This window comes from Lysobacterales bacterium (assembly GCA_019634735.1).
GTDB lineage: Bacteria > Pseudomonadota > Gammaproteobacteria > Xanthomonadales > UBA2363 > Pseudofulvimonas.
This window is the reverse complement of record JAHCAT010000008.1, coordinates 57,672-173,014: the sequence shown is the minus strand read 5'-3', so window position 1 is coordinate 173,014 and position 115,343 is coordinate 57,672. Positions and strand designations below refer to the sequence as shown.

89 protein-coding genes, 2 tRNA genes, 1 other RNA gene and 1 riboswitch (2 of these 93 cut by a window edge) are annotated in these 115,343 nt (G+C 71.2%); of the genes, 54 read left to right on the top strand and 38 right to left on the bottom strand.

Annotated features, from left to right (window positions below; all coding sequences use genetic code 11):
- The 5 genes from KF823_09505 to KF823_09485 all read right to left on the bottom strand — a co-directional run.
- A protein-coding gene (locus KF823_09505; protein ID MBX3726140.1) for a polysaccharide biosynthesis protein crosses the window boundary here: on the bottom strand, positions 1-151 show its 5' end (the start). 587 nt of this gene lie to the left of the window's left edge; only the first 151 of its 738 coding nucleotides appear in the window; the start codon lies at positions 149-151; its stop codon lies off the left edge, out of view.
- Complete coding sequence (locus KF823_09500; protein MBX3726139.1) at positions 151-1,713, bottom strand: hypothetical protein; 1,563 nt, start codon at positions 1,711-1,713, stop codon at positions 151-153. Before KF823_09500 ends, KF823_09505 begins: the two co-directional genes overlap by 1 nt.
- A 19-nt stretch (positions 1,714-1,732) precedes the next feature.
- Entirely contained in the window at positions 1,733-2,350 is a 618-nt protein-coding gene (locus KF823_09495; protein ID MBX3726138.1) for a polysaccharide biosynthesis/export family protein, read from the bottom strand.
- A gap of 74 nt (positions 2,351-2,424) precedes the next feature.
- On the bottom strand, positions 2,425-3,432 hold the full coding sequence (locus KF823_09490; protein MBX3726137.1) for an NAD-dependent epimerase: 1,008 nt from the start codon (positions 3,430-3,432) through the stop codon (positions 2,425-2,427).
- A gap of 87 nt (positions 3,433-3,519) precedes the next feature.
- Positions 3,520-4,797 (bottom strand): nucleotide sugar dehydrogenase, encoded by a 1,278-nt coding sequence (locus KF823_09485; GenBank protein ID MBX3726136.1) that lies wholly within the window; start codon positions 4,795-4,797, stop codon positions 3,520-3,522.
- Positions 4,798-4,983: 186 nt separating this feature from the next.
- Positions 4,984-5,189: riboswitch (cobalamin riboswitch) on the top strand.
- A gap of 141 nt (positions 5,190-5,330) precedes the next feature.
- Between KF823_09485 and KF823_09480 the strand changes: the two genes are divergently transcribed.
- From KF823_09480 to KF823_09470, 3 genes are all read left to right on the top strand, one after another.
- Complete coding sequence (locus tag KF823_09480) at positions 5,331-7,157, top strand: TonB-dependent receptor (protein MBX3726135.1); 1,827 nt, start codon at positions 5,331-5,333, stop codon at positions 7,155-7,157.
- 138 nt (positions 7,158-7,295) lie between these two features.
- Positions 7,296-8,633 (top strand): Xaa-Pro dipeptidase, encoded by a 1,338-nt coding sequence (gene pepQ, locus KF823_09475; GenBank protein MBX3726134.1) that lies wholly within the window; start codon positions 7,296-7,298, stop codon positions 8,631-8,633.
- Positions 8,634-8,683: 50 nt separating this feature from the next.
- A complete protein-coding gene (locus KF823_09470; GenBank protein MBX3726133.1) occupies positions 8,684-9,319 on the top strand; it encodes a hypothetical protein in 636 nt (211 codons plus the stop codon).
- 39 nt (positions 9,320-9,358) lie between these two features.
- Here KF823_09470 and KF823_09465 read toward each other — a convergent pair whose 3' ends face one another.
- Positions 9,359-10,654 (bottom strand): aminopeptidase P N-terminal domain-containing protein, encoded by a 1,296-nt coding sequence (locus tag KF823_09465; protein ID MBX3726132.1) that lies wholly within the window; start codon positions 10,652-10,654, stop codon positions 9,359-9,361.
- 101 nt (positions 10,655-10,755) lie between these two features.
- The gene (locus KF823_09460; GenBank protein MBX3726131.1) at positions 10,756-11,307 is read right to left on the bottom strand and encodes a UPF0149 family protein; all 552 of its coding nucleotides are present in this window, start codon (positions 11,305-11,307) and stop codon (positions 10,756-10,758) included.
- A 237-nt stretch (positions 11,308-11,544) separates the two neighbouring features.
- Here KF823_09460 and KF823_09455 point away from each other — a divergent pair, with 237 nt between their 5' ends.
- From KF823_09455 to rpiA, 7 genes are all read left to right on the top strand, one after another.
- Positions 11,545-12,834 (top strand): bifunctional diguanylate cyclase/phosphodiesterase, encoded by a 1,290-nt coding sequence (locus KF823_09455; GenBank protein ID MBX3726130.1) that lies wholly within the window; start codon positions 11,545-11,547, stop codon positions 12,832-12,834.
- Between the two features lie 54 nt (positions 12,835-12,888).
- On the top strand, positions 12,889-13,110 hold the full coding sequence (locus KF823_09450; GenBank protein MBX3726129.1) for a TIGR02449 family protein: 222 nt from the start codon (positions 12,889-12,891) through the stop codon (positions 13,108-13,110).
- Positions 13,110-13,406 carry a cell division protein ZapA gene (locus KF823_09445; protein ID MBX3726128.1) on the top strand — a complete coding sequence of 99 codons (297 nt, stop codon included), beginning with the start codon at positions 13,110-13,112 and terminating at the stop codon, positions 13,404-13,406. Before KF823_09450 ends, KF823_09445 begins: the two co-directional genes overlap by 1 nt.
- Before the next feature lie 95 nt (positions 13,407-13,501).
- A non-coding RNA gene (gene ssrS / locus KF823_09440) (6S RNA) lies at positions 13,502-13,692 on the top strand.
- A 6-nt stretch (positions 13,693-13,698) separates the two neighbouring features.
- Positions 13,699-14,271 (top strand): 5-formyltetrahydrofolate cyclo-ligase, encoded by a 573-nt coding sequence (locus KF823_09435; GenBank protein MBX3726127.1) that lies wholly within the window; start codon positions 13,699-13,701, stop codon positions 14,269-14,271.
- Positions 14,272-14,359: 88 nt separating this feature from the next.
- A complete protein-coding gene (locus KF823_09430) occupies positions 14,360-14,833 on the top strand; it encodes an EVE domain-containing protein (GenBank protein MBX3726126.1) in 474 nt (157 codons plus the stop codon).
- Positions 14,830-15,471 carry a ribose-5-phosphate isomerase RpiA gene (rpiA, locus tag KF823_09425; GenBank protein MBX3726125.1) on the top strand — a complete coding sequence of 214 codons (642 nt, stop codon included), beginning with the start codon at positions 14,830-14,832 and terminating at the stop codon, positions 15,469-15,471. Before KF823_09430 ends, rpiA begins: the two co-directional genes overlap by 4 nt.
- A 363-nt stretch (positions 15,472-15,834) precedes the next feature.
- On the opposite strand, the gene KF823_09420 is transcribed toward rpiA, so the two are convergent.
- Positions 15,835-16,647, bottom strand: a complete 813-nt coding sequence (locus KF823_09420) for an NAD-dependent protein deacylase (protein ID MBX3726124.1) — start codon at positions 16,645-16,647, stop codon at positions 15,835-15,837.
- Between the two features lie 39 nt (positions 16,648-16,686).
- On the opposite strand from KF823_09420, the gene def reads away from it, so the two are divergent.
- From def to KF823_09395, 5 genes are read left to right on the top strand one after another with little or no spacing between them, the layout of a single operon-like run.
- On the top strand, positions 16,687-17,202 hold the full coding sequence (gene def / locus KF823_09415; GenBank protein MBX3726123.1) for a peptide deformylase: 516 nt from the start codon (positions 16,687-16,689) through the stop codon (positions 17,200-17,202).
- 25 nt (positions 17,203-17,227) lie between these two features.
- Positions 17,228-18,154, top strand: a complete 927-nt coding sequence (fmt, locus tag KF823_09410; protein MBX3726122.1) for a methionyl-tRNA formyltransferase — start codon at positions 17,228-17,230, stop codon at positions 18,152-18,154.
- Positions 18,105-19,496 (top strand): 16S rRNA (cytosine(967)-C(5))-methyltransferase RsmB, encoded by a 1,392-nt coding sequence (gene rsmB, locus KF823_09405; GenBank protein ID MBX3726121.1) that lies wholly within the window; start codon positions 18,105-18,107, stop codon positions 19,494-19,496. The genes fmt and rsmB overlap by 50 nt, the downstream gene beginning before the upstream one ends.
- Positions 19,474-20,004, top strand: coding sequence for a DUF4390 domain-containing protein (locus tag KF823_09400; GenBank protein ID MBX3726120.1), 531 nt, complete (start codon positions 19,474-19,476; stop codon positions 20,002-20,004). The genes rsmB and KF823_09400 overlap by 23 nt, the downstream gene beginning before the upstream one ends.
- The gene (locus KF823_09395) at positions 19,986-22,157 is read left to right on the top strand and encodes a HAMP domain-containing protein (GenBank protein ID MBX3726119.1); all 2,172 of its coding nucleotides are present in this window, start codon (positions 19,986-19,988) and stop codon (positions 22,155-22,157) included. Before KF823_09400 ends, KF823_09395 begins: the two co-directional genes overlap by 19 nt.
- Positions 22,158-22,438: 281 nt before the next feature.
- On the opposite strand, the gene KF823_09390 is transcribed toward KF823_09395, so the two are convergent.
- Positions 22,439-23,575 (bottom strand): hypothetical protein, encoded by a 1,137-nt coding sequence (locus tag KF823_09390; protein ID MBX3726118.1) that lies wholly within the window; start codon positions 23,573-23,575, stop codon positions 22,439-22,441.
- Entirely contained in the window at positions 23,572-25,635 is a 2,064-nt protein-coding gene (locus tag KF823_09385; protein MBX3726117.1) for a S9 family peptidase, read from the bottom strand. The genes KF823_09390 and KF823_09385 overlap by 4 nt, the downstream gene beginning before the upstream one ends.
- A 133-nt stretch (positions 25,636-25,768) precedes the next feature.
- Between KF823_09385 and KF823_09380 the strand changes: the two genes are divergently transcribed.
- The gene (locus KF823_09380; protein ID MBX3726116.1) at positions 25,769-27,148 is read left to right on the top strand and encodes a sigma-54-dependent Fis family transcriptional regulator; all 1,380 of its coding nucleotides are present in this window, start codon (positions 25,769-25,771) and stop codon (positions 27,146-27,148) included.
- Positions 27,149-27,875: 727 nt separating this feature from the next.
- On the opposite strand, the gene KF823_09375 is transcribed toward KF823_09380, so the two are convergent.
- From KF823_09375 to KF823_09365, 3 genes are all read right to left on the bottom strand, one after another.
- Positions 27,876-28,886, bottom strand: a complete 1,011-nt coding sequence (locus KF823_09375) for a lipid A biosynthesis acyltransferase (protein ID MBX3726115.1) — start codon at positions 28,884-28,886, stop codon at positions 27,876-27,878.
- 326 nt (positions 28,887-29,212) lie between these two features.
- Positions 29,213-30,754 carry a hypothetical protein gene (locus KF823_09370; GenBank protein MBX3726114.1) on the bottom strand — a complete coding sequence of 514 codons (1,542 nt, stop codon included), beginning with the start codon at positions 30,752-30,754 and terminating at the stop codon, positions 29,213-29,215.
- A gap of 121 nt (positions 30,755-30,875) precedes the next feature.
- Complete coding sequence (locus KF823_09365) at positions 30,876-31,982, bottom strand: YcaQ family DNA glycosylase (protein MBX3726113.1); 1,107 nt, start codon at positions 31,980-31,982, stop codon at positions 30,876-30,878.
- A 64-nt stretch (positions 31,983-32,046) separates the two neighbouring features.
- On the opposite strand from KF823_09365, the gene dtd reads away from it, so the two are divergent.
- The 3 genes from dtd (at position 32,047) to KF823_09350 (ending at position 37,092) form a co-directional block, all read left to right on the top strand.
- A complete protein-coding gene (dtd, locus tag KF823_09360; GenBank protein ID MBX3726112.1) occupies positions 32,047-32,484 on the top strand; it encodes a D-tyrosyl-tRNA(Tyr) deacylase in 438 nt (145 codons plus the stop codon).
- A 231-nt stretch (positions 32,485-32,715) separates the two neighbouring features.
- Positions 32,716-34,731, top strand: coding sequence for an RNA polymerase sigma factor RpoD (rpoD, locus tag KF823_09355; GenBank protein MBX3726111.1), 2,016 nt, complete (start codon positions 32,716-32,718; stop codon positions 34,729-34,731).
- A 438-nt stretch (positions 34,732-35,169) separates the two neighbouring features.
- Positions 35,170-37,092 carry a peptidase M13 gene (locus tag KF823_09350; protein ID MBX3726110.1) on the top strand — a complete coding sequence of 641 codons (1,923 nt, stop codon included), beginning with the start codon at positions 35,170-35,172 and terminating at the stop codon, positions 37,090-37,092.
- A 355-nt stretch (positions 37,093-37,447) separates the two neighbouring features.
- Here the strand turns inward: KF823_09350 and KF823_09345 are convergent, their stop codons facing one another.
- Positions 37,448-38,452, bottom strand: coding sequence for a glycosyltransferase (locus tag KF823_09345; protein MBX3726109.1), 1,005 nt, complete (start codon positions 38,450-38,452; stop codon positions 37,448-37,450).
- Between the two features lie 622 nt (positions 38,453-39,074).
- On the opposite strand from KF823_09345, the gene KF823_09340 reads away from it, so the two are divergent.
- The 3 genes from KF823_09340 (at position 39,075) to KF823_09330 (ending at position 41,902) form a co-directional block, all read left to right on the top strand.
- On the top strand, positions 39,075-41,495 hold the full coding sequence (locus tag KF823_09340; protein ID MBX3726108.1) for a right-handed parallel beta-helix repeat-containing protein: 2,421 nt from the start codon (positions 39,075-39,077) through the stop codon (positions 41,493-41,495).
- A gap of 142 nt (positions 41,496-41,637) precedes the next feature.
- A tRNA-Ile gene (locus tag KF823_09335) sits at positions 41,638-41,709 on the top strand.
- Between the two features lie 117 nt (positions 41,710-41,826).
- Positions 41,827-41,902: transfer RNA gene (locus KF823_09330), tRNA-Ile, on the top strand.
- Between the two features lie 137 nt (positions 41,903-42,039).
- Here the strand turns inward: KF823_09330 and KF823_09325 are convergent.
- The 9 genes from KF823_09325 to KF823_09285 form a co-directional block, all read right to left on the bottom strand.
- Entirely contained in the window at positions 42,040-42,336 is a 297-nt protein-coding gene (locus KF823_09325; protein MBX3726107.1) for a hypothetical protein, read from the bottom strand.
- A gap of 115 nt (positions 42,337-42,451) precedes the next feature.
- Positions 42,452-43,129 (bottom strand): HNH endonuclease, encoded by a 678-nt coding sequence (locus tag KF823_09320; protein MBX3726106.1) that lies wholly within the window; start codon positions 43,127-43,129, stop codon positions 42,452-42,454.
- Between the two features lie 915 nt (positions 43,130-44,044).
- Positions 44,045-44,605, bottom strand: coding sequence for a hypothetical protein (locus KF823_09315; protein MBX3726105.1), 561 nt, complete (start codon positions 44,603-44,605; stop codon positions 44,045-44,047).
- 149 nt (positions 44,606-44,754) lie between these two features.
- Positions 44,755-45,273: a hypothetical protein gene (locus tag KF823_09310; GenBank protein MBX3726104.1), complete on the bottom strand. Its 519-nt coding sequence runs from the start codon at positions 45,271-45,273 to the stop codon at positions 44,755-44,757.
- 133 nt (positions 45,274-45,406) lie between these two features.
- Positions 45,407-45,976, bottom strand: coding sequence for a hypothetical protein (locus tag KF823_09305; GenBank protein MBX3726103.1), 570 nt, complete (start codon positions 45,974-45,976; stop codon positions 45,407-45,409).
- Between the two features lie 507 nt (positions 45,977-46,483).
- Entirely contained in the window at positions 46,484-46,666 is a 183-nt protein-coding gene (locus tag KF823_09300; GenBank protein MBX3726102.1) for a hypothetical protein, read from the bottom strand.
- Positions 46,667-46,875: 209 nt separating this feature from the next.
- Positions 46,876-48,063 (bottom strand): trypsin-like peptidase domain-containing protein, encoded by a 1,188-nt coding sequence (locus KF823_09295; protein ID MBX3726101.1) that lies wholly within the window; start codon positions 48,061-48,063, stop codon positions 46,876-46,878.
- Positions 48,064-48,673: 610 nt separating this feature from the next.
- A complete protein-coding gene (locus KF823_09290; protein MBX3726100.1) occupies positions 48,674-49,045 on the bottom strand; it encodes a hypothetical protein in 372 nt (123 codons plus the stop codon).
- A complete protein-coding gene (locus KF823_09285; GenBank protein ID MBX3726099.1) occupies positions 49,045-49,608 on the bottom strand; it encodes a sigma-70 family RNA polymerase sigma factor in 564 nt (187 codons plus the stop codon). Before KF823_09285 ends, KF823_09290 begins: the two co-directional genes overlap by 1 nt.
- Positions 49,609-49,813: 205 nt before the next feature.
- On the opposite strand from KF823_09285, the gene KF823_09280 reads away from it, so the two are divergent.
- Positions 49,814-50,143 carry a hypothetical protein gene (locus tag KF823_09280; protein MBX3726098.1) on the top strand — a complete coding sequence of 110 codons (330 nt, stop codon included), beginning with the start codon at positions 49,814-49,816 and terminating at the stop codon, positions 50,141-50,143.
- A 273-nt stretch (positions 50,144-50,416) separates the two neighbouring features.
- Here the strand turns inward: KF823_09280 and KF823_09275 are convergent, their stop codons facing one another.
- The gene (locus KF823_09275) at positions 50,417-50,572 is read right to left on the bottom strand and encodes a hypothetical protein (GenBank protein MBX3726097.1); all 156 of its coding nucleotides are present in this window, start codon (positions 50,570-50,572) and stop codon (positions 50,417-50,419) included.
- A 174-nt stretch (positions 50,573-50,746) separates the two neighbouring features.
- On the opposite strand from KF823_09275, the gene KF823_09270 reads away from it, so the two are divergent.
- On the top strand, positions 50,747-51,460 hold the full coding sequence (locus KF823_09270) for a polyisoprenoid-binding protein (GenBank protein ID MBX3726096.1): 714 nt from the start codon (positions 50,747-50,749) through the stop codon (positions 51,458-51,460).
- A 912-nt stretch (positions 51,461-52,372) separates the two neighbouring features.
- Positions 52,373-52,699, top strand: a complete 327-nt coding sequence (locus KF823_09265; GenBank protein ID MBX3726095.1) for a DUF3297 family protein — start codon at positions 52,373-52,375, stop codon at positions 52,697-52,699.
- Between the two features lie 275 nt (positions 52,700-52,974).
- Here the strand turns inward: KF823_09265 and glnA are convergent, their stop codons facing one another.
- Positions 52,975-54,381: a type I glutamate--ammonia ligase gene (gene glnA / locus KF823_09260; protein MBX3726094.1), complete on the bottom strand. Its 1,407-nt coding sequence runs from the start codon at positions 54,379-54,381 to the stop codon at positions 52,975-52,977.
- Positions 54,382-54,740: 359 nt separating this feature from the next.
- Between glnA and KF823_09255 the strand changes: the two genes are divergently transcribed.
- Both KF823_09255 and KF823_09250 read left to right on the top strand, forming a co-directional pair.
- A complete protein-coding gene (locus KF823_09255) occupies positions 54,741-55,532 on the top strand; it encodes an undecaprenyl-diphosphate phosphatase (protein ID MBX3726093.1) in 792 nt (263 codons plus the stop codon).
- A 986-nt stretch (positions 55,533-56,518) separates the two neighbouring features.
- A complete protein-coding gene (locus KF823_09250) occupies positions 56,519-58,021 on the top strand; it encodes a hypothetical protein (protein ID MBX3726092.1) in 1,503 nt (500 codons plus the stop codon).
- A 22-nt stretch (positions 58,022-58,043) separates the two neighbouring features.
- Here KF823_09250 and KF823_09245 read toward each other — a convergent pair whose 3' ends face one another.
- From KF823_09245 to KF823_09235, 3 genes are all read right to left on the bottom strand, one after another.
- The gene (locus KF823_09245; GenBank protein MBX3726091.1) at positions 58,044-59,912 is read right to left on the bottom strand and encodes an SLC13 family permease; all 1,869 of its coding nucleotides are present in this window, start codon (positions 59,910-59,912) and stop codon (positions 58,044-58,046) included.
- 130 nt (positions 59,913-60,042) lie between these two features.
- Complete coding sequence (locus KF823_09240) at positions 60,043-60,669, bottom strand: YbhB/YbcL family Raf kinase inhibitor-like protein (protein ID MBX3726090.1); 627 nt, start codon at positions 60,667-60,669, stop codon at positions 60,043-60,045.
- Between the two features lie 287 nt (positions 60,670-60,956).
- Positions 60,957-63,038 carry a sulfotransferase gene (locus KF823_09235; GenBank protein ID MBX3726089.1) on the bottom strand — a complete coding sequence of 694 codons (2,082 nt, stop codon included), beginning with the start codon at positions 63,036-63,038 and terminating at the stop codon, positions 60,957-60,959.
- 121 nt (positions 63,039-63,159) lie between these two features.
- Here KF823_09235 and KF823_09230 point away from each other — a divergent pair, with 121 nt between their 5' ends.
- The 7 genes from KF823_09230 (at position 63,160) to rpoH (ending at position 72,489) form a co-directional block, all read left to right on the top strand.
- Positions 63,160-64,464, top strand: coding sequence for an acetyl-CoA C-acetyltransferase (locus KF823_09230; protein MBX3726088.1), 1,305 nt, complete (start codon positions 63,160-63,162; stop codon positions 64,462-64,464).
- A gap of 58 nt (positions 64,465-64,522) precedes the next feature.
- Positions 64,523-65,401, top strand: a complete 879-nt coding sequence (locus KF823_09225; GenBank protein MBX3726087.1) for an acid phosphatase — start codon at positions 64,523-64,525, stop codon at positions 65,399-65,401.
- Entirely contained in the window at positions 65,398-66,138 is a 741-nt protein-coding gene (gene pyrF / locus KF823_09220) for an orotidine-5'-phosphate decarboxylase (protein MBX3726086.1), read from the top strand. Before KF823_09225 ends, pyrF begins: the two co-directional genes overlap by 4 nt.
- A 344-nt stretch (positions 66,139-66,482) precedes the next feature.
- Positions 66,483-69,095, top strand: a complete 2,613-nt coding sequence (locus KF823_09215) for a DNA topoisomerase I (protein MBX3726085.1) — start codon at positions 66,483-66,485, stop codon at positions 69,093-69,095.
- Between the two features lie 110 nt (positions 69,096-69,205).
- Positions 69,206-70,525, top strand: coding sequence for an acyl-CoA synthetase (locus KF823_09210; GenBank protein MBX3726084.1), 1,320 nt, complete (start codon positions 69,206-69,208; stop codon positions 70,523-70,525).
- Positions 70,526-70,811: 286 nt separating this feature from the next.
- Positions 70,812-71,396, top strand: coding sequence for a TIGR00730 family Rossman fold protein (locus KF823_09205; protein MBX3726083.1), 585 nt, complete (start codon positions 70,812-70,814; stop codon positions 71,394-71,396).
- 217 nt (positions 71,397-71,613) lie between these two features.
- Positions 71,614-72,489, top strand: a complete 876-nt coding sequence (gene rpoH, locus KF823_09200; protein MBX3726082.1) for an RNA polymerase sigma factor RpoH — start codon at positions 71,614-71,616, stop codon at positions 72,487-72,489.
- A 203-nt stretch (positions 72,490-72,692) separates the two neighbouring features.
- On the opposite strand, the gene KF823_09195 is transcribed toward rpoH, so the two are convergent.
- The 3 genes from KF823_09195 to KF823_09185 all read right to left on the bottom strand — a co-directional run bounded on the left by KF823_09195 (position 72,693) and on the right by KF823_09185 (position 76,591).
- Positions 72,693-74,924, bottom strand: a complete 2,232-nt coding sequence (locus KF823_09195; GenBank protein MBX3726081.1) for a primosomal protein N' — start codon at positions 74,922-74,924, stop codon at positions 72,693-72,695.
- Positions 74,925-75,240: 316 nt separating this feature from the next.
- Positions 75,241-75,543, bottom strand: coding sequence for a DUF4286 family protein (locus tag KF823_09190; GenBank protein MBX3726080.1), 303 nt, complete (start codon positions 75,541-75,543; stop codon positions 75,241-75,243).
- 4 nt (positions 75,544-75,547) lie between these two features.
- Positions 75,548-76,591: a DUF3667 domain-containing protein gene (locus KF823_09185; GenBank protein MBX3726079.1), complete on the bottom strand. Its 1,044-nt coding sequence runs from the start codon at positions 76,589-76,591 to the stop codon at positions 75,548-75,550.
- 171 nt (positions 76,592-76,762) lie between these two features.
- Here KF823_09185 and KF823_09180 point away from each other — a divergent pair, with 171 nt between their 5' ends.
- The 6 genes from KF823_09180 (at position 76,763) to KF823_09155 (ending at position 85,949) form a co-directional block, all read left to right on the top strand.
- On the top strand, positions 76,763-78,133 hold the full coding sequence (locus tag KF823_09180) for an MATE family efflux transporter (GenBank protein ID MBX3726078.1): 1,371 nt from the start codon (positions 76,763-76,765) through the stop codon (positions 78,131-78,133).
- 81 nt (positions 78,134-78,214) lie between these two features.
- Complete coding sequence (gene sppA / locus KF823_09175; protein MBX3726077.1) at positions 78,215-80,077, top strand: signal peptide peptidase SppA; 1,863 nt, start codon at positions 78,215-78,217, stop codon at positions 80,075-80,077.
- A gap of 12 nt (positions 80,078-80,089) precedes the next feature.
- Entirely contained in the window at positions 80,090-80,869 is a 780-nt protein-coding gene (locus tag KF823_09170) for an SDR family oxidoreductase (protein ID MBX3726076.1), read from the top strand.
- Positions 80,870-80,938: 69 nt separating this feature from the next.
- On the top strand, positions 80,939-81,709 hold the full coding sequence (locus KF823_09165) for an AMP nucleosidase (protein MBX3726075.1): 771 nt from the start codon (positions 80,939-80,941) through the stop codon (positions 81,707-81,709).
- A gap of 105 nt (positions 81,710-81,814) precedes the next feature.
- Positions 81,815-84,154 (top strand): tandem-95 repeat protein, encoded by a 2,340-nt coding sequence (locus KF823_09160; GenBank protein MBX3726074.1) that lies wholly within the window; start codon positions 81,815-81,817, stop codon positions 84,152-84,154.
- 46 nt (positions 84,155-84,200) lie between these two features.
- Positions 84,201-85,949 carry a hypothetical protein gene (locus tag KF823_09155; GenBank protein ID MBX3726073.1) on the top strand — a complete coding sequence of 583 codons (1,749 nt, stop codon included), beginning with the start codon at positions 84,201-84,203 and terminating at the stop codon, positions 85,947-85,949.
- 126 nt (positions 85,950-86,075) lie between these two features.
- Here KF823_09155 and KF823_09150 read toward each other — a convergent pair whose 3' ends face one another.
- Both KF823_09150 and KF823_09145 read right to left on the bottom strand, forming a co-directional pair.
- The gene (locus KF823_09150) at positions 86,076-87,680 is read right to left on the bottom strand and encodes a hypothetical protein (protein ID MBX3726072.1); all 1,605 of its coding nucleotides are present in this window, start codon (positions 87,678-87,680) and stop codon (positions 86,076-86,078) included.
- A gap of 246 nt (positions 87,681-87,926) precedes the next feature.
- Positions 87,927-89,600: a sigma 54-interacting transcriptional regulator gene (locus KF823_09145; protein ID MBX3726071.1), complete on the bottom strand. Its 1,674-nt coding sequence runs from the start codon at positions 89,598-89,600 to the stop codon at positions 87,927-87,929.
- Positions 89,601-89,782: 182 nt separating this feature from the next.
- Here KF823_09145 and KF823_09140 point away from each other — a divergent pair, with 182 nt between their 5' ends.
- Positions 89,783-92,776, top strand: coding sequence for a protein kinase (locus tag KF823_09140; GenBank protein ID MBX3726070.1), 2,994 nt, complete (start codon positions 89,783-89,785; stop codon positions 92,774-92,776).
- Positions 92,777-92,824: 48 nt separating this feature from the next.
- Here KF823_09140 and KF823_09135 read toward each other — a convergent pair whose 3' ends face one another.
- The 3 genes from KF823_09135 to queD form a co-directional block, all read right to left on the bottom strand.
- Positions 92,825-93,655: a UDP-2,3-diacylglucosamine diphosphatase gene (locus KF823_09135; GenBank protein MBX3726069.1), complete on the bottom strand. Its 831-nt coding sequence runs from the start codon at positions 93,653-93,655 to the stop codon at positions 92,825-92,827.
- A gap of 212 nt (positions 93,656-93,867) precedes the next feature.
- Positions 93,868-94,272 (bottom strand): phasin family protein, encoded by a 405-nt coding sequence (locus tag KF823_09130; GenBank protein MBX3726068.1) that lies wholly within the window; start codon positions 94,270-94,272, stop codon positions 93,868-93,870.
- 277 nt (positions 94,273-94,549) lie between these two features.
- Positions 94,550-94,906: a 6-carboxytetrahydropterin synthase QueD gene (queD, locus tag KF823_09125; protein MBX3726067.1), complete on the bottom strand. Its 357-nt coding sequence runs from the start codon at positions 94,904-94,906 to the stop codon at positions 94,550-94,552.
- Between the two features lie 107 nt (positions 94,907-95,013).
- Here queD and KF823_09120 point away from each other — a divergent pair, with 107 nt between their 5' ends.
- The 3 genes from KF823_09120 to KF823_09110 all read left to right on the top strand — a co-directional run bounded on the left by KF823_09120 (position 95,014) and on the right by KF823_09110 (position 98,674).
- Positions 95,014-96,435 (top strand): bifunctional enoyl-CoA hydratase/phosphate acetyltransferase, encoded by a 1,422-nt coding sequence (locus tag KF823_09120; GenBank protein MBX3726066.1) that lies wholly within the window; start codon positions 95,014-95,016, stop codon positions 96,433-96,435.
- A complete protein-coding gene (locus tag KF823_09115; GenBank protein ID MBX3726065.1) occupies positions 96,432-97,625 on the top strand; it encodes an acetate/propionate family kinase in 1,194 nt (397 codons plus the stop codon). The genes KF823_09120 and KF823_09115 overlap by 4 nt, the downstream gene beginning before the upstream one ends.
- Positions 97,626-97,702: 77 nt before the next feature.
- Positions 97,703-98,674 carry a lipid A deacylase LpxR family protein gene (locus tag KF823_09110; protein MBX3726064.1) on the top strand — a complete coding sequence of 324 codons (972 nt, stop codon included), beginning with the start codon at positions 97,703-97,705 and terminating at the stop codon, positions 98,672-98,674.
- A gap of 24 nt (positions 98,675-98,698) precedes the next feature.
- Here KF823_09110 and KF823_09105 read toward each other — a convergent pair whose 3' ends face one another.
- On the bottom strand, positions 98,699-100,261 hold the full coding sequence (locus tag KF823_09105; protein MBX3726063.1) for a phospholipase D family protein: 1,563 nt from the start codon (positions 100,259-100,261) through the stop codon (positions 98,699-98,701).
- 227 nt (positions 100,262-100,488) lie between these two features.
- Here KF823_09105 and KF823_09100 point away from each other — a divergent pair, with 227 nt between their 5' ends.
- The 7 genes from KF823_09100 (at position 100,489) to KF823_09070 (ending at position 111,026) form a co-directional block, all read left to right on the top strand.
- On the top strand, positions 100,489-101,502 hold the full coding sequence (locus KF823_09100; protein ID MBX3726062.1) for an amidohydrolase family protein: 1,014 nt from the start codon (positions 100,489-100,491) through the stop codon (positions 101,500-101,502).
- Positions 101,503-102,599: 1,097 nt separating this feature from the next.
- A complete protein-coding gene (gene acnD, locus KF823_09095; GenBank protein ID MBX3726061.1) occupies positions 102,600-105,212 on the top strand; it encodes a Fe/S-dependent 2-methylisocitrate dehydratase AcnD in 2,613 nt (870 codons plus the stop codon).
- 37 nt (positions 105,213-105,249) lie between these two features.
- On the top strand, positions 105,250-105,900 hold the full coding sequence (locus KF823_09090; protein MBX3726060.1) for a nucleotidyltransferase domain-containing protein: 651 nt from the start codon (positions 105,250-105,252) through the stop codon (positions 105,898-105,900).
- Positions 105,884-106,297 (top strand): hypothetical protein, encoded by a 414-nt coding sequence (locus KF823_09085; GenBank protein MBX3726059.1) that lies wholly within the window; start codon positions 105,884-105,886, stop codon positions 106,295-106,297. Before KF823_09090 ends, KF823_09085 begins: the two co-directional genes overlap by 17 nt.
- A gap of 13 nt (positions 106,298-106,310) precedes the next feature.
- Positions 106,311-107,495 (top strand): 2-methylaconitate cis-trans isomerase PrpF, encoded by a 1,185-nt coding sequence (gene prpF / locus KF823_09080; protein ID MBX3726058.1) that lies wholly within the window; start codon positions 106,311-106,313, stop codon positions 107,493-107,495.
- A gap of 152 nt (positions 107,496-107,647) precedes the next feature.
- Positions 107,648-109,267, top strand: coding sequence for a FecR domain-containing protein (locus tag KF823_09075; GenBank protein MBX3726057.1), 1,620 nt, complete (start codon positions 107,648-107,650; stop codon positions 109,265-109,267).
- A gap of 91 nt (positions 109,268-109,358) precedes the next feature.
- Positions 109,359-111,026, top strand: coding sequence for a diguanylate cyclase (locus KF823_09070; protein MBX3726056.1), 1,668 nt, complete (start codon positions 109,359-109,361; stop codon positions 111,024-111,026).
- Between the two features lie 409 nt (positions 111,027-111,435).
- Here KF823_09070 and KF823_09065 read toward each other — a convergent pair whose 3' ends face one another.
- Positions 111,436-111,978: a DUF3037 domain-containing protein gene (locus tag KF823_09065; protein MBX3726055.1), complete on the bottom strand. Its 543-nt coding sequence runs from the start codon at positions 111,976-111,978 to the stop codon at positions 111,436-111,438.
- A gap of 1,154 nt (positions 111,979-113,132) precedes the next feature.
- Between KF823_09065 and KF823_09060 the strand changes: the two genes are divergently transcribed.
- The 3 genes from KF823_09060 to KF823_09050 form a co-directional block, all read left to right on the top strand.
- The gene (locus KF823_09060; GenBank protein ID MBX3726054.1) at positions 113,133-113,591 is read left to right on the top strand and encodes a helix-turn-helix domain-containing protein; all 459 of its coding nucleotides are present in this window, start codon (positions 113,133-113,135) and stop codon (positions 113,589-113,591) included.
- Positions 113,588-114,163 carry a PIN domain-containing protein gene (locus tag KF823_09055; protein ID MBX3726053.1) on the top strand — a complete coding sequence of 192 codons (576 nt, stop codon included), beginning with the start codon at positions 113,588-113,590 and terminating at the stop codon, positions 114,161-114,163. Before KF823_09060 ends, KF823_09055 begins: the two co-directional genes overlap by 4 nt.
- 596 nt (positions 114,164-114,759) lie before the next feature.
- Positions 114,760-115,343: the start of a hypothetical protein gene (locus KF823_09050; protein MBX3726052.1), read on the top strand. It continues 4,549 nt past the right edge of the window; only the first 584 of its 5,133 coding nucleotides appear in the window; it begins with the start codon at positions 114,760-114,762; the stop codon falls past the right edge of the window.

Genomic DNA, 115,343 nt, shown 5'->3' with positions numbered 1-115,343 from the left:
CATGGTGCCGGACCGGGTCGCTGCGGTGGATCAGGCGACGCTCCTCAAGCTTGCGGGGCGTCAGCTCGTAGCTCTCGCTGTAGCGGGCGATCGGCCGCGCCGGCGAACCGTGGTCGGCCATGTTTGCTCCCGTGCCGTCGTTGCCGGCCATCAGCCCTGCCCCTGTCGCAGCCAGTAGGTCAGCAGGTAGGCGCCGAACACCAGCACCACCATGAATGCCACCAACGCCCAGCGCATGTGCGCCCGGACCCGGTCGCGCCGGGTCAGGTAGGGCGGCACCGTGGCCAGGACCGGTACGCCCAGGCGCTCGAGCTGGCCGGCGGTGCGCACCCGCGGGTCGAAGCGTGCCGCGACGAACAGCAGTCCCAGCGGCACCGCGAAGGCCGCCGCCAGCCCGGCCCCCGCGACGTGCATCAGGCGCAGGCCGGTTGGGCGGAGCGGGATCACCGCGGGGTCCTGGATGCGGAAGGTCAGGCCGCGCTGTTCCTGGTCCAGGACCATGGATACGCGGGCGTTCTCGCGCCGGCGCAGCAGGTCCTGGTAGATGTCGCGGTTGACCTCGTAGTCGCGGGTGAGCTCGGCCAGAACGCCCTCGGATGCGGCGATCCGGCGGGCGCGGTCGAGCTCGGCGGACAGCAGGGACTCGGCGATCGACAGCCGGGACTGCGAAGCGGCCAGCTCGCGGCGGACCTCGGCCAGTCGCGTGCGCAGCTCCTGGTAGAGCGGATTGAACTGGGCGTTGTCGAACAGCGAGTCGCCGCGCTCGCCGCGCTCGCGACGGCCCTGCTCCTGCTCGAGCTGGCGCTGGATGTCGGAAATCTGGTGGCGGGTACGGACCACGTCGGGGTATTGATCGGTGTAGGTCAGCAGCAGACGGTCGAGCTGCGCCTGCAGCTCCAGCAGCTGGCCCCGGTACAGCGACTCCCGGGTGGCCACCGCAGTGACCTCGGATTCGCCGGCGAGCTGGGCCTCCAGCGACTGCGCGCGCGACTGCTGCTCGAGCAGCGCCATGCGCGCCTGCTCGACCTGGGTGCGCAGCGCGTTGATGCGGGCGTTGACGTCCGCCTCGCTGCCCGGATGGGCGTCGACGTTGCGCGAGCGGTATTGCAACAGGGACTGCTCGGCCTCGGTCAGCTTGCCGTGGTAGTCGCGCACCTGGCTGTCGATGAACTCGTAGGCGTCCCGGCTTTCGCGCAGCTTGGCCTCGCGGCTTTCCTCGATGAACAGGCGCGCGAAGGCATCGGTGACCCGGAACGCGCGGGTCGGATCGTTGTCGCGATAGCTGATCAGGATCAGGTTGGGTCGCGGCGCGGAGACCTGGGTCCGGCCCCGGATCGACTCCATCAGACGGTCCTGTTCGATCGGCGACGGCGCCGCCGCCAGCCAGCCGCCGATCTCCAGGATCTCGGACATCACCCGGCGGCCGAAGATCACCTGGCGGGCGATGCCGGCATGGTCGGTGACGCCGGTCGGCACCGCGCGGCCTTCCAGCAGCGGCTGGATGATGTCGCTCTGCTGGGCGAGGATGGTCGCCGACGACTCGTAGCTGCGCTCCAGCACGAACAGCCCGAACAGCAGGGCGAACAACGCGATCACGGCGAACACGAGCGCCAGCAACAGGTTGTGGCGACGTGCCTCGCGCACCAGCAGCGGCGCCAGTTCGCTGACCGGAACGGCGTCGCCGGAGGTGACGGTGGGGTCCTTGCCGAACATCAGCGTGCGTCGATCCGGGTCAGAAGGTGCGCTCGGGAACGGTGATCACGTCGCCCGGCTGCACCGCATGGTTGGTGGCCAGCTCGCCGCGCTTGAGGATGCGGTCCAGGTGCACCGGGTAGGCGCGGCTGCCGCCATCGGCCCTGCGATGCAGCAGGGTGCGGTCGGCCGCCGCGAATTCGTTGGGTCCGCCGGCCTCGAGCACGGCATCCAGGACGGTCATGCCCTGCCGGTAGGGCACCGACACCGGCGAGCGCACGGCGCCGGTCACCCGCACCCGGGCCAGGTACTCGTGGCTGCGCAGCTCGGTGAGGATCACCGTGACGTTGGGGTCGCGCAGGTAGGAGGACAGGCGCTCGCGGATGCTCTCGGCCACTTCCTGCGGCGTGCGGCCGCCGGCGGGCACGTCGCCCGCCAGGGGCACCGAGATGTTGCCGTCGGGGCGCACCGGCACCTCGACATTGAGGTCGGGGTTCTGCCAGACCGAGACACGGAGGATGTCGTCGACGCCGATCCGGTAGACCTCGACCGCCTGGATCGAGGGGTCGGCGACCGGCATCTCGCCCGGACGCGGTCCGGCGGCGCAGGCGGCCAGCGTCAGAACCAGGCCGATCAGCGACGCAACCCTTGCCAGCATGCTCATGGGAACCCTCCTCAGGACCGCTCAGAATGTGAACGCTATCACACTTTCCTGGCCATCCGACGGGGCACTCAGCACCCGTAATAGTCCCGGTACCAGGCCACGAAACGCCGCACCCCGTCCTCCACCGGCGTGCTCGGAGCATAGCCGGTATCGGCGGCCAGTTCGGCCACGTCGGCATGGGTGTCGGGGACGTCGCCGGGCTGCAGCGGCAGCATGCGCTGCTCGGCGCGCCGGCCCAGGCAGTCCTCGATCAGTCCGATGTACGTGGAAAGCTGCACCGGCCGGTCATTGCCGATGTTGTAGACCCGATAAGGCGCCGCCGAGCTGCCCGGATTGGGCGCCAGCGGATCGAACGTCGGGTCCGCGGCGGGGACGTGATCGAGGGTGCGCAGCACGCCCTCGACGATGTCGTCGATGTAGGTGAAGTCCCGGGTGTGGCGCCCGTGGTTGAACACATCGATGGGCTCGCCGGCCAGGATCGCCCGGGTGAACAGGAACAGGGCCATGTCCGGCCGGCCCCAGGGCCCGTACACGGTGAAGAAGCGCAGGCCGGTGGTCGGCAGGCCGTACAGGTGGCTGTAGGTGTGCGCCATCAGCTCGTTGGCCTTCTTGGTCGCGGCGTACAGACTGACCGGATGGTCGACCGGATCGCGCACCGAGAACGGCAGCTTGCGGTTTGCGCCGTAGACCGAGCTGGACGAGGCGTAGACCAGGTGCTCGACGCCGCCGTGCCGGCAGGCCTCGAGGATGTTGATGAAGCCCACCAGATTGCTGTCGACGTAGGCGTGCGGATTGGTCAGCGAGTAGCGCACCCCGGCCTGGGCGGCAAGATTGACCACGCGTTGCGGCTGGAAGCGGTCGAACGCCGCCTGCAGGGCCGCACGGTCCTCGAGGGACGCGCGCACCAGCGAAAAGCCCGCCTGCGGCAGCAGCCGTGCCAGCCGCGCTTCCTTCAGGGTCGGGTCGTAGTAGTCGTTGACGTTGTCGTAGCCCAGCACCTCGTCGCCGCGCTCGAGCAGCCGCTCGGACAGCCGCGCGCCGATGAATCCGGCCGCCCCGGTCACCAGCACCCTCATGGCCGCGCCCCCAGGGCCCGGCGGCAGGTCGGCGGGAATCCGGGGCCACCGGGGCGCGACGAGGCCGCGCTCCCCCTGCTTGCTGTTTTACAGCCGATCATCGACCGCCTCCCGCGGCAGCACCTGCTTGACGTCGAACAGCACACAGTCCGGCTTGCCCAGCGCACGGATCGCCGGCGCGCCCATGGCCAGGAACTGGCGATGGCCGACCGCAAGGATGATCGCGTCGTAATGGCCGGGGCGCAGCGTGTCGACCAGGGACAGTCCGTACTCGTGCTGCGCCTCCGCGGCGCTCACCCACGGGTCGTGGACATCGACGTTGGCGTGGTAGCTGCGCAGTTCGGCGATCACGTCGACCACGCGGGTGTTTCGCAGATCCGGGCAGTTCTCCTTGAAGGCGAGCCCCAGCACCAGGATGTTCGCCTGCGAGGCGTGGATGCGGCGCCGGGTCATCAGCTTGACCACCCGCTCGGCGACGTGCGCGCCCATGCCGTCGTTGATGCGGCGCCCGGACAGGATCACCTCGGGGTGGTAGCCGATCTGCTGCGCCTTGTGGGTCAGGTAGTAGGGGTCGACGCCGATGCAGTGGCCGCCGACCAGGCCGGGCTTGAAGGGCAGGAAGTTCCACTTGGTGCCGGCTGCGGCCAGCACTTCGCTGGTATCGATGCCCAGGCGATGGAAGATCAGCGCCAGTTCGTTGACCAGGGCGATGTTGAGGTCGCGCTGGGTGTTCTCGATGACCTTGGCCGCCTCGGCGACCCGGATGCTGGAGGCCTTGTGGGTGCCGGCCTGCACCACCACCCGGTACAGCGCGTCGACGAAATCCGCGGCCTCGGGGGTGGAACCCGCGGTGACCTTGGTGATGTTCTCCAGGCGGTGCTCGCGGTCGCCGGGATTGATCCGCTCCGGGCTGTAGCCGGCGTAGAAGTCGACGTTGAGGCGCAGACCCGATTCCCGCTCGATGATCGGTACGCAGACTTCTTCGGTGGCGCCCGGATACACGGTGGATTCGAAGACCACGGTGCCGCCGCGCCGGATCGCGCGGCCCACCGTACGGCTGGCCGACTCCAGCGGCCGCAGGTCGGGGCGCCGGGCGTCGTCGATCGGCGTCGGCACGGTGACGATGAAGACGTCGCGGCCGACCAGGTCGTCCGGATCGGCCGACACCGTCAGTTGGCTGGCGTCGCGCAATTCCTCGGCGGTGACTTCCAGGGTGTCGTCCTGGAAGCGGCGCAGTGCCTCGACGCGGTCCGTGTTGATGTCGAAGCCCAGGGTCGGCAGCCGCCGTCCGAACGCCACCGCCAGCGGCAGGCCGACATAGCCCAGGCCGATGATCGCCAGCCGGACGTCTTCAGGGCGGGGCAGCGGGGCCACGGTCATTCGTCGTCGTCTCCTCCTCGACCCGCGCAAGTCTAGCCGGGTTGCGTGTTGCCCGGCGGCGGCGGCCCCTGCAGCGCGCATCGTCCCGGGCGCTGCGTCGCCGCACCGCACCGCACGGGCCGCGGGACACCGACTGCACCGCCAACGCAGGACGCTCGCCAGCGCGGTGCTAGAATGGCGCCGCTTCGAGGTGCCCGCCGCTGGCGGGTGAAACGGGAAGCCGGTGCAAGTCCGGCGCTGCCCCCGCAACGGTGAGCGATTCGAAGCCGGCCATCAGCCACTGGGACCTCTCGTCCCGGGAAGGCGGCCGGCGCTGTCGGTGCCTCGCACCGCCACGATCGCCAGCCCGGAGACCGGCCTCGTCGAGTGCCCGCCGTTCCTTCGGCGGGCGGACTGAGCGTTGCGGCGGGCGACGCGGCCAGTGCGTGCCGCCTCGTCGCATCGGGGCCGGGCCGTCCTCGCCGTCGGGACCTCCGCGCGTTCGCGGGTGTGCGAACAAAGACTACGGAGCCCCACCGATGAAAACCCTTTACCTGGCCTTGGCCGGCAGCCTGCTGCCTGCCGTCGTGCTTGCTCAGGCGCCGACCCTGGCGCCGACCACCGTCACCGCCTCGCGCAGCAGCGAGACCGTCGATGCCGCCCTGGTGCCTGTCACCGTCGTCGACCGCGAGGCGATCGAGCGCAGTCAGGCGCGCGACCTGCTCGACCTGCTGCGCCTGCAGGCCGGCATCGACCTGGCCCGGACCGGCGGTCCGGGCGGCGCGACCTCGCTGTTCCTGCGCGGCACCAACTCCAACCATGTCCTGGTCCTGGTCGATGGCGTCCGGGTGTCCTCGTTCAACACGGGTGCGCTGGACTTCTCGAACCTGCCCCTGGTCCAGGTCGAGCGCATCGAGATCGTGCGCGGGCCGCGGGCGGCGTTCTGGGGTTCGGACGCGATCGGCGGCGTGATCCAGGTGTTCACGCGCCGGCCGCAGGGCGGCAGCGCGGCGCTGTCCTACGGGAGCTGGAACACCCGGCGCCTGGAAGCTGCGCTGGGAAGCAGCGGCGCGGTGCGGGTCTCCGCTGCGGTCGCCGACGAGCGCAGCGACGGTTTCTCCGCGCAGAACGAGAACGGCTTCGGCTACTTCCCCGACGACGACGGCCAGCATCAGCGGTCGGCCAGCGTCGCGCTGGGCGTCGATCTCGGTCGACAGGCGCTGGAGGCGCGGGTGTTCCGCGCCGACACCGATGCGCAGTTCGATGCCGGCGCCAACGAAGCCACCTTCGGACCGGCCGAGTCGGAAGCGCGAACGCAGACCCTGTCGGTGTCCCTGGCCGGGCCGCTGGCGGAGCGCTGGTCCCACCAGCTGGTCGCCGCCGAGGGCCGCAACGACCTGGTGACACCGATCAACGGCTCGGATTTCCGCACCCGGCGGCGCTCGCTGGACTGGCAGAACGCCTGGCAGCTGAGCCCCGGTCAGCACCTGCTGTTCGGCCTGAACTGGCTGGACGAGGAGGGGGCGGCATTCAGCGGTTTCGGGGAACCCTACGCCGGCGACCGCCGCAACCGCGCGGCCTACCTGGGCTGGCGGGGCCGGGCCGGGGCCCTGGAAGCGGAGGCGGTCGGCCGTCATGACGACAACAGCGACTTCGGGGGCGAGACCACGTTCTCCGGTGGCCTGGGTTGGCGGGTCGCCGATGGCCTGCGCCTGTCCGCCAGCTTCGGCGAGGGCTTCCGGGCGCCCAACCTCAACGAACTGTATTCGCCCGGCTTCGGCGGTTTCTTCGCCGGCAACCCCGAGCTCGAGCCGGAACGCTCGCGCAGCCTCGAACTGGGCGCCGATATCGCGCTTGGCGTCGCCGGTGAGCTGCGCCTGCGCGCGTTCCGCACCGATCTGCGGGACTTGATCAGCTTCACCGGCGGCGGCGTGTCCCGGGCCGAGAACATCGCGCGTGCCCGCATCGAGGGCGTCGAGGCCGAGTACGGCTGGCGCGGCGAGCGTTGGCAGGTGGAGGCCACCGCCACCGTGCAGGACCCGGAGAATCGCGAGACCGGACAGCCCCTGCTGCGCCGTGCCCGGCAGAAGGCCGCGCTGTCCGCCGACCGCGCCCTCGGCGACCGCTGGCGCATCGGCGGCGAGCTGGTGGCCCTTGGCGGTCGCAAGGACGCCGGCTTCCCCGAGGCCATCGACCTGCCCGGCCATGTCCTGTTCAACCTGCGGGCCGCCTGGCAGATGCATCCGGACTGGCAGCTGGAACTGCGCGGCGACAATCTCGGCGGTGTCGACTACGAACTGGTGCGCGGCTTCAACACGCCGGGGCGCAGCGTGTTCGCCACCGTGCGCTGGCGGCCCGGCGGCTGAGGCCGGGCAGGCACTCGTGGCGCAGGCGAACAGGCGCCCGCGCCACGGTGCATGGTCCGCGGCGACATTGCGCAACCGCGCGTCCGGCCTGGTCCGGCAAGGCTTGATCGGGCGAGGGTTTCCGGCAGAATCCGGGGCATGGACCACGTCGCCAGCCACACGCCGCTCGCCAGCCTCTATCCCGCCCATCTGGCTCGCGTCATGGCCAGCGCCGACGCCGCCCTGGCGGCGGCCGGCAAGGACCACCTCGTCCTGCCTTCAGGCAGGGTGAGGTACGCCTTCCAGGACGACCGCCCCCTGCCGTTCCGGGCCAACCCCAATTTCCTGCACTGGTTGCCGCTGGCCGACCTGCCCGATTCCTGGCTGGTGCACAGCCCGGGACGCCGGCCGACCCTGGTCTACTGCCAGCCCGACGACTACTGGCACCTGCCGCCGGCGCCGCCGCACGGCTACTGGCTGGAACACTTCGACGTGGTCGTGGTGCGCGACGCCGCCGAAGCCACCCGCCACCTGCCGCCGCCCGGGCGCTGCACGATCGTCGGCGATGCGGACTGGGCGCTCGGCGATCACGTCCCGGACAATCCCCAGGCGCTGGTCGAGCGCCTGCACTGGGACCGCGCCTGCAAGAGCGGCTACGAGCTCGAGGCCATGCGCATGGCCAACCGGCGCGCCGTGCGCGGCCATCTGGCCGCCCGGCAGGCGTTCCATGACGGCCGTTCCGAACGCCAGATCCATGCCGCCTACCTGGAGGCCACCGGCCATGCCGAGCCGGACCTGCCCTACGGCAGCATCGTCGCGCTGAACGAGCACGCGGCCGTGCTGCACTACCAGCACCAGCGCCACGACCTGCCGGATGCCCATCGCAGCTTCCTGCTGGACGCCGGCGCCGAGGTCGCAGGCTACGCCAGCGACATCACCCGGACCTGGCACGCCGGCGATGCCGCCTTCGCGGCCCTGGTCGCGGCCGTCGACGCCGTGCAGCAGGCCCTGTGCGCGCGGGTGCGTCCCGGCGTCGACTATCGGGACCTGCACCTGGATGCGCACCAGCGACTCGCGACCGTCCTCGAGGACCTCGGCATCGTGCGGATGGCCGCCGCCGAGCAGGTGGCCAGCGGCGTCAGCGCGGTGTTCTTCCCGCACGGCATCGGCCACCTGATCGGCCTGCAGGTGCACGACGTGGGCGGCTTCATGGCGGGACCGGCCGGCGGCCGCATCGAGCGTCCCGAGGGACATCCCTTCCTGCGCCTGACCCGCCCGCTGCTGCCGGACATGGTGGTCACCATCGAGCCGGGCATCTACTTCATCCCGATGCTGCTGGACGGCCTGCGCGCCGGCCCGCACGCGGCCCGGGTCGACTGGACCCTGGTCGGGCACCTGTCGCGCTACGGCGGCGTGCGCATCGAGGACGACGTCCGCGCCGCCGGGGACGCGCCGGAAAACCTCAGCCGCGATGCCTTCGCGGAGGCAGGGGACTGAGCGATCGTGGTCGTGCCGCTTGCCGCCGCGTTGCCGGAGCCGCCCGTTCCATGACCCCGGCCGACGTCCAGGCCCGCCTCGCGCACTGTTACGAGCTTGCGCTGCCCCTCGACGTCGAGTCCGTGCTGACCAGCGACCCGGCCATGGCCAGGTCGCTGCTTCCGGATGGCGCGCGCCAGCCGCGCGAGCAATTGCTGGTGCATCAGGCGGAGGACGCGGTCGAGCTGGCCTTGTACCTTCACGACGATGTCCTGCAGACCCTGCGCCGGCATGACCCGCGCGAACGCCTGGGCGCCGAGAACCTGGCCGAGCTGGCCCTGCTGGCCGAGGGCGTCAGCCACTTCGTCTGCCTGAGCTGGAATGGCCACAACGACCGCCGGGTCAGCGCGCTGGAACTGGAGCTGCAGGCCGAGATCGACGTGTTCCTGCTGGCCACCGACCTGGCCGGGCCGGGACGCGGCGGGATGGTCGTCCGCGCCCTGTTCGATCGCGTCGGCTTCAGTCCGGATCTGGACGCCGAGGAGCGAGGCCGCTACCGCACCGCGCACCGCCTGGCCGCCCGCTATTGCCTGGATCTGCTGCGCCGGCACGGCGACCGCCTGCAGCAGCCCGAGGTGCGCCGCCGGCTGCGCCGCTTCTACCGCCTGGACCGCGCCGGCAAGTTCGCGGCGATCGGCGGCGGCTGAGCCGGCGCTTCCGGTCCCGACGAGGGTGCATGCGCGCCCTCAGCCGGCCAGGCGCGCCTCGATCTCGGCGGCTTCCACCGGCAGGGCGGCACTCAGCACCTCGGGGCCATCGGCGGTGACATGCACGTCGTCCTCGATGCGGATGCCGATACCGCGCCACTTCGCGTCGACCGGGGCGTCGGCGGCGATGTACAGGCCGGGCTCGACCGTGCACACCATGCCCGGCTCCAGCTCGCGCCAGTGGCCGTCGATGCGGTAGTCGCCGACGTCGTGGACGTCCAGGCCCAGCCAGTGGCCGGTCTTGTGCGGGTAGTACGGCAGGTGGCGCCGCTCGCGCAGCGCGGCGTCCAGCGGGCCCTCGATCAGCCCGAGTCCGACCAGGCCCTCGGTCAGCACCCGCACCGCGGCCTGGTGCATGGCGTCGAACGGCCGCCCGGGACGCGCCTCCTCGATCGCCGCGCGCTGCGCCGCCAGCACCAGGTCGTAGAGGCAGCGCTGGGCGCGGCTGAACCGGCCGTCGACCGGCACCATGCGGGTCACGTCGGCGGCGTAGCCGCGGTACTCGGCGCCGGCGTCGACCAGGACCAGGTCGCCGCGGCGCAGCTCGGCGTCGCCGGCTGGATGGTGCAGGACGCAGGCATTGGCGCCGGCGCCGACGATCGGCAGGTAGGCGGCGACCGCGTCGTTGCCGCGGAAGGCGGCCTGCAGCTCGGCCTCGACCTGGTACTCGCGCCGGCCGGGCCTGACCGCCGACCAGCAGCGCAGGTGGGCGGCCACGGTGATGCGCGCGGCCTCGCGCATCAGCTTCAGCTCGGCCGGCGACTTCAGCAGGCGAAGCTCGTGCAGCAAGGTGCCCAGGGTGGCCATCTCGTTGGGCGGCACGGCGCCGCGCCGGGACTGCGCGCGCACCCGGTTGACCCAGCCCAGCAGGCGCTGGTCGAACTCGGGGTCGCGCCCCAGGTGGTAGTGGATCCGGGCCCGGCCCTCGATGAGGCCGGGCAGGATGTCGTCGATGTCGCCGATCGGATAGGCATCGTCCATGCCGAAGCGCTCGACCGCGCCCTCCAGGCCGGCGCGCGGACCGTCCCAGCGCTCGCGGTCCGGATCGCGCTCCCGGCAGAACAGGATGCACTCGCCGGCGTCACGCCCGGGCACCAGCACCAGCACCGCTTCCGGTTCCGGGAAACCGGTCAGGTACAGCAGGTCGCTGTCCTGCCGGTAGGGGTGGAAGGTGTCGTGGCTGCGCACACGTTCCGGTGCCGCCGGTACCACGACGATGGCCTCCGGCCCGATCAGGCGCATCAGCTGCCGGCGCCGCCGGGCGTGCTCGCGCATGGCTGCCGGGGTGCTCAGGGCCGTGCCGGCCGGCGGATGCGGGCTCGCAGCGTGTGACGGGAGCAGTGCCTGCCGCATGGCCATGCCTGCCTCATCGGTGTTCAGTGCCGGGTCGCATCGATCGGCGCCGCCGCTGGCCCCGACTCCTGGCGCAGCAGCATGACCGCCATGCGCACGTACTCGACGATCTCCGCGAAGGCGTTCTCGTCCTCCTCGGCCTCGCCCTCCTCGTAGCCGAAATGGGCGATGCGCTCGAGGTCGCGCAGTGCGTCGCGCGCTTCGCCGGAAGCCTGCTGCTGGTCGGAGCCGGCCAGGCCGTAGCCGCCGATGAAGCCCGCGCACCACCCGGCCAGGGCTTCGACACGGGCCGCCATGGCAGTCTCGTCGCCCGGCAGCAGGGGCGAAAAGCGCAGGTCGGGGTCGTCGAGCAGGGTCTGGGTCGCCGCGCGCAGCGCCTCCAGGGTCGGACGGCTGCTGGCCTCAAGCGCTGCCGAATCCAGGCAGAGCTGATCCAGCCAGTGCCCGGGATGGGGCTGGCCGCCGGCGCACAGGAAGCCGCACAGGCTGCCGTGCAGGTCGGCCGGCGACAGCGAAAGCGATGCCACGGCGCGGGCCAGGGCCGGGTAGTCGATCGGGTAGGGAACGTCGGTCATCGTGGGTCGCACACACCGGGGCGGCGTCCGTGCCCCGATTCCGGAGTGTGTCACAGCCCCGGGCGCTGGCGGAACCGGCACGGCGGGCGCACACTCGCTGCCAGCCGCTGCCGGCGGATCTCATGCCCTCTGTGCACACGGGCCGGGCAGCGGCGACCAGGGGATCAGGATGAACGACATCAAACCGGTGCCCGCGGCACGGCCGCCAGGCCGGGCCGGCGACGGTCGGGCGAGCGCGTGAGTTCGACCCGCGCCCGGGTCCGCGTTCCCGGCAGCCTGCCGCTCAGCGATCGGGCGGGGTTTCTTGCGGCACTGGGGCGTCACGCCGGGGGCGATCGGTCGCTGGCGGTGATGTGCCTGGACCTGGACCGCTTCAGGCAGGTCAACGCCGCCTTCGGGCACGGCTTCGGCGATGCGGTGCTGCGTGCGGTGGGCATCCGGCTGCGCACCGGGGTGCCGGACGCGGTGGCGGTCGCCCACCTGGGCGGCGCCAGCTTCGCCGTCGCCCTGCCGGTGGTCGATGCGGACGCCGCCGATGCCACCGCCGGCAGGTTGCGCGAGCTGCTCCTGGCGCCGCTGCGTCTGGGCGACGGCCCCAGCGTGCGGGTCACCGGCAGGGTGGGGGTCGCGCTGTTTCCGGACGACGGCCGCGAGCCGACCCAGCTGCTCAACCGGGCGGACATCGCCGCCAGCCACGCCCGGGAGGCCATGGACGGCGACTGCCAACGCTATGTCCGTGCGATGGAGCGTCGGCCTCGCGAGCAGCAGGAGCTGCTGCTGGCGCTGCACGACGCCCTCGAGCAAGACCAGCTGTCGCTGGCCTTCCAGCCCAAGCTGCGGCTCGCCGACCGCAGCTACGCAGGTGCCGAGGTGCTGGCCCGCTGGCTCAGCCCGACGCTGGGCGACGTGCCGCCCGGTCGCTTCGTGCCGGTCGCAGAGGAGGCCGGCATCATCCAGGCGATCGGCGAATTCGCCTTCGCACGCGTGGCCGGGCTGGCCGGCGAATGGGCGCGAGAGGGCCTGGCGGTCGGCCGCCTGGCGCTGAACGTGTCGGCCGCCCAGCTTGGCCACGAGGATTTCGTGGAGCGCGTCGCCGACCTGCTCGCCGCCGCCCGAGGCGTCGAATTCGACCTGGAGATCACCGAAAGCGCCGTGGTGACACGGGTGCAGACCGTCGCGCGCAGCCTGGGGCAGGTCCGGGCCCTGGGCGCGACGGTCACCCTGGACGACTTCGGCACCGGCTATTCCTCGTTCTCGCACCTCAAACACCTGCCCATAGACGCGATCAAGATCGCCCCCGACTTTCTGGTCGGCCTGGCCGCCGATGCCCCGGGCCAGCGGCTGGTCGCGGCAATCGTCGCCATGGCCCGGACCCTGGACCTGCGGGTGGTCGCCGAAGGCATCGAAACCGAACAGCAGGCCGGCTTCCTGGCCGCCGCGGGCTGTCACGAAGGCCAGGGCTTCCTGTTCGCCCGGCCGATGCCGGCCGGGGAGTTCGCCGGCTGGCTGCGGGACCGGGCGCATTGACCGTGGCGCCGCACGCTTCCTATGCTGGTCGCCAACGCCGCACACGGGACCGCCATGGCGACTGAACACGATGTCCACGCCCTGGTCGAGCAACTGTCGGCAAGGATCGACAAGCTGCTTGCCAGTTGCGCCCGTCTGCGCGAGGAGAATCGCGTGCTGCGTGCCAGTCAGGAAGCCTGGACCACCGAGCGCGCCAATCTCCTGGCCAAGAACGAGCAGGCCCGGGCGCGCGTCGAAGCGATGATCGCCCGCCTGCGGCAGCTGGAGACGCACTGATGAGCGAGGCCAACACCGTCAGCGTCAGCATCCTCGATCGCGAGTACCTGGTGGCCTGTCCGCCCGATGGCCGCGAGGCCCTGCACGCCGCCGCCCGGCTGCTGGACGGCCGGCTGCGGGAGCTGCGCCGCAACGCCCGCAGCGCCACCCTGGAGCGGCTGGCGATCATGGTTGCGCTCAATCTGGCCCACGAGCAGCAGCAGGCCCGAAGCGAGGCGGAAGGCGTCGCCGGCGGCGTCGACCGCGACCTGCGCCAGCTGCTCGGCCGTCTCGACGCCGCCCTCGCCGAGGGCTGAGCAGGCGTTGCCTGCAGGTCCGCCTGAACGCGCGGACTTCGAGTTGCCAGCGGCCCGTTGCGCGCGCCGCCGTTCGGGTCCAGAATCGTCCCAGGTGTCCTCTGCGGTGCTCGGCAACACACTGCATATTTGCCTTGACCCGTTAAGTCGGCCCTTTGGGACAGCGACATGCGAGCGCCGGTGTGCAAGTCCGCCCTGGCAGCGGAAAGCCTGAAGGCCTCGTGAGCTTTCCCCCCTGTGATCAGGGATCAAGGTCGTCGATGTGTACCGGCACGGCGGAGGATGCCCCTAATTGAGTCTCCGGCCCGACAAGTCCGCGCTGCGCCGCCAGGCGCGCGCCCGTCGGGTCGCGCTGGCGGCCCCGGAGCGGGCCCGGGCCGAGCGACGCATCGCCGATCTCCTGGAACAACGCCGGCAGGCGGCGGGCTGGCGGCGCGTCGCCGCCTACCTGGCCGTGCGCTCCGAACTCGATCTCTCCCAATGGCTGGCCGCGCTGCCGGCCGAGGTCGCGCTGGCGCTGCCGGCGATCGATGCCGGCGGCATCCTGCGGTTCCGGGCCTGGCGCCTCGGCGACGCGCTGGAAGCGGGCGCCGCGGGCATCCCGCAGCCCACCGCCGCCGCCGAGCGGGTCGAGGTGTGCAGCCTCGATGCGGTGATCCTGCCTCTGGTCGGCTTCGATGCCGCGCGGCATCGCCTGGGCAGCGGCGCAGGGCACTACGACCGTGCCCTGGCCGGGCAGGCCGGTCGACCGCCGCCGCCCGTGCTGGTCGGCGCCGCGTTCTCGGTGCAGGCCGTGCCGGCGCTGCCGGTCGACCCCTGGGACGTGCCGCTGCACGCCGTGGTGACCGAGCAGGGCTGGGTCTGAGCGCGCCGGCTGCGGCGCGCGGCGGGCGCCGGACCGGCGCCGACCGGGCTGCTACCCTTGCGCCCCCGCGACAGGACCGGAGGCGAGGATGGCGGCACGGCGCTACTGGCTGATGAAGACCGAGCCGGATGCGTTCTCGATCGACGACCTGGCGCGCGTCGGCCGCGAACCGTGGAACGGCGTGCGCAACTACCAGGCCCGCAACTACATGCGCGACCACATGCGGGCGGGCGACGGCGTGCTCATCTACCACTCCAACTGCAAGCTGCCCGGCGTCGCCGGCATCGCGCGGGTGGCCGGCGACAGCTATCCGGATCCCAGCCAGTTCGATGCCCGCTCCGACTACCATGACCCGAAGGCGACGCCCGAGGAGCCGCGCTGGTTCCTGGTCGACGTCGAGTACGAACGCCACCTGGCGCGCGTGGTCGGCCTCGACGAGTTGAAGTCGCTGGCCGCCCTGGAGGACTCGCCCCTGGTCCGGCGCGGCAACCGGCTGTCCGTGCTGCCCCTGGCGGCGGCCCACTGGCGCGCCATCGTGGCGCAGGAGAACAAGCAGCCATGAACGAGGCAGAGGCCGGCAAGCGCGCCGCCGCGGAACGGGCCCTGGCCCATGTCGAGGACGGCATGGTGGTCGGCGTTGGCACCGGCTCGACCGTGCGCTGGTTCATCGAGGGCCTGGACCGGCACCGGATCGCAGGCGCGGTGTCCAGTTCCGAGGCCAGCAGCGCCCTGTTGCGCGCCCGCGGCATCGAGGTCCTCGACCTCAATGCCGCCGGCCCGTTGCCGCTGTACGTGGACGGCGCCGACGAATGCGACGGCCGCCGGCGCCTGGTCAAGGGCGGCGGCGGCGCGCTGACCCGCGAGAAGATCATCGCCGCCGTCGCGGACAAGTTCGTCTGCATCGTCGACCCCGGCAAGCGCGTCGACGTGCTGGGCGGCTTTCCCCTGCCGGTCGAAGTGATCCCGATGGCGCGCAGCCATGTCGCCAGGGAACTGCTGCACCTGGGCGGCCAGCCGGTCTGGCGGCAGGGCACGGTGACCGACAACGGCAACTGGATCCTCGACGTCCACGGCCTGGCCATCCGCGAGCCCGAGGCCCTGGAGGGCGAGATCAACCAGATCGTCGGCGTGGTCAGCAACGGCCTGTTCGCCCGGCGCCCCGCCGACGTGGTCCTGATCGGGGCGGACGGCACGCTGTAACAGGGACACCCCGGCCAGGGCGCGCGGCAGGACCGGCAAGCTACAGATCATGGCAAGCCCCGGCCCTCTCCCCCAGCCCCTCTCCCGGAGGGAGAGGGGAGCAGAGCGTGCTCCGCTTCCCGCTTCCCGCTTCCCGCTTCCCGCTTCCCGAGCCCCGATTCCCGATTCCCGAGTCCCGAGTCCCGAGTCCCGAGTCCCGAGTCCCGAGTCCCGAGTCCCGAACCGGTCCCCGGTGGTCGCTCTCCTGGTCCCTGGCCCTGGTCCCCGGTCCCTGGTCCCCGGTCCCCGGTCCCCGGTCCCCGGTCCCCCGTCCCCCGTCCCCCGTCCCCGGTCCCCCGCTCCCCCGCTCCCCCGTCCCCGCTCCTACCCCCCCAGCTCCGCGGACGCACCGGTCAGCAGGGGCAGCGCCTGCGCCGCAGTCGCACGCCAGCACAGGTCGGCCTGCGCCGACAGCGCCGTCGGCGCCGGGTTGATCTCGACGACGCGCGCGCCGTGCCGACGGGCGATCGCCGGCAGCGCGGCGGCCGGATGCACCAGCCCGGAGGTGCCGACCACCAAGGCCAGGTCGCAGGCCCTGGCCGCGCTCTCGGCCGCCTGCCAGGCGGCCTCCGGCAGGGCTTCGCCGAACCAGACCACGCCCGGGCGCACCGCGCCGCCACAGCGGTGGCAACGCGGCGGCGGCTGCCGCAAGGCGGGTGCCACACCGGTCGCCGGCAGGGTCGGGGGCGGCGCCGGCGCCGCGCACGCTGCGCAACGCAAGGCGAACAGTTCGCCGTGCAGGTGCACGACGCCGGTGCTGCCGGCGCGCTCATGCAGGTCGTCGACGTTCTGGGTGACCAGGGCCAGACCCGGCTGGCGGGCCGCCAGGTCCGCCAGCGCCCGGTGGCCGGCGTGCGGCGTCGCGGCGCGGACGCCGGCCATGCGCCACAGGTACCAGGCCCAGACCAGGTCCGGATCGGCCGCGAACGCCTCGGGGGTGGCCAGGCGGGCCGGGTCGAAGCGCGTCCACAGGGCCTGGTCGCCGCCGCGGAACGGTGCGATGCCGCTCTCGGCCGACATGCCGGCGCCGGTCAGCACCAGGCAACGCCGGGCCCCATCCAGCCAGGTGCGCAGCCGCGCCACGGCCGCCAGGGCGTCCGCGTTCACGCCGGTGGCGCTAGACTTGCCTTGTTGCATCGACCGTCCGTCCCCATCTGGCGGATCACAGGAGTGACCATGGCCCTGCTCGATATCCTTGAGTTTCCCGACCCGCGCCTGCGCACCCGCGCCCGGCCGGTCGAGGCCGTGGACGATACCCTGCGGCGCCTGATCGACGACATGTTCGAGACCATGTATGCGGCGCCGGGCATCGGCCTGGCCGCCACCCAGGTCGACGTCCACCAGCGCCTGGTGGTGATCGACGTCAGCGAGGACAAGGACCAGCCCCTGGTCCTGATCAACCCGGAGATCGTCGGTCGCCGCGGCGGCCAGACCCACCAGGAGGGCTGCCTGTCGGTACCGGGCATCTTTGCCGATGTCGACCGCGCCGAGGAAGTCGACCTGCGCGCCCTGGATCGCGACGGCCGGCCCTACGAGCTGACCGCCGGCGGCCTGCTGGCGGTATGCATCCAGCACGAACTCGACCATCTCGACGGCAAGGTGTTCGTCGACTACCTGTCGCCGCTGAAGCGCGAGCTGGTCCGCAAGCGCCTGGCCAAGGCCCGCCGGGAACGCGCGCGCAGCGCCGCCTGAACCGGGCCGGCCGGTGTCCGCCCCGTTGCGGCTGGTCTTCGCCGGCACGCCCGAGTTCGCCGTTCCCGCGCTGGAAGCCGTGCTGGCGTCCGGTCACAGCCTGTGCGCCGTCTATACCCAGCCCGACCGTCCTGCCGGCCGTGGCCGCCAGCTGCAAGCCTCGCCGGTCAAGCGCCGCGCGCAGACTGCCGGCATCGAGGTCAGGCAACCGGCCTCGCTGCGCGATGCCGGAACCCGACAGGCGCTGGCGGAACTCGCACCCGATCTCATGGTGGTGGTCGCCTACGGACTGATCCTGCCGCGCGCCGTGCTGGCCATCCCCCGCCACGGCTGCTGGAACATCCACGCCTCCCTGCTGCCGCGCTGGCGCGGTGCGGCGCCGATCCAGCGGGCCTTGGAGGCCGGCGACGAACGCACTGGCGTGTGTCTGATGCAGATGGCCGCCGGGCTCGACACCGGTCCGGTGCTGCTGACCCGGGAAACGCCGATCACCGGAGACGACACCGGCCAGTCCCTGCACGACCGCCTGGCGGTGCTGGGCGCCGGGGTCCTGGCCGAGGGCCTGGCCGCCCTGGCCGACGGCACCCTGCCCCCGGCCGTTCCCCAGGACGATGCCGCGGCAACCCATGCCGCCAAGCTCGACAAGGCCGAGTCCCTGCTCGACTGGTCGGCGCCGGCCACGGCGCTGGATCGCAAGGTGCGCGCGTTCGAGCCCTGGCCCGGCACCGAGGCCGACCTTGCCGGCGAACGGGTGCGGGTGTGGCGGGCCCAGGCCCTTGCGCAGCACCCGGCCGCGCCGCCGGGTACCGTGCTGGCCGGGGGGCGCCAGGGCATCGACGTGGCCTGCGGCGAGGGCGTGCTGCGCCTGCTCGGTCTGCAGCGACCCGGCGGTCGACGCCTCGATGCCGGCGACTATCTCAACGGCCGCCCGGCCCTGCTGGCCACCGGCTGAGCACCCCGTGTCGAGCCCCGACACCGATTCCGCCGCCCTGCGCCTGGCCGCCGCCCGGGTCGTCGCCGGGGTGCTCGGCGGCCGCTCCCTGAAGACGGTACTGGGGCCCGCCGAACAGGCCCTGCCCGACCCGCGCGCCCGCGCCAGCCTGCATGCCATCGTGATGGCCGCGGTACGCGGCAGCCTGCGTTGGCGCGCTGCCGTCGCACGCCTGCTCGAGCGACCGCTGCCGGCACGTGCGCGCGCCGTGGAAGCGGCCCTGGTCTGCGCGCTCAGCCAGATCGAGGATCTCCAGGCGCCGGCCCATGCCGTGGTCAACGACACCGTGGCCGCGGTGCGCGCCCTGGGCCAGCCCGGCCTGGCCGGCCTGGCCAATGCCGTGCTTCGCCGCTGGCTGCGCGAGCGCGAGACCCATCTCCTCGCGCTCGACCACGACGAGGTCGCGCACAGCCTGCATCCGGCCTGGCTGCTGCGGCAGCTGCGCACGGACTGGCCCGGCGACTGGCCGGCCATCGTCGACGCCGGCAACCGCCCTGCGCCGATGTGGTTGCGCAGCAACGCCGCGCACATCGCCCGCGAGGGCTATCTGGCGCAGCTCGCCGCCGCCGGGATCGTGGCGACCGTTCCCGACGATTCGCGCCTGGACCAGGCCGTGCGCCTGGCGACACCCCTGCCGGTCGGCCGGCTGCCGGGCTTCGCCGACGGCCTGGCCAGCGTCCAGGACGGCGCCGCGCAGTACGCCGCCGCGCTGCTCGAGGCTGCCCCCGGGCAGACCGTCCTGGACGCCTGCGCCGCACCCGGCGGCAAGAGCGCGCACATCCTCGAGCGCTGCCCCGACGTCGCCAGCCTGGTTGCCCTGGACCATGATCCGGCGCGCCTGTCACGTGTCGAGGCCGGCATCGCCCGCCTGCGCCTGGGCACCGACCGGCTGCGCTGCGTGGTCGGCGACGCGGCCGAGCCGGCGGCCTGGTGGGATGGCGCCCGCTTCGACCGCATCCTCCTGGACGCGCCGTGCTCGGCGACCGGCATCGGCCGCCGGCAACCGGACGTGCGCCTGCACCGCCGGGCCGCCGATGTGCCGGTGCTTGCCGCCGGCCAGGCGCGCATGCTGAGGGCGTTGTGGCCCTTGCTGGCCCCCGGGGGACGACTGCTCTATGCGGTATGTTCGGTGCTGCGGGCCGAGGGTGAGGCGGTGGTGGGCACGTTCGTCGAATCGCAGGCCGATGCCAGGGAGCGGAAGCTGGACCTCCCGGGTGCCCGGTCGCTTTCCGTCGGCGTGCAGCTGTTGCCGGGGACCGGCGACATGGACGGCTTCTACTATGCCCTGCTCGAACGCTGCTGAGCCCGCGGCAGGACGCCTGCGACCGACGCTGGCCGTCGTCCTGGTGGCCTGTCTGGCGCTGCCCGGCTGCGGCGCGGGCGAGGCCGGCGGCATCGAGCAGGCCGCGCTGGAACGCGGCGACGGCCGCGCCGAGCTGCTGCTGTCGATCCGCCTGGCACCGGCGCTTCGCGAAGGGCTGGAGCGCGGCGTGCCGCTGACCTTCCGGGTCGAGACGCTGGCCGCCGGCGAGCGCCGGGAAAGCCGCAGGGAGCTGCGCTATCTGCCGCTGACCCGGCAGTACCAGCTGCGTGAGCCCCTGCTGGACTACAGCCGCAGCTTCGACAGCGCGGCCGCGGCGCTGGCGGCGCTGGAGCGCTGGCCGCTGCCGGCGCCGACCGGGCCAGGCGCGCTCGGCGTCCGCGTCCGCCTCGACCGGACCCGGCTGCCGGCGCCGCTGGTGCTGCCCGCCGTGTTCGACCGGCGCTGGCGCCTGGACAGTGGGCACAGGACATGGCCGGCGCCCGGCTGATCCGCTGGTCGGCGGCGGTGCTGGTGCTGCTCACGGTGCTGGCGCTGAGCACCGCCGGTCTGCACCTGGCCAGCGACGCGACCGTCGGTCGCGCGCGCCTGGGTCCGTTCTATCCGGCGCTGCTCGGGCTGGCGGGCCTGATCGCCTTCGTGCTGGCGGTGGTGATCGCCCTGCAGGTGATGCGCCTGGTGCGGGCGTTGCGGCAGCGCGCGCCGGGTGCGCGCCTGAGCGCGCGCCTGTCGGCGCTGATCGCCGTGCTGTGCCTGCCGCCGGCGCTGCTGGTGTTCGTGTTCGCGATGAATTTCCTGTTCGGCGCCGTCGACAGCCGCTTCGCGGCGCCGGTGGCTGCCGCGCTGGACGATGCCCTGGAAGTGGGCCGTCTGTACCTGGAGGAGCGCCGGGAGGGCGCCGAGCGGGCCGTCGCCGAGCTGGCCGCGCAGCTCGGCGAGGCCGATCGCGCGCAGTGGCCGGCCCGGGTCGACGAGGTGATCGACCGGCTCGGCGCCCTGCAACTGGCGGTGTTCGCCGCCGATGGCGCGGTCCTGGCCAGCGCCAGCGCCGATCCCGACTGGCTGCGACCGGTGCAGCCCAGCCAGCAGCAGCGCCTGCGCGCCGGCACCCTGGGCGCGGCCGGCGAAGTGGTGATCGCTGGCGACGACATCGTCCTGCAGGCGCTGGCGGTGGTCGACGAACCCTTGCCGCCGACCGCCCGCGCCTTGCTGCAGGCGGTTTTCCCGGTGCCTGCGCGCTACGCGCCGCTGGCCCAGCGCATCGAGGCGGCAAGCGCCGATTACCGCCAGCTCGAGTTCCTGCGCGGCGCCCTGAAGCTGAGCATGGCGCTGGTGCTGGGCCTGGTGCTGCTGCTGGTGCTGCTGGCGGCCCTGCTGCTGGCCCTGCGCGCCTCGCGCCGCCTGGCGATGCCGGTGGCGCGCCTTGCCGAGGCGACCACGCGCATCGCCCGCGGCGATTTCGACGCGACGATCAGCGCGGTCGGCGGCGACGATGAGCTGGGCGACCTGGTCGACGCCTTCAATGGCATGAGCCACGAGTTGTCCCTGGCCCAGGCCAGCGTGCGCAGCACGCAGGCGCTGATCGAGTCGCAGCGCGCCTATCTCGATGCCGTGCTGACCCGGATCTCCAGCGCCGTGGTCGGCCTGGATGCCGGCGGCAGGGTGCGGCTGATCAACCCGGCCGGCGAGCGTCTGCTCGCGGCCGAGGCGGCCCAGCTCCAGGGCTGCGACCTGGAGACCCTGGCGAGCCGGCGCCCCGACCTGGCGCCGTTCGCGCAGCGCATCGGCGAACGCCTGCGCGCGCACGCCTCCGGATGGCGCGAGGAGGTCCGGCTGCCGGACGCGCCGTCCGCGCCGATCCTCCTGTTGCGCGGCAGCGCCCTGGTGGAACCCGACGGCGGGCGCGGCCACCTGGTCGTGTTCGACGACGCCACCGTGCTGCAGCGCGCGCAGCGCGAGGCGGCCTGGGCCGAGGTCGCGCGCCGCCTGGCCCACGAGATCAAGAATCCGCTGACGCCCATCCAGCTGGCCGCCGAGCGGCTGCGCCGCCGTTACCTCGGGCGGATGACGCCGGACGATGCCGAGGTGCTGGAACGCGCCACCGGCACCATCGTCTCCCAGGTCGAGTCGCTCAAGGCCCTGGTCAACGGCTTTTCCGACTACGCCAGGCCGCAGCCGGTCCGGCGCCTGCGGGTCGCCCTCAACGCACTGATCGGCGACGTGATCGACCTGCACGCGCAGGACCCGCGGTTGTCCGTCGAGCGCCGCCTGGCGGCCTCCGAGATCCTGGTCGAGGCCGATCCCGACCGGTTGCGCCAGGTGCTCAACAACCTTTTGCGCAACGCGGTCGAGGCGATGGCCGCCGGCGACGATGGCGGGATGCGGCTGGAGGTTTCGAGTGCCGTACAGCAGCACGAGGGCCGGACCATGGCGCTGATCGAAGTGCGCGACCACGGCCCCGGCCTGCCCGCCGACTTCGACCTGTCGGCCGTGGAGCCCTATCGCAGCGACAAGCCGCGCGGCTCCGGACTCGGCCTGGTCATCGTGCAGCGCATCCTGGAAGAACACGGCGGCTGGCTGGAGGCCGACAGCCCGGCCGACGGCGGCGCGCGATTCCGGATCTGGTTGCCGGTGATGGCCTGAAGGCCCTGGCAGCTTGTTGAAGAACGACCGTCCTGATCGCTTTTCAAGTCGTTTGTCCGGCGCAGGTGCGGACGCGCTCCCGGCGAAGCAACCGCTTACGCAGTTGCTTCGCCGAGCGGCCATCCGTGGCCGCAGCAAGCAGGCAGTTCTTCAACAGCCTGCTTGCGGGATCGAAGGGGGGGGCGGATCGGCTGCTCTTGGCCGTCCTGGGTGTGCGCCCTGCGGCGCCGGTCCGCGGTTCGCTGCCGTTTCCCGGGCGACAGACAGGAGATCGTGGCGCCTCAGGCGATGCCGGGCTGCCGGACCGGCAGCGCGGCCAGGGCCGCAGCCGCCTCCTGCAGGCCGTTGCCCAGGGCGCTCGAGGCGATGGCCCGCGTGCGCTGCGCGCGCAGCGCCGGGTCCTGGGCAAGACGTTGCAGACGCTCGGCGGTGGCGTCGATGTCGCCGATGCCGGCGCAGGCCAGGTCGCGGCGCGCCAGTCGTTCGATCCGCCGGCGCTGCTCCGCCTGCCAGGGCACCGCAACGCACAGCGCACCCTCGGTGATCGCCTGGACCAGCACGCTGCCGCCGCCGAGCAGGGCGGCCCGCGACAGGCGCACCAGGGCCAGCAGCTCCGGCTGCTCCAGCCTGCCCAGCAGGTGCGTGCCGGCCGGCGCCGAGGCGGCGGCCAATGCCAGGACCGGCAGGCCCAGGCGCGCGCCGGCACGGGCCGCAGCCTGCGCCAGCCACGCGCCGGACGGCATGCCGTCACGCCGGTAGCCACCGCCGCCCGGGCAGCTCAGCAGGAAGGCGCCCGGCGCGATGCCCAGGCGGGCGAGCCGGTCGAGCGCGGCGGCGTCGTCCGGCGCGCGATGCAGGCTGGCCCAGCGTCGCACCTTGTGCGGACCGGCCAGCGACTCCCGGATCTTCATCACCAGCCGCGCCATGCCCTCGGGCGGCGCGGTCTCCAGCAGCCAGACCCGGTCGAAGCGGCAGCGGCGGCGCAACGGCAGGGCGCGGCGCACCGCGGAGGGACGCGAGGCGATGAACACGGTCGACAGGCCCCGGCGGCGGGCCTCGCCCAGCACCGCCGACCTGACATTGCCGTCGAACACCAGCCAGTCGGGCCTGAAGCGGGCGATCGCCTGGATCAGCTCGGCAGGGGCGCGGGTCGGCGAGTCGGGCAACGGCAGCCAGGCGACGCCGCGCACGCCGGGCTCGATCGGCCCGGCCAGCGCCTGCTCGGTGTCCGGCGCAAGCTGCGCCACGGCGGCGGCGATCGCCTCGCTGCGCAGGCGCTCGCCGCTGCCCTCGCCGCCAGCCACCGGCGCGTACAGCACCCGCGCAGGACGCCCGGGCCGCGGCGCGGCCCGCGGACGCCCGCTGGCGGCGAAGTCGCCCCCGGCGATCGGCGACAGGGCGAGGTCGGGCGGCGTCACGGCCGGGTGCCGGCGTCTGCGTCCAGGTTCCAGATCGGCACCGGGGCCAGGTCGCCGGCCGGCGTGAAGCCGAACACGCGCCCGTAGAAGTACAGCTCGGCTTCGTGCGCCCGGATGATGTTCTCCGCCTTGCGGAAGCCGTGCTGCTCGCCCTCGAATTCCAGGTAGGCCACCGGCACGCCGCGCTCGCGCAGCGCGGCGACGATGGCGCGCGACTGGTCGGGCGGGACGATGCGGTCCTCGCTGCCCTGCAGGGTGATCAGCGGTTCGGTGAAGCCGTCGAGGTGGAACAGCGGCGAGCGCGAGCGGTACAGCGCCTCGTCGGGCGGGCCGACCAGGGCGACGTCGTAGTTGCGTTCGAACTTGTGGCTGGTCGCCGCCAGCGCCTTGATGTCGGAGACGCCGTACCAGTTGGCGCCGGCCGTGAAGCGGTCGCCGAACGCCAGGGCGCTGAGCACGGTGAAGCCGCCGGCGCTGCCGCCGCGGATCGCCACCCGTGCCGGATCGACGCGACCGGTCGCGACCAGGTGGTCGACCGCCGCCAGGGCGTCGGCGACATCGACCACGCCCCATTGTCCGTTCAGGCGCTCGCGGTAGGCGCGCCCAAAGGTGGTGGAGCCGCCGTAGTTGACGTCGACCAGGGCGAAGCCGCGCGAAGTCCAGAACTGCCGGTTCAGCGACAGCGAGGACTTCGCCACCGAGGTCGGTCCGCCATGGACGGTGACGATCAGCGGCGGCAGCGTGCCCGGCGGCCCTTCGTGGTCGGGATGGGTGGGCGGGTAGAAGAAGGCGTGCGCGGTGCGCGGCGCGCCGTCCGGCCCGGGCGCGGTCGGGAACTCGATGGCCTGCGCCCGGGAGATCAGCGCCGCCGGCAGGCCGGTCTCGACCGGACGGTGCAGCACCCGATGGCTGCCGGTGGCCAGGTCGACCGAGATCAGGGCGGTGTCCTGGTCGACGGCGCCGGCGAAGGCCGCGGCGGTGCCGGTATCGAGCAGCACGACATCGCTGAACGCCACGAACGGCAGGTCGAAGTCGCGCAGGCTGCCGTCGCGCAGGTCGAGCAGGCCGAGGCGGTCGATGCCGGCCAGGCTGGTCCTGACCACGGCCCGGCCGTCGCCGGTCAGCGCATAGGTGCTGGCGCCGTGCGACCACAGCGCGCCGCCGAACTCCCGCGCCATCGGCGCGACCGCGGCGATCTCGCCGTCGCGCCAGCGATACAGGTTCCACCAGCCGTCCGGATCGTCGATGAAATACAGGCTGCCGTCGCCGTCCCACTGCGGCTCGGTGACCGCGCGGCCGGGACCGCCGGCCAGCAGTCGCGGCGTGCCGAGGCCGTCCTCGCGCAGCTCGGCCAGGTGCAGCGTGCTGGCATCCCAGGGCATGTCCGGATGGTTCCAGGTCACCCAGGCCAGCCAGCGGCCGTCCGGGCTGGGGCGCGGATAGGCGACGAAGTCGCTGCCGGTCACCAGCACCTCGCCGGCCACCTCGGTGTCGCCGGCCAGGCTCACCGCGACGATCTCGTTGCGCTCCTCGCCGTTGGCGGCGAGCGTGGCCGCGGTGTGGTCCTCGCGCACGCACAGCAGGCGGGGCCGGGCCGGGTCGCGCACGCAGTCGGCGAAGCGGTGGTCGGCGGCGGTCAGCGGCCTCGGCGCCGCGTCCGTCGCCGACAGGTACAGGCGCTGGTCCGGGAAATGGCTGTAGATCAGGCCCTCCGCGGTGGGCAGGTAGGAGGCGCCGCCGTACTCGTGGACGCGGGTGCGTACATAGGCGCCGTCCGGGCCGTATTCGATGATGCTGCCGTCGGCATCGCGCCGCATCAGGACCTGCCGGCCGCCCTGGTCGGGCCGGCTCTCGCGCCACCACAGGCGGCCATCGGCGACCTTGAGATCGCTCATCGCCACCGACGCGCCGGCCAGGCGCGCCGCGGCCAGCGGACTGTGCCAGCTACCCCAGGGCGCGGACCGTGCCGGCTCGCCGACCGGTCCGCCATCGCCGGTGCAACCGGCGCTCATCGCCATGGCCAGCGCCAGCAGTGGCGCGCTCCTTCCGATCCCGGACACATTCTTCCCCCTGTGCTGTGTGGTCGGCAGACGGCGATCATAGAACGGCCGCGGCAGCTGGCCGTCAACGGCGCCCTGCCGCGACGGCGCTCCGCTATGCTGGCGCGTCAATGCCCTGGCAGCAGCGTTCCGTATGGTTTCCGGCCACATCCTGATCGTCGACGACGAAGCCGACATCCGCGCCGTGATCGCCGAGATCCTGGCCGACGAGGGCTATCGCGTGGTCGCCGTCGACAGCGCGATGGCGGCGAGGACCAGCGTCCGCGCCGAGCGGCCGGCGCTGGCCCTGCTCGACATCTGGATGCCCGGCGAGGATGGCCTGAGCCTGCTGCGCAGCTGGGCCGAGCCGGGCCTGGACTTCCCGGTGGTGATCATGTCCGGCCACGGCACCATCGAGACGGCCGTCGAGGCGACCCGCCTGGGCGCCTGGGACTTCATCGAGAAGCCGATCGCCCTGGCCAAGCTGCTGCTCACCGTGGAGCGAGCGCTGGAGGCGAACCGCCTGCGTCAGGAGAACGCCGGCCTGCGCGCCCAGCTCGCCTGGCCGACCGAGCCGGTCGGCGGCAGCGCCGCCATGTCCGCGCTGCGTGGCCAGCTCGAGCGGCTGGCCGGCCATGCCGCGCCGATCCTGCTGCAGGGCGAGGTCGGCTGCGGCAAGGAAGGCCTGGCGCGCTGGCTGCACGCGCGCAGTCCGCGCCGGTTCGGGCCGTTCGTGGTGGCCGCCCCGGCCAGCCTTCCCGAGGCCGACCGCGCCGCCAGCCTGCTCGGCCGCGAACTCTCCGGCGAAAGCCAGCCCGGCCTGCTCGAGCGCGCCCACGGCGGCACCCTGTACCTGGACGAGGTCGGCGACCTCGACGGCGACAGCCAGGCGCTGTTGGCCGATGCGCTGTCCCGGGGCGAACTGACCCGCATCGGCGGCACCGAGCCGGTGCGCTTCGACGTGCGCGTGGTCGCCGCCAGCACCCAGCCGCTGGCCGCCGGCGGCGCCGACGGCCTGCGCGAGGATCTCTACTACCTGCTCAATGTGCTGCCCTTGCGAGTGCCGCCGCTGCGCGAGCGCAGCGAGGATCTGCCCGAGCTGCTGGCCTACTACGGCGACTTCTACGCCAGCCGCGACCGCCTGCCCTACCGGCGCTTCTCGGTCAGCGCCCAGAACCGCCTGCGCCAGCATGGCTGGCCCGGCAACCTGCGCGAGCTGCGCAACCTGGTGCAGCGCCTGTTGCTGCTCGGCGGCGGCGACGAGATCGGCCTGGTCGAGATCGAGTCCGCCCTGGCCAGCGGCACCGCGACCGCCGCGCCCGCATCGCCGGACGCCGCGCCGCCGCCGCTGCCGATCGACCTTGGCAAGCCGCTGCGCGAGGCGCGCGAGGACTTCGAGCGCATGTACCTGCAGCAGCGGTTGCGCGAGGCCGGCGGCAGCGTCGGCAAGCTGGCCGCCCTGTGCGGCCTGGAGCGCACCCACCTGTACCGCAAGCTCAAGGACCTCGGCATCCAGGCCGGCGGCCGGGAATGACCGGCCGGCCGGCAATCGCCACGACGCTGCACTACTCCCCACGACGCAAGCGGGGCGCCGGCGTCTCTCAGGTGCGACGGCGGCGTACTTCTCCCCTCCCGCGAGGCTGATTAGCGTCGTGTCTCAGCTCAGGATCGGGGACCAAGGACCAGGACCCGGTGCTCGGTGAGCGGAGCGCGCTGTGCTCCCCTCTCCCTGTGGGAGAGGGGCCGGGGGAGAGGGCCGGCACTTGCCATGATCTGCATCGTTGCCGGCCCAGCGGCATGCGCTGGCCGGGACGGCCCTCTCCCCTCCCCCGAACCTGATTAGCGTCGTGTCTCAGCTCAAGCTCGGGGACCAAGGGCCAGGACCCGGTGTTCGGTAAGCGGAGCGCGCTGTGCTCCCCTCTCCCTGTGGGAGAGGGCCCGGGGGAGAGGGCCCGGGGGAGAGGGTCGGGGCTTGCCATGATCTGCATCGTTGCCGGCCCAGCGGCATGCGCTGGCCCAGGCAGCCCTCTCCCCCGCCCCTCCCCCGCAGGGCGGGGGAGGGGAGAAGTGCGGTGCCGTCGCACTGGCGACACGCCGCCTGGCAGCGGGCTGAGACACGACGCTAATCAGGTCCCCCGCAGGCGGGGGAGGGGAGAAGTGCGGTGTCGTCGCACTCACGTATAGCCGCCTGGCAACGGGCTGAGACACGACGCCAATCAGGTCCCGCGAGCGGGGCAGAGCGTCGCCGTTGGACGAGGCTCTCAGTCGCTGCCGCGATGCCGCGCGCTGCGGGTCAGCGGGCCGTAGCGGGGCGGGGCGCCGGGCGGTGCCCAGCTGAAGCGCTTGTAGGTCCAGGCGTACTGTTCGGGCGCCTCGCGCACCAGCGTCTCGATGGCGGCGTTCATGGCGGTCGCCGCCACCGTCGGGTCGGGATCGGCGATTGCCGCGGGCGCCGCGTGGATGTGGATGTCGAAGCCGGCGCTGTCCGGCAGACGGCGTGCCCAGGCGAGCAGGGTGGCCGTGCGCTGCGCCAGGCGCGGCGCCAGCGTCATGGTCAGCGCCGGCACGCCGAAGAACGGTGCGAACACGCCCTCGCCGACCTTGGGCTGCTGGTCGGGCAGGATGCCGACCAGTTCGCCCGCGGCCAGCGCCCGGATCACGCGGCGCGGCGCGTTGCGGTCGGCGCGGATCTGGCCCATGCCCAGCGCACCCCGGGCGCGCAGCAGCACCTGTTCGAGGGCGCCGCTGCCCGGCGGCCGGTACAGCACGCTGCCCGATCCAGTGCCGGCGAGATGAAGATTCAACAACTCCCAGGCGCCCAGGTGCGGCGCCAGCAGCAGTACGCCGCGGCCGTCGGCCCGGGCTTGCTCGAGCAGTCCGGCGCCGTGCACCTGGCGGATCCAGCGCAGCGCCCGGCGCGGCCGGCTCCAGATCCGGAACACCTCGAACATGCTGCGCCCGGATTCGGCCAGCACGGCCTGGCGCAGCGCCGCGCGGTCCTGCGCGGACAGCGTCGGGAAGCACAGGGCCAGGTTGGTGTCGACGATGTGCCAGACGCGACCGCGCCGGCTGCGCCCGATCAGCGCGCCCAGGCCGTGCAGCCAGCGCAGCGGCAGGCTGCCGAGCAGCCAGACCAGCGCCCGGAGAAGCAACGCCACCAACCGCTGGGCCACACCCGGTCGTCCCGCCGGGGGCGCGGCGCTGGTCGGGGGCTGGGGCGGCGGGGGCGCAGTGCTTGCCACGGGCGGGCGGGACGAAGGTGCGGACGACATGGCGGATCGGCGGCGGACAGGCCGCCGTGAGGGTAACCCGGATACCGGCGCGGATGCCGCGTACGCGATGCCGCAGTTGCGTCGCGGATGCCCGCGCGTGCGCGCATCAATCCTGCCGGGGATACAGACCGGAGCCACCCATCGAGGCCAGGTCGCCGGCCCGGATGCCGCGTACGCGACGCCGCCGTCGCGTCGCGGATGCCCGCGCGTGCGCCGCTCAATCTTCCCGGGGATACAGGCCGATGCCGCCCATCGAGGCCAGGTCACCGGCCCGGCAGCCGCGTACGCGATGCCGCGGTCGCATCGCGGATGCCCGTGCGTGCGTGTCAATCTTCCCGGGGATACAGGCCGATGCCGCCGACCGAAACCAGGTCGCCGGCCATGAAGCCGCACCGGTAGGTCAGCTCGCCGGCGCTGCATTCGCCGTCGCCGTGCGGCTCGCCGCGCTCGAAGGCGCCGCGCCAGGTCACCACGGCGGTGTCGCCGTTGCCGCGCAGCGGCCGGCTGCCCTCGACCAGCTGGCCGTGCTCGAAGCGGCCTTCCTCGAAGTGCACGCCACTTTCTCCGTGCAGGCTGGCCAGGCGTCCGCGACCGTGGCGATGGCCGTGCAGGAAGCCGCCCCGGTAGATCGCCTGGCCGTCGGCGCCCAGGTAGGCGCCTTCGCCGTGCGGGACGCCGTCGCGGAACTCGCCGGTCAGCTCAGTTCCCCCGGGCAGCTCCAGGCTGCCCCGGCCGTGCGGTCGGCCGTTCGCGATCTCGCCCTGGTAGCGGCTGCCGAACTGCCAGGCCAGGGCGCCCGTTGCGTGGTCGTCGCGCGCGCCCGGCGGATCGATGGCACGCAGCGGTCCGAGCAGCAGGGGCTGTCCGGCCACCGTCGACGGTCGCTGCGCGTCGGGTCCGATGTGCAGCACGGCGCCCTCGCAGCGCGCCTGCCAGCCCAGCGCGTCCAGCGCCTGCGCGAACATCAGGCTGGGCGGCGCCTGCTCGACGAGCACGCCGACCAGTGCGCCCTCGGCGAGGGCGTCGTCGAACGCCAGCGTCGCGCCGGCCATCTCGGCGAGCATCATCAGCAGGGCGCGCGCATCGGTCGCGGCGAAGTTCAGGGTCAGGCTGTCCTGCACGGCGCCGGCATCGGGCAGGCTCGCCGCCAGCGCTTCGTGCAGGCGCGCCTGCGCGCCGTCCGGATCGGCCAGGGCGGCCGCTTCCGCCGCCCGGATCGTGTCCAGCACGCGCGCGTGTTCGGCCAGGTGGGCCGGGCAGGTGCCGGTGCCGTCCGCCGGTTCCGGATCGGGATAGGCCGGCGGGTCGGCCAGCAACGCGGCATGGCTGCGGAAACTGCCGTCCAGTTCGGCGGCCTGCCAGGCTTCGGCGAGCCGGTCGGAGGCCGGCAGCTGCGGCAGCTGCGTCACGTAGGCGGACATCGCCTGCACCGCGTGCGGTACGCCCTGGCGGGCCAGGGGCACCAGCAGGGCCAGGCCGGCCTCGGGGTCGACCGGGCCGCCCTCGCCCTCGAGCAGCAGGGACGCCAGCGTCATCGCCAGGAGCCGGCGCTGTGAGGCCTGCAGCGCGGAGCCGCCTGTCTCCGGCAGCTGGCTGAGGGTGTCCTGCAACAGGGGCCGTGCGCTGCTGCTCTCGCCCTCTGCGAGCAGGCGCAGGGCGATGGCGGCGCGGGCGGTGACGTCGCCCGCCCGCGCCGAGACGAGCACCTGTCCGGCGCGCTCGCCCAGCGACTCGGGCAGGTCGGCCTCGGCCAGCGCCTGCCAGGGATCGGCGCGGACCAGCGCCGGCAGCAGCAGGACGGCGATCGACAGCCAGCGGCGCAGGCAACGGCTCCAGCTCGCTGTGGTGGGGGTCGCCTGGATAGCCATGAGGAACTCCTTGGTGTGCGCTGGCCCGGTGAGGAGACCGCGGTTTCCGCCCCGGCCCATCCATGCCCACAAACCCCGCGGCACCGGAAACCGAACGGCGCGTCCGACCCGCCCTGCCCGCTCAGTCGCGCGGCACCAGGAAGGCCGCCATCCGGTCCAGCGCCTCGTCCAGGGCCGAAGCGTAACCGGCATCGCGCGGCGCGCGTCCGGTGACATAGCCGAGCGCCGGCGTCAGCACGCCGCCCTGCCAGGCCAGGTTGGCCCAGCCGACCACCTGCTCGCGCCAGAGCAGGGGCATCGCGTAGTAGCCGCGCTGCCGGGCCGCCGCGGGGGTATAGGCCTCGAAGCGGTAGGCCCAGCCCCAGAACGCCTCGAAGCGCCGGCGGTCCCAGACCACCGGATCGAACGGCGCCAGCAGGCGCACGGCATCGGGCACGGCATGGCGTTTCGACGCGGGGTTCTCGCCGGCCGGCCAGTACCAGCGCACGCCGTCGACCTCGGCCGACGGCAGGCGCATCCGCGCCCGCGCCAGGGCGGCGCCGCGCTGCGCGCGCCACTGCGGCGTGGCGGAACCGGTCAGCCAGGTGACGAACTGGCCCAGCGTGGCGGCCGGCAGCGGCGCGTACAGCGCCACCGCCACGTCGACCAGGCGGTCCAGCGCCACAGCGGCGGCGGCCGGGTCGCGGGCCGGGCCGGCGTCGGCATCGTGCACCGCATACAAGCGGGTGCCGGCCTCGCGCCGCGCCACCCGCAGCAGGCCCCGGTAGTGCATGTCGTCCAGCAGCTGCGTGCTGCCCCGGCTGGTGCCGCCGAACCAGTTGCGCACCCGGCCGTGCTGGAAGCGCGCATCGACCTCGCGCGGATGCACCACGCCGCGCTCGCGCACGAACTCGCGGACGGCTCGGGCCTGCTGCCAACGTGCCCGCGGCCAGGCGCGGCGCTCGCCGCGCGGATGCATCAGGGCGTGGCTGTCGCGCGGCAGGAAACCGTAGTTGACGAAGAAATCCTCCTCCACCGCCAGCGCCGGGTAGCGGCGCTCGAGGTCGCCCGCGCGATAACCGGCGACGCGCTGGTGCAGGACCAGGTCCTGGGCGCGCGCCGGCGCGCGGATCGGGTCGGCCTGCACGAAGCCCAGCCGGGCGATCGCCCGGGGCAGGGTGGTGGCGGCGAAAAGGCTGCGTGCGAGCGCGTGCCGGCGCAGCATGGCCAGGGTCGGTGGAGCGGGCATGACCGGCAAAATAGCGGCAGGACCGGGTGCCGCGATACCCTGATCCGCCCGTTCCGGACCGCCCATGATCAGCCTGATCCAGCGTGTCGCCCACGCCCATGTCGAGGTCGACGGCGAGACCGTCGGCGCGATCGGCCCCGGCCTGCTGGCCCTGGTCGGCGTGCAGCCGCACGACGACGAGGCCGCCGTGCAGCGCATGCTGGACCGCCTGCTCGACTACCGGGTTTTCCCCGACGACAGCGGCCGCATGAACCTGTCGCTGCGCGCCACCGGCGGCGGCCTGCTGCTGGTGCCGCAGTTCACCCTGGCCGCCGACACCCGCAGCGGCCTGCGGCCCAGCTTCAGCACCGCGGCGACGCCGGTGCTGGGGCGGCAGCGCTTCGAGGCGCTGCTGGCGGCGGCGCGCGCCGCCCATGGCGAGGTCGCGGCGGGCAGGTTCGGCGCCGACATGGCCGTGCACCTGGTCAACCAGGGGCCGGTGACCTTCTGGCTGGAAGTCTGAACCGTTCAGCCGCGGCGCGGTGCCGGCACCACCGGGCTTGAGTCGCGACCGGTCGGCCCCACTTCTGGCGGTTGTAGGCAGCCTGCCGGTTGCAGCCATGGACGGTCGCGCGGCGAGGCGACCACGCAAGCATCTGATTTGCCGGGCACCGGTCCGGAGAGCCGCCAGGCGGGCGACTCCAGACACGACCAGGCGACGCGTTTTCCGGCCGACCGCCTGGACCGCGCGGCAATGTCGACCGCGGTTCGTGACCCGATCGCCCCCCTTTTTTCGTCTAGTGAAGCTGAACGCCCGTCGCGCCTGTCGGGCACCTCGTCCCGCGCTGCTGGTCAAACCCTGGCCAACCCCATAGACTACGCGGTTCTTTTCGCCCGCCGTTCGCGCGAGGACTCCATGGAGCAAAACGAGCAGCCCTCAGACTTCAAGTCTTTGATCATCAAGGGCAAGGAGCAAGGTTTCCTGACCTACGCCGAGGTCAACGACCATCTGCCGGACGACATCGTCGATCCCGAGCAGATCGAAGACATCATCGGCATGATCAACGACATGGGCATCGAGGTGCACGAGGAGGCGCCGGCCGACGCCCTGCTCGTCACCAGCGGCTCGACCTCGGTCGACGACGACGTCACCGAGGAGGCGGTCCAGGCGCTGGCGGTCACCGATGCCGAGGTCGGCCGCACCACCGACCCTGTGCGCATGTACATGCGCGAGATGGGCACCGTCGAGCTGCTCACCCGTGAGGGCGAGATCGCCATCGCCAAGCGCATCGAGGAAGGCCTGACCCAGGTCCAGAACGCGCTGGCCAGCTTCCCGTGGTCGATCCAGCTGCTGCTCGAGGCCTACGACCAGCACCGCGAGGGCCGGCGCCGGATGAGCGAGGTGGTCGCCGGCTTCGCCGACTTCGAGGCCGCCGCCGAACTGGCCGCCGCCGAGGCCGAGGCCGCTGCCGCCGAAGCCGGCATCGACCCCGATGCCGAGGCCGACGACGACGACGACGAGGACGGCGACGAGGAGGAGACCGAGACCGTCTCCGGCCCCGATCCCGCCGAGGTCGCCCGGCGCATGGAGCTGCTGCGCGAGCACTACGGCAAGTTCCAGGCCGGCCATGCCAAGCACGGCGCCGAGCACCGCACCACGGTGCGCGCCCGCGACGCGATGGCCGAGGAGTTCCTGAAGCTGAAGCTGCCGGCGGTGATCATCGACGAGCAGGTCAAGAAGCTGCGCGAGGTGGTCAACCGCGTGCGCGCCCACGAGCGCCGGATCCACGACATCCTCGTGCACAAGGTCAAGATGCCGCGCAAGGACTTCCTGCGCGCCTTCCCGACCCAGGAGACCAACACCGACTTCGTCGACTCGCTGCTGCGCAAGCGCCAGAAGTGGGCGCCGACCCTGCGCGACTACAAGGACGACGTGCTGTCCGAGCAGGACGGCCTGCTGCAGGTCGAGAGGGCCCTGTACCTGACCATCCCCGAGCTGAAGGACATCAACCGGGCGATGTCGATCGGCGAGGCCAAGGCGCGCAAGGCCAAGAAGGAGATGGTCGAGGCCAACCTGCGCCTGGTGATCTCGATCGCCAAGAAGTACACCAACCGCGGCCTGCAGTTCCTGGATCTCATCCAGGAAGGCAACATCGGCCTGATGAAGGCGGTCGACAAGTTCGAATACCGGCGCGGCTACAAGTTCTCGACCTACGCCACCTGGTGGATCCGCCAGGCGATCACCCGCTCGATCGCCGACCAGGCGCGCACCATCCGCATCCCGGTGCACATGATCGAGACCATCAACAAGCTGAACCGGATCAGCCGGCAGATGCTCCAGGAGATGGGCCGCGAGCCCACCCCCGAGGAGCTGGCCGAGAAGATGGAGATGCCCGAGGACAAGATCCGCAAGGTCATGAAGATCGCCAAGGAGCCGATCTCCATGGAGACCCCGATCGGCGACGACGAGGACTCCCACCTGGGCGACTTCATCGAGGACACCAGCGTCGAGTCGCCGCTGGAGACCGCCACCGAGACCGGCCTGCGCGAGACCGTGCACGACGTGCTGGCCAGCCTGACGCCGCGCGAGGCCAAGGTGCTGCGCATGCGCTTCGGCATCGACATGAACACCGACCACACCCTCGAGGAGGTCGGCAAGCAGTTCGACGTCACCCGCGAGCGGATCCGCCAGATCGAGGCCAAGGCGCTGCGCAAGCTGCGCCACCCCAGCCGATCCGAGCAGCTGCGCAGCTTCCTCGACGTCGAGTGAGGCCGTGCCGGGGCCTTGTGCCCCGGCCGGACATGCCAGGCGCCGGCGATCGCGCCGTCGCCGATCCAGGCCCGGCACCTGTCACAGGCCGGGCCAGGGCGGCCCCAGGCGGGTCGCCCTGCCGCTGGCGGCGCTCGACCTGCCGCAGCCCCTGACTTTGGGCACGCAGCCACCACGCGCGCGCCTGCTAGAAACCGGCGTCATCGCCGCGACCCCCTACGGAGAACCCCCTTGAGGAAGACACTGATCAGCCTGGCCGTCTGCGCCGCCCTGCCGTTCGCCGCGCCGCTCGCCGCGCACGAGGGCTGCGCGCTCGACGCCGCCGGCAACCACCTGCTGTTCGCCGCCGACGATGATGCCGCCGGTGCCACCGCCATCGCCTCCGCCGCGCCGATCGCCGCCACCCGCTTCGGCGCCTGGGGCATCGACACCGACGGCATGGACAAGGACGTGCGCCCGGGCGAGGACTTCTTCGCCTTCGTCAGCGGCCAGTGGGACCGCACCACCCAGATCCCCGCCGACCAGTCCAACTACGGCTCCTTCCTGGCGTTGCGCCAGCTCTCCGAGCAGCGCGTGCGCCAGCTCGTCGAGGGCTATCCGCAGGGCGACCCGGCCAGCGACGGCGACGGCGCCAAGATCGCCGCCCTGTACCGCGGCTTCATGGACGAGGCCGCCATCGAGGCGGCCGGCGCGCAGCCGGTCAAGCCGCTGCTGGCGACGATCGCCGCGGCCGAGGACCGCGACGCGCTGGCGGCGCTGATGGGCGCCCGTTCCGGCGGCTTCGGCGGCAGCTTCTTCGGCGCCTTCGTCAGCGACGACCAGCGCGACCCGGACCGCTACACCCTGTACCTGGGCCAGGGTTCGCTCGGCCTGGGCGACCGCGAGCTGTACCTGGACGAGCGCTTCGCGCCGCAGCGCGAGCGCTACCTGGCCTACGTCGAGCAGATGCTGACCCTGGCCGGCTGGGACGCGCCGGCCGAGGCGGCCGCCGCGGTGATGGCGCTGGAGACCGACATGGCGCGGGCGCACTGGACGCGCGCCGAGAGCCGCGACCGCGACCGCACCTACAACCCGGTCGAGGTCAAGGACCTGCCGGAACACTCGCCCGGCTTCGCCTGGAACCGCTACTTCGACGCCGCCTCGCTGTCGCACGTCGAGCGCGTGGTGCTGCGCCAGGACAGCGCGATGCCGAAGCTGGCGGCGATCTTCGCGCAGGCCGAGCTCGACACCCTGAAGGCCTGGCTGGCCTTCCAGACCGTCGACGACGCCGCGCCCCTGCTGTCCAGCGCCTTCGTCGACGCCAACTTCGAGTTCCGCTCGAAGTTCCTGTCCGGCCAGCCCGAGCAGCGCGAGCGCTGGAAGCGCGGCGTCGCCTTCGTCGAGGCCGCGATGGGCGAGGCGATCGGCCGCGACTACGTGGCCCTGTACTTCCCGCCCGACGCCAAGGCCAAGATGGACGCCCTGGTCGCCAACGTGAAGGTGGCGATGGGCGAGCGCCTGCGCCAGCTCGACTGGATGAGCGACGACACCCGCGCCGAGGCCCTGGCCAAGCTGGAGAACTTCGGCCTGAAGATCGGCCACCCCGACACCTGGCGCGACTACAGCGCCCTGGAAGTGCGCAACGGCGACCTGTTCGGCAACGCCCGGCGCGCCCGCGCCTTCTTCTGGGAGGACCGCGCGGCCAAGGTCGGCCAGCCGGTCGACAAGGCCGAGTGGGGCATGACCCCGCAGACCGTCAACGCCTACTACTCGCCGGTCAAGAACGAGATCGTGTTCCCGGCCGCCATCCTGCAGCCGCCGTTCTTCGATCCCGACGCCGACCCGGCGGTCAACTACGGCGCGATCGGCGCGGTGATCGGCCACGAGATCATCCACGGCTTCGACGACCAGGGCCGCAAGTCCGACGGCAAGGGCGTGCTGCGCGACTGGTGGGCCGCCGAGGACGCGGCGCGCTTCGAGGTGCAGGCGACCCGCCTGGGCGCCCAGTACGAGGCCTTCGAGTTCCCGCAGCTGCCCGGCATGCACATCAACGGCCGCGTCTCGATGGGCGAGAACATCGCCGACCTGGGCGGCCTGACCATCGCCCTGGAGGCCTACCGCCGTTCGCTGGACGGCAAGGAAGACAAGGTGCTGGACGGCTTCACCGGCGAGCAGCGCTTCTTCATGGGCTGGGCGCAGGTGTGGCGCATCAAGTGGCGCGACGACGCGCTGCGCCAGCAGCTGATCAACGGCCCGCACTCGCCCGGCCAGATCCGCGCCTTCGCGCCGCTGCGCAACATCGACGCCTGGTACGCGGCCTTCGACGTCAGCGAGGACGACGCGCTGTACGTCGCGCCCGAGGAGCGCGTGCGCATCTGGTGAGCCCCGCGCGGCCGCCACCGCGGCCGCGCCCGCCGCAGCACCGCACTTCTCCCCTCCCCCGCCTGCGGGGGAGGGGCCGGGGGAGAGGGCCGCCCGGCCAGCGCGTACCGCTGCAGGATCGCGGCGCCCCCGGACTGCTCGCCCCGGCACCGCACTTCTCCCCTCCCCCCGCCTGCGGGGGAGGGGCCGGGGGAGAGGGCCGCCCCGCCCAGCGCGCACCGCTGCAGGATCGCGGCGCCCTCGGTCTGCTCGCCCCGGCACCCCACTTCTCCCCTCCCCCGCCTGCGGGGGAGGGGCCGGGGGAGAGGGCCGCCCCGCCCAGCGCGTACCCTGCAGTCCCGCCGGGCACACGCCCTCAATCCGCCAGCCGCGCCCGGTAGAACGCCGACAGCGCGGCCAGGCGCGATTCGATCCGGAACCCCGCCACCGCCGCCTCGCCATCCCGGCGCGGCGTGCCCAGGGCCTTGCCCAGTGCCGCCGCCAGCGCCTCGACATCGTCCACCGGCACCAGCGCGCCGCCAAGGTGCGACGCCAGGTGCCGCGCCCCCTGGCTGGCCGTCGCCACGACCGGCAGGCCGGCCTGCAGCGCCTCCAGGAACACCAGCCCGAACGGCTCGCTGCGCGCCGCGCTGACGAAGCAGTCGAAGGCCGCCAGCCAGTCCTGCGGCCGCGCCGCAAAGCCCGGCATCAGCACGTCGGCGGGCGCGCGCCGGCGCAAGTCGCCCCAGGCCCGCCCCTGGCCGACGATGGCCAGCCGCGCGCCGGGCAGGGCGGCCCGCGCGAACGCCTCGACCAGCACGTCCAGCCCCTTCGACGGCTCCACCCGGCCCAGCGCCCCGAACAGGTAGTCGTCCGGCGCTATGCCATGCGCCGCGCGCAGCGCCTCCCGCGCACCCGGCGTCGGCGGCGCCGGCCGCGTCCAGTTGTCGACCTGCACGCTGCGCGCCCGCTGCGGTTCCGGGATCGCCGCCATCTGCCAGGGCGCGATCGCCACCAGGCCATCCAGCCGCGCGTGCTGGCGCGGCTTGTAGGCGATGTGCAGGGTCGCAACCCGCGCCCGCGCGTGCCGGCAGCCCGCCACCGCCCGGCAGCCGGCGCTGAGATGGCCATGGGCGACGTCCGGCGCCAGCGCGTCCAGCACCCGCCGTGCCTGCCAGGCCGGCAGCCAGTCCGGCACAGCATGCACCACGACGCCCGGCCCGACCCGGTGGCCCAGGGCGTCGGGCCGATCCTGCAGCGCCCGCTGCCGCAGCAGCAGGTGCACCTCCTCGCCGGCCGCCGCCTGCGCCGCCGCCAGCTCCAGCGCATAGCGCTCGCTGCCGGCGAACCGTGCGGTCAGGATGACGTGGGCGATGCGCATGGGCGATTCGAACGCTCCGGCGGGGCGCCATTGTGCCGTTGCCGACCCGGCCTGGAACAGCGCGCGCCCCTGGGCCGGCAACGATGCAGATCTTGGCCAGCCCCGGCCCTCTCCCCCAGCCCCTCTCCCGCGCCGCGGGAGAGGGGAGCAGATCGCGCTCCGCCTCCCGAATGCCGAGCGCCGACTGCCGATCGCTGCTTCCCGAATCCCAAACCCCAAACCCCAAACCCCAAACCCCGAATCCCGAATCCCGACTCCCAGGTCCCAGGTCCCAGGTCCGAAATCCGAAGCCCGAAGCCCAAAGCCCGAAGCCCGAAGCCTGAAGTCCCGAGTCCCGAACTGGCCGCGGCACCGCACTTCTCCCCTCCCCCGCCTGCGGGGGAGGGGCGGGGGAGAGGGCCGCCCCGGCCAGCGCGCGCTTGCCCGGGCAACGATGCAGATGAGGGCCGCCCCGGCCAGCGCGCCCCCCGGTCCTTGCGCCGGCCCCACCGCGCCTGGTCATGCGTCCGGAACCGACGGCAAGCAGGCCGCCGAACGCCGCCGTGGCCTCCCACCCACCGCCCTGGCCCCCGCGCTCCACCGCGGGTGTTAGGGGGAGTGAATGCCCACCAGGGACCCGACCATGGCCAGCCCAACCGTACCGATGACCCCGCGCAGGGCCCGCGCCCGCCTGTCGCTGCCGCTGCTGCTCCTGGCGCTGGTTGCGCTGCCCGCCGCCGGCCAGTCGGAACTGTGCATCGAGAACGTCGCCGCGCTGCGCCAGGCGTTCGCCAGCGTCACCGGCCAGACCACCCAGGCGGTCACCTTCAAGCTGCGGGCGGGCACCTACACCCTCGATTCCGACCTGGAGCTCAACTACCGCTTCCCCGGCGGCAGCACCACCCAGGAGACCGGCATGCTGACCCTGCGCGGCGGCTACAACGCCGGCTGCAGCACCGCCAGCAACGCCCTGGGCGCGACCACCATCAACGGTGCCGGCGGCCAGCGCCTGGTCGCCATCGAACTGAACAACAACCCCTTCCTGATGGAGGGCATCAGCTCCAACCAGATCGACTGGCGAGTCAACAACTGGATGTGCCGCCAGGACCTGTCCGGCATCGCGCTCAACATCGAGCGGCTGCGTGCCCGCACAACGCGCAGCTTCTTCGGCGGCCAGTGCCATGACGTCATGGTCCGCAACAGCCTGATCGAGGCCCGCAGCGATGCCGACTTCGCCGTGGGTTTCGGCGGCAACTTCGGCAACCATTCCTCGATCCTGCCCAGGATCAACCTGGTCCACACCACGGTCCGCAACGGCCGTACGCGGTTCGGCTTCCTCGCGAACGCCGGCTCCAATCCGCCGCTTGCAGTGGTGAGCATCAGCAATTCGGTGTTCGACCACACCGGCATCGAACTCGATGTCGAAGGCGCCAACCTCTACCTGCTGCGTAACCGCTACGACAGCCTGAACCTGGTGCGCGGCGCCGTGCTGAGCAACGTCGGCAATATCTCGGCGCCCCCGCAGTTGCTGGCCAGTGGCCTGCCGACGAACGGTTCGCCCCTGGTGAACGCCGGCTCGCAGTTCGTCTCGGGCGGGTTGCCCGCCACCGACCTGACCGGCGGGCCGCGCCTGATCGGCACCACCCCCGACATCGGCGCCTTCGAGACCCTGGTGGACAACGGCTTCTACCTGGACGTCACCAACACCAACGGCTCCGGTGCCGGCTCGCTGGCCCAGGCGGTCGCCAACCTCAACCAGAACCTGGGCAGGCGGGTGATCCGCTTCAACATCCCCGGCGCCTGCCCGCGCACCATCACCCTCAACCAGACGCTGACCCTGACCGAGGCGGTCGATGTGCGCGGCGAGACCCAGCCGGGCAGCCAGCCCAGCACCTGGGCGGCCGGCTACAACGGCGTGCCCTGCGTGATCCTGCGCGCCGGCACCGGCGTCGCCAGCGGCCTGGTGTTCGACTCAAACGACGCCGGCGACCAGTTCCGCCTGACCGGGCTGGCGTTCTCCGGCTTCAGCGGCAACGCGGTGTCGATCCGCAGCGGCCGCGGCCACCTGGTGGCCGGCAACCGCTTCGGCGGCAGCGTCGCCGGCACCGCGCTGTCGCCGGTCGGCACCGCCATCCGCGTCGAAGGCAGCGCCCGCGAAGTGCAGATCGGCGGCCCCGAGCCGGCGCAGACCAACCTGATCGGCAGCGCCTCCCTGGGCATCGCCCTGCAGGGCCCGGGCTACAACCAGGTGATCGGCAACGCCATCGGCGAAGCCGGCTTCCAGCCGCTCGGCAACAACACCGGCATGGCCGTGCTGTCGCCGCACAACGTGGTGGAAGGCAACTGGATCGCCCAGAGCGGCTCGGACAACCTGCAACTGGTCGGCAGCCAGGCCCAGCACAACACTGTGCGCGACAACGCCATCTTCGGCGCCACCCGCCACGGCGTGCTGATCAGCGCCTCGGCGGCGCGCAACCGGGTGGGGCCGGGCAACCATCTCGGCAACAACGGCGGCGACGGCATCTTCCTGGTGTCCGGCTCGCGCTCCAACCTCAGCGGCAACACCTACAACGGCAACGGCGGCCTGGCCATCGACCTGGCCCCGGACGGCGTCACCCCCAACGACCCCGACCCCGACCTGGACCACGACGGCAGCGCCAACCGCAACCAGAACTTCCCGGTGCTCAGCCAGGCCACCCGGATCTTCAACTTCCCGTTCTCGTTCCTGGAGCTGACCGGCAGCTTCTCGACCACCCCGGGCCTGTACCGCTTCGACATCTACCGCAACAACGCCTGCGACGGCAGCGGCCATGGCGAGGGCCTGACGCTGCTCGGCACCCACCTGTACACCCTGAGCTGCACCGTCACCTTCAACGGCCAGTGCACGCGCAGCTTCGACCTGCTGCTGCCGATCAGGGTCTCGGTGGGCGACGTCATCAGCGTGACCGCCACCAGCCTGGCCGGCCACACCTCCGAGTTCTCCGCCTGCCGCACCGTCGAACAGCAGGTGGTCATCGACCCGCCGATCTTCCGCAACGGCTTCGACCCGCCCTCGCTGCCCTGAACGGCCGCCGCGGCGCCGCCGCCCGCGCCGCGCCCGCCCTACCGCCCATCGCCCGATCTGGGCGATCATTGCCCCCGTGCCTGCGCCCGGGCCCGCGCCCTGCCGCCGGCACGGCCACCGCCGGCCCGGAGTGGCACCCGATGGGCCTATAGCTCAATGGTCAGAGCAGGGGACTCATAATCCCTTGGTTCCAGGTCGGGTCCTGGTGGGGTGAGTCGGGGCTTTCGGGCGCTGCGGAGTAGCGCAGCGCCCGCCGGCGAACGCCCGGCCAGGGATGGCCGGGCCGGCGACGCCGCCATGGACGGCTCGGCGCGGTGAAGCGGCAACGGATGGGCCTATAGCTCAATGGTCAGAGCAGGGGACTCATAATCCCTTGGTTCCAGGTTCGAGTCCTGGTGGGCCCACCAACCAAGTCTCCTTCGGCATCGTCCAGACTGCAATTCTAATCTTCAAGTGCCATCTTCGCAGTGGACGACAAAGAGTCGAACAGTCGCTTGTCCTCTTCGGGCATCAGGATGCCTCTGGTGCAGACCTGCTAGCTGAATTAACCCTCGCCGCGAAACGGCGTCGCCTTGGACGAGTTGTTGGAGCCCGCCCAGCGAAACTCGAGTAGTCCGCTGGGAATGGCGATTGAGACGACCCCTTGGGCAGGTGCGAAAAACTCGGCCGCCGGACGCGTGCGGAAGTTGGCGAGAACCCGCGCGACCGGCTCGTTACCTACAAATCCGGTTGCGCAGGTATGGGTAGAGGAGAACTGCAAGAAGTCCGCTGCAATGATGCGCTGCAGTACTGACGAAAGCTTCTCTCCCTTGGACACCGGGATTACCAGCTCAAGCTGCATTGTTTGGTCGTCTGCCGCGCAGCAAGCCTCTCGCGTGACCCTGATCTCGTTCACCACGTTCTTATTGACATCGGCTGAGGGCTTTAACGTTTGACATAACCGGCGCTGCGCGGCTTCATCGCGCAGCGTCCGTGTTGATGGATGGGTTAAACCTTCGTGCCACGGAATGAGCCTTGCTCTTCAAGACCAGCAAGCGTGTCAAACCGTCCCATTTATCGATGATAGGCGGATAGTCGAACGGATTTAGTATCCCAACCTCCTCAAGAGTCCATCGGTTTCTCCCGTACTGACAAGGGCCACAAGCGGTGACGAGATTTGTCTCTGAGTTGTCGCCACCGCGAGAGTACGGAACCAAGTGGTCGATAGTCGCGGTTAGTGTGGCAAGGCCGAAATGATTCGCGTCGTTTGTGTCGCCAAGCCTGGCTTCAGCGGGAAGGAAGCGGGCAAAAATGCGATGCGCGTCCTTGACGATGACTTTGGATTCGCAGAATCGGCACCGATACCCATCTCTGGCAAACACCTCCATGGTGCGGGCGGCGCTTGGCATGCGAGGGCGGCCTTCCTTCGGAACGAGAGTGAGCACGGGGTTGTGTGACTGGCGATGGATTTCTGGATTGATCGGCCCAGTGAGCAGATAAGAAAACTCCCGAAGAGGCTTCAGGTCTGCCCTAACAAGCAGATCGCCACAGGATTCCAAGTCGTTGACGAGCAATGCATCTGCGGCAAGCGAGAGAAGCTCCGCGGCTTGCGAGAACTCAGGAATTGGCGGAAGAAATGACCGACGGATGGTCATAGAGGAAGGCCTAACATAGCGACAAAAAGACTCCGTTGCCTAACGCCGCGTTAAGCGCCCGCTGACCGACGACGGTCAGGAAGAACGAAGCATAGGCTCAACGGTCCGTTTGAACATCAAGTTAGTTGCGCCCCGCCACACGCTCCCGCAGTAGGCGGTCTTCCACTTCACGAACACCCAATGGAGAAATCTTCGTGCGGCAACCCGCTCGTTCGTATTCGATCAGCCTAGCATTGTGAAGCGGCGCGAGTACCCTTCTTCTAAACTGGGAGCTGTTAGCGTACTCGACCCACTTACGTAGCTCCTCGGAGCTAACCCATCCGCTCTCCGAGTAAAGGAGGATGAGAGCTTGATCCGCCTTTTTCATGGATGGATCCAACACCCTTCGTAGCTCATCCGATCGCCATACTAATGGATGCCTACGCGTAACGAGTGTATCTACGATACTCTGCGCCTCCTCCACCGATGTTCCATGGAAGATTCGAACGAGCTCAGCCATCAACCAAGAAGTGGCCGCGAGTACTGCCTCGGCATCCGCCCTATTGGGATTTACGTCGCCCCCAACGTGCCCAACCCCTCGGTTATTCCGTATCTCGTAAAGATAAGGCAAGAGCCTAGGGATAAGAATCCGGAATGATCTATCCCCCACAAGCGCCGGATTCGCGGCACGAGTCTCCAGTGCGCGGCAGGCAGCAACCATGTTTGGAGGCTTTGATGCCGCAGAAGGAAAGGAGCCAGATAGCGCACCTTCGATGATGGAGTACACTACCTCGCAGAATTTCCCGCCATTTAGCTCAGCAGGCTCCCAGCGCCCCTCCGTGTAGTTAGTAACTATTGAGCGAAACGAATCCAGCAACTCACCTCTCAGTCCGGCAGAAAGCGAGGAGAAGGCGGTCTGTGGCGTGATCATCAGTGCTATTGCTTCACTAGGTCTGCCGCGGCGGTTAGGCCTGGAGTCGTGAGCTTCCAGCCGGCCGATTTCGAGCCGGTGATTCGGTTCTTAAGTTCCTTGACGATCTTGGCGTGGTTCGCTGAGTCATAGCATCCAAATTGTTTGCAAAGCATGCGCGCCTGCTCATCACTGAATGCAGGCTCGCCGGTAGACAAGTGAGCGGCTAGCCCCTGCGCAAGATAAGTGTTGAGCGTTTGCTCACGCTTCGAGGTGGCACTCCCAGGAAGCGCGATCGGCTGCACTCGCCCTTGATCGAAGTGAAAGAAGTGCTCTAGCGAGCTCATAAGTAGGCCATTCTTTCGCACCCAAGCCCGCGCACCCTCATGGATCACAGACAGATCGTCGTCGTCCGCAGAAGAGATACGAGCTTGTGTGGTAGAGGGGGTTCCTCTTCGCGCCGCTTCTTCCAACTCGTCACCCAACAGCATAAGCGCAGCCCTAACTACCCTCTTCCTCTCTTCAGAGGTAAGACCTTCCAGAACCCCATAGACCTTCGTAGTAGCTTCAGTGATATTGGCAGTCATCGCGCGCCCCTTCCTCTTTAGGCAAGATGTTTACTAGAATTGCATGACTGGGAGCTCAGCCCGTAGAGCAGTTAGCGCCTGAGTTAAGCCGCGCCTCTAAGCGGCGTCGGCTTGAATGAATTGTTTGGCCTCCACCCATCTACTTAAGACTATTTGCTGAGTTTCAAGCACAGAGTCACTACATTCAACAGGATGGGTGTGCGTTTGCTGTCCGTGAACGTGTGAATTGTCTTTTTGTCGAGGCTTGGAAGACCTTTGACCGGCAGTGCGTCGTTATACTTTGCCATGTCACTTTCCGATTCAAAGTAATCGTCAAAAGTGTTTTTGAACCGCTTGACTCCGTGGGCAAAGCGGTTTCTTACTTCAGAGAATACATCCAAGAACTTCTTGTCTGTCTTTTCCAATAGCCCAAGACGTAATGCAAGCTCGGATTTGCCAGTGCGACCTCCAATGCTGAGCCTGTCGATGAACGGAGCTAGCGACTCACTACCTAGCTGTTTGGATATCGCTTGATTTAGGCATGCTTCTACGAGCGCCCATGCCAAAATCATCATTGTCCAGTCATCGGCTTTGAGTAGTTGGGAGATAACGTCATCATTGAGCTGCAGGCGCTCCCTTAGAAGGTCTCCGACCTTGTCCTTACCAAGATAAAGCTGCTGAATTTTCATAGTGTCTTTTGGAGAAAGTGCCGCAAGAGTGATCGTGGGGGCTAACGCCGTGTTAACCGGCTCGCGGCCGACAGTGATCGGTTCGTTCGAACTACCTCCCCCGCAGGTCCGGTTGAACACATAGTTGGGCGGCTCAAGGCGGACTCCCCGCTTGCACCACTGCCTCCGCAGATTTGATGAGGTTCTCTATCCAAGCGACATCGTTCTCGGTCTGTGCGTGATCCATATCGTTGTACTTCAGCTTTTGGGGTCGGGACGCCCTTGCTATATCGCCCTCATGCACAATCTGATTGCGGCGATGTACGAGATTGTCCAAGCGAGACTTGATCGCCGGAGACTTCTCACCTAGGTGCGCTGCTATTCGAGACCATGGCTCCTTCACGCCAGCAAGTGAGAAGGCCTTTGCAACCTGATCGAAAGACTGAAAGGTTTCCTTTAGGAGCCTGGACTGAATCGAGTGCTTCACCTGCACCCAAGGACGGGACTTTACCTTTCGCTTTCGAGCGGACAAAGTAGCGTCGGCCAACTGAGCGAGGTCCGAAAACGGTATCTCAAGCTTGCCCAGAGCTTTAGGCAGGTCACCCTGGTTTCTGACGTCCGAGAGTCGCTGGTAAACGAGCCAGTGCATGTAGGCGTCAACGCCAGTGACCGCGGTCACAAGCGCGGACCGCCTCAGGTCATTCTTGACCTTCGAGTCTGCCAAATTGGACTGCGCAAGGGCGAGAAGTCGCCGCGCTCGCCGGAAGCACGCTTCTGCCGCCTGGAGTGCACGAAAGGCCACGCTAAGCCACCCAACGCAATTTCTGCCCCGGGTCGGGGTGTTAACGTCGGATTGTTCAGCTTTGTGGCGGGCGCGTCAATCGGAACTTTCGCGCGCGCGATCAGGAACTTCACTGTCGACCGCGTGGCTTGCGTGAGCCGATGCTCAACGCCCTTCAACCCCGGATCGCTGCTGCTATGGGTTATCGAGACCAGGGCGGCGTGATAAGAGGTGCCGACGAAGGATCGGCGTCCGCCCCATTTCTGATCAGGAGCTTTCCGCGGTTCGCATGCTCGGAGGTCAGACGCGACGGTTTGGCGACAGATGCTCCGGCCCGCAACACGCGCTGGCCTGTCGACGCCACCTGGACTGTCCCAACCTCCTCATGATGCGCAATGCCATGCGTGGCATGAGCGAATCGAGCCGAACGATCCCAGGATTGATGAGCTACTAGGTACGTTCGGCCCTCGAGCACGACGTCGCCTCACCCGCCCCCTCCCGCCACAGCGCCAACTGCAACTCCACCCGCTTGATCTCCCGCATCACCCGGTTCGCCTGCAGGTGCTGGCCGAGGAAGCCCTTGAGCAGGACCACGGCCTGGCCCAGCAGCACGGCGCCGACGCCCCATTGCACGGCGGCCAGGGCCTGGTCGGCGGCCAGGGTGCGCCACGAAGAACGGGGTCAGGTTCACTTTCCAGCGGGAGCCTTCTGCGGTTCTCATGCACGGAGAACACATGCAGCGGCTTCGACACAGATGCTCTGGCCCGCAACTCGCGCTGGCGAAGGCTCACGATTCCGCTCGTTGTTACACCACAGCCGGGGACGCCATCCATCTCATCGGACTAAGGATTCTGGAGGTCTATTAAAATTCTAACTTCTTCAATTTCAAGTATGCTGGCAATCGCCAAGCCAAAACCACCCTCGCCAGCACGAGCTGCGACGTGCATAGCAAAAACATTGCCCGTTTCAAGATCAACGATGGGCCCACCTCCTGAACCGCCTGAAGAAAACAACCCGTATGCGAGCCCGACATCAGCCGCACGGAACATCTCGCCGACACTTAATCGCTTGACCGCCAAAATCTCACCAAAAGCACGCAGAAGATCGGCTGGATCGCGGTGCAAACCGGTTGTTGGATGTGAAACGAGACCAACCGTGTGCCCAGGTTCCGGAATTTCAACCTGAGTGGCAACCGCCAATAAATTCTCTCCCGATGCAAACGCAACTCTCAGCAACGCGAAATCTCGATCTGGGGCATCTGAAACATACAGAATTTCTTCAACAGATGCACGTCGCGGGTCGAAGCAACCAATGTTGGCATCGAAGTTTATCGTAACCTGTACGCCGCTGGGGATCACGCCTTCGTTGGTAACAGCCTCTATCACATGTCGTGCTGTCAAAAATGTGTTGGGTGCGATCAAGAATCCCGAGCCGACCCACTCAAAATACGGGTGGCCAGATACTTCAATCCGCCCAGTTGCAGCGGCGATGTCCGCCAGTCGAACTCGAAGGTTGGACGGTGAAGCATTGTTGCCAGGAACAAATCGAATGTCTGTGCCGCAGCCAAAAACTGCCGGGTTTGATTCTGGTGCACTGAAAGAATGATCGATGCTAGTCGATGCGCCCGGGCCGGTTCCGGGCGCCCTAATTTGGTAGTACTCTCGAATACTCTTAATAGTGTCTGGGTCTGTGACCAACCCGGCATCGATTAAGAATTCTAGATTTCTTTGTACTTGGTTAGGGTCGCCAATCTTGATCATTTCAAGAATTCTCGCGCGCTCCGCACCGGATTGGGCTAAAGTGGCAGTCCTGGAGTATTCATCAGCAGCCGCCTCGCGATCCCAACTAGAACTCAGATAAGTAACAAGTGCGTTTCCGGAGGCACTTGCCGCAGCTACAAAGATTGCAACCACAAGCGGAGATTTCCACGCACTTTTCTGTGCTTCTTGAATTTTGAAATCCAGATCCTTCTCCTTAACGGAGACTTCCCGTTCCAAAATCTCAAGTTTCTTCGTCTCGATTTCGGTCATCTGGGCGCTCTTAGTCACACGTCAGAATACTTTTCAGCCGACATTCCCCAGGTGGCGTGCCGTCTGGCGTAAAGATCGCCTGGTGTCTCCCGCTGGGCAGGAAGCTAGGCAACTTCTTGCACGCCGGACCGCGGGCAGGCCATGCGGCGATTGAGTGTAGGAGATCGAAACACCCGTTCCCAGCAGCAGCGCATTGCTGCTCCGCATGTCAGCTTCCGGGATGTGCTCGGGCTGGATGTCCTGGTAGCCAGGCTCGATCATCTTTATCGCCGCTGCGACAAGCTATGCGTAGGCGATTTCCTACGCAGAGCAGCCCCAAAGCCCTACCTGAGCGTGGGCGCAATCCCGATATGAGGCGATGAGCCGAAGAACGGGGCCAGGTTCATTTTCAATCGGCAGCCTACTGCGGTTCGCATGCACGGCGGATAGATGCAACGGTTTCGAGACGGATACTCCGGCCCGCAACATGTGCTGCCCTGTCGACGCCACCCGGAATGCCGCACGATCCCCAAGATACTCTATGCCATGCGCGGCCTAAGCGCATCGAGGCGAACGAACCCCAAATCGACGCGCAACCCGGATACGCTCGGCCCTCGGGCGCCACGTCGCCTCACCCCGCCCCCTCCCGCCACAACGCCACCTGCAACTCCACCCGCTTGATCTCCCGCATCACCCGGTTCGCCTGCAGGTGCTGGCCGAGGAAGCCCTTGAGCAAGACCACGGCCTGGCCCAGCAGCACGGCGCCGACGCCCCATTGCACGGCGGCCAGGGCCTGGTCGGCGGCCAGGGTGCGCCACAGGGCGTAGAACAGGGCCAGCGCGGCGATCACTTGCACGACGCCGGACAGCAGCACGGTCCAGCCCAGGCGGCCGCGGGCCATGGCGCCGACCTGGGCCAGGTAGCCGGGTTCCCCGGGCTCGGCCAGCAGGGCGCGGTCGCGGGCCGACAGGCCCTTGGCGATCAGTTCGTCGAATCGTTCCATCACAGTGCTCCTTCCAACAGTTGCCGCAGCTTGCGGCGGGCGTGCATGAGCCGGGTCTTGACCGTGCCGGGCGGGACGTCCATGGCCAGCGCGATCTGTGCCACGCCCAGGCCGTCCAGGTAGTGCAGGGCCAGCGTCGCCTGCTGCAGCGGCGGCAGCCGGGCGATGGCGCGTTGCAGGGTGGCGAGCTCGGCGGCCTGTTCGCCGCCGCTGGCGTGGTCGGCGGGGCCGTCGGCGGGCAGGGCGCTGGTGGCGTCTTCGTCCAGCGCTTCGGTGGCCTGGCGGTCGGCCGGCGCCCGGCGCTGGCAGCGCCGCGAGGTGATGCGCAGCGCCCAGCAGGGGAAGGCGGCCGGGTCGTCCAGGCGCGGCAGGCCGCGCAGGATGTCGATCCAGGCCTCCTGCACCGCGTCGCGCGCCGCCTCGCTGCCGCCCAGCAGGCGGCGGGCATGGCGCAACAGGCGCGGCTGCCAGCGTTCGACCAGGCCGGCGGCCGCGGCGCGGTCGCCGGTGGCGGCGGCCAGCACCAGGTACTCGTCGAACACCTCGCCGCTGTTTCTGGGCACCGCTGCCTGCTCCCGGGGTATGGCCGATTGTCATGGATGAGGAGGGGGCAGGCGGCCGGACGGTTCAATCGCCGCCCGCGCGCCGGCCGGCCCTTGCGGGCGCCCCGGCATCGGCGCACGATGCCGCGGTGGCGCACCGGGACCGCAGGGGAAACGGCCGCAAGGCGGCCACGTCCATCCATCACGCCCTGGGAGGGGCACACCCATGCGCATCCGCATCCTGGTCCTGCTGGCCCTGCTGTTCGCCGCCGCGCCGGCGCTGGCCGCCGACTACTACGTCGACATCACCAACCGCACCGGCTACACCATCATGTACATGTACGTCAGCCCGGGCTCGACCAAGAGCTGGGAGGAGGACGTGCTGGGCAGCGAGGTGCTGCCGGTGAACGAGACGCGCCGGGTCACCCTGCGCGGCTACACCAGCCCGATCTTCGACATCCGCCTGGTCGACACCGACGGCGACACCTACACGTTCTGGAACGTCGACGTGTCCCGGCGCGACATCATCGCCACGCTGGAACACATCGACCGCTGACGGCAGGCGTTCTGCGCCGCTCGCCGGCAGCCTGGCCGCCCGCGGGCGCTTTGCGGAGCCCTGCGGCTGGCGGAGGTCTGCTGGAGGTGCGGAGCGGGCCCGTGGTGGCCTGGCGAATGTGCGGCCTGGGCCTCGGCCCAGATTGCTGCGCCGGGCGACCCGGCCTGCAGGCAGCTTCCGGGCAGGGCATCGGCGCGCTGCAGCTGCCGCCGGCAACCCGGCCCGGGTGGAGGAAGACGCCGGGGCGGCGATGGCCGCCCCGGCGGGTACTGCTCAGGGGCAAGGGCCCCCGGTCTGGCAGTTCACCCAATCGCAGAAGCTGGGCGTGAAGTAGCACAGGCCGGGATACCAGTCGTGCATATCCCAGGCCAGGGCCGGTACGGCCACCAGGAGCGCGATCAGGGCAGGAACCATAACGCGCTTTCTCATCAGCCTTTTCATCGTTTGAAACTCCGAAACGTAGTGCCCTCCCTGGCCCGTGCCGAGGCACGGCGCCGGGCCAATCATGCCTCGCCACGCAGACGCGGGGAAGGATGCCGTTCACAGTCCGTCTGTCGGGGCGGGCGCGGCGGCCGGGTCGCGGCGCTGCAGGTCCCGGCCGCGATGCGCGGTATTGACGCCAGGATTGCAACGATCCGTTCCGGTCCGGCCGGTTTATCCGCGCCAGGCTGTGCACTAGGTTGGCAGATCCCGCCAGCGCCCGCGCTGGTCGACCCCCAACGCCCCGGAGAAAAGCCGATGTCCCCGTCCCGACTGTTGCTTGCCGCGCTGGCCCTGGCGCCTGTCGCCGTGACCGCCGCGCCCACCACCTATGTGATCGACCCCACCCACACCACCGTGCTGGCCAGCTGGGACCACCTGGGCTTTTCCCGCCCCAGCGCCCACTTCGGCAACGCCAGCGGCACCCTGGTGCACGACCCCGCTGACCTGTCGGCCTCGTCGGTCGAGGTCACCCTGCCGCTGTCCGGGATGGATGGCTTCAGCGAGAACTTCAACCAGCACCTGCGCAGCGGCGACCTGTTCGAGGCCGAGCGCTACCCGACCATCACTTTCCGCAGCACGGCGGTGGAAGCCGCCGGCGAGGGCCGCATGAAGGTCACCGGCGAGCTGACCATCAAGGACACCACCCGCACCGTGGTGCTGGACGCGCGCCTGAACCGCGCCGCCGAGCACCCGATGCTGAAGCGCCCGGCGATCGGCTTCGATGCCACCACGACCCTCCGCCGCAGCGAGTTCGGCATCGGCTACGCGGTGCCGGCGGTCTCCGACGAGGTCGAGCTGCGCATCACCACCGAGGCGGTGGTCGCGGCCGACTGAGTCGTCCCGCCGCGGCCCGCTCAGTCGTACCGCCGCGTCCCGCTCAGTCGCCCCGCCGCGGCCTGACCCGCGTCGTATCTCAGCCGCGCCACCGCCAGCCCGTGCCTGCCCATCACGCGGATGCCGCCCGTGCCACGGCACCGCACTTCTCCCCTCCCCCGCCTGCGGGGGAGGGGCGGGGGAGAGGGCCGCCCCGGCCAGCGTGCGCCGCTGGGCCGGCAGCGATGCGGATCATGGCCAGCCCCGGCCCTCTCCCCCCGGCCCCTCTCCCAGAGGGAGAGGGGAGCAGAGCGCGCTCCCAGGCGGCGTCTCGCCAGCGCGACGGCACCGCACTTCTCCCCTCCCCCGCCTGCGGGGGAGGGGCGGGGGAGAGGGCTGCCCCGGCCAGCGCGCACCGCTGGGCCGGCAGCGATGCGGATCATGGCCAGCCCCGGCCCTCTCCCCCAGCCCCTCTCCCAGAGGGAGAGGGGAGCAGAGCGCGCTCCGCTCACCGAGCGCCGAATCCTGGCCCTTGGTCCCCGATCCTGAGCTGAGACACGACGCTGATCAGGTCCCCCAGACCTGATCAGCGTCGCGTCTCAGCGCGCTCCCAGGCGGCGTCTCGCCAGCGCGACGGCACCGCACTTCTCCCCTCCCCCGCCTGCGGGGGAGGGGCGGGGGAGAGGGCTGTCCTGGCCAGCGCGTGCCGCCGGGTCGGCAGCGATGCGGATCATGGCCAGCCCCGGCCCTCTCCCCCGGCCCCTCTCCCAGAGGGAGAGGGGAGCAGAGCGCGCCCCGCCAATGGCACGGCATCCTGTCGCACGGGTTCGTTCCGCGCGCCAGCGCGCCAGCGTCGTCTCCCGCGCGCGCCATTTCACGGCGCCGCGCGCCCCCGCCTACAATGGCGGGCCGTTCCACCAACCCACGCCCGCCATGACCGACGCCCTGCCCGACCGCCTCGCGGTCGACCCCGCCAGCCGCTTCCACGATGCCGACCTGCTGCAGCGGGGCATCGGCATCCGCTTCAACGGCAAGGAGCGCCTGGACGTCGAGGAATACTGCGTGAGCGAGGGCTGGATCAAGGTCGCCCACGGCCGCGCCAAGGACCGCCGCGGCCGCCCCATGCTGCTGATGCTGCGCGGCACGGTGGAGCCCTACCTGCTGCCCGACGAGGCCGACGGCGACGCCGCGGATCGGGCGGGGCAGGGCGCAGGCGCGAGCGACGGCGCCGCCGGGGCGCCGGCTGCCGCAGCGGACTGAGCGGCCGGACCGCTGCCGGCGTGGCGCCCGACCGTTTGGGGCGCCGCACACGGCCGGCTTGCCGTGAATGGATGTTGGCGCGGCCCTGGGCAGTTCGCCCGTCGACGCTGCGCCCCGGACGCCGGGGCGGCCGAACGCCAGTCTGCCAGGCAGCGGACAGCCGGACTGAGGCGCCCTTGGGCCGCTGGATGCATGCCGGCGTGCCCGCGCCCCCCGGAAAGAAGACGGCCCGCATCGCGCGGGCCGTTTGCCTGGTGCCCTGGGCGCGCCGCGCCTCAGATCGAGTAGTACATCGAGAACTCGAGCGGATGGGTGGCGGCGCGGAACTTCGTCACCTCGCCCATCTTCAGGTCGATGTAGCCGTCGATGAAGTCGTCGGTGAACACGCCGCCGGCCTTCAGGAACTCGCGGTCGGCGTCGAGCGCCGCCAGCGCCTGGTCCAGCGAATGGCAGACGGTCGGGATGCCCTTCTCCTCTTCAGGCGGCAGGTCGTAGAGGTCCTTGTCCATCGGCGGGCCGGGGTCGATCTGGTTCCTGATGCCGTCAAGGCCGGCCATCATCAGCGCGGTGAAGGTCAGGTACCCGGAGTTGACCGGATCCGGGAAGCGGGTCTCGATGCGGCGCGCCTTGCTGCTCGACACCCAGGGGATGCGGCACGAGGCCGAGCGGTTGCGCGCCGAGTAGGCCAGCATCACCGGCGCCTCGAAGCCGGGCACCAGGCGCTTGTAGCTGTTGGTGCTGGAGTTGCTGAAGGCGTTGATGGCGCGGGCGTGCTTGAAGATGCCGCCGATGTACCAGAACGCCAGCTGCGACAGGCCGCCGTAGCCGTCGCCGGCGAACAGGTTCTTGCCGTCCTTGGCCAGCGACTGGTGCACGTGCATGCCCGAGCCGTTGTCGCCGACCAGGGGCTTGGGCATGAAGGTGGCGGTGCGGCCGTTGCGGTGGGCGACGTTCTTGACCACGTACTTGAGGTCGAGCAGCTCGTCGGCCTTCTTCACCAGGGTGTTGAACTGGGTGCCGATCTCGCACTGGCCGGCGGTGGCGACCTCGTGGTGGTGGACCTCGACGACCTGGCCCATGGCTTCCAGGATCTTGCACATCTCGCCGCGCAGGTCGCCCAGCGAGTCGACCGGCGCGACCGGGAAGTAGCCGCCCTTGGGGCCGGGCCGGTGGCCGCTGTTGCCGCCGTCCATCTTGCGGTTCGACGACCAGTGCGCCTCCTCGGACTCGATCTCGAAGCCGGCACCGGCGATGTCGTTGCGCCAGCGCACCGAGTCGAAGATGAAGAACTCCGGCTCCGGCCCGAAGAACGCGGTGTCGGCGATGCCGGTCGACTTCAGGTAGGCCTCGCCCAGGCGGGCGATCGAGCGCGGGCAGCGCGAATACGGCTGCATGGTGGCCGGCTCGAGGATGTCGCAGGTCAGGATCAGGGTCGGGTGCTCGCTGAACGGGTCGAGCACGGCCGTGGAGGCGTCCGGCATCAGCACCATGTCGGACTCGTTGATGCCCTTCCAGCCGGCGATCGAGGAGCCGTCGAACATCTTGCCGTCCTCGAACAGGCTGTCGTCTGCGGCGCGCGCGGGGAAGGTGACGTGGTGCTGCTTGCCGAGCATGTCGGCGAAGCGCAGGTCGATGAACTCGACGTTGTGGTCCTTGATCAGCTTTGCGACGTGGTCGGACATGGGGCTCTCGGGGTGGGTGGCGGAGGTCCGGTCCCCCGCAAGTCCGGTGCCAGCACCGCTGATGCCGGCAGCGCGGCGGTCTCGGCGTCTGCTGTCGGCAACGCTGGCGTGGAAAAGCACCAGGATCGTGCAGGGCTACGCAGGACTGCACCATTTTGGTGCAGTCGGCCCGACCCTGGCTCGCCGCTGGTCGCCAGGCCGTGTTCCGGGCACCATGCAGGGCCCCGCTGCTGCCGCCCTGCCGACTTGACCCTTGTGACGCCCCCAGTGGCACTGACCCGGTCGCTTCCTGAAGCCGCCGCTGCGGCTTTCGGTCTACGCGCCGTGGCGCGGTTGCCGGCCGTCGGCGGGAGCCATCGATGAGCGAGTACCTGGCCGCCCTGCTGCTCGGCATCATCGAGGGCTTCACCGAGTTCCTGCCGATCTCCAGCACCGGCCATCTTCTGATCGCCCAGCATTGGCTGGGCGCCCGCTCGGACCTGTTCAACATCGTCATCCAGGCGGGCGCGATCCTGGCGATCACCCTGGTCTACCGGCAGCGCATCTGGTCGCTGGTCACCGGCCTGCGCACGCCCGCCAACCTGGACTACGCCATGAAGCTGGCGCTGGCCTTCGCGGTCACCGCCGCGGTCGGCCTGCCGGTCCGGATGCTGGGCTGGGAGCTGCCGGAGACGGTCACGCCGGTCGCCTGGGCGCTGGTCATCGGCGGCGTCTGGATGCTGCTTGCCGAACGGCTGGCCGAGCGCCGACCCGGCGTCGCCGAGGTGACCTGGAAGGTCGCGGTCCTGGTCGGCCTCGCGCAGGTCGTGGCCGGTGTCTTCCCGGGCACCTCACGCTCGGCGGCGGCGATCTTCGTTGCCATGCTGGCCGGACTGAACCGCCGACCGGCGGCCGCCGAGTTCGCCTTCCTGGTCGGCATCCCGACCATGTTCGCGGCCAGCGGCTACGCGCTGCTCGAATACGCGGCGGACGGCGGAGGCAGCGAGGACTGGGGACAGCTCGCGCTGGCCTTCGCGGCCGCCACCGTCACCGGCTTCGCCGCGGTGCGCTGGCTGCTGGGCTACATCCGCTCGCACCGCTTCACCGGCTTCGCGCTCTACCGCATCGTGCTGGGCCTGGCCCTGCTGCTGGGCCTGCCTGCGGGCGCCTGATCCGCCCCTTCCGGAACCCGATTCGCGCCGCATCAGCGCCACATGCCGAAATCTGGCATGAACGCTCCTGCGCTCCTGCGCTCCTGCGCTCCTGCGTGCCCGCCTGCCCGCCTGCTCGCCTGCCCGTACGCGCACACGCGCACACGCCGGCGTGCTCCTGTGCCAGGTCGCTGGCGTCAGTTCGAGTCAGCGAGCCAGCATGCACCGCGTACCTGCGCATCTGCGTACCTGAGTGCCTGCGCACCTGCGCAACTGCGCACCCGCGCACCTGCGCACTTGCGTAGCTGCGTACCCACACTCCTGCGCACCTTCGCCAGCCGTCGCCCCGACGCGCATCGCCTGCTTTCGCGGTGCGCTGGGAGCGCGGCACCACGCCGCCGCCGCGGCGCCGCACTTCTCCCCTCCCCCGCCTGCGGGGGAGGGGCGGGGGAGAGGGCCGCCCCGGCCAGCGCACGCCGCTGGGCCGGCAACGATGCAGATCATGGCCAGCCCCGACCCTCTCCCCCGGCCCCTCTCCCACAGGGAGAGGGGAGCACAGCGCGCTGCGCTCACCGAACACCGAGTCCTGGTCCTTGGTCCCCGATCCTGGGCTGAGACACGACGCCAATCAGGTGCGGGGGAGGCGGAGCACATCACACTCCAGGCACCGCATTCAGAATGCTGCGCGTCGAGTTTCGATTGCAGGGCACGCAGTGCGAGCCGCGCACTGCGCTCCTGGAACGACGAATCACGCGCCGAGATCCGAGATCCAAGAGCAAAACGCCGGGAGCCACAAAGACAGGCCCCGGCGGCCAACGCCCAGACCCGCCGTCCGCGAGGCGATCGGTGCCGCGCCCAGGCAGGCTCCCGATCGATAACCATCCCCGGCCCCCGTAGCGCCTTTTTCAACCTCTGCGACACGTCATCGCCCTGCCCCCCCCGGAATAGGGGGTGTTCGCGGGCAGCCGGGCCGCACGACACTGCGCGGCACTGCCCGGAGCCGTGCCATGACCCGATCCACCGCGATCCTGCTCGCCGCCTGCCTTCTGTGCAGCGCGCCGCTCGCCGCGCAGACGCCGCTCAACATGAGCCTCCAGCATTTCGGCTACTGGACCGGCAGCGCGGGCTCGCCCCGGGTGGTGTATTCGGACACCGAAGGCGCCGCCGCGCTGGGCCCGCGGATCGTGCTGACGCTGGCGCGCAGCAGCAGTCCGGCGCCGCTGCCGCCGTACCACGTGGAGCTGACCCTGGGGCCCGGCTTCGACGCCATCACGCCGCTGGTGCTGCCGGCCGGCGCCAGCTGCCAGACGGCCAGCGGCGGCGGCGTCGCGCCGCTGCACCTGTCGTGCGTGCTGAACACGCAGATCGGCGGTGGCGGCGTGGCCTTCCAGTTTGGGCTGGACGCCGGTCCGATCGGGCAGTTCGCCGGCAGCCAGGTCGACGCGCGCGCCACCGTCGACTACGACGCCTTTCCGCTGCCCGATCCGCCGACCTGCCCGGACATCTCGGGCAACACCGGCTGCGTGCAGTCCACGGCCCTGGTGTTCGGCTCCTGGGTGCGCCTGGACAGTCTGGCCATCGGCGATCCGGTGACCATCGGCGCGAACGCCGCGCTGACCGTCAACCATCGGGTGGTCGGCTTCGACGGCGGCACGATCTCCACCACGCGCATCGACCTGCCGCCACAGCTCGAGTACCTCGGCAGCAGTTCGGCGAGCGCGCCGATCCACACCTGCAGCAGCGCGCCCGGCCCCGGCGGCGGCGAACGGGTCACCTGCCTGGGCAACATCCGGCATCCCACGGCCAACGGCCAGGAGCGCACCGGTCGCTACGACGTCATCGTGCGCACCCGCCCCGGTGTGAAGCCGCCCGGCCCGCTGCGCGTGGTGGCCTCGATCGGCAACGACCGCCAGCCGGCCCCGCAGGACTGCGACGCCAACCCCGACCAGCCGGCCTGCGCGGTGGTCGAATTCGGTCTGGCGCCGCCGCCGGTGGTCGACCTGCGTCTGGTCGCCTCGTCGGCGCCGCAGCCGTGGACCCAGCTCGGCCGCGTGCAGGGGCCGTTCCGCATCGAGTACCGCAATGCCGGCGGCCTGCCCTCGGCCGCCCCGACGCGCCTGTTGGCGAAGCTGCCGGCCGGCTTCGCGTTCGGCCAGCTGACCGGCGCCAGCGGGCCGGTGACCTGCACGGCCAGCGGCACGACGGCCGACGGCCAGGAGGTGCGCTGCCAGCGTTCCACCACGATCCCGGCGGGCTCCTCGACGTTCTGGCTGGAGCTGTCGGTCCTGGGCGACCCGCTGCTGGCCGCGGAGGCAGGCAACGTGCTTGTCTGGGCGATCGCCGATGGCGCGGCCGTGGACGGTGAGGTGCTGCTGGCCTGTGCCGCCGACCCGGCCCTGCCTGCGTGTCGCTGGCAGGCCTTCGACGTCCGGCCGCCCTGCCCGGGCGGACCGGACGACTCGATCTACTGCGACGGCTACCAGGTCTTCGTGCCGCCGCCGGCGCCCTGACCGGGCGGCGGCGGGGCGGCGCTCACAACGGCCAGATCCACAGCAGCATGGGCACGCTGACCGCGATCACCAGCAGTTCCAGCGGCAGGCCGAGCCGCCAGTAGTCGCCGAAGCGGAAGCCGCCCGGACCCAGGATCAGGGTGTTGTTCTGGTGGCCGATCGGGGTCAGGAAGGCGCAGGAGGCACCGATCGCGACAGCCATCAGGTAGGGATCGGCGCTGACGCCGAGCTGGCTGGCGATGCCGATCGCGATCGGGCACATCACCGCGGCGGTCGCGGCGTTGTTCATCAGGTCGGACAGCGTCATGGTGACCACCAGGATCAGCACCAGGCCGACCACCGCATGGCCCTGGGCGATGCCCTCGACCAGCCAGCGCGCCAGCAGCTCGGCGGCGCCGGTCGACTCCATCGCCGCGGCGACCGGAATCAGTGCGGCCAGCAGCACCACCACCGGCCAGTCCACCGCCTGATAGACGGTGCGCGGCGGCACCGTCTGGATCGCCATGCTGGCCAGCACGCCGGCCGCGAACGAGGCGGCGGCAGGCACCAGGCCGAGCGCCGCGCCGGCGATCGCCAGGGCCATGATCGCGATCGAGGCCAGCAGCTTGCGGCGATCGGGGATGCGCAGCTCTCGGGCGGCCAGGGGCACGCAGCCGAAATTGCTGGCGAACTCGCCGAGCGCCTCCTGGGGGCCCTGGACCAGCAGCACGTCGCCGGCCTGGAAGGCGAGGTTGCGCAGCCGCGAGATCGACCGGGTGCCTTCGCGCGAGACCGCCAGGATATTGATGTTGTAGCGTGAGCGCAGCAGGGTGTCGGTCGGCGTGCGGTTGACCAGCGCGGAGCCGGGCAGCACCGCGAGCTCGGACATCACGATGTCCTCGCTGCCGCTCGACCGCGGCACCTCGCCACCGTCGCCTTCGCCGTCCTGCTCGTCCCTGGTGCTCCGGGCATCGTCCGCGCCCCCGGCGTCGTCCTCCCCGTCGTCCTCGGCGGTGTCGCCGCGGCGATCCTCTTCCAGGCGGGCGCCCAGGGCCGCCAGAACGTCGCCCAGTGAGTCGGCCTCGGCCTCGATCACCAGGATGTCGCCGACCCGCACCTTGCGCGTCGGGTTGGGGGCGTTGAACTTCACCTCGTTGCGCACCAGGCCGACCACCTGGGCGCCGGCATCCTCCAGGCGCGCCTCGATGTCGCGGATCGACATGCCGTCGGCCTTGCTGCCGGCCGGCAGGCGGACCTCGGTCAGGTAGGCGGCGGTCTCGAAGCTGTCGACGCCGGCGCGCTTGCGGGCCGGCACCAGTCGCCAGCCGACCAGGGCGACGAACAGCACGCCCAGCCCGGCCACCGCCAGGCCGACCGGCGCGAAGTCGAACATCGCGAACGAGCCGTTGCCGGCCTCGGCACGGAAACCGGACACGATCAGGTTGGGCGGCGTGCCGATCAGGGTGGTCATGCCGCCCAGGATCGAACCGAACGCCAGGGGCATCAGCACGCGTCCGGGCGGCAACGCCAGCTTGTCGGCCATCTGCAGGGCGACCGGCATCAGCAGGGCAAGGGCGCCGACGTTGTTCATGAAGGCCGACAGCACGGCAGCCAGCGCGGTGATCGCGGCGATGCTGAGGGTCGGGCCGGCGCGCACCGGAAGCACGCGTCGCGCCACCAGGTCGACCGCGCCGGTGTTCTGCAGGCCCTGGCTGAGGATCAGCACACAGGCGACGGTGATCACCGCCGGATGGCCGAATCCGGCGAAGGCACCGTCGACGGGCACCAGGCCGGCGGCGACCGCCGCCATCAGGGCCGCGCCGGCGACCATGTCGTGGCGCCACCGCCCCCACAGGAACATCGCCACGGTGCCGGCGAGGATCGCGAACAGCAGGATCTGGTCGAGGCTCATCGCCGCAGGTCGCGTGCAGAGCCCCGGACCGGCAGCGACCGGTCAGGGCGGATGGTGCCGCCCACGCGCGCGCCCGGCCCGGCGTGCGGGCCGGGGCGGGGCAGGGCGAGCCGGCAAGGGCAGATGGCGTTCAGTCGGCCAGCCCCGGATGCAGGCTGTAGGTGGCGTAGGTACTGGCCTCGGCCAGCACGTGGCCGGCCACCGCGGCCTCCAGGTCGGCGCGCGTGTAGCGCGCCGGCAGGTCCAGTCGCGCCACGTCGAGCGCGAGCAGGCGGAATTCGTAGCGGTGCAGGCGCAGGTCGTTGGGTGGCGGGAACGGTCCGTCGTAGCCGAACCAGTCGCCGGCCAGGGCCGGATCGCCGGCAAACCAGCCGGTGTAGTCGTTCAGCCCCTGGCGGCTGCCGGCGGGCCCGGACGGTTCGCGCTTGCCGCCCTTCACCACGCCATCGCTGCAACTGCCCTCGGCGATCTCGCGCAGCGTCGCGGGCAGATCGGCGACCAGCCAGTGGGTGAACGCGGTGCGCGGCTGCTGGGCCGGGATCTCGACATCGTCGCGCCCCACCATCTCCGGCACCGTGGGCGCGTCCGGATCCACGCACATCAGCGCGAACGATGCGGTGCCCGCAGGTACGTCGGTCCAGGCCAGGTGCGGGTTCCGGTTGGCGCCGAAGCCGACGCCCTGGTCATCGCGCACGCCTGCCGCGAACGCCGCCGGCAGACGGTGGCCGTGCCTGAAGTTCTCGCTGTGGATGCGCATGCGCTGGATCTCCTTGGGCCGTGGGCGGGATTATCGAACCGGCCGGGCGGCGGTGCCATCGGCACCGGCGCCGCGTCGGTCCGGGCGTGCGTTGCCCCTGCGTGCCGCCATCGGGCGCTGAGCCGCCCGGCCGGTGTCCCGGCGGCGCGTGCCGCCGGCGCCATGCCCTGCCGGATCAGGGTCGCCGGCAGGGCGGGTGGACGAGGTGAACGCCCGGCCGCCGCCCGGTCGGGTCCGGTCCGGCAGGACGGGGTCGGACCCTCGTTACCGGCAGGCCCCGACCGCGCTCAGGACAGCCGGGCGAACGCGTCCGCCAGCGCGGCATCGTAGCGCCGCCAATGGCCGTCGGGCAGCAGCGTGGGCAGGTCGCCCAGGCCCTGGGTGATGCTCGTGGGCAGGTCCGTGGGACCGGGCGCGGCCAGGCCCAGGAACGGCCAGACCCGACCGGCCAGCGCCGCCGGATCGGCCAGCTCGGCGGCGTCCACCGCAAGCCAGCGATCTCCCGGCACATGGGCGCGCGCCGCCTCGAGATGCTGGTTGGCGCCGGCGAGCCAGGTCGCCGCCTGGGTCGCATCGGGCAGGGTCAGGGCCTGGGGGCAGCCCAGCGCCAGCCAGGTCAGCAGGCAGTCGCGCGGGTCGCGCTGCACGGCGATGAAGCGCGCCGAGGGGAAGGCCGCCTGGATCAGCGCCACCTGGCGCAGGTCGACGAACGGCAGCCAGTCGACCAGGTCGGGGGCCAGCACCAGGTCGGCGGCGGCCAGTCCGGCCAGGTAGGCGTCGCGGAAGCGCTCGGCCACTGCGGGATCGTCGGCCAGCGCCGCGAACTGCTCGACGAATGCCGCGCTGGCCATCGGGTCGGGCCGCACGCGATGACCGAAGCGGTCGCCGAGCACGCTGGCGCCGCCAGCCCGCAACAGCGCCACCAGGCTTTCCGTTCCGGCACCGGGCAGGCCCAGCAGGAACACCGGGGCGGGCCCGGTGGCGCTGGCGGAGGTGATGGGCGGAAGCCGCAGGCCGCTGACCTCGGGTGCTTGCACCAGGGGCGCCAGATGGGCCTGCTGGCGGTGCCCGGAAAGCCAGGCCTCGACCGCGCCCTCGCGGTCGCCCAGCGCGTCGCGCGCCAGTCCGCGAAGGCTGGCGCGCTCGGGCCGCCGCTGTGCTGGCAGGCCGGCCTCGGGCGTGCGATTGAGCTGTTCCTGCGCCTCGTCCGGACGGCCCTCGCGCAGCGCCGAGCGGGCCAGCAGGAGGCGGGCGAAGCCGGCCCGGCTGTCCTGGGCGAGCACGCCCCGGGCCAGGGCATCGGCCGCGGCGAAGTCGCGCCTGACCTCGAGCTGGCCGGCGAGGCGTTCGGCCGCCTCCAGGCTGCGCGGATCGGCGGTGTGCCAGGCCCGGCAGGCATCCAGCAGGGCGTCGCCGGGGCGCCGGGCCGCCAGGGCCAGGTCGAGCCGGCGCAGGCCCGCGGCGGTCGGCCTGGCCGCCAGGGCGGCGGCCAGGATCTCGCCCGCTTCGGCTTCCGCACCGGCGACCATCAGGCCCGACACAAGAGCCTCGGCCACGCCCGGCGCGTTGGGCGCGGCTTCGTGGGCCTGCCGGTAGTCGGCGAGCGCGGCCTCGTTGTCGCCGGCCGCCCGTCGCAGGTCCGCGCGGCCGGCCAGGGCCAGGGCATGACCGGGCTCGCGCGCCAGCACCGATTCGAAACGGGCCAGCGCCTCATCGGGCCGGCGCTCGCGCATCAGCAGCTGGGCCAGGGCGATCTCGGCCGCGGTGTAGCCGGGCTTCAGGCGCAGCGCGTTCCCCAGTGCCTGCTCGGCGAAGCCGGCCTTGCCGGTCGCCGCCAGGCTGAGGCCGAGCTGCATCTGCACGATGGCGTCGTTGGGGTTGCGCTGCGCCGATTCCAGCAGCAGCCGGGCGGCCGACGCGTGATCGCCGCGGGCCTGCGCCAGCCCCCCCTGGAGTGCCAGCAGCTGCGGATGGCCGGGCACCAGCCGTTCGGCCCTGGCCAGGGCCTCGGCAGCGGAATCCACGTCCGCGCGCATCAGGTCGATCTGGGCCAGCCCCAGGGCCGCACCGGGCAGATCGGGGTTCAGCCGCAGGGCGGTCGCGAAGCCCTCGCGGGCGCGTTCGAACTGACGGGCATGCAACTGCAGGCCGGCCAGTGTCAGCTGGTAGTGGGCGCGTTCGGGCACCAGCTCGACGGCCTTGCCGGCCAGCTCGAGCGCTTCGCCCAGGTCTTCGCGCTGGCGCCTGAGGATGGCCAGCAGGTGCAGCGCCTCGGGGTCGTCCGGGTTGAACGCCAGCCACTCGCGGTAGCGGGTCTCGGCCTCTTCGAGCTGACCTGCCTGGTGCAGTTTGAGAATGTCTTCGAGCATCGGATTCGTTCCGGCGGGTCGGTCGCGGCAAAGCGCGCTAGTGTACCATTCGGCCTCGATCCGACCGGTTTCCGGCCTTGTCCGGACCCGGTACGTCCCCGTCCCCGGACCGCCAGGAACGATGCCCGCCAAGCCCAAGCCCGCCGCGCCGCGCACGCAGATCCCGGTCGCCATCGTCGGCGGCATCCGCATCCCGTTCTGCCGCAACAACACCGCCTATGCCGATGTCGGCAACTTCGGGCTGGGCCTGAAGGCGGTGGCCGGCCTGGTCGAGCGCTACGGCCTGCACGGCGAGCGCCTGGGCGAGCTGGCCTTCGGCGCCGTCATCAAGCACTCCTCCGACTGGAACCTGGCGCGCGAGATCGCGCTGTCCTCCGGCCTCGACCCGCGCACCCCGGGACTGACCCTGCAGCGTGCCTGCGGCACCAGCCTGGACGCCGCCGTGATCGTCGGCAACAAGATCGCCGCCGGGCAGATCGGCGCCGGCATCGCCGGCGGCTCCGACACCACCAGCGACGTGCCGGTGGTGTTCGGGCGTCGCTTCGCGCGCCGCCTGCTGGAAACCGCGCGCGCCCGCGGCCTGCGCGAGCGCCTGCGCGCCTGGAAGGGCTTCCGGCCCGGCGAGCTCAAGCCGTCCTTCCCGGGTGTCGGCGAGCCGCGCACCGGCATGAGCATGGGCGAGCACACCGAGCGCATGGCGCGCGCCTGGGGCATCGGCCGGGCCGAACAGGACGCTCTCGCGCTGGCCAGTCACCAGAAGGCGGCCGCGGCCTGGGAGCGCGGTTTCCACGCCGACCTGATCGTGCCGTTCCGCGGCGTCCGCCGCGACACCATCCTGCGCCCCGACACCACGCTCGAGAAGCTGGCCCAGCTCAAGCCCGCGTTCGACCGCAGCTCGGGGCAGGGCACGCTCACCGCCGGCAATTCGACGCCGCTGACCGATGGCGCCAGCGCCGCCCTGCTGGCCAGCCCGGACTGGGTGCGGGAACGCGACCTGCCGGTGCGCGCCTGGCTGCGCGACGCCCGCGTCGCCGCCGTCGACTTCGTGCACGGCGAGGGCCTGCTGATGGCGCCGACCCTGGCCGTGGCCGAGCTGCTGGCGGCCAACGACCTGACCCTGCAGGACTTCGACTACTACGAGATCCACGAAGCCTTCGCCGCCCAGGTGCTGTGCACCCTGCGCGCCTGGGAATCGGCCGAGTACTGCCGCGACAAGCTCGGCCTGGCGGCGCCGCTCGGCAGCATCGACATGGACCGCCTGAATCCGGTCGGGTCGTCGCTGGCGCTCGGCCATCCCTTCGCCGCCACCGGCACCCGCATCCTGGCGACCGCCGCCAAGCTGCTCGAGGAGCGTGGCGGCGGCCGCGTGCTGATCTCGGTGTGCACGGCCGGCGGCATGGGCGTGGCGGCGATCGTCGAGCGCTGAGCGCATGCGCTGTCGCGCCGCCCCGGAAAGCCTCCTTCCCTTGCAGCGGATCCGATCCATGCGTACCTACAAGCACCTCGTCCTTGCCAGCCTGCTGGGCCTGCTCGCCGCCTGTTCGGGCGGCACCGCCAACGTCCGCCAGGTGGCACCGGCGGCGCCGGCGCCATCGGCCGCGAGTGCCGTGGCCGGTGGCCACGAGAACCTCAACGCGGTGCTGTGGATGCAGACCGCCGCCGAGTACGAGGCGACCACGCGCAGCGTCTTCGCGGCCGCCACGGCCCTGCTCGACACCGCCCTGGCCGACCCGCGCTGGGACGCGCTGCCGCCGGCCGAGCGCGGGGGGCAGCACATCGCCCACCTGCCTGCCGCGGTGATCGTCGACGCCGACGAGACCATGGTCGACAACTCCGTCTACCAGGCGCGCCTGGTCGTGGCCGGCACGCGCTATGCCCCGGACACCTGGGCGGCCTGGGTCGAGGAACGCCGTGCCGGCGTCGTGCCAGGCGCCCTGGAATTCGCGCGCGCCGCCGCGCAGCGGGGCATCACCGTCTTCTACGTGACCAACCGCGACGCCGCGGGCAAGGCCGCCACCCTCGACAACCTGCGGGCGCTGGGCTTCCCCATGTCCGAGCCCGAGGACACCGTGCTGACCGTCGACGAGGCCCAGGGCTGGGACTCCGCCAAGGGCAGCCGTCGCCAGTTCGTCGGCGAGCGCTATCGGGTCCTGATGATGGTCGGCGACAACCTGGGCGACTTCCTGGATGGCTACCAGGCCTCGGTGGCTGATCGTGCCGCCTTGATGGAGCCCTTCCGGGGCTGGTGGGGCAGTCGCTGGTTCATGCTGCCCAACCCGACCTATGGCAGCTGGGAGTCGGCCCTCACCCGCGGCGCCGACGATCCGGTGCAGGCCAAGCGCCGGGCCCTGCGCAGCCGATGAGCGCGGCCGCCGACAAAGACACCTGGCTCTCGGACAAGCCGATCGCCGCGGCCGACCGCCTGATCGTCGCCCTGGACGTGCCCGGGGCGAGCGAGGCGCTGGAACTGGTCGACCTGCTCGGCGAGCACGGCACCTTCTACAAGATCGGCATGGAGCTGCTGGCCGGCGGCGACTTCTTCCCGCTGCTGCGCACCCTGCACGAGCGCGGCAAGAAGGTGTTCGTCGACCTCAAGTTCTTCGACGTGCCGGCCACGGTCGCCTCGGCGGTGCGCGGCATGGCGCGGCACCCGGCGACCTTCTGCACCATCCACGGCAACGACGGCATGGTGCGGGCCGCGGTCGCCAACAAGGGCGACCTCAAGCTGCTGGCGGTCACCGCCCTGACCAGCCTGGACCGCCACGACCTGGACGAGCTGGGTTTCGCCTGCGAACCGCACGACCTGGTGCTGTCCCGCGCCCGGGCGGCGCTGGCGGCCGGTTGCGACGGCGTGGTGTCCTCCGGCCTGGAGGCCGCGGCGCTGCGCGCCGAGCTGGGCCCCCGCCTGCTGGTGGTCTGCCCGGGCATCCGGCCGGTGGTCAACGACGACGACCAGAAGCGCACGGTGGACGTCCGCCAGGCCTTCCTGAACGGCGCCGACCACATCGTCGTGGGGCGGCCGATCCGGGAAGCCGCCGACCCGCGTGCGGCCTGCGCGCAGATCCAGGCGACCCTCGCCGGGCTGTTTCCCGGGGCCTGAGCCTGCGGTCAGCAAGCAGTCATTAAAAATCAACAGCTTACAGGACTGTCGGCAGGTATTGCATAAGAAAGCCGATTCAAGTTACAGTGCCTCCGCGCCAGGTGACGATGGCGCCCTGCATAGCGATCTCCATGATCTTCTCGGGCGACCCCAGTGGTCGCCTTCTTTTCTTCCGGTCCCGGCCAGGGGCGGGGCCGACGCCCGGCGACCCCCCGCCCCTCGGCACCGCTTGACATCGGCCCGCAGCGTGGGCGAACACTAGGCCGTATGCGCGTGCGCGCACGTACGCACGCGAGGGGCCGGCGTCCGTTCGGCGGCGCGGCGCGGCACGCCCGGAGAAGCGAATGGCCAAGAACCTGCTCATCGTCGAGTCGCCTGCCAAGGCGAAGACCATCAACAAGTACCTGGGCAAGGACTTCGAAGTCCTTGCCTCGTACGGCCATATCCGCGATCTGCTCGCCAAGGAGGGCGCGGTCGATCCCGAACACGGCTTCGCGATGCGTTACGAGGTCGACGAGGACAGCCGCAAGCGGGTCGACGCGATCGCCAAGGCGGCCGGCAAGGCGAAGGCCCTGTACCTGGCGACCGACCTCGACCGCGAAGGCGAGTCGATCTCCTGGCACATCCTGGAGGTGCTGCGCGAACGCGGCCTGCTCGAGGGCCGCGACATCCACCGGGTGGTGTTCTCGGAGATCACCCCGAAGGCGATCCTGGAAGCGGTCGCGCATCCGCGCCAGGTGTCGATGGACCTGGTCAACGCCCAGCAGGCGCGCCGCGCGCTCGACCACCTGGTCGGCTTCACCCTGTCGCCCCTGCTCTGGCGCAAGGTCGGTCCGCGCCTGTCGGCGGGCCGTGTGCAGTCGCCGGCGCTGCGCATGATCGTCGAGCGCGAGGAGGAGATCGAGGCCTTCGTCGCCCGCGAGTACTGGACCGTGGCCGCCAACCTCAGCCAGGCCGGGGTCGCCTTCCAGGCGCGCCTGGTGCGCCTGGACGGCCGCAAGTTCGAGCAGTTCGACCTGGTCGAGGGCGTCGGTGCGGAAGCGGCGCGGTCGCGGCTGGAGGCCGCGGCGGCGGCACAGGGGCGGCCGGCCGACGGCGTCGGCATGCTGCGCGTCACCGAGGTCAACCGCAAGCAGCGCCAGCGCCGCCCGGCGCCGCCGTTCATCACCTCGACCCTGCAGCAGGAGGCGGCCCGCAAGCTCGGCTACGCGACCAGCCGGACCATGCGCCTGGCCCAGCAGCTGTACGAAGGCATGGCGATCGGCGCCGAGGGCGTGCAGGGCCTGATCACCTACATGCGTACCGACTCGACCAGCCTGTCCGGCGATGCGCTGGGCGAGTTGCGCGAGGTCATCGCGCGCCAGTACGGCGCCGACCTGCTGCCGCCGGCGGCGCAGGTCTACCGCACCAAGTCCAAGAACGCCCAGGAAGCGCACGAGGCGATCCGGCCGACCTCGGCGGCGCGCCGCCCCGAGAGCGTGCGCGCCTTTCTCAGCGACGAGCAGTTCCGCCTCTACGAGCTGATCTGGAAGCGCACGGTCGCCTGCCAGATGAAGCCGGCGCTGCTGGACACCGTCGCCGTCGAGCTGGCCTGCGGTCCCGACAGCGGCTTCCGCGCCACCGGCACCACGATCGCCGACCCAGGCTTCCTGACCGTCTACGAGGAGGGCAAGGACAGCCGCAGTCAGGACGACGACGACGAGGGCCGGCGCCTGCCGGCGCTGCGCGAAGGCGAGCTGGTGCCCTGCCACGCGATCGTCGCCGACCAGCACTTCACCGAGCCGCCGCCGCGCTTCTCCGAGGCGTCCCTGGTCAAGGCGCTCGAGGAGTACGGCATCGGCCGGCCGTCGACCTATGCCTCGATCATCCAGACCCTGCTGTCGCGCGAGTACGTCTACCTGGACAGCCGCCGTTTCCGGCCCACCGACGTCGGCCGCGCGGTGGCCAAGTTCCTGGCCGGGCACTTCGACACCTACGTGGACTACGAATTCACCGCGCGCCTGGAGGACGAGCTGGACGCCATCTCGCGCGGCGAGGAGGACTGGGTGCCGCTGCTGGAGCGCTTCTGGCAGCCGTTCAAGGCGCGCGTCGCCGAGAAGGCCGAGACCGTCGACCGCGCCGAGGCCACCGGCGCGCGCGTGCTGGGCAGCGACCCCGCCAGCGGCCGTCAGGTCAGCGTCCGCCTGGGCCGCTACGGGCCGTTCGCCCAGATCGGCCAGCGCGAGGAGGAGGAGCCGCCGAAGTTCGCCTCGTTGCGCAGCGGCCAGAGCATCCACACCATCGACCTCGAACAGGCCTTGGCGCTGTTCCGGCTGCCGCGCAGCCTGGGCACAGATGCCGACGGCACCGAGATCACCGTCGGGATCGGCCGCTTCGGCCCCTTCGTCAAGCGCGGCACCACCTACGCCTCGCTGCGCAAGGAGGACGACCCGCACGAGATCGAGCTGGCGCGCGGCCTCGAGTTGCTGAAGCTGAAGGAGGAGGCGATCGCCAACCGCGTCATCGCCAGCTTCGAGGACGGCGCCGTGCAGATCCTGCGCGGTCGCTTCGGGCCCTTCGCCACCGATGGCAGCGTGCTGGCCAGTCTGCCTAAGAACGTCGAACCGGAAACCTTCACCCTGGAGCAGGCGCGCGCGCTGCTCGCCGAGAAGGGCAAGCCGGTCAAGAAGCGCGGCGCGGCGCGCAAGGCGCCGGCCGGGCGCAAGCCGGCCGCCAGGAAGGCCGCGGACGGCGCGGCACCGGCGAAGAAGGCGCCCGCCCGGAAGGCTGCGGCCAAGAAGACCGCGGGCAAGAAGACCGCGGCCAAGAAGACCGCGGCCAAGAAGGCCACCAAGACGGCGGCCGGCAAGGCCGCCAAGAAGACCGTGGGCAAGCGCGCAGCCAAGGCGCCTGCGGCCAAGGCCGCAGCGGCCGGGAAGGCGGTCGGCAAGCGCGCCGGCACCGGCGACGCCGGCTGAGGGCGGCTGCGCTTGCTCGCCCCGAGGTCGTCGTGAGCGGGTCGGGCTCCGCTGTCGCCGGGCACAACGCCTGGCCCGACGACGCCGGAGCGGGCAGCGGTCCCCCGGCGCTGTCCGGCGATGCCGGCCGGCCGGTGCTGTATCGGCGCGGCCGGGCCTTGCCGGCCGGGCAGTTCCTGGCCCGGGCGCTGGCGCTGGCCGAGCGGCTGCCGCCCGCGCCCAGCCTCATCAACCTTTGCGAGGATCGCGGCCATTTCCTGGTCGCGTTCTGTGCCGCCCTGCTGAGCGGTCGGACCACGCTGTTGCCGCCGGCGCGCACCGAGAAAGTGGTCGCCGAGATCACCGCCGACTGGGCGCCCGCCGCGATCATCGACGACGCCGACGTCGCTGCGGCCTGCGCCATGGCCGGGTCGGCCAGCGCCGAACCGGCCGGACTGCCCGGCATCCCGCTGGACCGGGTCGTGGCGATCGGCTTCACCTCCGGGTCGACCGGTCGGCCGCGCGCAAACCCCAAGACCTGGGGCGCCTTCGCCGGCACCACCCGCCGCAACGATGCCCTGCTGCGCTCGATCGGCTCGGCGCCCGGGGCGGCCTTCAACCTGCTCGCCACGGTGCCCTCCCAGCACATGTACGGGATGGAGACCTGCGTGCTGCTGCCGGTACTGGGCGACGCCGCGGTGGCCGTCGAGCGGCCCCTGTTCCCGCAGGACCTGGCGCAGGCGCTGGCCGACCTGCCGGCGCCCCGCCTGCTGGTGACGACGCCGGTGCACCTGCGCGCCCTGGTCGGTGCGGGGATTGCCTTTCCCCCGGTGGCCGCGCTGGTGTCGGCGACCGCGCCGCTGGACCCGGCGCTGGCGCGTCGCGCGGAGGAGGTCTTCGCGGCGCCCCTGGTCGAGATGTTCGGCTCCACCGAGACGTGCGTGATCGGCCATCGGCGGCCCACCGCCGATCCGCTCTGGCAGCCCTATCCCGGGCTGCATCTCAGTTCCTGCGAGGCCGGTACCCGGGTGCAAGCGCCCTGGCTGTCCGAGGCGGTGCTGCTGCAGGACCATCTGCGCTTCGCGGCCGACGGCCGCTTCGAGGTGGTCGGCCGTTGCCAGGACATGATCGAGATCGCCGGCAAGCGAGCCTCGCTGGGCGACATCACCCGCCGCCTGCTGGCGATCCCCGGGATCGAGGACGCGATCGTCTTCCAGGCGGCGCAGGCCGACGCCTCCGGCGTGTGCCGGATCGAGGCGGCGGTGGTGGCCGGCGCGGTCAGCGACGCCACCGTGCTGGCCGAGCTGCGCGGCAGCCTGGACCCGGTGTTCCTGCCGCGACGCCTGCACCGCTTCGCCTGCCTGCCGCGCAACGAGACCGGCAAGCTTTGCCGTGAAGCGCTGCTGGCCGGGCTCGGCGCCGGCACGCCGCCCGCGCCGCCGGCGGACTGAACCGCCACTGCGCGCGGTCTGGCGTCACCGCGGTGCCAGCCCCGGCGGGCGCGCCAGGCCGGTGGGGCGATCCCGGCGCCCCGACCGTGACAGCTGGTCCTGATATCTCGGGCGGGCGCGAAGCGGGGCCGTCGAGATCGCGTCGCGGTGCGGGCAGCGGACCCCTGGCTGGTGAAGGCCTGGCCGACATCACGTCGAACTGGCCAGCGTGCCCGGACCGCGCCCGGACGCGGAGGCCGGTGGCCGCAGTAGCGGCCTCATGAAGCATCCGGGCTAGAATCCGCCGATGCGAAGCGTGTGCATCTATTGCGGCTCCAGCGCCGGCGACCGCCCGGCCTATGCCGGGCTGGCGCAGTCCGTGGGCCGCGCCCTTGCCGCCCGGGGCCTGACCCTGGTCTACGGCGGTGGACGGGTCGGCCTGATGGGGCTGCTTGCCGACGCCGCACTGGCGGCCGGCGGCGAGGTGGTCGGCGTGATCCCGCAGCGCCTGGTCGATGCCGAGGTCGCCCACCTGGGCCTGGCGCGGCTGGAGGTGGTCGATTCCATGCATGCCCGCAAGGCACGCATGGCCGAGCTGGCCGATGCCTTCATCGCGCTGCCCGGCGGCTTCGGCACGCTCGACGAACTGTTCGAGATCCTGACCTGGGCGCAGCTCGGGCTGCACGGCAAGCCCTGCGGGCTGCTCGATGTCGACGGCTACTACGCGCCATTGGTGACCTGGGCCGACCAGGCGGTCGCGCGTGGCTTCGTGCGACCGGTGCACCGGCGCCTGCTGATGGTCGGCACCGAGCTCGATGCCCTGCTTGACGAGCTGGCGGCGCACCGGCCGGAACCGGTCAGCAAATGGGTGGATCTGGCCAGGGAAGCCTGATCTGCCACTGGCGGCGTCGCCGGGGCCGGGCGGTGTCGACGTCCAGCCCCTTCGGGCCGCCGCACCGGCGCTGCCGGTAGCCGCAGCCGGCGTCCCGCCAGGGCCGCGTTCGTTACCCAAGCCATTGAAATGCAAAGCCAAGGCCGCATCCTGCGAGCTGAACGGAACTCGGCCAGCCCTTAGCACTCCAAGGGCGCGAGTGCTAAGCTCCCGGCCCATGAAGGACACCGCATTGAACACTGCCCTGGTCCCGCGCAACCTGCCGATCCCCAGCGCCGTCGGCAGCCTGGACGGCTACATCCACGCCGTGAACCAGGTTCCGATGCTCAGCGTCGAAGCCGAGCAGGCCCTGGCCCAGCGCTTCCGGGAACACGAGGACCTCGAGGCGGCCCGCGAGCTGGTGCTCTCGCACCTGCGCTTCGTGGTGCACGTCGCGCGCGGCTACCTGGGTTATGGCCTGCCGATGGGCGACCTGATCCAGGAGGGCAACATCGGCCTGATGAAGGCGGTGAAGCGCTTCGATCCCGAGGTCGGCGTGCGCCTGGTGTCGTTCGCCGTGCACTGGATCAAGGCCGAGATCCACGAATTCATCCTGAAGAACTGGCGGATCGTCAAGGTCGCCACCACCAAGGCGCAGCGCAAGCTGTTCTTCAACCTGCGCCGCTCCAAGAAGCGCCTGGGCTGGCTGAGTGCCGACGAGGTCGCCACCGTTGCCCGCGAGCTCAATGTCGCGCCCGCCGACGTGGTCGAGATGGAGTCCCGCCTCAACGGCCGCGACATCGGCTTCGACGCGCCCACCGACGGCGACGACGACGACGCGCCGCCGGCACCGGTCGCCTACCTGGTCGACCAGGGACGCAGTCCGGAGCAGGTGGTCGTCGAGGCCGACCAGGACGACCGCGACCTCGACGCCCTGCACGAGGGTCTGGCGCGCCTGGATGCCCGCAGCAAGGACATCGTGGTTCGGCGCTGGTTGCACGAGCCCAAGGCGACGCTGCAGGAGCTGGCCGACGAGTACGGCGTCTCCGCCGAACGCGTGCGCCAGATCGAGGCGGCCGCCATGAAGAAGATGCGGGCGCTGTTCGAGGCTTGAGGAGCCGGGGCCCGGGTCCCGGGACTCGGGACCCGGGATTCGGAATTCGGAAAGCGGAGCGCGATCCGCTCCCCTCTCCCGCGGCGCGGGAGAGGGGCCGGGGGAGAGGGCGGTTGTTCGAAGCGGGTGCGCCTGTGATCGCCGGGAGGCGAGCTACGGCGGCATGACCCGTCGCGCTGGCGGTACCAGGCGCACACTTTCCCTCAGCCGGCGTCCTGCGGATCGACATCGAGCGACCAGCGCACGCGCCGGGCCGGGCGCAGCGAACCGATGCGCCCCATCCAGGCATCCAGCAGCGCGTGCAGCGGCGCCCGGCGGTCGGCTTCCAGGATCAGCTGCATGCGATGGTGGCCGGCGCGTCGCGGCATCGGCGCGGGCAGCGGGCCGATGCGCTCGACCTCGGTGCCGGCCGGGTCAGGCAGCGCGCGCACGGCATCGAAGAAGTCCGCGAGCGCGGCCGGTGCGGTCGCCTCTGCCGCGAGCAGCGCCTGGAACCGGAACGGCGGCAGGCGGCAGTCGCGGCGCTCGCGCAGCTGCGCCTGCGCCACCGTGGCATAGCCGCCGCCCAGCCAGTCCCGCCAGAACGGATGTCCGGGCAGCCGGGTCTGCACCAGAACCCGGCCGGGCCGCTCGCCGCGCCCGGCGCGGCCGGCGACCTGGGTCAGCAATTGCGCCATCCGCTCGGGTGCCCGAAAGTCGGCGCTGTACAGACCCCCGTCGCCATCGACCACCACCACTTGCGTGAGCATCGGCCAGTCATGGCCCTTGGCCAGCAACTGGGTGCCTACCAGGATCGCCGGCCCGCCGCGCTCGACTTCGTCGAGCAGGCGGTCCAGGCGCCCGACGCCGGCAGTGCTGTCGCGATCGATGCGCAGTACCCGATGGCCTGGCCAGCGCTCCGCCAGCGCCGCAGCCAGCCGTTCGGTGCCGACGCCGCGCGGGTCCAGCGCGGTGCTGCCGCAGGACGGGCACCGTGCCGGCAGCCGTTGCCGGCGGCCGCAGTGGTGGCAGGCGAGCAGGCCCTGGCCACGATGCAGGGTCATTGGACGGTCGCAGCCGGGACAGTCGGCCTTCCAGGTACAGGCGGCGCAGGCCAGCACCGGCGACCAGCCGCGCCGGTTCCGGAACACCAGCACCTGCTCGCCGCGCTCCAGCGTCTGGCCGATCGCGGCCAGCGCCCGGTTCGACAGGCCATCGGAGGCATGGGCGGCGCGCAGGTCGACCAGCTCGATGGCCGGCGGCCGGGCGCCGCCGGCGCGGGCGGGCAGGTGCAGGTGGCCGATCCTGCCGTCGGCAGCCAGGGCCAGCGTCTCCAGCGACGGGGTCGCCGAGCCCAGCAGCACCGGCACGCCCAGCGCCTTGCCGCGCACCAGTGCCAGGTCGCGGGCGTGGTAGCGGAAGCCATCGGCCTGCTTGTAGGAACCGTCGTGCTCCTCGTCGACGACGATCAGCCCTGCGCGCGGCAGTGGCGTGAACACCGCCGAGCGGGTGCCCAGCACCACGCAGGGCGCGCCGCTGCGGGCCAGGGCCCAGGTCTGCGCCCGCTCCCGGTCGGAAAGGCCCGAGTGCAGGGCCTGGACCGGGCCGGGAAGACGTTCGCGGAAGCGGCGCAGCGCGAGCGGCGTCAGGCCGATCTCCGGCACCAGGATCAGCACCTGCCGGCCCTGCGCCAGCGCCTGGGCGGCCAGGCCCAGGTAGATCTCGGTCTTGCCGCTGCCGGTGACGCCCTCCAGCAGGTGGGCGCGTGCGCCTTCGGCATCGGCCAGCGCCGCCAGCACCTGCGCTTGCGCGGACGAACTGGGTGGCGCCTCCACGACCGGTCCGCGGCCCTCGGAAAACGCCACTCGGCAGGCTTGCAGCCAGCCCTTGCGGAGCAGGCGCTGGGCGGCTGCACGCGCCGGTGTGCCCAGCTCCTCGCGCACCCGCGCCAGGCTCAGCGGACCGTCCCGCAGGCGCGCCAGCAGGGTGCGCCCCGGCCCCGGCCGCAGCCGGTCCCCGGCCAGGGCGTCTGCGCCAGGCGGGGTGAGCGCCAGGCCGGGCAGGTCGAGGGCGGGCACCGGCGCGCCAGCACGCAGCAGGGCCGGCAAGGCTGCGGCCAGGACCTCCCCCAGCGGGTGGTGGTAGTAGGCGGCGGCCCACTGCAGGGTGCGCCACAGCTCGGCATCGAACAGCGGCTCGTCGTCGATGACGGCGTCGACCGGCTTCAGCGCGCGCTGCGAGTCGCCAGCGCCGACCGCGACCACCACGCCGACCGCCTGGCCCCGCCCGAACTCGACGCGAACCCGGCAGCCCGGGCGCGGCGCCGCGTGCGGGCCGGTCGGCCAGGCGTAGTCGAAGGTCTGCGGCAAGGGCAGCGGCAGGGCGACGCTCAGCGTCGCGGGTGTGCCGCCCGGATCGCCCCCGGCATTAGCTCGACTTTGTGACGGCGATTCCAAAAACCGCCCCTAAGCGCGTGCCGTGCAACTGGTTTTCGGCTTATCCACACGCGCTGTGGATAAGCATGTGGATGGCCCCGGTACAAGCGCCCGGAAGTCCAGCAAATGACGGCCAACCAGGCCCCCTGAAAAAACTTTAACCATCCTGAAATGCTTTTTCTCTTCAGCTACTTGCATCATGGTTCCCCAGCCCTTCACGGTGCCGTCGCGGATCCTGGCAAAGGCGCATGCGGACCAGTGCCGCTGTGCACAACCGCTCCCGCAAGTGCCTGTGTGACAAGTGTGTCAAGGGGCTGACAGGGCAGGCCGTCCCCGCTCAGGCCGGCAGCAGCACCCGCCTGCGCGCCTCGAAGCGACCTTCGAATCGGGCCAGCCCCTCGGCGCGCATCGCCGCCGCCTCATCGCGCAGGTAGCGCTCCAGGGCGGCCTGGTCGACCAGCGCGTAGCGGACGCTGATCGCGCAGCGGTCCGGGTCCGGGCGCGGGTCGAGCACCCGCCAGCGGCTCGCCGACACAAAACCCGGCAGCGCGAGCATGTCGTCGACATGGCCGGACAGCCAGGCCTCGAATTCGGGCGCGATGTCCGCATCGACCTCGAGGTTGACCTCGTACTCGATCATCGGCTCACCAGAGCAGCAGGCTCAGCAGCACGGTCAGCAACAGGCCGAGCACCAGGAGCACCTGGTAGACGATGCCGACGAACAGGAACTTCAGCAGGGTCAGGGGCCAGCCCTGGCCGTACACACGTTTCTGGGTAAGCAGCAGATTGACCGGGATCCAGACCAGCAGCGCGATCGCCAGCGACCTCGCCAGTGTCGGCAGGACAGGGAGGTCCGCCCAGACCCCGCCCAGGGCCGACAGCGCCATCGCCAGCAGCAGGGCCAGGGCGATGAAGCTGTGGCTGTGCAGCGCCACCAGCAGGTGTTCGGCGTACAGCCTGCGCTTGAACAGGTAGACCAGCTTCAGCACCAGGGCGAACACCGGCAGCATGAAGAACAGCGTGGTGGGGGCCGCCGAGAGCAGCTCGCGCAGGAACGGGCCGGGATCCTCGTTGATCCGACGGGCGTTGCGGGCGATGCGTTCCAGGGCCGACTGCAGCTGCTCGTTCAGGGCATCGGGCAGCCAGGACAGGCGGACCGGATCGCCGTCGCGCCATCCGCCGATCTGCAGCGCGCCGACATCGGCAGGCGCAGGGGGCGGGCGCAAGGCCTCGTCAAGGACCTCGGCGCGCGTCGTATCGGGCAGCCAGGCCACCAGGGCCTCGACGCGGGCACGGTCGCCGGACTCCGGGCCGAGGGAGCCGGCCGAGACGGCACCGCCCCCCAGTTCGAGATTGCCGTACAGGCCCACCGCCAGGAACAGGACGATCGCCAGCACCAGGAACAGGCGCACCGGCGTCACGTAGCGGACCCGTCGGCCGGCCAGGTATTCGCGGGTCAGATGGCCTGGCCGGAACAGCAGCGGTACCAGGGTGCGTGGCAACCGGCCATCCCAGTTGAGTGCCGTATCGAGCAGGTCGGCCAGCCAGCCGGACAGCGGACGCACCAGTCCCTTGACCGGCTGCCCGCACCGGTAGCAGTGCGGGCCGAGCAGCGGCGTCTGGCAGTTGCTGCAGTTCCCGGCGGCGGCCGCGGGTTCCTGCGGACTGGTCGTGGCCGTTTCTCCCATGCGACGAGTCTAGCCCGGATACCTCATGAGGTCGCGGGGCAAGGCGCGGAGCGCTGCGCCGCGCCGGACGCCGGCCCGGGACGAGGCGCTACCATGCAGGCCTACCGGGATCCGGTCGTGGCGCCACAGGGGGCGCCATCGGCCGGTGAGCGCCGTCATCCGCCAGCGAGCATGATCGAAAGACAACGCATCGGCCGCGAGCTGCGGGCTACCCTGGTCCTGGCGCTGCCGCTGGTGTTGGGTCAGTTGTGTGCGGTCGGCATGAACGTTGTCGACACCATCCTGGCCGGCCACCTGGGCGCCCGAACCCTGGGTGCCGTGGCGATCGGCACGGCGATCTGGAACATCGTCATCCTGGTCGCGATCGGCCTGATGCTGGCGGTACCGCCCTCGGTGGCCCAGCTGGTCGGGGCCGGTCGCAAGCACGAGGTGGCGCCGCTCTATCGGCAGGCGCTCTGGCTGGCCCTGGCCACCGGGCTGCTGCTGCAGGTCGGACTGTCCGCGGCCCCGGCGCTGCTGGCCAAGGCGCGGATCGCGCCGGAGATCGTGCCGGAGGCGCTCGCCTTCCTCGCAGCGCTGTCCTGGGGTGCCCCGGCGCAATGCGTGTTCTTCGTTTCCCGCGGCATGAGCGAGGGACTGGGGCTGACCCGGCCGACCCTGTGGTTCAGCCTGCTCGGCGTGGTGGTGCTGGCGCCGCTGGGCTGGGTGCTGATGTACGGGCGCCTGGGCCTGCCGATGATGGGCGCGCGCGGTCTCGGCATCGCCTATGCGATCACCCTGTGGCTGCAGGCCCTGGCGCTTATCGTCTACCTGGCCTGGCACCGCAACTACCGCGAGCTGCGCCTGTTCGCCTGTCTGGAGCCGCCCCGCTGGCGGCCGATCGCCGGCCTGCTCGCGATCGGCATCCCGATGGGCTTCGCGATCGTCATGGAAGGCGGCCTGTTCATTGCCGCCGCCCTGCTGATCGGCTCGCTGGGCGCCGAGGTGGTCGCCGCGCACCAGGTCGCCATCAACGTCGCCTCGGTGGCCTTCATGGTTCCGCTGGGTCTGGCCATGGCGATCACCGTGCGGGTCGGCCAGGCGGTCGGTCGCGAGGATGTCAGCGGCGTGCGCCATGCCGGTTTCGTGGGCATCGGCCTGGTGCTGGCCACGCAGGCAGTGTCGGCCACGGTGCTGGCGCTGGCGGCCGTGCACATCGCCGGCGTCTACACCCGGGACATGGCGGTGGTGGCGATCGCCGCCCATCTGCTGCTCTACGCGGCCGTGTTCCAGTTTTCCGACGGCATCCAGGCGGCCAGCAACGGCGCGCTCCGGGGCCTCAAGGACACCCGGATCCCGGCACTGATGTGCGCGTTCGCCTACTGGGGCGTGGGCATGACCGCCGGCTGGTGGCTGGCGTTTCCCCGCGGGATGGGCGCGGCCGGGCTCTGGCTGGGGCTGATCGCCGGGCTCAGCGTCGCGGCCGTGCTGCTGCTGTGGCGCTTCGTCGCCCTGGCCCGGAATGCCTCCTGGCAGCGGCTTCGCGAGGACGCCAGCGTCTGAACGGCATGACTTGCGGCGCTTGGCAGCGGTGGGTGCCGCGCCTATCCTGACGGCCGCTGTCTTCCCGCCTGGACTCCCTGCATGACCGCAACCCGCCCCGGCCCGGTGCGCCGATTCCTTGTCGGCACCTGGCGCACCCTGGACTTCACCCGCCGCTTCATCCTGACCGTGCTGTTCCTGTTCCTGGTCGCCGTCCTGCTGGCCGCGGCGCTGAAGGCGCCCCTGAAGGTGCAGCCGCGCAGCGTGCTGGTGATCGCGCCGGTCGGCCAGCTGGTCGAGGAGTACAGCGCCAGCGCGATCGACCGCGCACTGGCGCGGATGACCGGCCAGGACGTTCCCGAGGTGCGCCTGCGCGACCTGTTGCGTGCGCTGGACGCCGCGGCCGGCGACGACCGCATCGAGCGCGTGCTGCTGCGCCTGGACCGCTTCGCCGGCGGCGGCCTGGCCAGTCTGCGCGAGGTCGGCGGCGCCATCGACCGGGTGCGCGCCTCCGGCAAGGAGGTGATCGCCTACGGCGACAGCTTCGGACAGGGCGGCTACTACCTGGCGGCGCGCGCCGGCGAGGTCTACCTGCATCCGTTCGGCATCGCCCTGGTCGAAGGGCTCGGCCGGTTCCGCACCTACTACGCGCGCGCCTTCGAGAAGCTCGGCATCGAGGTCCGCCTGTTCCGGGTCGGCGAGTTCAAGAGCGCCGGCGAGCCCTATATCCGCAACGAGGCCTCGCCGGAGGCGCTGGAGGCCGACCGCTACTGGATGAACGACCTGTGGCAGCGCTGGCTGGCCGAGGTCGGCCAGGCGCGCGGCCTGGCGCCCGCCGCCCTGCAGGCCAGCGTGGACGGCTTCCCGGAGCGCCTGGAGGCCGCCGCCGGCGACTTCGCGCGGGTCACGCTCGAGGCCGGCCTGGTCGACGACCTGAAGACCGCCGACCAGGTGCGCGCCCTGTTGATCGAGCGCGGCGTCGCCGATCGCGACGGCCACAGCTTCCGCCAGGTGTCGATGGCCGACTACCTGGAAGTGCTCGGCCGCGAGAACGGCGCCGATGGCGAGCCCGGCGCGCCGGTGGCGATCGTCGTCGCCGAGGGCGAGATCATCGACGGCGAGACCGGCGGCGGCATGGTCGGTGGCGTGTCGACCTCGGCCCTGATCCGCGCCGCGCGCGAGGACGAGGACGTGCGGGCCCTGGTGCTGCGCGTCGACTCGCCGGGCGGCGGCGTGTTCCCCTCCGAGCAGATCCGTCGCGAAGTCGAGCTGACCCGCGCGGCGGGCAAGACCGTCGTGGTGTCGATGGGCGACCTGGCGGCGTCGGGCGGCTACTGGATCAGCATGGACGCCGACCGCATCGTCGCCGATCCCAGCACCATCACCGGCTCGATCGGGGTGTTCGGCCTGTGGTTCAACGCACCGGAGACCATGGACCGGCTGGGCCTCAACACCGACGGCACCGGGACCACCGCCCTGGCCGGCCTGTTCGATCCGACCCGGCCGTTCGACCCGCGCGCCGGACGCATCATCCAGTCCAGCGTCGACAACTTCTACCGCGAGTTCATCGGCAAGATCTCGGCGGCCCGCGGACAAGCCGCCGACGCCGTCGACCAGGTCGCGCGCGGCCGGGTCTGGAGCGGCGCCCAGGCGCACGAGCGCGGTCTGGTCGACCAGCTCGGCGGCCTGCAGGACGCGCTCGCCCATGCCCGCAGCCTGGCCGGCCTGCCCGACGATGCGCCGTTCCGCTACGTCGAACGCGAACTGGGCACCTTCGAGAGGTTCATGCAGAACCTCGGCGGCAGCGCACTGGCGCATGCGGCGCGCGGCGCCGGTCTGTACCTGCCGGGCACCTGGCTGCCGGAGGGCGTGCGCAGCGACCTGGCGCGCGCCCAGGCCCTGGTCACCCAGCGTGGCCAGCTGCCCTGGTCGGTGCAGGCGCACTGCCTGTGCGGCGGCGACTGAGCCCGGGCGGCGATGACCGCGGCATCGCGCTGGCGACTTGACGGCCGGCTGGCCCTGGTCACCGGGGCCAGCCGCGGCATCGGCCTGGCCTGCGCCCGCGAGCTGGCCGGCCTGGGCGCCGATCTGCTGCTGGTGGCGCGCGATCCCGATCGCCTCGAGGCGGCCTGCGACGAACTCGCCGAGCAGTGCGGCGGCGCCCGGCCGAGGGCCTTCGCCGCCGATCTGGGCGAGCCCGAGCAGCGCCTGGACGTGTTCGACTGGCTGCGCGACCTGGGTGCGGTGCCCGACATCCTGGTCAACAACGTCGGCGACAATCGCAGCCGTGCGGCCACCGCCTACCCGGCCGACGAGCTGCGCTGGCTGCTCGAGGTCAACCTGCTGTCGGCGTTCGAGCTGTGCCGGCTGTGCCACCCGCTGCTGCGCGAGCACGGCAGCGCCGCGATCGTCAACATCAGCTCGGTGTCCGGCCTGACCCACGTGCGCACCGGCGCCCCGTACGGCATGGCCAAGGCGGCGCTGGTGCAGATGACCCGCAACCTGGCCTGCGAGTGGGCGGTCGACGGCATCCGCGTCAACGCGGTCGCGCCCTGGTACATCCGGACCGACCGCACCGCCGGGCCCTTGTCGGATCCGGCCTGGTACGACGAGGTGATCGAACGTACCCCCTTGCGGCGGATCGGCGAGCCGGAGGAGGTCGCCGGGGCGGTCGCCTTCCTGTGCCTGCCGGCCGCCAGCTACGTGACCGGCGAGTGCATCGCCGTGGACGGCGGCTTCCTGCGCAACGGCTTCTGAGCAAGAGACCGCCTGGCGCTGCCGCACCCCGGGCGTGCCGGCTACAATGCCCGCGAAAAGGATCCGCGCATGCGCACCAAGGACGAGATCGTCAGCAACTGGCTGCCCCGCTATACCGGCATGCCCCTCGACGGCTTCGGCAAGCACATCCTGCTGACCAACTTCGGCAACTACGTGGAGTGGTTCGCCGCGCGCCACCAGGTCGAGGTGCATGGCCGCGACCGGCCGATGCCCAACGCCCACGCCGACGGCCTGTCGATCATCAATTTCGGCATGGGCAGCGCCAACGCCGCCACCGTGATGGACCTGCTCTCGGCGCTCGCGCCGCATGCCGTGCTGTTCCTCGGCAAGTGCGGCGGACTGAAGAAGAAGAACAGCCTCGGCGACCTGATCCTGCCGATCGCCGCGATCCGCGGCGAGGGCACCAGCAACGACTACATGCCGCCCGAGGTCCCGGCACTGCCGGCCTTCACCCTGCAGCGCGCGGTGTCGTCGACCATCCGCGATGCCGGCCACGATTACTGGACCGGCACGGTCTACACGACCAACCGTCGGGTCTGGGAACACGACGAGGCGTTCAAGGAGTACCTGCGGCGCACCCGCTGCATGGCGATCGACATGGAGACCGCCACCTTGTTCACGGCCGGCTTCGCCAACAAGATCCCGACCGGTGCCCTGCTGCTGGTGTCCGACCAGCCGATGGTCCCGGAAGGCGTCAAGACCGAGGCCAGCGACCTGAGGGTCACCAGCGACTACGTGGAGACCCACGTCCGGCTCGGCATCGAGGCGCTCAAGGAGATCCGCGACGAGGGCCGGTCGGTACGCCACCTGCGCTTCTGAGCACCCCGCGGCGCCAGGCCGCGACAGTGCCGCCGGCTGGGTCGGTTGCGAATGCGGCATAATGCGCGGTCTGCAACGGGCCGGGAGGCCCAGGGGGAGTCACCGATGAACCGCAAGGTCCTGTGCGCGGCGATCGCCGCGTCGTTCGCCGGCGCTGCCGCCGGCCAGCAGATCGCCACCGATCCGGCCGCCGCGCCGTCCGGCGGCGTGGTACCGCTGACCTACGTGGGCGGCAACGCCCGGATCGGACTGGGCATCGACCAGGACGGCGACGTCACCGGTGAGGCGCTGGGCATCTTCGGCTACGACGGCACGCGCGCCTTCCTGGCCGAGGGCTGGCTGGGCCACGGCGGCGCCGGCGGCCTGAAGTTCGGCTACAACTGGCTGTGGGGCGGCCGCTCCGTGCAGGACACCATCGATGCGCCCGACGGCGTGCTGGTCGCCAAGGCGTTCGGCGCCCTCGACCGCAATGCCTTCGACGACCGCAAGGCGACCGTCGGCCTGGGCTTCGAGAAGCGCGACACCAGCGTCGACGTCTACTACAGCCACGCGCTCAGCGACGAGCGCCTGGTCGCCACCAACAGCGTGCGCACCGTCGAGACGATCACCGGCACCGAGAACGGCAGACCGTTCCGGCAGGACATCACCATCGACACCCTGACCGAACAGTTCGAGCGGCCCTACCGGCACGGCCTGGGACTGCGCGTCGGGCGGTTCCTCGAAGGCCCGGCCGTGCGCCTGCGCGCCGGTCTCGACTACGAGCGCGGCAGCGACCTGCTGGCTGGCGACCATGCCAGCCAGGCGACCGCCTCGCTGGGCCTGGAAAAGCACTTCCGCGGCACCGGGCACAGCCTTGCGTTTGCCGTGGAGCACCTGCGCAAGTCCGGTCCGTTCGACCGGCCGGCCTTCGGCGGCGAGCGCAGCGACACGCGCGGCGCCCTGCTTTGGCGCTACGAATTCGGCGGGGCCTTCCGCCCCGTCGAGGCCTTCCGCGACGTCGAGCACCAGCGCGAAGTGGTCGAGCCGGCACCGGGCGGCGAAGCGCCGCGCGTGCTGCGCAACGAGGTCGAACTGTCCGGCGAGGCGCTGTTCGCGTTCGACAGCGCGACCGTGGCCCCGGCCGCCCAGGCGGAGCTCGCCGGGCTGGTCGCGGCCCTGCGCGAGCGCCGGATCGGCGAGGTGGAGATCGTCGGCCACACCTGCGACCTGGGCCCGGCCGCCTACAACCAGCGCCTGTCCGAGCGCCGCGCTGCGGCCATGCGCGACTGGCTGGTCGCCCAGGGCGTTCCTGCCGATGGGCTCGTGGTCACCGGCAGGGGCGAGGACGCGCCCAGGCATGCCAACGACTCGGCCGCGAACCGCGCCCGCAACCGGCGCGTCGAGCTGTCCTTCGTCACCGTCGAGGAGACCGTGCTGCCGCCTGAGCCGCCGGTCACCCGCACCGTCACCGAGTGGCGGCGCGAACCGGTGCCGCAGCCTGCCGCATGGATCGAGCGCGCCCTTCGCAATCCGCCCGCGCACAAGCGCGCGGTCGACACCTACCGGGTGGAGCAGGTCTCGGAGACCCGCACCGAAGGGCCGCGCGAGTTCCTCAACCGGCCGCCGGTGGCGGTCGACGACGTCGCCACCACCCCCCGCGACACCGCCGTGGCGATCGCCGTGCTGGCCAACGACTCCGACCCGGATGGCGACGCCCTGACCGTGCTGTCGACCACCCAGCCCAGCAACGGCAGCGTCGCCATCGGTGCGGGTGGCATCCTCACCTACACGCCGGCGGCCGGCTTCACCGGAACCGACAGCTTCAGCTACACCATCGCAGATCCCGACGGCCTCACCGCCACGGCGACCGTGACCGTCACCGTGCAGGCGGCCGGCAACCAGCCGCCGGTGGCCAATCCGGACAGCGCGACCACGCGCAGCGGCCAGCCGGTGCAGATCGACGTGCTGGCCAACGACACCGACCCCGATGGCGATCCGCTGTCCATCGCCGCGGTGGGGCAACCCGCCAACGGCACCGCCGTGCTCGGCGCGGACGGCCGGATCACCTACACCTCCCTGCCCGACTTCGTCGGCACCGACACCTTCACCTACACGGTCCAGGACGGCCGGGGCGGCAGCGCCACGGGGCAGGTCACGGTGCAGGTCACCCCGGACGGCAACCTGCCGCCAGTGGCGGTCGACGATTTCGCCGAGGTCTACAAGGCCGGTCGCGTCAACATCAACGTGCTGGCCAACGACAGCGATCCCGATGGCGACCCGCTGACGGTCACGCGGATCTTCCAGCAGAGCAACCTGGCGGATATCACCATCAATTCCGACGGCACCATCCAGTACGCGCACCGGCCGGGCTCCCAGGGTCTGGACACCTTCCGGTACGAGGTGACCGATGGCCGGGGCGGGTTCGCGACCGCGCGGGTCACCGTCAACATCGTCTACATCCCCTGACCGGCTCCGCGAGCCACTCTGTCGAAGACCTGACCGGAACCGACCCATGAAGAAGACCGCCGCCCCCCTGCTCGTCGCCCTGACCGGCTGCCTGGCCCTGTCCGCCTGCAGCGGCCGTGAAGTCCGCACGACGCCCCTGACCTACGTGCCGCACGACAGCCCTTACGTGTTCGCCAACCTCGAGCCGGTACCCGACCAGGTGACCGAGGCCTGGTGGGCGCTGTTCGAGCCGGTGCGGGCGGCCTTCTCCGAGACCTTGGCCAAGGTCCGCAAGCAGGCGGCCGCCGCCGACGACGAGGCGGCGCGGCGCACCCTGGCGGTGATGGACCTGTTCGAGGACAAGTTCACCCTGGAAGGCTGGGAGCGGATCGGCTTCAGCCGGCGCGGCCTGCTGGCCTTCTACGGGGTCGGCGCGATCCCGGTGCTGCGCATCGAACTGGCCGACCCCGACGCTCTGCGCGGCTTCATCGGCGAGATCGAGTCGCGCGTCGGCGAGACCCTGCCGGTGGCCCGGCTTGGCGACCTCGACTACTGGCGCATGCAGCCCGATGAGGACAAGCCGTTCGCGGTGGCGATGGCGATCATCGACCGCCAGCTGGTGCTGACCTTCGACCCGGGCGCCGAGATCGCGCCGCTCGAGGAACTGCTGGGGGTCCGGCAGCCGTCGCGCAGCATGGCCGACTCGGGCGAGCTCGCGCAGCTCAACCGCAATAACGGCTATGGCCCGCACGGCACCTTCCTGTTCGACAGCGTGCGCCTGGTCCACGCCCTGGTCGGTCGCGAGGGCGCCGAGACCTGGCTGACCCGCAAGGCCGCCGCCGACGGCGATCCGGTCAGCGCCACCTGCCAGCGCGAATTCGCGCAGCTGGCCGGGCTCATGCCCCGCCTGGTTGCAGGTTACGGCCGCATGGACGCCCGGCACATGGAGTCGCGGATGACCCTGGAACTGCGTCCGGACATCGCCGAGGGACTGCTGCCGGTGGCCGCGCCGGTCCCGGGTCTGGGCGACCTGGAGGACGGCGTGCAGGCCGAGTTCGGCTACGGCCTGCGCCTGGACAAGCTGGGCGAGTTCCTCCAGAAGCAGTCGGCGGCCGTCAGCAGCGCACCGTGGGCCTGCGACAAGCTGGCCTCGCTCAACGACAGCGCCGGCCAGATCGGCGGCCAGGTCGCCGGGCTGTACATGGCGGGCGGCCTGATGACCGGCCTGCGCGCGGTGGTGACGCGCCTGGACTGGGAAGGCCTGGCGATGCCGACGCGGGTCGAGGGCGCGCTGATCGTCGCCTCGCCGAACCCGGCCTCCCTGGTCGGCATGGCGGGCGGATTCCTGCCGGCCGTGGCCGGGCTGCAGCTTTCGCCCGGTGCGCCGCCGCAGCGGCTCGACCTGGCCAGCCTTGGCGAGGCCGCCGCGCTGGCGCCGCCGACCTGGGTCGCCCTGTCCGATTCCGCGCTGGGCCTGGGCTTCGGCGATGACGGCGGCGCCTTGCTGCCGCGCTTCCTCGGCGCGCCCAGCCGCGATCCGGCGCCGGTCCTGTCGTTCGGCTACCGCGGGCCGTTCTACGCCGAGCTGATGAAGCAGGTACGCCTGCTGCAGGGCGCCAGCGCCCTGCTGTCCGGCCAGGACGACGGTGCTGACGACGAGCCGGGCCAGCGCTTCCAGCGCGAGATGCAGCGGGTCATGGAGTCCTTCGTCGAGGCGATGGACCAGGTCACCGCCGGCATGGCGTATACGCGCGCGCGCTTCATGTTCACCGGGCGCGGCCTGGAGGTCGTGCAGGACGTCGAACTGGCGCGCTGACCGGCGCTGGTCGGCAACGGCCGGGATCCGCCACGCGGTCCCGGCCGGCCTCCTGCAGTGGCGACACCGGGGCCGGTGCGACCGCGGTGTCGGTCCGGGCGGCGGGTAGTCGGGCGGCAGGGCGGGTCAGGGCAGTTCGAAGCCGTGCCTGAAGACCACGTCGTTGCCAAGGATCGGTTGCGCATTCGAGAAGCGCGACGTGCCCGCCCCGGTGCCGGCCAGTCGGGTGAAGGTCGCGGTGAGCTGGCGCCCGGCGACGAATTCTGGCGATGTCACCGTGCCGGAGAATCCGGATGCGCTGGCCGGAACCGAGAGCGTGCCGAGGTACCAGCGCCCCTGGGCGCCGTCGTCGGCATACAGGTCGACTTCGCCAGCGGCGGGTACCGCGGTGAGGGTGCCGGCGACCGCGCCGGTGTCGGCACTGGCCAGGGTGAGCACGGGCGGGTTGGGCGCTGCGCTGCGCTGGATGCCGCCGCTGGGATGACCCCAGATCGCATTGCGACGGACATCGGTGCGGCCGATGCCGTTGGCCAGGCGAACACCGAAGGTGCCGCTGGTGCCGCCGCGGATCACGTTCGCCTGCTCGTCGGTGCCACCGATCAGCACCGTCCCGTTGCTGCCGGACCCGTTCTCGACCACCACGGAATCGCCGAACACGGCGCCGCTCTGGCCGCTGGGCCGCTGCCCGATCAGCGTACGGCGCAGCGTGACGCTGTGGCTGTTGTCGATCACCACGCCCCGATTGCCGGCGACGATGACGTTGCCCTGGCCGGCGATGCCGCCGATGGTGACCAGGGTCGACCCGGTCACCACCAGACCGGCGCGCGGCAAGGCCGGCGGCGTGGTCCCGAAGCAGTTGCCGAGTCCGTTGCCCCGCATGGTCTGGCCGTTTGCCGCCAGTCCCAGGTAGTTGCCGAACACGTTGACCAGGGTGCTGTCGAGGATTCGGATGCCACCGAAGCCGTTGTCGCCGATGTGGTTGCGCTGGTTGATGGTCGCCTGGTTCAGGCCGATGAAGACGCCGGTGCTCGACCGCACCTCGATGCCATAGCTGCAGTTGCCGCCGGCGCTGCCGTCCTGGCGGACGCCGAGGAAGGTGCCGTAGATGGTCGTGTTGCTCGTGCCGTTGACCAGGATCGCCGGTTCGAAGGCCGGGCTGTCCTGGTTCACGCCCCAGCCGCTGTTGTAGATCTCGACCGGGTTGTGGCTGGACCGGCGAATCTCCGTCCCGGCGACGCCGGCCAGGAAGATGCCCTGGCGTCGCACGTTCTCGATGCGCACGCCGGCGATCTGCGAGTTGTCCGAACCGCCCTCGAGCAGGATGCCGCCGAAGAATGCTCGGCCGGAGCCGCCGACGATGTCGATGTCGGCGATGAGGACGCGCGCCGTGGCCCGAAGGCCGTATCCGATCCCGGTCTGGAATGAGTCGCCGGAGCGGATCACGTGGCGGACGCCGACACCCGGGCTGAACAGCTGGATCTGCACGGGCCGGGCTATGACCGGCAGCGGCGAGAACACCACGGTGTCGCCGAACGAGCCGCCACCGTTGTCGATGATGATCGTGTTCAGGCCGCCGCTGGGGCAGCCCAGGGTGTTGACGTCGTTGATCGCCCGCGCGAAGTTGCCGCTGGGCGTGTTGCTGTCGACGTAGAACGTCCTGCAGGTCTGCGCCTGGACCATGGCTGGGGCGGTCAGCCAGACCAGCGACCACCAGATGTTGCGAATCGACATGCGTCTGCTCCGAGCGGGAATCGCTGGCCACACTGCAGGACGCGTGCCATCGCGGCCGGATTCCGCCTGGCCGGACGCAAGTCGCTGGCACCGCTGGACATCGCGGATGTCGGTGCTGCGCCGGTGGGCGCCGTATTCCCGGTTCCGGTCCAGCGGTGTCCCGGATCCGGGACAGGACCGGCAGCCGCCGCCCGTCGATACCCGGGAGGGTCGGGCAGGTGGCCCGGCGCGCGCTCCGGTGCCGCCTCAGGACTCGATGCCGAGCGCGGCCAGGCGCCGGTACAGCGTCGATTTCCCGATGCCCAGTCGTTCGGCTGCGCGCACGACATTGCCCTCGCAGGCCGCCAGCGCGGTGCGTATCAGGCGCCGTTCGTATCCCGCCAGTTGCTGATCGAGCCGGCCGTCGCCGTCGTCGCTGCCCAGGGTGCTGCGCAGCTCGGGACGCAACAGGCCGCTGTCGACCACCTCGCCGTCGTTCAGGAACAGGCCGATCCGCATCATTTCCCGCTCCAGCTCGCGGACGTTGCCCGGCCAGTCATGGTTTTCCAACGCATCCAGCGCGGCGCGCGAGATGCCGGCATGGCTGATGCCGCGCTGCCGGCATTCGCGCTCCAGGAAATGGCCAGCCAGCATGGCGATGTCGCCGGCGCGTTCGCGCAGCGGCGGCAGCCGCGCCGACCAGTCGGTGATCCGGTGGTACAGGTCCAGACGGAACTGGCCGGCTGCGACCAGGGACGAGAGCGGGCGATTGCACGCCGAGATGACGCGAGCGCGGGCCGGGCGCGGCCTGTCTCCACCGATGCGGTAGACCACGCCTTCCTGGAGCACCCGCAGCAGGCGCGCCTGGGTGTCGGGTGCCATGTCGGCGATCTCATCGAGGAACAAGCTGCCGTCGTGCGCCTGTTCGAATCGGCCGGCGCGGGCGCTGACGCCGGTGGCGACGCCGGCTTCGATGCCGAACAGCTCGGCATCCAGGAGATCGCGTGGCAGAGCGGCGCAGTTGAGGGCGACGAAGCGGTCCGCGGCAAGCCCCGCCGCCGCGTGCAGGTAGCGCGCGAACAGCTCCTTGCCGGTGCCGGATTCTCCCTCGATCAGCACCGTGAGCCGCGAGCGTGCGACGACGGCCGCCTGCCGGTACAGGTCGCGCAGCACCGGATCGACGCTGGCCGGCGACGGTGCCGCTTCCTGGGCGGGCCGGGCCTCGACCGCCTGCGCCGGCTGTCGTGCGGAGCGAAGCGCCAGCTCCAGCAGGTCGGCGACGAGTTCGACCATGGGCCGGAGGCTTGCTTCGCCATGTCGGTCCGAGGTGGCGAAAAGGATGACCAGCGCGTCGCGCCGGCAGCTGCATGCGCCGTCAACGTTCTCTCCGGCGCGCGCCAGCACGCCGGACCGGGCGCGCCGGATCTGCACTGACGGGCAGCCGTGCGCGACCAGGGCGATCGCTGCCCGCGAGGCCAGTTCGCTCTGCGAGGTTCCGGCCGCGGCCAGGCCGAGCAGTTCCGGCAGGGCGGAGACCAGGAAGCCCTGCAGCGGTCCGGTGGCGATGGTGTCGGCCGCAGGCGGCGCCGGGGCGTGTTCGCGTGCCATGGCCGGCGCGGCGATCCGTGCATCGCCGGCGGCGGCGCTTTCGATGCGGACCTCGACGTCGCCCAGGCGAAAGTGTCGGCCGGGCCGCAGCCCCTGCGCTTCGACGACGCGTCGACCATCGACCTCGACACCGTTGCGGGAATCAAGGTCGAGCACCGTCACGCTCTCGCCGTCGCCCTCGTCGGCCAGCACCACGCGGGCATGGCGGCGCGAGACCGTGGGTTCGCCCAGGACGAAGTCGCAGTCCGGATCGGTGCCGAGCAAGGCCTCGCCGGCGACCAGGACGTGGCGAAGCTCGCGGACCCCGATCCGGGCGATCAGCCGAATGGCCATGGCGGCAGCTCCTCCGGGCGGCGCGCAGATGCGGACCTATACTATCGCTCCGGTCCCCGGACATCCGTCGGCCGGGACCGCAGGCAGACCACCGACGGACTGCACGCCGGATCAGTCAACCGCCGTCGGGGCGCGCATGGAGGGTGCGGCTTCGACTGAATCGGCCAGCGGCCGGGGGCTTCATGACCATGCGCTTCCACTCGGCCGTGGCGATCGGGCAGGGTGGCACCGGTCGGGTGCTGCGCGCGTTCGATGCCGAGCTCGGCCACGATGTCGCGTTGAAGCTGCTGCATGTGTCGACCCCTGCGCTCGCCGCCCGGATGCGCCGCGAAGCGGCCGCCCTGGCCCGCCTGGACCACCCGAACATCGCACGCGTGTACGGCAGTGGCGAGCAGGAGGGGCTGCCCTACATCGCCATGCAGCTGATCGAGGGCGTGCCGCTGGACCGGGCCGCCATCGGCCTGACCCTGGAGGCCCGCGTCGCCCTGATGCTGCCGGTGATCGACGCCGTGCACACCGCGCATCGCGCCGGCCTGGTCCATCGGGACCTCAAACCGGCCAACATCCTGGTCGAGACCACGGCCGACGGCGCGCTCAAGCCGTACGTCGTCGATTTCGGCCTGGTGCTGGACGAGGCGCCCGGCAACCTCACCCTGGCCGGCGAATTCCTCGGCACGCCGGGCTATCTCGCGCCGGAGCAGGCAGCCGGCGACGGTGCCCTCGACCGGCGTTGCGACGTCTTCAGCCTGGGCGTGGTTCTTTACGAGCTGATCACCGGGCGGTCGCCGTTCGCGGCCGAATCGGTCGCAGCCACCGTGGTGCGACTGCTGCGGCACGATCCACCGGCGCCGCATCGGCTCGATCCGCGCGTGCCCGTCCCCTTGTCGCGCATCGTCATGCAGTGCCTGGACAAGGACCGCCGGCACCGCTACGACACCGCCCGTGCGCTGTACGAGGACCTGGCCGCCTGGCTCGACGGTCGTCCCGTCTCTGCGCGACCGGATCATCTGCCGGCCCGCGTTCGCCGTTGGTTGCGACGCAGCCCGGCGCGTGCGGTGGCATGGGCGCTGGCCGCCGCCCTGCCCCTGGCCGCGGCGGGTGTCGGGCTGCACGGGCGCATCGAAAGCGCACGCTCGGCACGCCTGGCCCAGGACTACGCAACCACGGCGATGGCGATCGCACGCGATCTGGAACTGGCGGCCATGCGGCCAGCGCAGGACCTCGCCCTGCACCGGGCCCGTCAACAGCAGCGCCTGGCGACGCTTCGACACGCGCTCACCAGCACCTCGCATGGCGTCCGCGTCGCCGCTACCGAAGCGCTCGGCCGCGCGCTGTTCGCACTCGGCGATCTGGAAGGCGCCGCGAGCGTGCTCGCCGACGCCTGGCACGCAGGACCGCGCAGCGCGGGCCTGGCGGCGGTATTCGGCCGGGTCCGCGAACGCGCCTACGCGGACCGGCTCGCTTCCCTGGTCGCGATCGCCGACCCCGACCTCAGGCTGACCCTCGGGGAACGGGCGCGCGACGACGAGCTGCGGCCGGCCCTGGCGCTGTTCCAGCAGGCCCGCAGCGGCGTCGGTGCCGAGGCACGCATCGCCGAGGCTCTGCTCGCCTACCACGACGACCAGCGCGAACACGCCCAGGCCCTGCTGGCCGCGATCGACGAGCCTTCGCTTGATGCCGAGCTGCTTGCCGCGCAACTGCGCCTCGACCATGCCCTGGCCGGGCTGGACGAGGCGGAACCCGAACAGACCCACCGCGACCTGGTGGACGCCCGCCTCGCCTTCGACGACCTCATCGAAACCGCCCGAAGCCTGCCCGCCGCCCATCTGGGCCGCTGTCGGCTGGCGACGCTGGAGCTGCGCCTGGCGAGCCGGCTCGGCAGCGTCGACCCGCCTGGCGAGGGGATCGAGGTCTGCGATCTGGCGATCGCCCGGGACAGTGGCGATCCGGCCCTGCCCGCGGCCAGTGCGCTGGCCTACGGTGCGCTTGCGCGGCGCAGGGTCATGCTCGACCTCGATCCCGCCGTCGCCTTGGCCCGCGTGCGCGTCGATGCCGAGCGGAGCCGGCGCGGCGAGGCCTGGCTGGCGCTTGGCCAGGCGCTGGTCAGCGCCAGCGAGTACCACCGCAACCGCGGTGAAGAGGGTGATGGCCTGCTGCTCGAGGCCGAGACGGTCCTGGCGGCTGCCGTCGAGGCGTTCCCGGCCGATCCCGCGCTTTGGGTCGAACTGGGTACGGCGCAGCAGGTGCAGGCCATCCATGGCGGCGGCGATCCGGACACCGGCTTCGGTCGTGCCGCCGCATCGCTGGAACAGGCGCTGCTCCTTCACGATGGCCTGGCCACCCGGCTGCGCCTGGCGGAAATCCTGGTGTGGTGGGGCAACGAGCGCTACCACCGTGGACAGCCGCCCGGCGAGCACCTGTCGCGTGCCATCACCCTGCTCGATCCGGCGCTGCTGCGGCAACCGGATGACCTGCGCATCCTCCAACGCCTCGCCTTCGCACATTGGACACGCGGCCAGTACCTGGTCGCCACCGGCGTTCCGGCCGATACCGACCTGGGCCTCGCGGAGGACTACTACGACCGGGTCCTTGCCGTCGATCCGGGACGGCGCAGCACCCGATTCAACCGCCTCAGCGTGCAGCTCACCCTGGCGCGCCACCGCCTGCAGCGGGGCGACCGCGCCACCGAGGTGCTGGAGCGTGCCAGGGCCGGCTTTCCGGATCTGGAGACCGACCCGTCCGACCTCGGGCTGACCGTGCAGGCAGGTGCGCTTCGGCTGCTGGAGACCCGTGATCGCCGCCGCGATGGCGAACCCGCCCGTGCCGGTCTGCTCGGTGCCCGGGCGCTGCTTGGGCGGGCCTTGAGCCATCCCCGGGACCGCGCCGCGGCGGCCGCGCAACTGGCCGACCTGGTGGCAAGCGCCGAACCGGGCGATCTCGGGGACGACATCCTGGAAGCGGAGCTGGTGCGTGTCGGGGCCGTGCGCAGCAACCATCCCGACAACCGGGTTCTGGCCCTGCACCACGCCCGACTGCTGGCGCGGGCGGCCCGACGGGATCCCGGGCGATGGCAGGACGACGCCCTGGCGGCGTTGGCGGGCGTCGAGCGGGATACGCCGGCGTACCTGGTGCCCTATCGCGACGAGTTCACCGGCCTGGCCAGGCCGGTGCCCTGACCCCGGCAACCCGGTCGCCGCTCGTCCCCGTGCCGCGATGAGGCAGGGTCAGCGGATGCCCAGCCCGTCCGCCGCCGGCCAGGCCGGAACGTCGCCGGGGGTCTCGCGGCTGCGCGGCGGAATCCGCGCCAGGCTGGTGCGACGGTCGCCCCAGTGCAGCAGCTCCAGGGTGCCGTCGTGGTGTTCGACCAGGGCGGTGCAATGCTCCACCCAGTCGCCGTCGTTGAGGTACAGCAGGCCATCCTCGCAACGCGCGGCACCCATGTGGATGTGGCCGCAGACATGGCCATCCAGCCGGTCGCGCCGGGCGCGATCGAGCACCAGCGACTCGTAGCGGGCGATGTAGGCCAGCGCCCGGCCGATCCGCGACTTCGCCATCACCGACAGCGGCAGCCAGGGCCTGCCGGCACGCCGGCGCAGGGCGTTCAGCTTCCGCGTCGCCCAGACCAGCGCCTGGTAGGCGCGATCGCCAAGACGCAGCAGCCAGGTGCGGCCGATGCCCTCCGGGTCGAATTCGTCGCCGTGGGCGACCCGCAGGCGACGGCCGTCGGCGGTGCGGTGCAGGGCGTGCAGGCGGACCTCGATGCCGGCCAGGGTGCTGCCCGCCAGGCCGCGCAGCGCCGCATCGTGGTTGCCAGGGATGTAAGTGACCCGGGTCGGGCCGCCCGCCAGTTCGACCAGGCGCGCCAGCACCCGGGCGTGCGAAGCCGGCCACCAGGGCCGTTGCCGCAGGGCATCGAGGTCGACGATGTCGCCGACCAGGTAGAGCTGGCGGCAGCGCACCGCGGCGAGGAAGTCGATCAGGAAGTCGGCCTGGCAACCCGGCGTACCCAGGTGCAGGTCGGAGATGAACACGGTGCGGACATCCAGCGCGGCCATGGCCCCATCCGTCGCGACGGAGGGCAGTGTGGCGTCCGCTGATCACGAGCGCATGTCCGGTTGATTGCCGCCCGATGACGGCGCGCAGCCGGCGCGGCGACCAAAGAAAAGGCCGGCCCGGGGGACCGGACCGGCCTTGAAAGGGCGGCGACCGCCGGGAGGGAGGTTCCCGGACCGCGCGCCAATGTTGGAGAGTGTCTGTCTTGTGGTGCTTACTTGACGGTCTTGCGGACCTTGGCCGACACGTCCTTGGCCTGCGACTCGAAGGTCTCGGTGGCCAGCTGGACGTCGTTGGCGTACAGGGCGCCGATCGACTCGTTGGTCTTCAGGGTCACGGCGACCAGCTCCTGGCCGACGGCCACGAACTTCTCGGCGGACTCCTTGGCCAGGTTCAGGCCCTTCGGGAACAGCGCCTTGACGCCCTCGAAATCGCGGGCGGCGGTGGCATCGTTGATGAAGCCGACGGTCGCCTCGACGCGGTCCTCGACGGCCTTCAGGTTCAGGTTCAGGGTCTTCTCGAAGCCCTCGACGGCCAGGCCGTGGGCCTTGATCGCGGTGTCGGCGAAACGCTTGCCGAGGTTCATCCACTGCGCATTCATCTGCTCGATCATGGTCATGCCCTCCGGGGCGGTTGGTGACTGATGGACGCCACCTTAGCAGCGCTTATTGTGCAGCGCAACATTGGGCAGTCGAAAAATCCCAGGCCAGACAGCGATCGTTTAGTTTTCATCGGCTTGGCCCGACCTGGCGGATGTGGCGCCGCAACAAAGCGGCGACGAGACCGGGCCGGCCGGCGGCAAGGACACCGTTGCAGCAGCCCTGGGTCTTCCGCTCGCGGCGGCACCCAGGGGTCGGGCCGCACAGGGGCCGGAGGGCCGTCCCCCCAGGGGGCGGTCAGGCGCCGTCGTAGCTGGCGCCGGACGTGCAGGTCTCGTGGACGACGATCCGCGCCAACCCCGGCAGGCGCGGGCGCAGGCGGTCCCAGATCCAGCGCGCCAGGTTCTCGCTGGTCGGGTTGTCCAGGCCTTCCACGTCGTTGAGGTAGTGGTGGTCGAGCTGGTCGTAAAGGGGCGCGAAGGCGTCCTTGATGTCGGCGAAGTCCATCACCCAGCCGGAATCGGCGCCGACCGGGCCGGCGACGTGCACCTCGACCCGGAACGAGTGGCCGTGCAGGCGGGCGCATTTGTGGCCTGGCGGCACGTTCGGCAGGCGGTGCGCCGCCTCCAGGGTGAAGACCTTGAAGATGTCCATGCCGCGATTGTAGCGGCCGGTCCTGCCCGCCCCGGCCGGTTCTGCTAAAACTCGGGCAGGCCGCCGGGGACCAGCGCGGCCGCCCTCCGCCACGACAAGGATCAGCGATGAGCGACGCAAGTCCGGCGCCCGCCGAGGGCGCTGCCGACCTGGTGCGAAACCGCACCTTCGACGAGATCGCGGTGGGCGACCGCGCCAGCATGCAGCGCACCCTCACCCACCAGGACATGCAACTGCTGGCCGTGCTCGCCGGCGATGCCGGTGCGCCCTGCCCGGAGCAGGAAGGCAGCTGCCCCCCGCATGCCGCGGTCGCCCAGGGCCTGTTCGCGGCGGGCCTGCTGGCGGCACTGGTCGGCACCCGGCTGCCCGGTCCCGGCGCGCGCCTGTTGTCGCAGCGCCTGCGCTACGACCGGCCACCGCGCGTCGGCGACAGCCTGCGCATGGAAATCGAGGTGGTCGCCCGCGATGCCGGTGCCGGGTCCCTGACCCTGTCCTGCACGGTCCGGGACCAGGAGGGCGCAAGCGTCGTCACCGGCGATCTCGAGGTGCAGGCCCCGGACCGTCGCATCGAGCGGCCCCGCGCGACCCTGCCCGAGGTGCGGTTGTCGTCGGGCAGCAGCATCGACCGCCTGCACCTGCTGGCGCGCCCGCTGGGCGCCATCCGCATGGCCTTCGTGCATCCCTGCGACGCGCTCAGCCTGGCCGCCGCGGTCCAGGCCCGCGATGCCGGGCTGGCGCTGCCGGTGCTGGTCGGTCCGGCGACCCGGATCGCCGCGATTGCGGCTGCCGAAGGCCTGGACCTGGCCGGCATTGCGGTCGAGGACGCGCCGCACAGCCACGCCGCCGCCGCCCGCGCCGCCGAACTGGCCGGCCGTGGCGAGGTCGAGGCGCTGGTCAAGGGCAGCCTGCACACCGACGAGCTGATGGCCGCGGTGCTGGCGGCCGAGGCCGGCCTGCGCACCAAGCGCCGGGCCAGCCACTGCTTCCTGATGCAGGTGCCGGCCTACCCGCGGCCGTTCATCATCACCGACGCGGCGATCAACATCGCGCCGACCCTGGCGCACAAGGCCGACATCGTCCGCAACGCCATCGAACTGGCCCAGGTGGTCGGCGTGGCGCGGCCGAAGGTGGCGATCCTGGCGGCGGTGGAGACCGTCAGCGCCACCATGCCGGCCACCCTGGACGCCGCCGCCCTGTGCAAGATGGCCGATCGCGGCCAGATCGCCGGCGCCGTGCTCGACGGTCCGCTGGCCTTCGACAACGCGGTGTCGGTGGCGGCGGCCCGGATCAAGGGCATCGCCTCCGAGGTCGCCGGCCAGGCCGACATCCTGGTGGTGCCCGACCTCGAGAGCGGCAACATGCTGGCCAAGCAGCTCGAGTACCTGGCCGGCGCCGACAGCGCCGGCATCGTGCTCGGCGCCCGGGTGCCGGTGGTGCTGACCAGCCGTGCCGACGGCCCGGATGCCCGACTGGCCTCGTGCGCGATCGCGGTGATGCTGGCCCACCACTACCGGAGCGCACCGCCGTGAGCCCGGCGGCGGACCAGGTGCTGGTGCTCAACAGCGGTTCGTCCAGCATCAAGTTCGCGCTGTTCGGGATCGACCAGGACCGCCCCGCCGCCAGGCCGGCGCTGTCCGGGCGCGCCATCGGGATCGGCACGCCGTCGGGTCGGCTGGTGTTCGACGGCGAGGCGCCCACGCCGCTGGCGCCGGCTGCCAGCCACCCCCACCACGCCGCGATGGACGCGATCCGGGCCGGCCTGGACACGCGCCTGGACCCGCGCCGCCTGCGCCTGGTGGCGCACCGGGTGGTGCACGGCGGCGACCGCTTCCGGGCCCCGGTGGCGGTGGATCGGGAGGTGCTGGCGACCCTGCGCCGGCTGGTGCCGCTGGCGCCGCTGCACCAGCCGTTCGCGCTGGACGCGATCGAGCGCTGGCTGGACGGGCGCCCCGGCCTGCCCCAGGTGGCCTGCTTCGACACCGCCTTCCACCACACCCTGCCGCGCGTCGAGCAACAGCTGCCGCTGCCGCGGGAGATGTGGGCGCGCGGCCTGCGCCGCTACGGTTTCCATGGCCTGTCCTATGCCTGGCAGGCGCACGTGCTGCCGGAGCGCCACGGCGACCTGGCCCGGCAGCGGGTGCTGGTCGCGCACCTGGGCAGCGGTGCCAGCCTGTGCGCCTTGCACGAACTGCGCAGCGTCGCCACCACCATGGGCTTCTCGGCCCTGGACGGCCTGATGATGGGCACCCGCTGCGGCAGCCTCGACCCCGGCGCGCTGCTCTACCTGATGCAGATCGAAGGGCTCGACCTGGCCCAGGTCGGCGACCTGCTCTACAACCGCTCCGGCCTGCTCGGCGTGTCCGGGCGCTCGGCCGATCCGCGCGACCTGCTGGCGGTGGAAGCCACGGACGAGGATGCCCGTCTGGCCCTGGCGCTGTTCGTGCGCCGCGTGGTGCGCGAGGCCGGCGCCCTGGTGGCGGTGCTGGGCGGGCTCGATCTGCTGGTGTTCACCGCCGGCATCGGCGAGCACAGCGCGCCGCTGCGCGAACGCATCTGCGCGGACCTCGGCTTCCTCGGCATCGCACTCGACAGTGCCGCCAACGCCGCCAACGCGCCGGTGATCTCCACGCCGGGCAGCCGCGTGCGGGTTGCGGTCGAGCCGGCAGACGAGGAATGGATCGCCGCGCGCGACGCGCTTGTCGCGCTGACCGCCGGCTGATCCGGGCAAGCCGGCGCGCTCCCAGTCCGCCGGGTCCGCCGCCACAATGGCGCCCGGACCGCACCCTGCGAGACCCCATGAAACGCGCTCTTGTCCTCCTGCTGCTGGCCGGCCTGCTTGCCGTTGCGCCGGCCCGCGCCGGCACCTTCAGCTTCATCGTCGAAAACGACCTGTTCGCCGACACCGACCAGCACTACACCAACGGCCTGCGCATGGTCTGGGCGGCCGGCCCGGACAGCCGGCCGCCGCCGTGGGCGGTGCGCCTGGCGCGCGCGGTGCCCGGCTTTCCGGACCAGGGCAGTCCCCGCTGGGGCTGGGCGCTGGGCCACAGCATGTTCACACCCTCGGACATCACCCTGGTCGAGCCGCCGGCCGGCGAGCGACCCTACGCCGGCTGGCTGTACCTGAGCGTGGCCATGGCCCAGGTCAGCGGCCGGCGCCTGGACCAGGTCGGTATCACCGGCGGCGTGGTCGGACCGGCCTCGATGGCCGAGCAGAGCCAGCGCTTCGTGCACCGCCTGATCGGCTCAGACACGCCGCGCGGCTGGGACAGCCAGCTGCGCAACGAGCCGGGCCTGGTGCTGACCTGGCTGCGCAGCTGGCGCTCGCTGGCCTCGGCCGACCTGGGGCCGACCACGATCGACCTGACGCCGCACGTCGGCGCGGCGCTGGGCAACGTATTCACCTATGGCAATGCCGGCGCCACCGTGCGCTGGGGCAACCGCCTGCCGGCGGACTTCGGGCCGCCGCGGGTGCAGCCCGGTCTGCCGGGCAGCGGCGACTTCTCGCCCGGCGAGGATTTCGGCTGGTACCTGTTCGCCGGCGTCGAGGGACGCGCGGTGGCGCGCAACCTGTTCCTGGACGGCAACACGTTCCGCAGCGGCCCCAGTGTCGACAGGCGGCCGTTCGTCGGCGACCTGCAGGCCGGTGTCGTGCTGGATTGGCCGCGCCTGCGCCTGAGCTATACCCACGTGATGCGCAGCCGCGAGTACGAGGGCCAGCCGGCCAACGACGACTTCGGCGCCTTCGTGGCGATGGTTAAGTTCTGAGGTCGCCCGCCGACCCCTACCCGTTCAGAGCTGGGATTCGATCGGCAGCCAGGACACCACCCGCGCCAGGCCGCGCCGCCAGGCCGAGGCTTCCGGCTCGCGCGTCCACTGTCGCGGCGGCTGGTTGCGGCGGTCCTCCCAGCGCAGGGAATCGCCCTCCAGCCACAGGCGGTAGCTGGCCTCGGCGTCGATCTTGCCGTCGAACGCCGTCTGAAGGGCGGCGACCAGGTCCGGGCAGGCGAACAGCACGCCCATTTCGGTGTTGAGGTTGATCGAGCGCGGGTCGAAGTTGAGCGAACCGACGAAACCCAGGGCGTCGTCGACGGTGAACGCCTTGGTGTGCAGGCTGGCGCCGCTGGAGCCGAACACGCCGGCATCCACCGGGCCGGTGGCCATCAGCTCGTACAGCTCGACGCCGGCGCGCAGCAGCGCGGGACGGTAGGGCGCATAGCCACCGTGCACGGCGACCACGTCGGTGGCGGCCAGCGAGTTGGTCGCCACCGCGATCCGCACGCCGCGCTCGCGCAGCCGCAGCAGCCAGGCCAGGCCCTCCTCGCCGGGCACGAAATAGGGCGACATCAGGCGCAGGTCGCGCTGCACCCGCTCGATGGCGGCGACCACCGGCGTGATCAGCCAGCCGGCCGGGTCGTTGTCGGTGGCCTTGTCGGCGGGATCGGAGACGACCGCGACCTGGTCGCTCCAGCAGATCCCCCCGGCACCGCGCAAGGAATCGTCGATGCCGTTGCTGGTGGCCACGTGGTCGAGGAAGGCCCGGCCGCCATCGCTGGCGGCCGCATGCGCCAGGCGGGCGCGGAGGTCGTCGAGATCGCGGCCCGGCCGCTTCGCCAGCGCCGCGATCGGGATCACCATCTCGCTGTTCCAGAAGCGGTCGAAGATCGCCGAGGTGTCGTCCACCACCGGTCCGACCAGGGCCAGGTCCGCGTCCAGGAAGTTCATGCCGGCGGCGGCGTCGAAGTATTCGTCGCCGACGTTGCGGCCGCCGACCAGGGCGATGCGGTTGTCGGCGATCCAGGCCTTGTTGTGCATGCGCCGATTCAGGCTGATCGCGCGGGTCAGCAGCTCGACGGCGCGGCGGATGCCGGTGCCGCGGTTGCGGCTGGGGTTGAACATCCGCACCTCGACCTGCGGGTGGGTGTCGAGCACGCGCAGCACCGCGTCCTTGCCGTGGGCGTTGATGTCGTCGAGCAGCATGCGCACGCGGACGCCGCGGTCGGCGGCGGCCAGCACCTCGGCCAGCAGCAGGCGGCCGGACAGGTCGTCGTGCCACAGGTAGTACATCAGGTCCAGGCTGCGTCCTGCGGCCCGTGCGCTCAACGCCCGGGCGGCGAAGGCGTCGACGTTGTCCATCTGCAGGGCCAGGCCGCTGCGCTGGCCCTGCGCCGCCAGCAGCGGCTCGACCCAGCGGTCGATGGCGGTCTGGCCGGCGACCGGGGCCAGGGCATGGCCTTCCTCGCCGCGCGCCCGTTCCGCGAACCGGCCATAGGCGTACAGCGACAGCAGCGAGCCCGCCACCAGGGCGGCCAGCAGCCACAGCACGATGCGCAGGATGCGACGGAACAGCTTCATCGGGGAGGGTCCGAGCGGTTTTCCAGGGTGGGGTGTCGGGTCCGCAGCCGTGCCGCTCGGCGCGCCCCGCGGGCCCCTGCCATTGCCCGCCGCAGGACCTGGACGCGACCAGGGCGGCCCGCCCCTGACTGCGCCGAAAGGCCGTGGCCTGTCGGGCCGGGATTTCCCGTAACTGCGATGGTACGCGGGATCTTCCGGTCCCGTTACCATCCAGGGAGTCCCGCGTCATGAACCGTTCCGTCCTGCTGTCCGCCGTCCTGGCCATCGTGCCCCCGGGCCTGTCGGCGGAAACACCGCCGCCGATCCTCGACGTCCACCTGCACGCCTTCGATCCGGCGACATTCCTGCCTGCCCCGATGCCGATCTGCGTGACCCCCGAGCGGATGCCCGCCCACGATCCCGCCGGCCCCTTTGTCGCGTCGTTCGGTGCCTGGCTGGGTGGTTGCGCCCGCAAGGAGCATTCCGCAGCCGACGCCGACGAGTTGATGCAGCGCAGCCTGGCCGTGCTGGAGCGGCGCAACATCCACGCCGTGGTCAGCGGTCCGCCCGCGCTGGTGCGGACCTGGCGCGAAGCGGCGCCGGACCGCCTGATTCCGGGCGTGACCCTGATCAGCCTGGGCAGCGACGAGCCCGACCTCGAGGCCCTGCGCGCCCTGCATGCCGACGGCGAGCTGGCGGTGCTGGGCGAAGTGGCCGTGCAGTACGTGGGCATGGCGCCCGACGATGCGCGGCTGGCGCCCTACTGGGCGCTGGCCGAGGAGCTGGACATCCCGGTCGGCATCCACATCGGCGTCGGCCCGCCGGGCGTCGCCTACCTGAACTCGCCCGCCTACCGCGGTCGCATGAGCAGCGTCCTGGCCCTGGAGGAGGTGCTGGTCAGGCACCCGCGCCTGCGCGTCTACGTGATGCACGCCGGCTTCCCGATGCTGGACGACCTGCTCACCCTGCTCTACGGCCACCCCCAGGTGTACGTGGACATCGCGATCCTGGCCTACGGGCTGCCGCGCGCACACTTCCATCGTTATCTGCAGCGCATCGTCGAGGGCGGCTTCGTCGACCGGGTGATGTTCGGTTCCGACCAGATGGTCTGGCCCGACACCATCGAGCACGCCATCGAGGCGATCGAGAATGCGCCGTACCTCGACGAAGCGGCCCGGCGCGCCATCCTCTACGACAACGCCGCCCGCTTCCTGCGCCTGGACGAGGCCACCATCGCCCGCCACCACGGCCGCACGCCCTGACCGCGGCGCGGCCCGGGCGGCGAGCGGCCACGGCGATCGGATGAGGAACGACTGTCCGGTTCGTTCCGCGAATCGCCCGTGCGGCGCTCCGCCGAGGGCGCCAGCCGGACCGATCGTCTCCGCCCGGGCCGGGCCACGCGACGCGACGCCAAAAGCCGCATAGCCGGCACAAGCGTACTTGCCATTGCGCCTGACCGGCCGCCCGGCAAGTCTGGCCTGCCCTCTCCCCCGCCCCTCCCCCGCAGGCGGGGGAGGGGAGAATTGAGGTGTCTCGGCGGAATGCACGGCAGTCGGGTGCCACGCAGTGGTCCGGTGGGTCGTCGAAATGCCCTGGGCTGGCGAGCTGCACGGGCCTGTAGGGAAGCCTGGGCCTTTCGAGGCTCAAGAGCCCGGAGGGAGGCACGGTCCTGTCGAGGTGCAAGGACCCGTCGGGAGGCACGGCCCGGTCGAGGTGCAAGGACCTGTCGAGGTGCATGGGCCTGTCGAGGTGCATGGGCTTGTCGAGGTGCATGGGCTTGTCGAGGTGCATGGGCCTGTCGGGGTGCATGGGCCTGTCGGGGTGCAAGGGGCCTGTCGGGGTGCATGGGCTTATCGAGGTGCGTGGGCTTGTCGAGGTGCATGGGCCTGTCGGGGTGCATGGGCCTGTCGGGGTGCATGGGCCTGTCGGGGTGCGAGGACCTGTCGAGGTGCGAGGACCTGCCGAGGTGCATGGGCCTGTCCCAAGCCAAGGGGCTGGCGAGCGGGCAGGGTAGGCGACCTGCCTGGGTCCGACCTGGCGCCGCAGCCGCTTGTACTGCAGGGGTGCATCAGAATCGGACGCCAGGCGATGGCGAACCAGACGCCATGGACGCCACGCCATGGCGAATTGGACGCCACGCCCTGGCGGTGGCGCCGCACTTCTCCCCTCCCCCGCGTGCGGGGGAGGGGCCGGGGGAGAGGGCTGTTGGGGCAGCGCGACAGACCGCCCGGAACCGCGTGCCGTCCCCGCACGGAACGCCCGTTTGCGGCGCGCATCCGGCCGATCCGGCGCCTGCGGCCACGCCCGCCACGGCGATGCGGGATAATCGGCGGCCCGCCCGAAGCCGCATCCGCACGCCATGAACGCCAAGCACCGCAAGCCCCTGCCCGGCACGTCCCTGCACTGGTACGACGCCCGCGAGGCGGTCGAGGCGCTGGCGCCCGGCGCCTGGGACGGGCTGCCCTACGTCTCCCGCGTGCTGGCCGAGAACCTGGTGCGCCGCGCCGACCCGCAGCGCCTGGACGAGTTCCTCGCGCAGATCGTCGAACGCCGCCGCGACACCGATTTCCCCTGGTTCCCGGCGCGCGTGGTCTGCCACGACATCCTCGGCCAGACCGCCCTGGTCGACCTGGCCGGCCTGCGCGATGCCATCGCCGCGCAGGGCGGCGACCCCGCCCAGGTCAACCCGGTGGTGCCGGTGCAGCTGATCGTCGACCACTCGCTGGCCGTGGAGTGCGGCGGCTACGACCCGCAGGCCTTCGAGAAGAACCGCGCCATCGAGGACCGCCGCAACGAGGACCGCTTCCACTTCATCGACTGGACCAAGCGCGCCTTCCGCAATGTCGACGTCATCCCCCCGGGCAACGGGATCATGCACCAGATCAACCTGGAGAAGATGTCGCCAGTGGTCTACGTGCACGACGGCGTCGCCTTCCCGGACACCTGCGTGGGCACCGACAGCCACACCCCGCACGTCGACGCCCTGGGCGTGATCGCCATCGGCGTCGGCGGCCTGGAGGCCGAGAACGTCATGCTCGGCCGCGCCTCCTGGCTGCGCCTCCCCGAGATCGTCGCGGTCGAGCTGGAAGGCCGGCCGGCGCCCGGCATCACCGCCACCGACATCGTGCTGTCGCTGACCCAGTTCCTGCGCGCCCAGAAGGTGGTCGGCGCCTGGCTGGAATTCCGTGGCGAAGGCGCAGCGGCGCTGGGCGTCGGCGACCGCGCGACCATCGCCAACATGGCGCCCGAGTACGGTGCCACCGCCGCGATGTTCTTCATCGACGGCAACACCCTGGACTACCTGCGCCTGACCGGCCGCGACGACGACCAGGTCGCCCTGGTCGAGACCTATGCGAAGGCCGCCGGCCTGTGGGCCGACGACCTGGCCCAGGCCCGCTACGAGCGCACCCTGCGCTTCGACCTCTCGGCCGTGGTGCGGACCATGGCCGGCCCGTCCAACCCGCATGCCCGCGTCGCCACCAGCGAGCTGGCCGCGCGCGGCATCGCCGGCGACCTGGCCGCGGCGCGTGCGCCGCAGGCGCAGGGCCTGATGCCGGACGGCGCGGTGATCATCGCCGCGATCACCTCGTGCACCAACACCTCCAACCCGCGCAACGTGATCGCCGCCGGCCTGCTGGCGCGCAACGCGGTGCAGCGCGGCCTGGCGCGCCAACCCTGGGTGAAGACCTCGCTGGCGCCCGGCTCGCGCGCCGTCCAGCTGTACCTGGAGGAAGCCGGCTTGCTGCCCGACCTGGAGAAGCTGGGCTTCGGCATCGTCGGCTTCGCCTGCACTACCTGCAACGGCATGAGCGGCGCGCTGGATCCGAAGATCCAGCAGGAGATCGCCGAGCGCGACCTGTACGCGGTGGCGGTGCTCAGCGGCAACCGCAATTTCGACGGCCGCATCCACCCCCAGGCCAAGCAGGCCTTCCTGGCCTCGCCGCCGCTGGTGGTGGCCTATGCGATCGCCGGCACCATCCGCTTCGACATCGAGAAGGACGCGCTCGGCGTCGACGCCGACGGCCAGCCGGTCACGCTCAAGGACCTGTGGCCGTCCGACGCGGAGATCGACGCCCTGGTGAAGTCGGCGGTGAAGCCCGAGCAGTTCCGCCGCGTCTATGGCCCGATGTTCAATGTCGCGGTCGAGCACGGCCCGAAGGTCGAGCCGCTTTACGACTGGCGGCCGCAGAGCACCTACATCCGCCGCCCGCCGTACTGGGAGGGCGCGCTGGCGAAGCCGCGCACCCTCAGCGGCATGCGGCCGCTGGCGATCCTGGGCGACAACATCACCACCGACCACCTGTCGCCGTCCAACGCCATCGTCCTGGACTCCGCCGCCGGCGAGTACCTGGCGAAGATGGGCCTGCCCGAGGAGGACTTCAATTCCTACGCCACCCACCGCGGCGACCACCTGACCGCGCAGCGCGCCACCTTCGCCAACCCCAAGCTGTTCAACGAGATGGTCCGCGATGCCGACGGCAGCCTGCGGCAGGGCTCGCTGGCGCGGGTCGAGCCGGATGGCCAGGTCATGCGCATGTGGGAGGCGATCGAGACCTACATGGAGCGCGGCCAGCCGCTGATCGTCGTCGCCGGCAAGGACTACGGCCAGGGCAGCTCGCGCGACTGGGCCGCCAAGGGCGTGCGCCTGGCCGGCGTCGAGGCGATCGTCGCCGAGGGCTTCGAGCGCATCCACCGCACCAACCTCATCGGCATGGGCGTGCTGCCGCTGGAGTTCCAGCCCGGCACCGACCGCCTGACCCTGGCCCTGGACGGCACCGAGACCTACGACGTGACCGGCGCCCCGACGCCGGGCGCGACCTTGACCTTGATCGTGAACCGCCGCGACGGCAGCCGCGTCGAGGTGCCGGTGACCTGCCGCCTGGACTCCGACGAGGAGGTGTCCATCTACGAGGCCGGCGGCGTGCTGCAGCGCTTCGCGCAGGATTTCCTGGAGCAGACGCAGGCGGCGTAAAGGGGGGGGCTCCTTGAAAATGCCCAATCTGGGCAGTATGGTGCCCGATATGGGCACACCTCGGGTCTCCAGGGTCAGCGAAGCGGCAGCGGCCTACGCGCGGGCCAACCTGTCCGACGCGCTGTTCACGCAGACCCGGCAGCGCGTTCTTGCCTGCCTGTTCGGCCGGCCCGGGCGCCGCTATGGCGTCAGCGAACTGATCCAGGCCACCGGTGCCGGCAGCGGCGCCGTGCAGCGCGAGCTGGCCCGGCTTGCCGGCAGCGGCCTGCTGCTGGTCGAGCGCCAGGGCAACCAGAAGCTGTTCCGGGCCAATCCCGACAGCCCTATCCACGACGAGCTCGTCGCCATCGTCCGCAAGACCTTCGGTCTTGCCGAGACCTTGCGCGATGCGCTCGAGCCGATTGCGGACAAGCTGGCCTTCGCCTTCGTCTACGGGTCGGTCGCGAAGGGCGAGGACACCGCCAGCAGCGACATCGACCTGATGCTGGTCTCGGATTCGCTGGGTTATGCCGAGGTGATGGGCGCGCTGGACCCGGCGATCCACGACCTGGGTCGCGATGTCCATCCGACGATCTACACCCGCGACGAGCTGGCCCGACGGATCGAACAGGGAAACGCCTTCATCACCCGGGTGATGGCGCAGCCAAGGCTCTGGCTGGTGGGGACCGAACATGCCCTCGGCGCTTGACAACCTGGTGGGTCCCCACCTGCCTCTGGTCGCCGAGCCGGCCGACGACACCGAAGTCAGCGGCCTGGTCCGCTCTGGCAAGGCGCGGCTTGCCGACGCAGCGAATCCGGCGTTGGCGCTCGAGAGCCGCTTCGACCTGGCGTACAACGCCGCGCATGCGCTGTGCCTGGCGGCGCTGCGCCGGCTGGGCTATCGCGCGCGGCACCGTTACGTGGTCTTCCAGGTCCTGCCCCACACGCTCGGGCTGGGTCCCGAGGTCTGGCGGGTGCTGGACAATGCCCATGCCAGGCGCAACCTCTCCGAATACGAAGGCCACCAGGATCTCGACGAGCGTCTGGTGCTCGACACCGTCGATGCCTGCCGACGGGTGGCCGATCGATTCGATGTCCTCGACTGACGGGATCCAGACCATGCCCCACCCACCCCAGATCCGCATCCCCGCCACCTACATGCGCGGCGGCACCTCCAAGGGCGTGTTCTTTCGCCTGGCCGACCTGCCCGAGGCCGCACGCGTACCGGGCCCGGCGCGCGATGCGCTGCTGATGCGCGTGATCGGTTCGCCCGATCCCTACGGCAAGCACACCGACGGCATGGGCGGGGCGACCAGCAGCACCAGCAAGTGCGTGATCGTGTCGCCGTCGACCCGGCCCGGCCACGACGTCGACTACCTGTACGGCCAGGTCGCCATCGACACCGCCTTCGTCGACTGGAGCGGCAACTGCGGCAACCTCAGCACCGCGGTCGGGCCGTTCGCGATCGCCGCCGGCCTCATCGACCCGGCGCGGCTGCCGCGCGAGGGCAGCTTCCCGGTGCGCATCTGGCAGGCCAACATCGGCAAGACCATCGTCTGCCACGTGCCGATCGCCGACGGCCAGGTGCAGGAGACCGGCGACTTCGAGCTGGACGGGGTCACCTTCCCGGCCGCCGAGATCGTCCTGGAATTCATCGACCCGGCCGACGAGGGCGAAGGCGAGGGCGGCGCCATGTTCCCGACCGGCAACCTGGTCGACACGCTCGAGTTGCCCGGCGTCGGCACCTTTGAAGCGACCCTGATCGACGCCGGCATCCCGACCGTGTTCCTCGACGCCGCCGCCCTGGGCTACACCGGCACCGAACTGCAGGAGGCCATCAACGGCGACGCCGCCGCCCTGGCCCGCTTCGAGGCGATCCGCGCCCACGGCGCCCTGCGCATGGGCCTGATCCGCGATCTCGCCGAGGCGGCGCGGCGCCAGCACACGCCCAAGGTCGCCTTCGTCGCGCCGCCGCAGGACTACCGGGCCAGCAGCGGCCGGCAGATCGCCGCCGCCGAAATCGACCTGTGCGTGCGCGCCCTGTCGATGGGCAAGCTGCACCACGCCATGATGGGCACCGCCGCGGTCGCCATCGCCACCGCCGCCGCCGTGCCCGGCACCCTGGTCAACCGCGCCGCCGGCGGCGGCGCGCGCACCAGCGTCGTTTTCGGCCACCCTTCCGGCACCTTGCGTGTCGGCGCCGAAGCGGAACAGGCCGACGGCCAGTGGACCGTGCGCAAGGCCGTCATGAGCCGCAGCGCGCGGGTGCTGATGGAGGGGTGGGTGCGGGTGCCGCAGGGCTGATGGGACGTACGGGGGGGCGGCCAGAAACGTGCTACAGATCACAGTAATCCCCTAGACTGGGCATTCCAGCAGCCCTCGTCAGCCAGATGCCAAAGTACACCTTGTCGCGCCCCGTCCAGCCTGGCGGAGCCGCCCGTTGGTTCGGAGTTTTCTTGCTGCTGACCATGGCCGTAGACGCCCTGGCCCAGGAATGGTCCTATCGGGTGCGTCCCGGCGACACCCTGTGGGCGCTCGCCGAGGCCCACCTCCATGAACCGGAGGAGTGGTCCAGACTGCTCGAGCACAATGGCCTGCACGACCCGCACGCCCTGGTGCCGGGCAGCCGGCTCCGCATTCCGGTGGACATGCTGCGGGTCCAGCCCGCTCCGGCGCGGGTCGCCCGCGCAACCGGGGAGGTCCGATTGCGGGCCCGCAACGGCGAGGTCAGGACAGGCCAGGCTGGCGAGGCGCTGCACAGCGGCGACGCGCTGGAGACGGGAACGGACAGCACGGCCGACATCAGACTGGCAGACGGGTCGATCCTGCGCGTCCTGCCCGATGCGCGGGTTGTTTTCGACGTGCTGAGCGCTTTTGGTGCCACCGGCATGGTCGACACCCGGATCAGGCTGCAGCGTGGACGGATAGAGTCCGAGGTCGCGCCGGTGCAGAAGCCGGCCGGCCGTTTCCAGATCGACACGGCACCGGTCACGGCGTCGGTGCGCGGAACGGTGTTCCGGTCGGCAGCGGCACCGGACGCGGGCGAGGTCCTCACCGAGGTGACCGAGGGCATGGTCGAGGTCGATACAGTCGAGGGACAAAACCTGCGACTGGGGGCGGGCGATGGGCTGGCCTGGTCGACCGGCGCGCCACGCGAGGCCGTGCCAACGCGCCTGCCTGCCCGCCCGCAACTGGAAGACCTGGGCAGGGCGCCGCTTCGCACCGGGCAGCAAATCGGCTGGCGTGCCGACCCGTCGGCGGGCGGCTACCGGATTCTGTACCTTGTCGGCACGACTAGTCCCGAACTGGTCGCGTCGCAACGCACGCCGGGGGCATCCACCGTGGTGCCAGCGTTGCCACCTGGACCAGTCCAGTTGCGCGTTCGTGCGATCGCCATGGACGGCCTGGAAGGCGAAGAGGCGCGTGTCGATACCGAGATCCTCGTCGGGCCGGAGTCCCCCTTCACCCTGGGGCCGGTCGACGGCGCGATCGGGCCGCCAGGCCGACCGCTGTTTCGCTGGACCACGCACGGATCGGGAACGGTGCATTTCCAGCTGGCGCGCGATGCCGATTTCCAGGAACTGCTGGAGGATGTGGTCGGATTGTCGGGCGGCCGGCACCGGTCGCGGCACCGCCTTTCGGAGGGCAGCTATCACTGGCGGGTTGCCGCAGTCGATGCTGTCGGGCAGCCGGGTCCCTTCGGTCCCGCCCAGACGCTGGTGCTGCAGCCAAGGCCGGGTGCGCCGACGCTGCGTCCGGCCAGCTGGCGTTCGCTGCGCGCACACCCCGCATTGGCCTGGAGCGATGCTCCGCACCAATCGCCCAGTCGCCGCTACCAGGTTCAGATCGCCGCCGACGAAAGTTTCTCCGAGCTGGTGAAGGACGCCGTGGTCGAGGGCACCTCGCTGGCCCTGGATGGCTTGCCCCGGGGGCGCTACCTGGTTCGGATCCGGACCGTCGATAGCGGTTTTCCGGAAGGCAAATGGTCGACCGCGCAGGCGTTCCAGGTAGGCTGTCGGCCATGTCGTGTCCTGGGCGTGGCAGCAGCGGCTGGACTGGTTCTCCTGATGCTGTGAACCTTCCGGCGCCAACGCGGTTGCTGGTGCTGCGCGCTGCGCTGGCACGGCCCGTGCCGGCGGTCGCGCAGAAGCGTCCAATCTGATGCCCATGCCGGCCAGGCGATTCTCGCTTGCACCAGGTCATGCCCTGGCCCGCCTGCTGATCGCGATCGCGGTAGCGGCGATTTCCACGACCCTGGCCTTGACCGAGGCATTGTCGTCGGTCGACGACTGGCTGGTCGACAGGCGGATCTCGTTCTCGCGCACGTTGCCCGACGAGCGGATCCTGCTGGTCCTGATCGACGAGCACAGCCTGTCGGGCCACGGTCGCTGGCCCTGGCCCCGAGCCACTCTGGCCAGCCTGATCGACCGACTGGACGCCGGCAATCCCCGGGCGATCGCGCTCGACCTGCTGCTATCGGAGGTCGAGCCAGGGCAGGGCGACGAGCTGCTGGCCGATGCCCTGCAGCGCAGCGGGCGGGTCGTGCTTCCGGTTGCCGTCGAGGAAGAGCGCCCCGGCGGTGTGCTGATCGAGATCTTGCCGCACGCCGGTCTGGCGCCCCATGCCATGGTGCTTGGACACACCACCGTCGCGCAGTCCCACGACGGCCGCGCACGTGGCGTGTTCCTGCGTGCCGGACTCGGCGGCCCGCACTGGTCGCACCTGTCGCTGGCGCTCACCGAGGGCGCCGACCCCTTGCCGCTCGAACGCCTGCCTGGCATGGCAGCGCCGACCCGAACGGTGTCCTCGCCATTCCTGTGGCAGCAGGATCGCTTCGTCCTGGTGGGCGCGGGGCGGTTCGTCCAGGGCAAGAGACATGACCGGGTGTCGGCCGCTGATGTCCTGGCAGGGCACTTGGACAACGCGACCCTGCAGGATCGCTTCGTGCTGGTCGGCGCCACCGCGAGGGGGCTGGGCGAGCGGCTGCGGGTGCCTGCAGCGTCCGGCGACGCGCTGATGTCGGGTGTGGAATTCCATGCGGCCGTTCTCGACGAATTGCACAACGGGCGGCTGCTGGTGCCCTTGCCGTTGCCTGCCGTGGCCGGCCTGAGCATCCTGCTGGTTCTGACGCCATTCGTCTTCGTTTGGTCGGGGCGGGTGCGTGTCGAACTGCTCTCGGTGTTGGCGGCGATCTCACTGACCATCCTTATCACCGTATTCCTACTTGGGCGTGGCGTCTGGTTTCCGCCCACCGCCGTGCTGTCGGTGCTGATCCTGCTCGTGCCCCTGCTGATGGCCGACAAGGCCTGGCGTTGGCGCATGCTCGCAGACAACGATGGTCTGACCGGCATGGCGAACCGCCGCCGGCTGGACCGCCAAATCGCGATTGAATGGGCCAGTACGCGACGCTCGGGTACGTCCCTGGCGGTGCTCCTGGTCGATGTCGACCATTTCAAGGCCTTCAATGATCGCCATGGTCATGGCGCTGGCGATCAGGCCTTGCGCAGCGTGGCCGAGGTGCTGCTTCGGCATGCCCGACGACCGCACGACCTGGCGGCACGCTATGGCGGCGAAGAGTTCGCCGTCGTGCTTCCCGATTGCGACCTGGACGACGCCACCCGGGTTGCCGAGGAAATCCGTTCCGAGGTGCGTGCCTTGCCACCCCCCAAGGGTCTTCCCGCCGGCGTCGGGCCGCTGACCGTCAGCATCGGTGTCGCCTGTCGGCGCTGGCATGCCGACGGCCGCGCACAGGACCTGCTCGACGATGCCGACCGCGCGCTTTACGCCGCCAAGGCAGCCGGCCGGGACCGTGTGCACGGGCCGGATCCTGGCTGATTGCGTGATCGATCACCGCGCAAGCGCGGCCGGCCGTGGGTGCCGGGGCTGTATCGGGGCAAGGCCGGGCCGGGTTTCGGGGTCTGCGCGATCTGCTGGGTCTGCGAAATTTCGGGACCAGGGTCCGCCCGGGCACAGGCCGACGCAGCCGGCCGGCGAGGACATCGGCATCGAACTGGCGCGGGGCGGCAGGGGTTGTAGGTGTGCCGCCGGGATCGGCTGCGGAGCGCAACCGGTGTGCGCGTTGAACTGGACTTCCGGGGCGCCCGGAAGCAATCGCGTCCGCCACGTGTGCCCCGCCCCCGGACACCCTTGCCGAGGTTGTGCCGCCTGGCTTGTCGTCGTGGGGTGCGGGCCGCCCGCGAGGCGCCGTGTCCGGCAGCCCGGGCCCGGCCGCCGCCCGGCTCGCTCAGCCGGGCTGTCCGGGCAGGCGCACCATCCGGTCCATGAGGTGTTCCAGCATCGCCCCCAGATCGCCGTCGCAGCGACCCATGTGCACGGGCGAGGTCTGGATGATCGCGCTGCGCTGCGCGGTGAGCCAGTGGAAGCGGGCGCGCGGCGGCAGCAGGCCGATCGGCGCCGCGGCTTCGCCGCCGCGGCAGATCGCCGGAATGGCGGCCAGGTGCCGGCCGACCAGCTCCAGGTCGATGGCCGGGTCGAGCGCGCGCAGGCGAGCCGGATCCACCTCGATACGCGCCTCCAGGAACCGGGCGGCCTCGCAGGAGAGGATGACGCCGACGTTGACGAATTCCCCGCGCTCCACGCGCGGCACCACACGTACCACCGCGTAGTCGAAGGTCTCATGCGCGCGCACGGATCGCCTCCTGCACGAAGCCCTGGCGCTGGTCCAGCCGGCGGCTGAGGTACTCCACGTACGCGGCGCGCTGGGTTTGCGGGTCGCCAAAGTCGTCGAGGCCCTGCAGCCAGTCGTCGGGGACCTGGGCCACGGCATCGGGGATGGCGCTGCCGCCCAGACGCTGCGCCATGTCCGCGTCGATGTCCGCGATGCGGTCGGCCCAGGGCAGCAGGACATGGTCCCGGACCAGGGCGAACGGCTTGTCGGCCTGCGCGGTGTCGCCGTTCCAGCCGTGGTGGAAATAGAGCGCCGCGCCGTGGTCGATAAGGAACAGCCGGCGGTGCCAGATGAGCATGTTCGGATTGCGCGCCGTGCGGTCGAGGTTGCTGACGTAGGCGTCGAACCAGACGATGCGCGAGGCCAGTTCAGCGTCGGGCTGCTCGGCGACCGGATCGAAGTTGATCGCGCCGGGCAGGTAGTCCATGCCCAGGTTGAGGCCGGCGCTGGCGCGGATCAGGTCCTGGATCTCCGGATCGGCCTCGGTCCGGGCCAGTTCCGGGTCCAGGTCCATCAGCACGATCTCCGGCACCGGCAGCCCCAGCGCCCTGGCCAGGCTGCCGGCGATGGCCTCGGCCACCAGCGCCTTGGCGCCCTGGCCTGCGCCGCGAAACTTCAGCACGTACAGGCCCTGGTCGTCGGCCTCGACCACGGCCGGCATCGAGCCGCCCTCCCGCAAGGGCGTGACGTAGCGGTTGGCGGCAAGGCGGCGCAGCGGCATCCGGCAAGCTTACCGGTGGCGGCGCGCACTCGGCGCCGGACCGGTGAAGTCCCTGCCAGCGTGCCTTGGCTATCGGGGCTCGCGGCGGAATGGCTCAGGGGGTGTCCAGGAAACCCTGGGCGATTCAGTGGTCGTCTCTGCACATTGTGTGGTTGCCCAGAAGGTGGACCAATCTCGCTGGAGGTGCCAACACCAAGTTGGTTGCTACCCCGCGTTCGAACCCGTTGCATGGACCCTCTTGGAGAGGGTCCTTGGCATCAGGGCACAGGGGGCGCCCGCCAGCCTCGCGCCGAGCGTCTCTCGGGACACGCCCGCCAGCTCGGCGAGCTCTGCCGTGCTGAGGCGCAGTGCAGACCGGACAAGGTCGAGGAGAGACTGAACGCTGGAATGGACCATCCTGAGGGGAAACGGTCCGGGCCGGGCCGGGCGGATTCCCCCAAGGTGCCCGTCAGCCCTGCGTTAAGTTCGGGCGTTTCGGTTATTTCGGTTACGTGCTAGCCTCACCTTCCACCTCCCCGCAGGGGCAAGGCCCATGAACGCCGTCGTTACCACGCCACTTCCCTCCCAGCTACCCACCGAGCAGGAAGCCCGCCTTGCCGGCGAGAGCAGCCGTCTGCTTGCGGCCTGCATTGGTCACGGCGCGGCCGCACGGCTGCGGGTGATCGATGGGGACCAGGAGATCGAGGTGCCGGTGTCGGCGCTGCGGATGCTGGTCGACATCCTGGCGCAGATGGCGCGCGGTAACGCGGTCAGCATCGTTCCCATCCATGCCGAGTTGACCACCCAGGAGGCGGCCGACTTCCTCAACGTCTCGCGCCCGTTCCTGGTCGGGCTGCTGGAGGCCGGCGAGCTGCCGTTCCGCAAGGTCGGCACACATCGCCGCGTGATGTTCAAGGATCTGATGGAGTACCGCGCCCGATCGCAAGTCAGCCGCAAGGCCGCGCTCGATGACCTGGCCCGCGACGCACAAGAGCTCGACATGGGCTACTGAGCGTGGCGAACTTTGTCGCGCTGTTCGACGCCTGCGTTTTCTATCCCGCTCAACTGCGCGACCTCCTGCTGCGTGTCGCGCTCTCCGACGCGTTCAAGGCCCGCTGGACCGACCAGATCCATGACGAGTGGATCGGCAGCCTTCTGCGCGATAGGCCGGACATTACGGCAGAGCGGCTCGGCCATACACGCGAGCTGATGAATCGCGCAGTGCCGGACTGCCTCGTCACCGAGTACGAACCCTTCATCGAGCAGCTGACATTGCCCGACCCGGATGATCGCCATGTGCTGGCTGCTGCCATCCGCTGCCAGGCGGGCGTCATCGTCACCCTGAACGTGCGCGACTTCCCCGACGAGGTGGTGGCGCGCTACGGGATGTCGGTGCAGCATCCGGACGAGTTCCTGGCTCACCTGTTTGATCTGAAACCCGCTGTCGTGTGCACTGCGGTGCGGGAGATGCGTGCTTCGCTGGCGAATCCACCGAAGACCGTGCGCGAGCTGCTCGACGATCTGCTCAAGGCGGGGTTGCCGGAAACGGTGAGCCTGCTGGAGACCATGGAGAACCTGTTGTGAGTGAAGTCTCCACCAGCTTCGAAGCGCGCAACTGGTTGATCGAGACGACGCAACTCGAACTGGTTGGCCCGGGGTCAACTCTCCCCTCCGGCGCCGCGCCGACTGTCCCAGAAACGGTCACAGGCCGCCCGGGGGCGCCTCGTCCCGTCGGTCCGGCCAAAAAAAAACCCGCAAGATCGCGGGCTTGTCGTGGTGGCTATGGGTGGACTCGAACCACCGACCCATTATGAGGGCGTATCCGTTGAACTACCCTGAGTGACATAGATTAACGATGCCGTCAGATCCAAAGCGAGCTGGATGGTTCTTTAGTCACGGCAAGCCCCTGATAAACATTGTGTTATTAGCATGCGGCAACTTAACCACTCGAGCCGTCAATCGACCGGCTAGGAGTAGCTCGGATGCCCCGAATCGGACCGCATGTGCCTTGAGGTCACATGAAGGCCGTTAGGCAGCTGTCACGGACCTTGCCACCAAGCGACCCCAGCACTACCTTGGCCCCGATGGCTCGTGCGGCAGACGCTGCGGAAGCGGACACGCCAGCCGGGCCGCTGTCTCGCCTGGACGGGCGGCCGCTGCTGCGGTCGCTCGAAACGCAGGTGCTGCAGGCGCTCGACAATCTCTGGTCGAAGTGCTCCGCCGAGGACCGTCGTGTTCTGGCCCCCATAGGCAGCTTCCTGATGGCGGCCGGCCCGGCCCTCGACGAGGTGCGCAGCCGCAAGGTGGGCCATACCAATCTTCCCGTGGACTTCCGGGACAGCCATCCGGTTGCCTCGGCCTTGCTGGTCTTCGACGGATCCAGAAGCTTCCAGGGTCTGGAGCGGTTGTTGGGGATTGCCGTGGCCGCGGGACTGGGTGCCGGCAGCGACGAGGCCCGCAGGCAGGTCGCGAAGTTGTGCCAGAACATCCGGGGGGCACTCGAGGATGCCGGCTCTCCCCTGAGGCTGATCCTCAGGAACGCGTACTCCCTGCCGGCGATGGTCCAGGCGGTCGATGCCGAGACCGATCCCAGGCATGGGCGCCTGCACCGCGGTTTCTCGGACGCCTGGCGGCGGTGGGTGCGCGACCGCGTTTTCCACTGGATCCACGAGGATCCGGAGGCCCTCCGTATCAGCCTGCGGCTCTCGGTGCTGGTGCCCGACCTCGACGGTGCCCAAGTCCCCCTGGACACCGCGCAACAGCT

Excerpts from the sequence above, each read along its gene's own strand:
- KF823_09500 (MBX3726139.1), bottom strand. The coding sequence starts at position 1,713 with ATGTTCGGCAAGGACCCCACCGTCACCTCCGGCGACGCCGTTCCGGTC.
- KF823_09495 (MBX3726138.1), bottom strand. The coding sequence starts at position 2,350 with ATGCTGGCAAGGGTTGCGTCGCTGATCGGCCTGGTTCTGACGCTGGCC.
- KF823_09490 (MBX3726137.1), bottom strand. The coding sequence starts at position 3,432 with ATGAGGGTGCTGGTGACCGGGGCGGCCGGATTCATCGGCGCGCGGCTG.
- KF823_09480 (MBX3726135.1), top strand. The coding sequence starts at position 5,331 with ATGAAAACCCTTTACCTGGCCTTGGCCGGCAGCCTGCTGCCTGCCGTC.
- pepQ (MBX3726134.1), top strand. The coding sequence starts at position 7,296 with ATGGACCACGTCGCCAGCCACACGCCGCTCGCCAGCCTCTATCCCGCC.
- KF823_09470 (MBX3726133.1), top strand. The coding sequence starts at position 8,684 with ATGACCCCGGCCGACGTCCAGGCCCGCCTCGCGCACTGTTACGAGCTT.
- KF823_09465 (MBX3726132.1), bottom strand. The coding sequence starts at position 10,654 with ATGCGCGAGCACGCCCGGCGGCGCCGGCAGCTGATGCGCCTGATCGGG.
- KF823_09460 (MBX3726131.1), bottom strand. The coding sequence starts at position 11,307 with ATGACCGACGTTCCCTACCCGATCGACTACCCGGCCCTGGCCCGCGCC.
- KF823_09450 (MBX3726129.1), top strand. The coding sequence starts at position 12,889 with ATGGCGACTGAACACGATGTCCACGCCCTGGTCGAGCAACTGTCGGCA.
- KF823_09445 (MBX3726128.1), top strand. The coding sequence starts at position 13,110 with ATGAGCGAGGCCAACACCGTCAGCGTCAGCATCCTCGATCGCGAGTAC.
- KF823_09430 (MBX3726126.1), top strand. The coding sequence starts at position 14,360 with ATGGCGGCACGGCGCTACTGGCTGATGAAGACCGAGCCGGATGCGTTC.
- rpiA (MBX3726125.1), top strand. The coding sequence starts at position 14,830 with ATGAACGAGGCAGAGGCCGGCAAGCGCGCCGCCGCGGAACGGGCCCTG.
- KF823_09420 (MBX3726124.1), bottom strand. The coding sequence starts at position 16,647 with ATGCAACAAGGCAAGTCTAGCGCCACCGGCGTGAACGCGGACGCCCTG.
- def (MBX3726123.1), top strand. The coding sequence starts at position 16,687 with ATGGCCCTGCTCGATATCCTTGAGTTTCCCGACCCGCGCCTGCGCACC.
- rsmB (MBX3726121.1), top strand. The coding sequence starts at position 18,105 with ATGCCGGCGACTATCTCAACGGCCGCCCGGCCCTGCTGGCCACCGGCT.
- KF823_09400 (MBX3726120.1), top strand. The coding sequence starts at position 19,474 with ATGCCCTGCTCGAACGCTGCTGAGCCCGCGGCAGGACGCCTGCGACCG.
- KF823_09395 (MBX3726119.1), top strand. The coding sequence starts at position 19,986 with ATGGCCGGCGCCCGGCTGATCCGCTGGTCGGCGGCGGTGCTGGTGCTG.
- KF823_09380 (MBX3726116.1), top strand. The coding sequence starts at position 25,769 with ATGGTTTCCGGCCACATCCTGATCGTCGACGACGAAGCCGACATCCGC.
- KF823_09375 (MBX3726115.1), bottom strand. The coding sequence starts at position 28,886 with ATGTCGTCCGCACCTTCGTCCCGCCCGCCCGTGGCAAGCACTGCGCCC.
- KF823_09370 (MBX3726114.1), bottom strand. The coding sequence starts at position 30,754 with ATGGCTATCCAGGCGACCCCCACCACAGCGAGCTGGAGCCGTTGCCTG.
- KF823_09365 (MBX3726113.1), bottom strand. The coding sequence starts at position 31,982 with ATGCCCGCTCCACCGACCCTGGCCATGCTGCGCCGGCACGCGCTCGCA.
- dtd (MBX3726112.1), top strand. The coding sequence starts at position 32,047 with ATGATCAGCCTGATCCAGCGTGTCGCCCACGCCCATGTCGAGGTCGAC.
- rpoD (MBX3726111.1), top strand. The coding sequence starts at position 32,716 with ATGTCGACCGCGGTTCGTGACCCGATCGCCCCCCTTTTTTCGTCTAGT.
- KF823_09350 (MBX3726110.1), top strand. The coding sequence starts at position 35,170 with ATGGACAAGGACGTGCGCCCGGGCGAGGACTTCTTCGCCTTCGTCAGC.
- KF823_09345 (MBX3726109.1), bottom strand. The coding sequence starts at position 38,452 with ATGCGCATCGCCCACGTCATCCTGACCGCACGGTTCGCCGGCAGCGAG.
- KF823_09340 (MBX3726108.1), top strand. The coding sequence starts at position 39,075 with ATGGCCAGCCCAACCGTACCGATGACCCCGCGCAGGGCCCGCGCCCGC.
- KF823_09325 (MBX3726107.1), bottom strand. The coding sequence starts at position 42,336 with ATGCAGCTTGAGCTGGTAATCCCGGTGTCCAAGGGAGAGAAGCTTTCG.
- KF823_09320 (MBX3726106.1), bottom strand. The coding sequence starts at position 43,129 with ATGACCATCCGTCGGTCATTTCTTCCGCCAATTCCTGAGTTCTCGCAA.
- KF823_09315 (MBX3726105.1), bottom strand. The coding sequence starts at position 44,605 with ATGACTGCCAATATCACTGAAGCTACTACGAAGGTCTATGGGGTTCTG.
- KF823_09310 (MBX3726104.1), bottom strand. The coding sequence starts at position 45,273 with ATGAAAATTCAGCAGCTTTATCTTGGTAAGGACAAGGTCGGAGACCTT.
- KF823_09295 (MBX3726101.1), bottom strand. The coding sequence starts at position 48,063 with ATGACCGAAATCGAGACGAAGAAACTTGAGATTTTGGAACGGGAAGTC.
- KF823_09290 (MBX3726100.1), bottom strand. The coding sequence starts at position 49,045 with ATGGAACGATTCGACGAACTGATCGCCAAGGGCCTGTCGGCCCGCGAC.
- KF823_09280 (MBX3726098.1), top strand. The coding sequence starts at position 49,814 with ATGCGCATCCGCATCCTGGTCCTGCTGGCCCTGCTGTTCGCCGCCGCG.
- KF823_09275 (MBX3726097.1), bottom strand. The coding sequence starts at position 50,572 with ATGAGAAAGCGCGTTATGGTTCCTGCCCTGATCGCGCTCCTGGTGGCC.
- KF823_09270 (MBX3726096.1), top strand. The coding sequence starts at position 50,747 with ATGCGCGGTATTGACGCCAGGATTGCAACGATCCGTTCCGGTCCGGCC.
- KF823_09265 (MBX3726095.1), top strand. The coding sequence starts at position 52,373 with ATGACCGACGCCCTGCCCGACCGCCTCGCGGTCGACCCCGCCAGCCGC.
- glnA (MBX3726094.1), bottom strand. The coding sequence starts at position 54,381 with ATGTCCGACCACGTCGCAAAGCTGATCAAGGACCACAACGTCGAGTTC.
- KF823_09255 (MBX3726093.1), top strand. The coding sequence starts at position 54,741 with ATGAGCGAGTACCTGGCCGCCCTGCTGCTCGGCATCATCGAGGGCTTC.
- KF823_09250 (MBX3726092.1), top strand. The coding sequence starts at position 56,519 with ATGACCCGATCCACCGCGATCCTGCTCGCCGCCTGCCTTCTGTGCAGC.
- KF823_09245 (MBX3726091.1), bottom strand. The coding sequence starts at position 59,912 with ATGAGCCTCGACCAGATCCTGCTGTTCGCGATCCTCGCCGGCACCGTG.
- KF823_09240 (MBX3726090.1), bottom strand. The coding sequence starts at position 60,669 with ATGCGCATCCACAGCGAGAACTTCAGGCACGGCCACCGTCTGCCGGCG.
- KF823_09235 (MBX3726089.1), bottom strand. The coding sequence starts at position 63,038 with ATGCTCGAAGACATTCTCAAACTGCACCAGGCAGGTCAGCTCGAAGAG.
- KF823_09230 (MBX3726088.1), top strand. The coding sequence starts at position 63,160 with ATGCCCGCCAAGCCCAAGCCCGCCGCGCCGCGCACGCAGATCCCGGTC.
- KF823_09225 (MBX3726087.1), top strand. The coding sequence starts at position 64,523 with ATGCGTACCTACAAGCACCTCGTCCTTGCCAGCCTGCTGGGCCTGCTC.
- pyrF (MBX3726086.1), top strand. The coding sequence starts at position 65,398 with ATGAGCGCGGCCGCCGACAAAGACACCTGGCTCTCGGACAAGCCGATC.
- KF823_09215 (MBX3726085.1), top strand. The coding sequence starts at position 66,483 with ATGGCCAAGAACCTGCTCATCGTCGAGTCGCCTGCCAAGGCGAAGACC.
- KF823_09205 (MBX3726083.1), top strand. The coding sequence starts at position 70,812 with ATGCGAAGCGTGTGCATCTATTGCGGCTCCAGCGCCGGCGACCGCCCG.
- rpoH (MBX3726082.1), top strand. The coding sequence starts at position 71,614 with ATGAAGGACACCGCATTGAACACTGCCCTGGTCCCGCGCAACCTGCCG.
- KF823_09190 (MBX3726080.1), bottom strand. The coding sequence starts at position 75,543 with ATGATCGAGTACGAGGTCAACCTCGAGGTCGATGCGGACATCGCGCCC.
- KF823_09185 (MBX3726079.1), bottom strand. The coding sequence starts at position 76,591 with ATGGGAGAAACGGCCACGACCAGTCCGCAGGAACCCGCGGCCGCCGCC.
- KF823_09180 (MBX3726078.1), top strand. The coding sequence starts at position 76,763 with ATGATCGAAAGACAACGCATCGGCCGCGAGCTGCGGGCTACCCTGGTC.
- sppA (MBX3726077.1), top strand. The coding sequence starts at position 78,215 with ATGACCGCAACCCGCCCCGGCCCGGTGCGCCGATTCCTTGTCGGCACC.
- KF823_09170 (MBX3726076.1), top strand. The coding sequence starts at position 80,090 with ATGACCGCGGCATCGCGCTGGCGACTTGACGGCCGGCTGGCCCTGGTC.
- KF823_09165 (MBX3726075.1), top strand. The coding sequence starts at position 80,939 with ATGCGCACCAAGGACGAGATCGTCAGCAACTGGCTGCCCCGCTATACC.
- KF823_09160 (MBX3726074.1), top strand. The coding sequence starts at position 81,815 with ATGAACCGCAAGGTCCTGTGCGCGGCGATCGCCGCGTCGTTCGCCGGC.
- KF823_09155 (MBX3726073.1), top strand. The coding sequence starts at position 84,201 with ATGAAGAAGACCGCCGCCCCCCTGCTCGTCGCCCTGACCGGCTGCCTG.
- KF823_09150 (MBX3726072.1), bottom strand. The coding sequence starts at position 87,680 with ATGTCGATTCGCAACATCTGGTGGTCGCTGGTCTGGCTGACCGCCCCA.
- KF823_09145 (MBX3726071.1), bottom strand. The coding sequence starts at position 89,600 with ATGGCCATTCGGCTGATCGCCCGGATCGGGGTCCGCGAGCTTCGCCAC.
- KF823_09140 (MBX3726070.1), top strand. The coding sequence starts at position 89,783 with ATGACCATGCGCTTCCACTCGGCCGTGGCGATCGGGCAGGGTGGCACC.
- KF823_09135 (MBX3726069.1), bottom strand. The coding sequence starts at position 93,655 with ATGGCCGCGCTGGATGTCCGCACCGTGTTCATCTCCGACCTGCACCTG.
- KF823_09130 (MBX3726068.1), bottom strand. The coding sequence starts at position 94,272 with ATGACCATGATCGAGCAGATGAATGCGCAGTGGATGAACCTCGGCAAG.
- queD (MBX3726067.1), bottom strand. The coding sequence starts at position 94,906 with ATGGACATCTTCAAGGTCTTCACCCTGGAGGCGGCGCACCGCCTGCCG.
- KF823_09120 (MBX3726066.1), top strand. The coding sequence starts at position 95,014 with ATGAGCGACGCAAGTCCGGCGCCCGCCGAGGGCGCTGCCGACCTGGTG.
- KF823_09110 (MBX3726064.1), top strand. The coding sequence starts at position 97,703 with ATGAAACGCGCTCTTGTCCTCCTGCTGCTGGCCGGCCTGCTTGCCGTT.
- KF823_09105 (MBX3726063.1), bottom strand. The coding sequence starts at position 100,261 with ATGAAGCTGTTCCGTCGCATCCTGCGCATCGTGCTGTGGCTGCTGGCC.
- KF823_09100 (MBX3726062.1), top strand. The coding sequence starts at position 100,489 with ATGAACCGTTCCGTCCTGCTGTCCGCCGTCCTGGCCATCGTGCCCCCG.
- acnD (MBX3726061.1), top strand. The coding sequence starts at position 102,600 with ATGAACGCCAAGCACCGCAAGCCCCTGCCCGGCACGTCCCTGCACTGG.
- KF823_09090 (MBX3726060.1), top strand. The coding sequence starts at position 105,250 with ATGGTGCCCGATATGGGCACACCTCGGGTCTCCAGGGTCAGCGAAGCG.
- KF823_09085 (MBX3726059.1), top strand. The coding sequence starts at position 105,884 with ATGCCCTCGGCGCTTGACAACCTGGTGGGTCCCCACCTGCCTCTGGTC.
- prpF (MBX3726058.1), top strand. The coding sequence starts at position 106,311 with ATGCCCCACCCACCCCAGATCCGCATCCCCGCCACCTACATGCGCGGC.
- KF823_09070 (MBX3726056.1), top strand. The coding sequence starts at position 109,359 with ATGCCGGCCAGGCGATTCTCGCTTGCACCAGGTCATGCCCTGGCCCGC.
- KF823_09065 (MBX3726055.1), bottom strand. The coding sequence starts at position 111,978 with ATGCCGTGGCCCAGGTCCCCGACGACTGGCTGCAGGGCCTCGACGACT.
- KF823_09060 (MBX3726054.1), top strand. The coding sequence starts at position 113,133 with ATGAACGCCGTCGTTACCACGCCACTTCCCTCCCAGCTACCCACCGAG.